Below are 93,119 nucleotides of genomic sequence, written 5' to 3' on the forward strand. Positions count from 1 at the left end.
GCGCGAGAGGGGCTTACCAGGTGATCTGGCGCGCGTGGGGCTAGGCGGTTCGGCGTTTTAGGGTGGCGGCGCCTAAGCCGAGGGCGGCGAGGATGAAGGCTAGGACTATGAGGGCGTCGCGGCCGGTGCCGGTGGTGAAGCCGTTGCCTTGGGCAACTCCTATGACCGCGTCGACGGCGTAGGAGAGCGGGAGTATGTCGCTGATGGCGTGCAGGACCGTGGGGAGTTGGTCGCGGGGGATGAGGAGGCCGCACAGCAGGATCTGCGGGATCATCACGGCGGGCATCATCTGGACGGCCTGGAACTCGGTGGCGGCGAACGCGCTGGCGAACAGGCCCAACGCCGTACCGAGAACTCCGTCCAGGACCGCGACGACGCCGAGCTGCCAGGCGGGGCCCTGGATGTCGAGATCCAAGGCGTACAAGGCGATCGACACGACCACGATGGCCTGAACGACGGCGATGAGGGCGAAGGCCAGCGCGTAGCCGAGGAGGAAATCGAGCTTCGCCATCGGCATCGTGAAAAGCCGCGACAGCGTGCCGCTCGAGCGTTCGCGCAGGGTCGCGACCGAGGTGACGACGAACATGATGATCGCCGGGAAGACGGCGAGCAGCGGCCCGCCGAAGCGGTCGAAGGCGTTGGGTGAGTCGGTGAACATCCACCACATCAGGCTGACCAGCAACGCCGGCAGGACGATGAGCATCGCCACCGTCCGGTGGTCGCGGCGCAACTGGGCCAGGACCCGAGCGGCGACGGCGAAGGTGACCCGGGGCGTCATCGCGCACCAGCCTTTCGGTCGATGAGGGTGAGGAACGCCTGCTCGATGTCGTCGGTACCGACCGAGTCGAGCAGGCCCCGCGGGGTGTCGTCGGCGAGCAGGTCGCCGTCGCGCATCAAGAGGAGGCGGTCGCAGCGCGAAGCCTCGTCCATCACGTGACTCGAGACGAGCAAGGTCGCACCGGCGTCCGCGAGTGAGTGGAAGAGGTTCCACAGGTCGCGCCTCAACACCGGATCGAGGCCGACGGTCGGTTCGTCGAGGACGAGAAGTTCCGGATTCCCGAGCAGGGCCGCGGCGAGCGAGGCCCGCGACTGCTGTCCACCCGACAGTCGATCCACCCGCTGGTTGGCGTGACTCCGCAGATCGACAGCGTCGATCACCCGGTCCACGTCGTCAGACGGAGCACCAAGCACGGCGGCGAAGAAGCGCAGGTTCTCCGTGACGGTCAGGTCGAAGTACACACTGGACTCCTGGGTGACGTACCCAATCCGGCCGCGCAGCTTGGGTGCTCCGGCGGGCGACCCGAGGACGGAGACGTCGCCAGTCACGCGAGCCTGCAGACCGACAATCGCCCGGATCAGCGTCGTCTTGCCACAGCCGGACGGCCCGAGCAGCCCGGTCACCGTCCCGGCCCGGAGATCGAACCCGACCCCGTGCAGGACCTCCCGGTCGCCGCGCACCACCACGACGTCCCGGCAACTCACCGCGTTTTTCACCATGTGATGAATTTAGCGCCGCAGGCACCCCTTGGCAAGACCGGGGAACTCAGATGACGGCTTGTCCGGTGATGTCGCTCAGCGACTCCAGGTCCGGCTCGCCGTACCGCCGCCGGAGTGCGTCGAACGCCACCACCTTGTCCGCGCCCCAGCGACCGACCCCTGCCGCGTACGAGTCGCCGGACACGAAGACCGGCGGTGTCCGCTTGCTGTGGAACTTGTCGGCGTACATGACGAGTTCCTCCTCGGGCGATCCGGGGATGTAGTCGTCGACCGGGATGGGCAGGGACTGCCGCAGTACGTCGTCACGCGTGATGCCGACGCCCGTGTGCCGGGAGGCGAAGCGGCAGATCTCCTCGGGGAAGCCGAGGTCCCGCAGGAGCTCGTGCCCGAGTACGCCGTGTCGAACGTAGTCAGTGGTGTCGAGCTCACCGGCCGAGTTGTAGAGGCGGTAGACGCCGACGTCGTGCAGGAGAGCGCCGGCGCGAACGAGATCGGTGTCCAGGTAGACGACGAGGCCGACAAAGAATTCTTCGGCGATCTGGCACACCAGATCGCAGTGGTAGTAGACCGCCTCGAAGGCTTCGCGGGTCGGGGCGTGATCGCGATGCAGCGTCTCGATCTCGCGGTCGGTCGGGATCTGCATCAGCCAGTCAGGTGAAGTTGGAGAACCGGGGCCAACCGGTCGATCAGGGTCTGTACGTCGGCGCCGGCTACCGGTTCGAGCTCGACGAGGTAGCGGGCCATCGCGAGTCCGATCAGCTGCGTCGCGACCAGGCTGACGCGGAGATGCGCGTCGGGTACGTCGATCGCCCGCGAAACCGGCTGGATGATCAACTGCGTGATGCCCTCGCGCATCACCCGGGCGACCTCGTCACTACTGACCACGCTCCGGAAGATCGCCTTCATCCGCTGCTGTCCGTCGGCCGACTCCCAGACCCCGAGGAACACGGTGGCGATCCGCCGGCCGAGCTCCTCGCGCGGTCCGTCGAGGATGTGGGCGGCGATCTGCCGCGGGTCGACCGGGATCGCCATCGCCTCGATGAACAGCTCATCCTTGCTGTCGAAGTAGTGGTGCACGAGGGCCGCGTCCACGCCGGCCTCGCGGGCGACCGCGCGGATCGAGGTGGCGGTGAAACCCTTGTCCGCAAAGGAATCCCGGGCCGCTCGGAGGATCTCACCGCGGGTGTCCGGTCCGCCGGGCCGTCGCCCGGGCCGACCGGCTCCCGCAGTACGCCGGCCGGTGGACCCCGTCGTACGGGGCGCGGTCGAGTCCGCCGTACGACGGGTCGTCACGGGGTGAGCTCCGAGATCTCACCTTCCGGAGTCACGGCGAACGACGTACGGCGGGACGAGCGGACGAAGTGTTTGCGGGTGAACTCGAGGGACTCGACCAGGTCGACCTCACGCTCGGACCGGCTGGTCGCGCGGCGGGTGTTGATCTCGATGATGATGTGACCGCGGAAGTCCTGGTTCGCCAGGCCGTTCAGCAGGTCCGCGGCGCGCTGCGTGCCGCGGCCGGGCACCAGGTGCTCGTCCTTCGCCGAGCCGGTGCCGTCGGTCAGGTGGATGTGCTTGAGGGTCCTGCCCATCGTCGCGGCCAGCTCGACGCAGTCCTGCTCGGCGGTCGACGAGTGCGACAGGTCGAGGGTGGTGTGCGCGTAGGTCTGCTCGGTCGGGTCCCAGCTCGGCGCGTACGCCTGCAGGCCCTTGCCGGGCGCGCGCCACGGGTACATGTTCTCGACCGCGAAGATCACCCCGGTCTCCGCCTCGAGCCGGGCGATCCCCTCGACGAAACCGCGCGCGTAGTCCCGCTGCCAGCGGAACGGCGGGTGTACGACGACCACGTCGGCGCCGAGATCCTTCGCTGCTTCGGCGCTGCGCTCGAGCTTGCCCCACGGATCGGTCCCCCAGACCCGCTGGGTGATCAGCAGGCAGGGCGCGTGGATCGCGAGCACCGGGAGGTGGTGGTAGTCGACCAGCCGCTGGATCGCGTCGATCTGGGTGCTCAGGGGGTCGATGCCGACCATCACCTCGACACCGTCGTACCCGAGGCGCGCGGCCAGCTCGAAACCGCTGGCGGTGGACTCGGGGTAGACGGAGGCGGTGGACAGGCCGATCCGCGCGGTCTTGCTGGTGTTCATCGAGAACCTATCGGGGTTGCAACTGGTCGAGCCGGGACAAGATGACACCTTCGCGCAGCGCCCACGGGCAGACCTCGAGCATGGGCAGGTCGAACAGGTCCATCACCGCGTCCGCGACCATCGCGCCGGCGAGCAGCTGCGACGACCGGCCGGCCGACACCCCGGGCAACTCGGCCCGCTCGGCGGCGGACATCTTGGTCAGCTTCGGCATCCACTCGGCCAGGTCGTTCCGGTTCAGTCCGCGGGGCACGTACGGTCCGTCGTCCGACGGTGCCGCGCCACAGATCCGGGCCAGCGAGCGGAACGTCTTGCTGGTGGCGACCGACCGTTGCGGCTTGCCTGCGCGCAGTACCCCACCGGCCACCGCGGCCATCTCCATCCGGATCCGCTTGCGCAGCGCCCGCACCTGATCCTTGTCCGGCGGGTCGGTGGTCAGGGCCTCGCGGGTCAAGCGGCCGGCGCCGAGCGGCGCTGAAACGGCGACCGTCGGCTCCTCGTCGGACCCGGCCGCGATCTCCAGCGAGCCGCCACCGATGTCGAAGACCGCCAGGCGACCCGAGGACCAGCCGAACCAGCGCCGTACCGCCAGGAAGGTCAGCCGCGCCTCGTCCTCACCGCTCAGCACCTGCAGGTCGATCTCGGTCTCGGCCCGGACCCGGTCGAGCACCTTCTCGCCGTTCGGTGCCTCCCGGAGCGCGGACGTGGCGAACGCGAGCACCGACTCGCAGCCCTTGTCCTCGGCCAGCTCGGACGCTTCCTTGACGAACGAGATCAGCCCGTCGGACCCGGACTGCGCGATCTTGCCGTCCTTGTCCAGGTGCTCGGCCAGCCGCAGTTCGGTCTTGTGCGAGTACGCCGGGTACGGTGCGGCACCGCGATGCGCGTCCACCACGAGCAGGTGGACGGTGTTGGATCCCACGTCGAGTACGCCGAGCCGCATACCCTCACGCTACTGGACTCCGCGAGCACAAGCGTGTTCCGGAGTCTTCGTTCACAGTTGTGGGACGGATGCGCGTACGCTTTCCAAGTGCCTGAGGTTTCTCTCGATTTTCCCCGCGCGTGGGTCGAGTTCACCGATCCCGACGACTCCGACCAGGTCTTCCGCTGCGACCTGACCTGGCTGACGTCCAACTGGACCTGCATCTTCGGCGGTGGTTGCCAGGGCATCTACAAGGGGCGGCCGAACGACGGCTGCTGCACCCTCGGCGCGCACTTCTCCGACTCCGACGACGAGAAACGGGTGAAGTCGTACGTCAAGGAGCTCACCAAGGACGACTGGGAGTTCCGCAAGGAGGGCCGTAAGAACGGCTGGGTCGAGACCGACGACGAGGGCGACCGCAAGACCCGGGTCTGGGACGGCGCCTGCATCTTCCTGAACCGCCCGGGCTTCCCCGGTGGCGCCGGCTGCGCGCTGCACGGGCTGGCGCTCAAGCGCGGCGTGCACTTCGTCGAGACCAAGCCGGACGTGTGCTGGCAGCTGCCGATCCGCCGTACGTTCCGCGAGGTCGAGCGCCCGGACGGTACGACGTACACCGAGGTCGGCATCGCTGAGTACGACCGGCGCGGCTGGGGTCCGGGCGGACACGACCTGGACTGGTACTGCACCGGCAACACCGAGGCGCACATCGGCGTCGAGGCCGTCTTCGAGTCCAGCAAGGTCGAGCTCCAGACCCTGATGGGCCTCAAGGCGTACGACGTACTCGCGGAGCTGTGCAAGCAGCACCTGGAGGCGGCGCGGCCGTTGCTACCGCACCCCGCCTCTAAGTAGTGATCTTCTCGTTGTCGACGAGCCAGCGGATGGCTTCGAGGGTGGTTTCGAGCGCGGAGTAGCGCGGCCGGAAGCCAAGGAGGCGGGCCGCCTTCTCCATCGAGCAGTTCGGGCTGTGCGCGATGTGGTCCTTCGTCGTCGCCGCGTCCCGATCGGAGACTGTCTTGGTCCACTCGTCCCACGACATGAACGTCAGCTTGGCTTCTTGACCGAACGAGCTCGCCACGCCTTCGGCGTACCCGCGCAGTGTCATCGCGCCGTCGGCGACCGCGTGGAAGCTCTCGCCCACCGCGGTCGAGTGGCTGGACAGCGCGGCCAGGAAGATGCCCGCGACGTCGGCCGCGTGGACGTGGTTGATGGTCTCCAGGCCGAAGTTCGGCAACGCCAACTCGTCGCCTCGGGCAAGCTTCTCGAAGACGCCGAGGTCGAGGTTGCCGGCCGGGTTGATCGGCGTCCAGCCGGGGCCGCTGATGTGCCCGGGGTGGATGATCGTGACCGGCAGCCCGTCGCGGCGGGCCTTGCCGAGCAGGTAGGACTCGATCGCGGCCTTCTGTACGCCGTAGTCGCCGAAGGGCCTGCGCGGCGCGTCCTCCCGGGTCGGGACGGTCACGCTCGGGCCGTGTACCCAGATCGTGCCGCAGTGCAGGAGGTGCTGGACCTTTCCTTCCACCGCCTCGACGAGTTGACGTGCGCTGTCCTCGGTGAAGCAGATCAGGTCGACGACCACATCGGGGTTCAGGTCGGCGACCCGCTGGCCGAAGGTTCCGGCGGCGTCCTCGGCTTCCCGGTCGACCTGGATCAGCTCGACCTGTTTCCACGCCGCGTCCGACTGGTACGGCGTACGTGCGCCGCGACTGAGCACCGTGACCTCATGCCCGAGGCGCACGAGCCCCGGAACGAGGTAAGTGCCGATATGACCTGTGCCTCCGATAACGACCGTACGCATGATGTGAACCCTAGCCCGACACACCCCTGCCGCCGCGACTGTCGGTGGGTGGGGCCAGAATGGCTGGCATGCGTCTGGATCATCTGTCGTACGCGTGCGGACCCGATGGGTGCCGTGCGACCGTCGAGCGGTTGTCCGCGCTACTCGGAGCGGAGTTCGTGGACGGCGGTGTGCACCCGCGCTTCGGCACGGTCAACCACATCCTGCCGCTGGAGAACGACCGCTACATCGAGGTGGTCGACGTACTCGACCACCCTGCCTCCGACAAGGCACCGTTCGGTCAGGCGGTCCGCGCTCGGAAGGAGCTCGGCGGCGGATGGCTGGGCTGGGTGGTGGCGGTCCGCGACATGGAGCGGATGGAGAAGCGCCTCGGCCGCCAAGCCGTGCCCGGTAACCGGCACCGGCCCGACGGGGTGAACCTGACGTGGCGGCAGATCGGCGTGAAGGGCCTGATCGCCGACCCGCAACTGCCGTTCTTCATCCACTGGGACGACCTCGCCGAACACCCGTCGGTCGGCGGCAAGGGCACCAAGCTGACCGCACTCGAGATCGCCGGCGACCCCGTCCGCGTCACCGACTGGATCGGCCACCCCGCCGACCACCTCCTCGACGACCTCGACGTCGCCTGGGTAGGCCCCAACGGCCAACCCGGCCTCGTAGCCGCCGTCTTCCAAACCCCCAACGGCCTAGTCCGCCTGTAGTTTTCGCCCCCGGCGTGCTGTGGGTTTTACCCCCGGCGTGCTACGCAGTCGCTCCTCCGTCGCGCGCTACGCGCGCCCCCACCCACCCGACGTTCCCTGCGGGCTGACGCCCGCGTTCCGTGGGCTTATCGCCCTTGTGCTGCCGGCTGAGCGCCGACGCTCGCGGGCTATCGCCCGTTATGCGGCTGACGCCGCGCGGTGCGGCTCAGCGCCCGCGGTCACGCGGCTCTCGCCGCGGTGCGGCTCGTCGCCGCGGATGTGCGGGCTGACGCCCGCTTGCCGCACTCCTGCGTCGCGCCGACCACATCTCGGCTGCTGCTGATCCGTGACAGCTCTCGGGATCCGTTGGAGATCCTTGACCTGTCCTTGCTGTGGGGCTAACGTACAACCAAATGGTTGTAGATGATGGTGTGGTCGACGAGCTGTTGCATGCGTTGGCTGATGGGACTCGGCGGGACATTGTGCGGCGGTGCCTGGTGGGTGCGGCGTCGGTGTCGCGGTTGGCCGAGGCTTATCCGATGAGCTTCGCGGCCGTGCAGAAGCATGTCGCCGTACTGGAACGGGCCGGGCTGGTGAGCAAGGAACGCAGTGGCCGGGAGCAGCTCGTGCGGACCGACGTCGACGCCGTACGGCGGGCTCGGGACGCACTCGACCAGCTCGAGGCGACCTGGCGCGGACGCGTGGACCGGATGTCGGCACTGCTGACCGAACCCGAAGAGCCGGCCGAGCCGCGGGACTGAGCGAGACCCACGGGCCGGGCTGCGGGACCAAGCGAGATCGAGGGGACTGAAACGATGAGTGTTACCAGCGTTGACAAGGACTTTGATGGGTTGACCTTGACCGTGATCGCGGACTTCGACGCGACGGCCGAGCGGGTGTGGGAGTTGTTCGCGGATCCGCGGAAGCTGGAGCGTTGGTGGGGACCGCCGACGCATCCGGCGACAGTGATCGAGCACGACCTGACACCCGGTGGCGAGGTCTTCTACTACATGACCAGCCCCGAGGGTGAGAAGTTCCACGGCCGGTGGAACGTGACCGCGGTCGACGCGCCGAGCTCGGTGGAGTTCGTGGACGTGTTCGCGGACTCCGAAGGCAAGCCCGTCCCCGACCTGCCGACGAACAGCATCCGGATCCAGCTCGGCGCGTACGACGGGGGCACGCGGATGGAACTGCGGTCGGTGTTCGACTCTCGGGAGCAGATGGATCAGCTGCTCGGCATGGGCATGGCCGAAGGACTCGCCCAGGGCGTCGCGCAGATGGACGCGCTCCTCGCCGAGGACTAATGGATGTTTTCGAGGTCCGCGAGTGAGGTCTCGAGGTGCGTGAGTAACCGCTGCAGGTGCGGCAGCGTACGGCGGCAGCCGGTCAGCCCGAAGTGCAGTTGATGGTCGTAGCTGGTGACGCTGATGTTGAGCGCCTGCCCGTTGAGCACGATGCTCGCCGGGTACATCCCGAGCAGCCGCGACCGATTCCAGTACAGCGGAGTCTCGGCCGGCCCGGGCACGTTCGAGATGACCAGGTTGTACGGCGGCGTCGTACGGCCGGCCACGCCCGGGAGGACCGCGGCGGGCCCGGCGACACTGAAGCCGAGGGCGCCGATCAGCAGTTGCTGCAACGGGCTGAGCTCGGACAGCACGCCTTTGGCGTAGGCGGTCGACGCCATGATCCGGCGGATCCGGCGCTCCGGGTCCGCCTCGTCGGTGGCGAGTTCGGCGATCAACGTGCTCAACGAGTTTCCGCCACCCGGAGCATCGGCCGCACTGCGCAACGACACCGGGACCATGGCCGTCAACGCCTTGTCCGGAAGGGCGTTCAGCTCAAGCAGATAGTTGCGCAAGGCACCTGAACACATCGCCAGCATGACGTCGTTCAGCGTCGCACCGGTGATCGCCCGGACCTTCTCCAGCCGCTCGATCGGCCAGGACTGCGCCGCGAACCGCCGCGAGCCGGTGATCGGCTGGTTGAGAATCGTCCGCGGCGCCTGGAACGCCGCCGCCGAGTGCTCGGCCGCCACGCTCCGGATCATGCTCTTCAGCCCGACCGGCGTGAGACCGGCCAGGTCGGCGAGGAATCGCACGGTGTGTGCAGGCAGGCGGCCGACCGTCGTCAGCAAGCCAGTAGACGGGGTCTCCGGCGCGGACGGGAGTGCATAGGTCGCGGGCATGTCGGTGCGCGCGGGGTCGGTGGTGAGGGTGTCGGCCAGCCGGCGCAGCGCCGAGACGCCGTCGATCATCGAGTGATGGATCTTGCTGTAGAGGGCGAAGCGGCGTCCCTCGACACCTTCGATCAGGTGCATCTCCCACAGCGGACGATGCCGGTCGAGAAGCGTCCCGTGCAGGCGACTGGTGAGCTCGAAGAGTTCCCGGTAGCGACCCGGGCGGGGCAGGGCCGACATCCGGACCTGATACTCGAGGTCGACCTCGTCGTCGCGGTCCCACGACCAGTAACCGAGGTCCCGGGCGCGGTGGCGAACCCGCCGGGCGAACAGCGGATTGACCGGCTGCGCCGCGACCATGTCGTGGTACAGCCGCGACACGTAGTCCCGGGATCCTTCGGGGAACACCTGGTCCCGTTCGGCGCCCTCCGGCAGCTCGAACAGCATCAGTCCGCCGACATGCATCGGCTGTTCGCGCGTCTCCCCCAGCAGGAACATCGCGTCCAGCGGCCCCACCGCTGTCATCAGTCCTCCCGACCTGGTCCCGGCATCCCATCGTCGCCGCCGTACCCCAGGCCGTCTACACCCGTCCGACACCCTTCACCCAGATTTAGTTACCGACTCAGCAACTATCGGACGGAGGGTGTTGGCGGGTGTCGCGGGGTCAGTCGAGCGGCCGGTAGTTGACGCCGATCGCCTCGATCCGCGACAGGTGCGGACGCAGGCGGCCGAGGAACTCGTCGTAGGACGTCTTGGGTGAACCCCACGCGCGTTCGGCGAAGGCGGACAGCCGCGGCAGCAGCATGTAGCCGACCTGCGCCTCGTCCGGCATGTACTCGGTCCAGATCTGGCACTGGGTGCCGATGATCAGCTCGGCTTCCTCCGAGGTGAGCGACGCCGGGATCACCTCGAAGTCGTAGACCTTCTCCAGCGGGATGAAGTTGCCGATCGCAAGCGGCTCGGTGGCCGGGTCGCCCTGGTAGTAGTCGAAGTACACCGACTCACACGGGGCCATCACGGTCTGGTGCCCGGCCTTCACTGCGACCTCGCCGCGCTGGGCACTCCGCCAGGCCATGATGACCGCGTCCTTCGGGCAGTCGGTCTCGACCATCTCGTCCCAGCCGACCAGCCGGCGCCCCTCCTCGGCCAGCACCGTCGCGACCTGCTCGGTGAACCAGCCCTGCAGCTGCCCCGGCTCGGTCAGCCCGAGGTCGGCCTGCCGCTTCTGCGCTACTTCGGAGTCCCGCCACTGCACCGACGGGCACTCGTCGCCGCCGAGGTGGATGTAGGGGCTGGGGAAGATCTCCAGCACCTCCCGAAGGACGGTCCGGACGAACTCGACGGTCTCGTCGTTCACGTTCAGCACGTCGTCGCTGATGCCCCAGTACTGCCGGACCTTCAGCTGCGTGTCCGGGTTGTTGCCGAGCTCCGGGTATGCCGTGATCGCGGCCTGCATGTGACCCGGCAGGTCGATCTCGGGAACCACGGTGATCCCGCGGTCGGCGGCGTACGCGACGATCTCGCGCAGGTCGTCCTTGGTGTAGAAGCCGCCGTGGCGCTTGCCGTCGTACTCGAACTCCGTCTGGCCGCGGGACATCTTGCCGACCATGGTCTCGTCGCGCCAGGCGCCGATCTCGGTGAGCTTCGGGTAGGCCTCGATCTCGACCCGCCAGCCCTGGTCGTCGGTGAGGTGGAAGTGCAGCACGTTCAGCCGGTGCAGGGCGAGCACGTCGATGACCTTGAGGACGAACTCCTTCGGCATGAAGTGCCGGGCGACGTCGAGCATCATCCCCCGCCAGCCGAACCGCGGCGCGTCCGCGATCCGCACTGCCGGCACCGCGACCTGGCCGTCCGCGGCCGGCTCGGCCGCGTCGATCAACTGCAGGTACGTCGTCTCGGCGTGCCGGAGCGCGTCCTCGGAGCCGGCCGACAGCCGGGCGCCGTCCGCGGTCACGTCGATCCGGTACTCGGTCTCGCCGAGGTTCTCGACCACGTCCCGGATCGCCTCGGCGACGGGATTGCCGGTGAACCACTGGCCTTCCTCGACGGTGAGTTCACGCGGGGCAGGGACGATCGCGATGTCAGGCATCCGGACTCCAAAGAGGATCTGAATTACGTCAGAACGATCCTATAAGTGCGGTACGCTGCTCGTCCACGTTCGGAAGTGCGTGCAACCCACATGCTGAGAACGCTGCTGAACACTCCGTAATCGAGTGCCTTCGGAGTCAGGTTGATGAGAAGGTGAGCCGGTGAGCGCTGACCCGAGACCCGCCGAGCTACAGCGAACGACCTTGCGGGTATTGGTGGCGAGCAACGTGCTCGGTGGGGTGGCCGTGGCGAGCGGGTTCGCTGTGGCGGGCCTGCTGGCGGAGAACATCTCCGGCTCGACCTCGCTGGCCGGCTTGGTCGCCACGTCGACCACGCTGGGTGCCGCGCTCCTCGCCGTACCGCTGGCTCGGGTAGCGCGTTCACGCGGGCGACGGGTGTCGTTGACGATCGGCTATCTGATCGCCACGGTTGGTGCACTGCTCAGCGTCGTCGCAGCGCAGGTGGACTCGCTCTTACTGCTCCTGTTTGCCGGATGCCTGTTCGGCAGCGGGTCTGCCTCCAACCTGCAGTCCAGGTACGCCGCAACCGACTCAGCCGATCCCGCCCACGTCGCCCGATCGCTGTCGCTGGTCGTCTGGGCCACCACGATCGGTGTGGTCGTCGGACCGAACCTGACCGGCGTCGGTGGCTCCGTGGGTACGTCGCTCGGAGTCATGGCGCTCGCTGGTCCGTACGTGTTCTCCGTGATCGCGTTCGGGCTCAGTCTGGCCACCGTGTGGTTCGGGTTGCGCCGACTACAGCAGGTCACGCCGCGAGCGAAGGTGGAGCGACAGCCGCTGGCACCAACCTTCCGGCGCGTGGTGTCGATCCCCAATGCCCGGCTCGGACTGTTCTCCATCGCTGTCGCACATGCGGTGATGGTCGGAGTCATGTCGATGACGTCGGTCCACCTGCGGCACCACGGTGCATCTCTGACGATCGTCGGCTTCGTCATCAGCGGTCATGTGGCGGGCATGTATGCCCTGTCCCCCGTCATGGGCTGGCTGGCAGACCGCCTCGGCCGCATCCCGACCATCGGCATCGGCCTGGCCATCCTCGCCATAGCCATGACTGTGGCCGCGCTCGCTCCGGATGACGCCCACGGCCTGACCGCCGCCGCCCTGGCGCTGCTGGGCCTCGGTTGGTCCGCCTGCCTGGTCGCCGGGTCCACTCTGTTGTCCCGCTCTGTCCCGGAAGACATCCGCACGTCCGCGCAGGGCCTGTCCGACCTCACCATGGGCGTCTTCGCCTCCATCGCCGGCATCGCCGCCGGCCCGGTCCTGGCGCACCTCGGTTTTCACTGGCTCGCCGTACTCTGCGGCATGCTCCTGATCCCTGTCGCTCTGCTGGCCGCCGCGACGAGCAGACCGCTGCCGGCGGCAACTAAGGTCTAACAACGTGAGCATTGCGGAGGGTGGGATTCCCAGTCCGAACATCTGGCATCACCCGAAGGTGTACGAGGTCGAGAACCGGGCGGTGGATCCGGACGGGGTGATCGAGCCGGCCCTGCGGGCGATCCGGGACTGGGCCGGGCTGACGGTGCTCGACATCGGATGCGGGACCGGATACCACCTGCCGATGTTCGCCGCGACCGCCGCGCGAGTGATCGGGGTGGAGCCGCATGGCACGCTGGCCGACGCGGCCCGTCGGCGAACGCGTGCCTTGGCCAACGTCGAGGTGCGGCAGGGTACGGCGCAGCAGTTGCCGGTGCCGGACTCCTCGGTCGACGTGATGCATGCGCGCTGGGCGTACTTCTTCGGGCCCGGCTGTGAGCCCGGACTGGCGGAGCTGGACCGGGTGATGCGGCGTGGTGGCACGGCGTTCGTGATCGACAACGACGCGAGCCGGTCGACGTTCGGCCGTTGGTTCGTCGCGGCGTACCCGACGATCAAGCCGGACGTCGTGGAGAAGTTCTTCACCGAACGCGGATGGACGCGAACACTCCTGGACATGGGTTGGCGGTTCGAGCGGCGTGCGGACTTCGAGGCCGTGGTCCGGATCGAGTTCAAGCCCGCCGACGCGGACCGGATCATCGCGTCGCACTCCGGTGTCGAGGTCGACTATGCGATCAATCTCTGGAGCAAGGACTTCTGAACGCCTTCTGAAAGTCTCTGAAGCGACACCCGGGACCGGCTGCGGACGGACCTCGATGACCCATAGGGTTGACGGACCACTCGACGGGTCTTCTGGGGAGGCGCCAGCCAGGGATGGACGGACTCCTGCTCGAACGCGTACCGGGGTTGCCGGACCGACTTCGGATCGATGTAGGTGAGCAGCGAGCCCTGGTGATGCCCTCTGCCGCCGCAGCCCGCCAGCTGGCCGACCTGGTCACCGGTGCGGAGGATCCACCGGACGGTGTGGTGGTGAAGGTCGGCGGACCGGTCCGACTGATCCCGGCCGAAGGCGGACTGCTGCCACACCTGACTGTTCTCGACAACGTGATCCACGGGCACCGAGTTGCGCATCCCGTGACCAAGCAGGCCGCGAAGGAACAGAGTCTGGTCAAGGCGGCCCGCTGCGGTCTCGAGGACGTGCTGGACCGCTATCCGCATGAGATCACGCCAGGCCGGCGCCGGCTGGCCGGTGTGGCCCGGGCACTCGGCGCGTACCCACGGGTGATCCTGCTGGAGGACGCGAACGGCCTGCCGACGTGGGGATCTCTGCTGCGGATCGAACACAACCCGGACCTCTCCTCGGCAGCTCTGCTGCTGATCACGACCAATGCGGCACGGACGACGGGCTTCCTCGATGCGGAGTAGTCGTCGGGCGTTCCTGGGCGCCGCCGGCGCGCTACTGGTCACGGGCTGTTCGAGTGACGTGCTCGGCCTGCGCCGCAGCGTGCGCATTGCGGTGAGCTGGAGCGGTCAGGAGCTACGCGCCTTCCATCAGGTACTCGACGGCCTCGGCAAGCTGGACTACCCCGTAGAGGTCGTGCCGCTCGGCGATGACATCTCCACCGCGTTCGGAGCTCGGTCCACGCGCCGTCCGGACATCGTGATGCTGCCGCAGCCCGGCCTGGTCCCTCGTCATCTCCAAGACCTCGAACCCATCCCGGCCGACCTCGCCGGACTCGGCCAGGCCCGGCTGTGGAAAGACCTTCTGGTGCACGACAAGACGACGTACGGCGTGCCCTTCAAGACGGCTCACAAGTCGGCGGTCTGGTATCGGCCCTCGGTTTTCCGGGAGGCCGGCGTACAACCTCCGCGGTTGTGGGCGGAGTGGTTGGAGCTCAACCAGACACTCACACAGGCGGGTATCACGCCGCTGTCCCTCGCCGCTGGTGACGGCTGGGTGCTGACGGACTTCCTGGAGAACGTGCTGCTGGGCATCGCGCCCGCTGTCTATGAGGGTCTTGCGACAGCGACTGATCCGCGTCCGTCACGGCAGCCACAGTTCGCCGCCGCACTGCGGTTGCTCGGGACGATGTGGTCGGCTCCGGATGCACTGGCCGGTGGTGTGAACCGCTCACTGGTACAGCAGTTCCCAGATGCCCTGGTGGAGGTGTTCGGCCACCGCAGAGCCGCGATGGTGCTGGCATCCGACTTCGCAGAACCAGTCGTACGGTCGTTTGCCGCGGACCCGGCCGACATCGGCGTTTTCACCTTCCCGCCGCTGACACCGGGTGGGGCAGCGCCTGTGGTGGTGGGTGGTGACGTGATGGTGTTGCCGAAGCCGACGACCGACGACGCGCTCGATCTCGTCCGTCGGCTGGCCGCACCGACCGCTGCGGACCCGTGGATCAAGGAAGGCGGGTTCCTGGTCGACGGACGGGTGTCGGGCTACTCCCCCGAGCTCACCAGGCTCGCGGAACAGCTGACCAGGCCCGGGGAGCTGTTGGAGTTCGACCTGTCCGACCGGCTCGGTCGCCTCGGTGACATCAACGGACTCTGGCGCGTGCTCACGGACTTCCTGATCCAGATCGGTGGCCGCGGGGCTTCCGTCGTACCCGAGGCTGTCGACGCGGCGATGACCGAGACACGGAAGGTGGAGGGCTGATGGGCCTGCAGACCAACGGCCTGTCGCTCGAGGTCGTCGGCCGGGAGGTGAGCGGCCGACCCGTACCGGGAAAACCGCGCCGGCCGGCCGGTCCGTACCTGCTGGGGTTGCCGGCGCTGCTGCTGAGCTGTCTGCTGCTGGTGCCGATCGGAGTGACCGTGGTCGCGGCGTTCCGGACCCCGGGCGGCTTCGGCTTCGGCAACTTCGCGGTGATGGGCGACCCCGGTGCATTGCGTGCCGTGGGCAACAGTCTGCTCTGGGTACTGGTCGCCTTCGGACTGGTGGTGGTCGGGTTCTTCCTCGCCCTGCTGAGTTATCGGCTCCCCGCGCTGACCTCGTTCCTGCAGCCCGCACTGGTGATCCCGTTCGCTGTGTCGATCCTGGTCTCCGGTGCGACGTTCCGGCTGATCTTCGACCCGACGCCGGAGCGCGGGACCGTGACGGCGGTCTGGAGCCGGCTGTTCGGGGCGAGCCCGGTCTGGCTCGGGCCAGGCTTGATCTGGCTCGTACTGGTGTCCGCCTTCGGCTGGACCTGGCTCGGGTACGTCGTGTCGCTGTTCCGCGCCGGACTGGACGCGATCCCCGACGACGTCACCCGGACTGTCGCCGCCGAAGGTGTGACCGGGTGGCGGCGATTGCGTGCGTTGGAGATCCCACTACTGCGGCCGATCACCGGTGTGGTCACGCTGACCCTGGTGATCGCGGCGGTCCGGGTCTTCGACCTGGTGCTGATCGTCGTACCGGGTTCGATGCAGCGGTCCGCGGATGTGCTCGGCCTCAACTGGTGGCGTGCGACCACGAGTGGCGACGACTCCGGACGGACGGCGGCACTCGGGGTGGTGCTGTTCGCGATCGTGGCCGCTGTCGGGGTGATCGGCGTTCGTGGACTGCGGCGGCGGCGCTGGGCGATGCCCGTGGCCGTCGTACCGCCTGATCCGTCGGTGGGTCGACCGAAGCCGAGCAAGCGGGTACGGCGGATCGGCTGGACGGTCGGCTTCGCTGTGAGTCTGGTGTGGATCTTCCCTGCCGTGGTGCTCGTCGCCACCGCCCTGCACTCACCACGCGAAGCCGGTCTGCGAGGCTGGTGGTCGCTTTCAGGACTTGGGTTCTCGTCGTTCGCGGCTGCCGCCAATGTCGGGCTCTTCCGGGCTTTGCTGTCCACAGTGCTCATTGCGGGCGCTGCCACGGCTGTCTTGCTGGTGATCGCCGTACCGACGGCCTATCTGGTTGCCTGGGGTGGTTTGCCGCAGTGGTTGGGCCGCGTGGTCACGTCTGCCTTTGTGGTGTTGGCGGTTACGCCTGTTCAGATGTACGCCGCTCCACTGCGGGATGCGATCGGTACTGCGGGGCTCGCGGGTTCCCGGGTTGCGTTGGCGCTCGTGCATGCGGCTGCCGGTCTGCCGTTCGCGGTGCTCTTGCTGCGGTCCGCCTTCGCATCTGCACCACCTGCGTTGGTGTCTGAGGCATTGCAGGGTCCTGCGCGGCAGAGCGCCGTACTGGCTACTGTGCAGCGGACCTATCGGCCCGCACTACTTGCAGTTGCGGTGCTGGAGTTCGCGTTGGTGTGGAACGACTTCATCGTCGGCTTCCTGATCAGCGGACCGGGTACGACGCCGTTGTCGCTGGTGCTGTGGGGTGAGGCGCGGCAGTTCTCGGCCTCGAGTGGGACTGCCGCTGCCGCTGCCGCGGTCGCGTCCGTCGTGCCCGTAGCACTGATGCTGACCTTCTGGCAGACCGTGGTCCGCGGACTGACCGCGGGGAGCAGGCCATGACCGCGGAAGAACCGAAACCAGACGAGAGGCCACGACCCAACCGGTCGCGCGGCTGGTTCTTCGGAATCAGCGCGCTGGCGTCCGGTCTGTTGTCCGGACTGGCGTCCGAGAGGTTGTCGCAGAGCCTCGACAGTGGCGGTTGGGTCCGCGTGGCCGGTCTGTCGCTGACCATTGTCTTCTTCCTGGTCTGGGCGGTCTACAACGCACCGACGCTGTTGCGGGCCTATCGGCGCTGGCGGCGCGGCGATGTCGTTCCGATGGCCGCACCGGAACTGCATGCGGCCGCGGAGGAGGCAGAGCAGTGGATGATCGCGCTCGGCTCCGACGCCGGCGGCATGGCCGCGGCCGAGTGGTACTCGGTGAACGAGCCCTGGCTGCGAGAGCTCCTGCTCACCGAGAAAGCGCGTGACGACACCGCCGACGACCTGGCCCGGATCTGCGACGCCCTGGAGGTTTGGTACGTACGTCGCTCTGAGCCGGGTGCACTGCTGGAGTTGAGTGAGTTCCTGAACGCGGTCGCGGACGGGTGTGGACGCCGGGACCTTGCGGAGCTGGCTGCTGTTCGCGCGGCAACGGCGTACCGGATGATGGGCGACTCGGAAGCGGCGAGCACGCGGCTGGGCATCTCGGACAACGTGGCGACCCACAGCCGTACGGCGGCCGCGTTGACGACTCGTCGGCAAGTGGAGCGGGCACTGTTGCACCTGGCTCGGGCCGAGCAGGCGCCGGCCGGGAACGACCGCGTCGAGGCGGTGCTGAACGCACGCGATCGGCTGGACGACGCACGACTGAGCCGGCCGGGTCCTGACCTCGCGGCCGAGGTGGCGATCTTCATCAACCTCGCGGTCGTGCATCTGTATCAGCAGGACGCCGAGGGTGCGCTGGACCAGCTTCGGCCGGCGGTTGCTCGCGCTACGGCCGCAGGCGATGTGAGTGGTCAGGCGCACGCACTGGAGCTGACTGGTGTGGCCGCGTGGATGCAGCGCAGTCCGCACGAAGCCAAGCGCTGGTGGGAGCACGCCGCCCACTTGTACGCCGAGATCGACGAACGCGAAGGCCGCGCCCGCTGCCTGCAACACCTGGGCTCCGCCGAGGTCGCCGCCGGCCATCTGCAACCCGCTGTCGAACTCCTCGAACAGAGCGCCCTCCTACGCACCTCGGAGAGCGAGCTCCTGACCAAGTACCTCGAAGCCGCCCGCGAAACCGCGCAGCTCCCGGTCGTCCCCGACGACACTCCCCGCCACCTGGCCGTCAACTGGCTCACCCGCAGCCTCAACCGCCTGCGCGGCCACCTCACCCTGGACCGCTGACCCACCGGGACTCGGGGTGGTTGTGGATGGGATGCCGGGAGTTGTCGGCGGGGTCGCCTAGGTTGTTGGGCATGGCGAAGGCGGCGGGGCAGACCAAGAGCAAGGCACCGGCGTATGCGTGCTCGGAGTGTGGGTGGACTACCGCGCGCTGGATCGGCCGCTGTGGTGAGTGCCAGCAGTGGGGCACGGTCGCCGAGGTCGGTGCGCCGAAGGCCGCCCGGATCACGGCCGGCCCGGTGTCGTCGCCCGCGATGCCGATCGCCAAGGTGTCCGCGATCGAGGCCGAGTCCCGCCCGACCGGTATCGCCGAGCTCGACCGGGTCCTCGGCGGTGGCGTCGTACCAGGAGCGGTGATCCTGCTCGCGGGTGAGCCGGGCGTCGGGAAGTCGACGCTGCTGCTCGAGGTCGCTGCTCAGTCGGCTCGGCGCGGTCAACGCACGCTCTACGTCTCCGGTGAAGAGTCGGCCGCACAGGTGCGATTGCGCGCCGGACGGACCGACGCACTGGTCGACGAGCTGTACCTCGCGGCCGAGACCGACCTCGGCGCCGTGGTCGGTCAGGTCGACGCGGTGGATCCGTCGTTCCTGGTGATCGACTCGGTGCAGACCATGGCGCACCCCGAGGTGGACGGCGCGCCCGGCGGCGTGACGCAGGTCCGCGAGGTCACCGGCGCGCTGGTGCGGCTGGCCAAGGAGCGGCACATCGCCGTCGTGCTGGTCGGCCACGTCACCAAGGACGGCGCGATCGCCGGCCCGCGGATGCTCGAGCATCTCGTCGATGTCGTGCTCGCGTTCGACGGCGACCGGCACTCCGGGTTCCGGATGGTGCGCGCGACGAAGAACCGGTTCGGGCCGTCGGACGAGGTCGGCTGCTTCGACATGGTCGACACCGGGATCGTCGAGGTGAGCGACCCGACCGGACTGTTCGTCTCCGAGCACGCCGAGCCGGTCGCCGGCACCTGCGTGACCGTCATGATGGAGGGCCGCAGACCGCTGCTCGCCGAGGTGCAGGCACTGGTCGGCCCGTCCGCCGCCCCACAGCCACGCCGGACCACGTCGGGTCTGGAGACGTCCCGGGTCGCGATGGTCCTCGCCGTCCTCGGCAATCGGGTCGGACTCAAGCTGACCGACCAAGAGGTGTACGTCGCCACCGTCGGCGGCGTGAAGATCACCGAGCCGGTCGCCGACCTGTCTGTCGCGATCGCGGTCGCGTCCTCGGTGATGGACCGGCCGATCCACCCCGGCCTGATCGCTATCGGAGAGGTCGGGCTGGCCGGCGAGGTCCGCCGGGTCGGCGGCCTGGAGAAGCGGCTCGCCGAAGCCGCCCGGCTCGGGTTCACCAAGGCGATCGTGCCCGCCGACGTCCCGAACCGCAGCAAGGACCTCAAGCCGATGGACATGCAGGCCAAGTACGGTCTCCGCGTCTTCGCGGCCCCTGACCTCCCCTCCGCCCTGCTGGCCGCCGGCCTCGCCTGAGGTGGTTGTGTTCCCGGCCACACCGCGCGGTCGGGGGTGAGACGGGGGATCTACAGCCTGCGGGTCAGGAACGTACGCTGGTGGCGCCCCCACCGGGTTCAGCGTCGAGCCTGGACACTGCCCGGCGTACCCCGGATGACTGCAGGAGCACCAGATGACCGGATCCAGAGTTGTCGCGCTCGGCCACTACCAGCCGGAGCGGGTGCTCACCAACGACGAGCTCGCCACGATGGTGGAGACCAACGACGAGTGGATCCAGAGCCGGGTCGGGATCCGGGAGCGCCGGATCGCGGCGCCCGACGAGCAGGTCGACGAGATGGCCTGGCGGGCCGCGGACAAGGCCGTCGCGAACGCCGGCCTGGACAAGGCCGAGATCGACTACATCGTGGTCGCGACCTGTACGGCGATCGACCGGTCACCGAACATCGCCGCTCGGGTCGCCGCCCGGATGGGCCTGGGCAATCCGGCCGCGATCGACCTGAACACGGCATGCTCCGGCTTCGCCTACGCGCTGGCGACCGCCGACCAGGCGATCCGGGCCGGCGCCGCGTCGAAGGCGCTGGTGATCGGCGTGGAGAAGCTGAGCGACTGGACGGACTGGACCGACCGCACCACCTGCGTGCTGATCGGCGACGGCGCCGGTGCGGCCGTGTTGGTGGCCAGCGACGAGCCCGAGATCGGCCCGGTCGTCTGGGGCTCGGTGCCGGAGATGTCGGACGCGGTCCGGATCGAGGGCCGCGAAGGCCCGTTCCAGCAGGAAGGGCTGAGCGTCTTCCGCTGGGCCACGACGCAGTTGCCGGAGATCGCGCAGCAGGTCTGTGAGAAGGCCGGCCTGAAACCCGAGGAGCTCGGCGGCGTGGTCCTGCACCAGGCCAACCTGCGTATCATCGAGCCGCTGGCGAAGCGGCTCGGCGCGGTCAACGCGGTGGTCGCGAAGGACGTGGTCGAGTCCGGCAACACATCGGCCGCGAGCATCCCGATCGCACTGTCGAAACTGGTCGAGAAGCGCGAGATCCCGTCCGGCGCGCCGGTGCTGTTGTTCGGATTCGGCGGCGGCCTGTCGTACGCCGGTCAGGTCATCCGCTGCCCCTGACGCGGCAGGCGTCGTACGGCGAACGGCTTGATTCACGCGGGAAACCTGAACTGCACGGTCCGGATGCACGGGCGCTTGCACGCGCACGTGCAAGCGCGACCCCGACCGCACCCCGCGACCGACGCCGAGCGGGGGACTTGCGCCCGCCCGTCTCCGCACGACCGCATAGACTCAGGTTCCGTGGCTCCGAATTCCGACAAGAACAGCACCGGCGCCCGGATGCGCGCGACCCTCGCGGCGGTGGCACCCGGGACCGAACTGCGCGAAGGCCTGGAACGGATCCTGCGCGGGCGCACCGGCGCCCTGCTGGTCCTGGGGCACGACAAGATCGTCGACTCGATCTCGACCGGCGGCTTCGAGATCGGCGTCGAGTTCACCGCGACCGGCCTGCGTGAGCTGAGCAAGATGGACGGCGCGATCGTCCTCGACCGCGACGCCACCCGGCTGATCCGGGCCGCCGTGCACCTGATGCCGGATCCGTCGATCGAGACCGACGAGACCGGCACCCGGCACCGCACCGCCGACCGGGTCGCCCGGCAGACCGGCTTCCCGGTGATCTCGGTGTCGCAGTCGATGCACATCATCGCGCTGTACGTCGACGACCAGCGGTACGTACTGGAGGACTCCGGCGCCATCCTGTCCCGCGCGAACCAGGCGCTCGCCACCCTCGAGCGCTACAAGCTGCGTCTCGACGAGGTGTCCGGCACGCTGTCCGCGCTGGAGATCGAGGATCTGGTCACGGTGCGCGATGTGGCCGCGGTCGCCCAGCGGCTGGAGATGGTCCGGCGGATCGCCACCGAGATCGACGGGTACGTCGTCGAGCTCGGCACCGACGGCCGGCTGCTCACCCTGCAGCTCAACGAGCTCGTCGCCGGGGTCGCCGGCGAGCGCGAGCTCGTGGTTCGCGACTACCTGCCGCCGTCCGCGGGACGCCGGCCCAAGACGGCCGACGACGTCCTGCTCGAGCTCGACGCGGTCAGCCCGACGGACCTGCTCGACATCGGCCAGGTCGCCCGCGCCTTGCAGCTCGGCGGCGCCGAGCAGCTCGACGCCGCGGTCACCCCGCGCGGCTACCGGCTGCTGGCCAAGGTGCCGCGGTTGCCGGGTGCCGTGATCGACCGGCTGATCGACCACTTCGGTCACCTGCAGAAGTTGCTCGCGGCAAGCATCGACGACCTGCAGACGGTCGAGGGGGTCGGCGAGAACCGGGCCCGCACCGTCCGTGAGGGCCTGTCCCGGCTGGCCGAGTCCAGCATCCTCGAACGCTACGTCTGACCTCTTCCGGCACTGCGTCACCAAGTGCCCCCGGCTCGTGTTCGAGCTCCGGGGGCACTTGCCTGTCGCGACCCCGGCGAGTAATACTCCACGTGGAACATTTCGCGTGGAACAATCCGGGTGGAGGATGATGGCCGAGCTCACGCCGTTGGCGATTTCGGTCCTGGCGCTGCTGCACGAGAACCCGATGCACGCCTACGAGATGTACCAACTGCTGATCAGCCGTCAGAACAACCGGATGGTGAAGGTCCGGCCGGGCTCGCTCTACCACACCGTCGAGCGGCTGGCCGGGCAGGAGTACGTCCGCGCGATCGGCACCGAGCGGGCCGGCAACCGCCCCGAACGCACGACGTACGAGATCACTCCGGCCGGCGCCGAAGCGCTGCGGCAGCGGGTGGAGAGCGGGATCGAGAAGTACGTCTACGAATATCCGCTGTTCCCGGTCGTCCTCAGCGAGGCGCACAACCTGACCGAGGAAGACGCGGTACTGCGGTTCCGCCGCCGGATCGCGGACCTGGACGACTGGCTGGCCGACCTGGACGAAGCCATCGGCGGTGCCCGCGAACGCGGCGTACACGAGCCGTACTGGATCGGCGGCGCCTTCATCCGCCATCAGATCGCCGCCGAGCGCGACTGGCTCGCCACCACCATCGAACGGATCGAGAGCAAGGACCTGCCATGGCAACCCCCCAAGAACAAGTGAGGCCTTCGGAGGTGCGGCCGTGGCCCGCGCTGTGGGCACTCGTCGTCGGCTTCTTCATGATCCTGGTCGACTCGACCATCGTGTCGGTCGCGACCCCCGCAATCCTGACCGACCTGAACACCGATGTCGGCAACGTCATCTGGGTGACCAGCGCCTACCTTCTCGCGTACGCCGTACCTCTCCTGGTGACCGGACGACTGGGTGACCGGATCGGCCCGAAGAAGGTCTATCTGACCGGGCTGGCGCTGTTCACTCTCGCCTCGGTCTGGTGCGGATTCACCACCTCGATCAGCATGCTGATCGTAGCCCGAGTCTTCCAGGGCTTCGGCGCGGCGATGATGACACCGCAGACGATGGCGGTGATCACCCGGATCTTCCCGCCGGACCAGCGCGGTAAGGCGATGAGTCTGTGGGGCGCGACCGCGGGCGTCGCGACGCTGGTCGGCCCGATCCTAGGCGGTGTGCTGGTCGACGGACTGGGCTGGCAGTGGATCTTCTTCATCAACGCACCGGTCGGCGTGATCGGCTTCGTGCTGGCGATGCGACTCGTGCCGGACCTGCCGACGCACCGGCACAAGTTCGACATCCCGGGTGTGGTGCTGAGCTCGATCGGCCTGTTCTGCCTGGTGTTCGGCATTCAGGAAGGACAGAAGTACGACTGGGGAACGATCAAGGGACCGATCTCGGTCTGGTCGCTGATCATCACCGGTCTGGTCGTGCTGGCGATCTTCGTCTTCTGGCAGTCCCGCAACCGCGGCGAACCGCTGTTGCCACTGGGCCTGTTCAAGGACCGCAACTTCTCGCTGGCCAACACCGCGATCACCACGGTCGGGTTCGCGATCACGGCGATGACGTTCCCGCTGATGCTGTACGCGCAGTCGGTGCGTGGCCTGTCTCCGACCAGGTCGGCGCTGCTGCTGGTCCCGATGGCCGTCATCACCGGTGCACTCTCACCGTGGGTCGGCAAGCTGACGGACCGGACACACCCGCGCTACCTGGCCGGCTTCGGCTTGGCGTGCTGCTCGATCGCGCTGTTCTGGCTGAGCCAGGTGATCGAGCCCGACGTACCGATCTGGGAACTGCTGCTCCCGATCGCCTTGCTGGGCGTGGCAAACGGCTTCATGTGGGCGCCGATCGGCAGTACGGCGACGCGCAACCTGCCACTGCACCAGGCCGGAGCCGGTGCGGGCGTCTACAACACGACCCGGCAGATCGGCGCTGTCCTCGGCAGCGCGGGCATCGCCGTACTGATGGAGTCCCGGCTGGCCCACAACCTGCCGGCCGCGCCGGGCGGCGCACCCGCGGGCGAGGCCAGCTTCGGCGGGAAGCTGCCGGAGGTGCTGCACCAGGGCTTCAGTGACTCGATGGCGCAGGCGTTGATCCTGCCGGCGGTGGTGCTGCTGATCGGTCTGGTCGCCGCGCTGCTGTTCACCAAGCCGACGTACCTGAAGGAGCGGCCCTCAGACGACCTGGAAAGCCTGCGCGGCTGACGCACGACCGTCGTAGACGGCCTTGACGACATAGGTTCCGGGCTTGGCAACCGGTTGACCCGGAAGACAGCCAGGCCCGGACCGATGTCCGTTCCACGCCACCGTGCTGGCGGCTTGCTTGCTCTTGGCAACTACGAGCGTGGCTCGCTGGATCGCCTGCCCACAGTGGGTTGTGGTCCAGATCAAGTCGTTGCCGGACATCACCGACACCGTGAGCTTGCTGGCGTCGACGGTCGCCTTGCATCCGTCCGAGACAGCGTCGAACTGGATCACGAAGTTCAGGACCGAGCCCGAGACGACCTTCCGGCTCGCCGGTAGTGCCTCGAGCTGTACGTCGGAACCCTCGCACGTCTTGTCGGCCGGAGGCGTGGTCTTGGTCGGCTTCTCGGTCTTCGTCCCGGTGACCGTGGGGGTGGGCGCCGGCGTCGTCGTCGGCGTGGCCGGCGGGGCGCCGCTCGGGTTCTGCTGCGGGTCCGTCGCGGCCGAATTCTTGGCGTCGTCACCGCCACCGCTGAAAAGCCGTGAGACGAGGATGAACAGCAGGACTACGGCCGCAAGCACCAGTCCCCGGCGGAACCAGTACACGCTGGCGGGCAGATGCCCGACCGGACGGAGCAGGCTGCTCATAATCGCACCCTAATATCGGGTCTGTGCTCCACAAGTCAGGCTCGCCGCTGTGCACATGGCCACGCCTCCGGCGCGGCGGGTCATGGGGCCTTGGCTCCCGGCCTTCCCTCGTCGCTCCAGTCGCTTCGCTCCCTGCGCTCCTCAGTCCAGGCCGGGAGGCCCCATGACCGCAGCCACTGCCCTCCATGAGCCGGTCCTGCGATGGTATGACGACAACGCGCGTGTGCTGCCCTGGCGGGAGCCGGATGCTGGCCCGTGGGCGGTGATGGTGAGTGAGTTCATGCTGCAGCAGACGCCGGTCACTAGAGTGCTCCCGGCGTACGCCGCGTGGCTCGAGAGGTGGCCTAAGCCGGTGGACCTGGCTGTAGAGCCGCCAGGTGAGGCTGTGCGGGCCTGGGACAGGCTCGGGTACCCCAGACGAGCGCTGCGGCTTCACGCGGCGGCTCAGGCGATTGTGGAGCGTCATGGTGGTGAGGTGCCGGACGACCACGCCGCGCTGCTCGCACTGCCCGGCGTCGGCACGTATACGGCCGCTGCCATCGCGTCCTTTGCATTCGGCCAGCGCCACGCGGTTGTGGACACCAATGTGCGCCGAGTCCTGGCCAGAGCCCTCACCGGCGTCGCCCAACCCACCATCTCCCCCACTGCAGCCGACCAGCAGCTTGCAGCGACCGCACTGCCTGCGGACGAAGCCACAGCAGCCCGGTGGGCGGTGGCGTCAATGGAACTGGGTGCACTGGTCTGCACCGCGCGTACGCCGCGGTGCGATGACTGCCCGATCCGTGACCGGTGTGCGTGGGTGCTCGCCGGCAGTCCGCCGTACGACGGTCCGCCGCGCAAGGGGCAGACCTATGAGGGCACCGACCGCCAGGTCCGTGGTCGGCTGCTGGCGGTGCTGCGCGCCGAGCCGGGCGCCGTACCCAAGAAGGCACTGGACGCCTGCTGGCCCGACCAGACCCAGCGCGAGCGCGCCCTGGACGGTCTGGTCGCCGATGGCTTGGTAGAGCCGCTTCCACGCGGCCGGTACCGGTTGCCCAACTGAAGGGCCGGCCCGAGGATCCGGGCCGGCTTCAGGTGTTTCAGTTCTTCTTGCTGCCGGTGGTGGCTTGTTCGTCGTCGTCGGTCAGCAGGTCGAGCGGCATCGCCGGGCTGCCGGACAGCGTCGCCAGCATCTGGCGGACGTTGGTCAGCTGCGCGTTGATGCTGTCGCGACGCTGCGTCGCGGCGGCGAGCTCACGCTCGGACTCGGCCCGGATCCGCTCCGCCTTGTCCTTGGCGGCGGCGACGATCTCCTGAGCCTGCCGGTTCGCGTCGGCCAGCTGCTGCTGGGCCAGGCGCTCGGCCTCGGAACGAGCCCGGTCGGCCTCGCGCTGCACCTGGGCTGCGCGGTCGGTGACGGCGGCCAGCTGCTGCTCGGCCAGTGCGGTCCGGGCGGCGAACTCCTGCTCGACCTTGCCCCGGCGCTCGGCCAGGGTGGTCTCGAAGGCGGCCGCGGCCTGGGCGGACTTGGCGCGCTCCTGCTCGTACAGCGCCTGGGCCTCGCTGCGCCGCGCGGTGGCGTCGCGCTCGGCCTCGTCACGCATGTCGTCGGCCTGGGTGCGGGCCTCCTCGAGGATGCGAGCCGCCTCCGCGTCGACCTCGCTCTTCCAGTCCAGGGAGTACTGCTCGGCCTCCTTGCGGACCTTCTTCGCGTGCGCCTCGGCGTCGGCGACGATCGCCTCGGCGTCGGTCCGGGCACGGGTCACCAGATCGCGGGCCTCGTCGTCGGCCAGCGACAGAATCTTCGCCACCCGCTCACCGAACTCGGTGAAGGTCGGGGTGCGGTCCTTGCTCTCCTCCTGGGCGGAGATGACGGCCGACTCCGCGGCGTCCGTGCGAGTCTGCAACTCCTGCACATGCCGCTGCAGCTGCTCGGACTGCTGCTGCAGCGCGGTCAGCGAGGTGGTCAGCTCACGGATGTGCTGGTCCACCTGGGCAGGCTCGTAGCCACGCAGAACGGTGCGGAACGGGGTTGGGCTTTCACTGCTCATGTCTTCTGATGCTCACTTCGGTGGGTGGGTGGATCACACATTGTCACTGACAAGGATCTGACTGTCACGTCCTCATCCTGATTCCCCCGTGGAACCCTCGCTGGAGGACATTCCACCACCTGAGCGGAAGCCGGGTACAGCGAGTGCCTCGATCACACCCGAAAGCTGGGTGAGCTCCTTGGTGATCTCATCACGGCGCTGGTTCAAAGCCGCGACCCTCGCCTCGGCGTCGGCGAGAAGTTTTCGGGCCTGGGCACGCAGGTCGTCGGCGTGCTCGCGGGCCTGCGCCTCGATCTGCTGAGCCTCGGCGCGGGATCTACGGATCAGTTCGTGCGACTGGCGTTGCGCGTCGGCGAGATCGTTGGCCGCGCGCTCGCGCAGGACCTGGGTGCTGGCCTCGGCCTCGGCTTCACGCCGGTTCGCCCGCTCGATGATCTCGGCCGCGTCCGACCCGGCGGACGCCTTCAGCCGATCCACCCGGGCGTGCGCCCTGGCGGTGATCTTCTCGGCTTCCTGCTGGGCCGCGGCCAGCGTCGACTCGGCCTGTTCGGTTGCCGACGACAACGTCGTCTCCGCGAGCGCGGTCAGCTCGGCGTTCTCCCTGGCGATCGCGTCCTGGGTCTGCTTGAGCCGGCTGGTCGAACGGCCGACCACGCGGCGCAGGTGCGCTCGCTTCTGCCGGAGGTACTCGGTCGCCTCGGCCGCGGCCTGGTCGCGGATCGACTGCGCCTCGGACTCGGCCGCGCCGATCAGCTCGTCGACCGTCCTCCTGCTCCACAGCGTCTGCTTCTCGGCCTCGGCCAGCGCCGCCTCGGCGGCCTTGTTCGCGTCCTCGATGATGCGCTGGGCCTCGGCGGACGCGATCCGGCGATCCGCTTCGATGCTGTCGACAACGAGTTTCGCCTGCGCTCGTGCGTCGGCCATCAGCCGCTCGTTGCCGGCCTCGGCCTCGGCCTTGCGCTCCGCGATCTCCGCGACCGCCTCGGCCCGGAGCCGGTCGACCTCGAGGGAGATCGAGGCCATCTTGGCCCGCTCGGTCTCCTCGAGCTCCGCCGTCCGGCGCTGCAGCTCGGCCCGGTTCTCGCCGCGCAGCTGCTCGATCTCGGCGTGCGCCTCGGCGATCTCGATCCGGGACTTCTCCCGCGCGACCTCGACCTGGCGCTCGACCGCCGCGCGCAGCTCGCTCGCCTCGGTCTCGGCCCGGGCGATCAGGTCGGCTTCGTTGCGTACCGCGGCCTGGGAGACCAGCGCGGCCTGCTCGCCGGCGTCGGCGACCAGCTGCTGCGCCTCGCGGCCGGCCCGATCGACCGACTGCTGCGCCGACTCGCGAGCCATCCGGGCCTCGTAGAGGAGCTCGTCGGCCTCTTCCTTCAACCGGCCCGCCTCGGCCTCGGCGGCGGCGATCCGGCGGTCCGCGGCGGCCTGCGACTCGGCCCGCAGCCGGTCGGCGGTCGCCTGGCTCTCGTTCCGCAGCTTCTCGACCGCGGCCTCGGTGTCGGCCCGGCGCTGGCCGACTTCCTCGGCGACCGCGACCCTGAGTTGCTCGGCCGCGGCCTCCGAGCCGGCCTTCAGCCGCTCCGCGATCGCGCTGGCCTCCGCCTGAACCCGCTGTGCCTCCGCGGACGACTCGGTCTGCAGCTTATGGGCCGCGTTGGCGGCATCACGCCGTACTCGCTCGGCTTCGGCGGTGGAATCGGCGCGGAGCCGTTCGGCGGTTTCGTGGGCTTCGGAGGTGACCCGCTCAGCCTCTGTCTCGGCCTCGGTCCGGAGCTGCTCGGCGGCCCGCTCCGCGTCGTTCAGCAGCCGCTGGGCGGCCGACATCGCGTCGGACCGCAACTTCTGCGCGGCCGCCTCGGCCTCGGCCTGGAGGCGCTCGCTCTCGGACCGGATCCGGTCGGCTTCGTCGCGAGCCAGATCGTTCTCGTGCTCCGCCTGCTCGCGCAGAGTGTCGGCGATCCGCTGCGCCCGCTCGAGCACGCCACCCGCTTGCCGCACGCCAAAGGAACCGGTGTCGGCGACCGGTTCCTGGGTCAAGGGCAGACGCGGAGCGTCCATGCGACGAGATGATTCCATCCCCGGCCCCCTTTCCGACAGTCCGGGTCCATCAGCGTGGTCACAGGGTTACAACGCGGTACTTGGGTGGGAAGTAACTTGCCTTTTCCTGCCGCGGCGAGATCCTCCCACCGAATCGAAGACTCTGGGGCCCGGCCCGGTATCGAAGAGATCACGCTCCGCAGGACGATACGACCAACCAGGTCGCACCGCGTAACTCACGCGTGTCTCCCTGTACGCACATCGCTGTCGCAGTACTCGCACAGCGGCCTGGACCGGTTTCTCCCCCAACTGCTTTCCCCCCACCGTCGCGAAGCCTACTTCCCCACTGCGCGCCGTGGGGAGTCGAGGCGCAAAAAACAGCAGGCCCCGCGCGCTGCGCGGGGCCTGCTGTGCGGTTGGTGCGGGTTACGTGTCCTGCAGACCCGAGCTTCCGCCGGCGGCGAGGTCGGTCAGCTCCAGGTCGGGAGCCGTCGACTTCGGGTTGCCGGTGAAGGTGAAGTACTCGGTGACGCCGTCCTCGTTGACCGTGCCCTCGGGGGCGACGTCGACCACGACGATCTGGCCGGGACGCAGTTCCCCGAACAGGATCTTCTCGGCCAGGATGTCCTCCACGTCGCGCTGCAGGGCGCGGCGCAGCGGGCGAGCACCCAGGACCGGGTCGAAGCCACGGTCGGCGACCAGTGCCTTCGCCGCCGGGGTGAGCTCGATGCCCATGTCCTTGTCCTTCAGCCGCTCCTCCACCTGCGCGACCATCAGGTCCACGATCTTCACGATCGCGTCCCGGTCGTGCTGGTGGAACACCACGATCTCGTCGACGCGGTTCAGGAACTCCGGGCGGAAGTGCTGCTTGAGCTCCTCCGTGACCTTCGCCTTCATCTTCTCGTACGAGCCACCGACGTCGCTGGCCTGGGAGAACCCGAGGCTGACCGCCTTGGCGATGTCCTTGGTGCCCAGGTTGGTGGTCATGATGATGACGGTGTTCTTGAAGTCGACCACGCGGCCCTGGGCGTCGGTCAGACGACCCTCGTCCAGGATCTGCAGCAGCGAGTTGAAGATGTCCGGGTGGGCCTTCTCGACCTCGTCGAACAGCACCACGGAGAACGGCTTGCGGCGGACCTTCTCGGTCAGCTGGCCACCCTCTTCGTAGCCGACGTACCCAGGCGGTGAACCGAACAGCCGGGACGCGGTGTGCTTCTCGGAGTACTCCGACATGTCGAGGCTGATCAGCGCGTTCTCGTCGCCGAACAGGAACTCGGTCAGCGCCTTGGACAGCTCGGTCTTACCGACACCGGACGGGCCGGCGAAGATGAACGAGCCGCTCGGGCGGCGCGGGTCCTTCAGGCCGGCGCGCGTACGCCGGATCGAGCGGGACAGCGCCTTGACCGCGTCCTCCTGGCCGATGTACCGCTTGGCCAGTTCCTTCTCCATGTCGAGCAGCCGGGAGGACTCCTCCTCGGTCAGCTTGAAGACGGGGATGCCGGTCGCGGTGCTCAGCACCTCGGCGATCAGCTCCTCGTCCACCTCGGCGACGACGTCCATGTCGCCGGCCTTCCACTGCTTCTCGCGCTCCGACTTGGCGTTGATCAGCTTCTTCTCGTCGTCGCGGAGACCGGCGGCGCGCTCGAAGTCCTGCGCGTCGATGGCCGACTCCTTCTCCCGGCGCACGGTCGCGATCTTCTCGTCGAACTCGCGCAGGTCCGGCGGAGCCGTCATCCGGCGGATCCGCAGCCGGGCCCCGGCCTCGTCGATCAGGTCGATCGCCTTGTCCGGCAGGAACCGGTCGGAGATGTACCGGTCGGCCATCTGCGCGGCGTTCACCAGCGCGGCGTCGGTGATGGTCACCCGGTGGTGCGCCTCGTAGCGGTCCCGCAGGCCCTTGAGGATCTCGATCGTGTGCGCGATCGAGGGCTCGGCCACCTGGATCGGCTGGAACCGGCGCTCCAGCGCGGCGTCCTTCTCGACGTACTTGCGGTACTCGTCGAGGGTGGTGGCGCCGATGGTCTGCAGCTCTCCGCGGGCCAGCATCGGCTTCAGGATGCTCGCCGCGTCGATCGCGCCCTCGGCCGCGCCGGCCCCGACGAGGGTGTGGATCTCGTCGATGAACAGCACGATGTCGCCGCGGGTACGGATCTCCTTGAGCACCTTCTTCAGGCGTTCCTCGAAGTCACCGCGGTAGCGCGAACCGGCCACCAGGGCGCCCAGGTCGAGGGAGTAGATCTGCTTGTCCTTGAGTGTCTCGGGGACGTCACCGCGGACGATCTGCTGGGCCAGACCCTCCACGATCGCGGTCTTGCCGACACCCGGCTCACCGATCAGGACAGGGTTGTTCTTGGTCCGCCGGGACAGCACCTGCATGACCCGCTCGATCTCGGTCTCGCGCCCGATCACCGGGTCGAGCTTCGCCTCACGAGCGGACTGGGTGTAGTTCCGGCCGAACTGGTCGAGCACCAGAGAGCTGCTGGGCGCACCCTCGGTGGGCGCACCGGCGCTCGACGGCTCCTTGCCCTGGTACCCGCTCAGCAGCTGGATGACCTGCTGCCGGACCTTGTTCAGGTCCGCGCCGAGCTTGACCAGGACCTGCGCGGCGACACCCTCACCCTCGCGGATGAGGCCGAGCAGGATGTGCTCGGTGCCGATGTAGTTGTGGCCCAGCTGCAGGGCCTCGCGCAGGGAGAGCTCCAGCACCTTCTTGGCGCGGGGGGTGAACGGGATGTGCCCGCTCGGTGCCTGCTGCCCCTGGCCGATGATCTCCTCGACCTGGGAGCGGACGGCCTCGAGCGAGATACCCAGGCTCTCGAGAGCCTTGGCGGCGACCCCTTCACCCTCGTGGATCAGGCCGAGCAGGATGTGCTCGGTCCCGATGTAGTTGTGGCTGAGCATCCTGGCCTCTTCCTGAGCCAGGACGACTACCCGACGGGCGCGGTCCGTAAATCGTTCAAACATCGCCAAAGCGCTCCTTGCCTCAGAGGAGTCGGACGTACCGTGTGGTCCGACCCCCGTACATGCATGCTAGTCCCCGGCGCCTACAAGCTCGCTCTGGGCGAACACCTGCTCACCGCATCAACGACCGGCCGGGCGGCATCACAAGGGAACAACCCCGCTGATCTCCAGGGTGTTCCCACCTGAGCACGATCCGACAGCGTGTTCGCCACCAGCGAATTCACCGGACTACTTGTCCGGTCAGCCATCCACCCCGGACCGATGTGTCCACAGTGTGAAACAACCGGAATGCGGACGGTCCCGGCACCCCACAGGGGCCGGGACCGGCAGTGCTGGGAATTACTTGGCTTCGTTGTACGCCGCGCGCACCTCGGCGGAGATCCGTCCCCGCTCGCTCACGTCGTAGCCGTTGTCCTTGGCCCAGGCCCGGATGTCGGCGGAGTCCGACGCCGACCGGCCACGGCCTCGCGACCGGCCCGCCGCACCGCGGCGACCGGACACCCGGCGCCCGGAGCCGACGTACCCGGCCAGGGCGTCACGCAGCTTGGCGGCATTCTTCTTCGACAGGTCGATCTCGTACGTCGTACCGTCCAGCCCGAAGGTCACGGTCTCGTCGGCCTTACCGCCGTCGAGATCGTCCTCGAGAACCACCTGCACCCTTTGTGCCATCGATGACAACCTTTCCGCGCCCGCCATCGGGCACAATCCCCCCTGCCGAATTGTTAGCACCTGATTTGTACCGCACAAACCGGCCTCGTGTCATTCACCATCGGGAATGTGCCGGAAAGATGTGACCAAATCCTCCGCATCAGGTGGTGGCGATCGACGCTGTGCATCCGAGGTCACCTTGAGTATTCATACCGTCCGGCCGGCGCGGAAACCGGCTGGACCAGAATGAAAAGGACCCCGGGAATTGCGGTGACCGTCCGTTGTGCTACGCAACGATCTCGGCAACGCCCGGGGCCCGGGTTTGGCCGGGGTTTGGGAATCACTCCGGCCGGAGCAACGGGAACAGAATCGTCTCCCGGATACCGGCGCCGGTGAACAGCATGATCAGCCGGTCCAGGCCCATCCCCATACCACCGGCCGGCGGCATCCCGAACTCCATCGCCCGCAGGAAGTCCTCGTCCAGCTCCATCGCCTCCGGATCACCGGCGGCGGCCAGCATCGACTGCGCTACCAGGCGTTCACGCTGGATCACCGGGTCGTTCAGCTCCGAGTAGGCGGTGCCGAGCTCGACCCCGTTGATGATGATGTCCCACGCCTCGACCAGGCCCGGAATTTCGCGGTGCGGCTTGGCCAGCGGCCGTACCGACTCCGGATAGTCGCGGACATAGGTGGGCTGGATCAGGGTGTGCTCGACCAGCTTCTCGTACAACTCCAGCGCGATCTCACCGGCATTCCAGCCCGGCTGCAGCTCGACGTCGTGCTGGTCGGCCAGCTTGGTCAGCGTGGCCGTGTCGGTGCTGAAGTCGACCGTCTCGCCGACCGCCTCGGAGACGAGTTCGAAAAGGGTCGCGTGCCGGAACGGCTGCTCCAGATCGATGGTCGAACCGTCGCGCGCGGTGATCACGGTACGGCCGATCGCCCGGCCGGCGTTGCGGATCAGGTCCTCGATGAGTTCGGCCATCGTGTCGTAATCGCCGTACGCCTGATAGGCCTCGATCATCGAGAATTCCGCGGCATGGGTGGAGTCCAGGCCCTCGTTGCGGAACGTGCGGCCGATCTCGTAGACCCGGTCGACGCCGCCGATCATGGCGCGCTTGAGATCGAGCTCGAGCGCGATCCGCAGCTTCATCTCCTGGTCGAACGCGTTCAGGTGGGTCGCGAACGGCCGGGCCGCCGCGCCACCGTTGGTGAGCTGCAGCACCGGCGTCTCGACCTCGATGAAGCCGTGCTCGTCATAGGTCGAGCGGAGCGACTTGAGCACGGCGGCCTTCGCCCGGACCATCTCACGGGCCTCCGGGCGGACGATCAGGTCGACGTACCGGAGCCGGACGCGGGCCTCCTCGTTCAGCGGCTTGTGCTCGTTCGGGAGCGGGCGCAGCGTCTTGGCGGCCATCTGCCAGCCGGTCGCCTGCACGGACAGCTCGCCGCGGCGACTCGTCACCACCTCGCCCTGGACGGACAGCAGGTCGCCGATGTCGACGAGCTGCTTGAACCGGGCCAGCCCTTCCGCACCGAGATCGGCCACCGACAGCATCACCTGCAGCTCGGTCCCGTCCCCTTCGCGGAGCCGGACGAAGCACAGCTTCCCGGTGTTGCGCAGGAAGATCACCCGGCCGGCCACCGAGACCTGCTCACCGGTCTTGGTGTCGGGCTCCAGGTCCTGGGCGTCGTACGTGGCTCGCAGGTCCTTCAGCAGGTGCGTCCGCGGCACCGAGATCGGATATGGCTGCACACCTTCCGCCAGCAGGCGGTCACGCTTCTCCAGGCGGACCCGCATCTGCTCGGGCAGGTCGTCCTGCCCGCTGTCGGGGTTCACCGGGTCCACGTGTGCGTCAGTCATGCCTAAAGGCTAGTGACTGACTGCCTTCACCAACGAATCCTTTCCTGCCCGCACCCCACTCACAGTGAGCAGTACGCCGGCCACCAGGGCGGTCAGCACACCCAGCACTCCGCCGCCGACGAAGGTGCCGCGGGGCCCGAGCACCGCGCCGACGATCCCGCCGAGCAGCAGCGCCAGGATGCTGAAGCAGCGGATCGTCCCGTTCATGGCGGCGTTCACCCGGCCGCGCAGGTGGTCGGCCGTCCTGGTCACCACCAGCGAGCTGACCGAAGCGTTCAGCATGCCGCTACCGACGCCGATGGTCAGAGCGCCGAGGCCTAGCGTCAGCACACCGCCGGCGAGGCCCATCAGCACGCTGGATGCGCCGATCGTGGCCATCCCGGCCAGCACGGCCCTGGACCGGATCCGGTCGTCCCGCAACCGGCCGCTGCTCCAAGCACCGACGATCGCACCCGCTCCGGTGAGAGCTCCGACCAGACCAAAGGCCGTCGGACCCAGTCCGATCTCGTCGGTGACCAGGAAGACCTCGACGACGTTGACGGCCTCGCCGACCACCACGAAGATCCAGAGCGCCGGCAGCAGCACCCGCAGCAGGTCGTCGCCGAAGATGCTCCGCAGTCCAGCCATCAGGCCACCGCTCTGCTTGACGCTCCCCGGTTCCGGCCGTCGGCGCGCCCGTACCAACTGCGCGACCACCGCGAGCCCGACGAAGGTCATGGCGTCGACCAGCAGCGCACCCCGGTCCCCGGACCACCCGACCAGTACGCCGCCCGCCGCCGAGCCGGCCAAGGTCGCCGCACCGATCAGCGCCTGGCTGGTGCCGGTGGTCCGCCCGACGAGGTCCTCCCCCACGATCTTGGGAATCAGCGCACCCCAGGCCGGACCGGCGACCGACTGCCCCAGCTGCAACACACAGACCAGAGCCACCGTCTCTACAAGCCCATGACTGAAGGCGATCCCGACACCTGCGACCGCCTGCAGCAGTGAGGCCCAGACGAGGACCGTGCGGGAGTCATAGCTGTCCACGATCCGGCCCGCGAACGGGATCATCACGACGATCGGTACGGCGAACGCCAGCAACAGGGCCGTGATCGCGGCCGGGCCACCACCGTGGTCGGAGACCCGCAGCATCAAGGCGATCAGGGCGATCGAGTCGCCGGCGTAGGAGAGCGCGCGAGCCGGCAGCACCAGACGGATGTCCCGGAACGACCAGATCGAAGTCTGAAGGGTTTGCTTCATAGTTATGAAGTTAATGCTTCACATTTACCGGCGTCAAGACCTTCGCTACGCTGACCTCGTGGCCGCGAAGAACCCCCGGAACAAGCGCGTCGTGATCAGCGACCCGCGGGCGATCCGCGCCCTGGCCCATCCGGCCCGGCAGCGGATCATCGACGAGCTCTACAGCGGCCGCGTGCTGACCGCGACCGAGTGCGCCGAGCTGGCCGGCCTGACTCCGTCCGCGACCAGCTACCACCTGCGTGCACTGGAGCGCTGGGGCATCGTCGAGCGCGCCGAGGCGTCTTCGGACGGCCGGGAGCGCCCCTGGCGGGCGCTCGGCACCGGGCTGCAGATCACGTCGCAGTCGGCCGAATCCGGCCGGGTGGCCACCCACGCGATGATGCGGACCAACGTCGACCGGGTGCTGGAGCAGTTCGAGGAGCTGTCGGCGGACGACCCGTGGGAGGACCTCAGCACGCTGGGCCGGAACCGGCTGTGGCTGACCCGCGAGGAGACCGAGCAGCTCGCGAAGGACCTGAACGACGTGATCGACGGGTTCCGCAAGGGACGGACGGCGACGTCCCACCCGGCCGGCACCCGGTCGATCAGCCTGCTGCTGGCCGTCGTACCGACCGGGAAGCCGCCGCACGATAGCTGAACCGTTAGCTACGGATCCGCGTATCCCGGAGTACCTTCGAAAGAGAGGTACTTTCCGCCGCTAGGTGGTCCGTTATGCAGTCCTGGGTTCTGTGGTTGATCATCGCCGGCATCCTCGGCACGGCCGAGTTGATGACCGCGACCTTCGATCTGCTCCTGCTCGCCGTCGCCGCGCTGGCCGCGGCCGGGATCGCCGGCCTGGGCCTGGGAATCGGGCTGCAGTTGCTCGCGTTCGCGGTCACCGCCGCCGCGATGATCACGCTGGTCCGCCCGGTTGCGCGCCGGCACCTGATGGGACACCCCCAGCTGCGCACCGGCGTGGCCGCGCTGATCGGGCGTGAGGCCGTCGTCCTGACCCCGTGCGGCCGCGAACCCGGCCGGGTCAAGATCGGCGGCGAGGAGTGGAGCGCTCGCTCGTACGACCCGGACCTGCTCATCCCCGCGGGCACCAGGGTCGACGTCTTCGCCATCGAGGGGGCTACCGCCCTCGTGCATCCTCAGGAGGATCCATGGCCGAACTGATCATCGGACTGATCGTCGCCCTGCTCGCCATCGTCCTGGTCATCCGGACGGTCCGGATCGTGCCGCAGGCGCGGGCCAGCAACGTCGAACGCCTGGGCCGGTACCTGCGCACCCTCGAACCCGGGCTGAACATCCTCATCCCGTTCGTCGACCGGCCCCGGCAACTGATCGACCTGCGCGAGCAGGTGATCTCGTTCGAGCCGCGCTCGGTGATCACCGAGGACAACCTGGTCGTCGACATCGACACGGTGCTCTATGTCCAGGTCACCGATCCCCGCGCGGCGGCGTACGAGATCGCCAACTTCGAGCAGGCGATCGAGCAGCTCACCGTCACCACACTGCGCAACGTGATCGGCAGCCTGGACCTGGAGAAGGTGCTGACGTCGCGCGAGCACATCAACTCCCAGCTCCGCGGCGTACTGGACGAAGCGTCGGGCAAGTGGGGCATCCGGGTGAACCGGGTCGAGCTGAAGGCGATCGACCCGCCGCCGTCGATCAAGGAGTCGATGGAGAAGCAGATGCGGGCGGACCGGGAGAAGCGGGCCGCGATCCTCACCGCCGAGGGTGTGCGGCAGTCCCGGATCCTGACGGCCGAGGGCGAGCGGCAGGCGGCGATCCTGCGGGCCGAGGGCCAGGCGAAGGCGATCGACACCGTCTTCGAGGCGATCCACCGCAACGATCCGGACCCGAAACTGCTCGCCTACCAGTACCTGCAGATGTTGCCCGAGCTCGCCAAGGGCCCGGGGAACACGTTCTGGGTGATTCCCTCCGAGGTCACCGCCGCGCTACAGAACGTTACGAAGGCGTTCAACGGAACCAGCCACAACCCTGAACTTCCCCCTGAATAGATGCCTGATCACGTAAACGGTTGACCCGCGATGTCACTATGGGTGCATGGGGGAACCGTGGCACGCGCTCGCGATCGTCATCCCGACCGGTGGGGTGGCGATCCTCGCGTATCTGGTGGTCGGACTCGTCATCGGTATCGAGAGCATGGGGGTGCCCTTACCGGGTGAGACCACGCTGATCGCGGCGGCGTTGCTCGCCTCGCAGGGACACCTGCACATCCAGTACGTGATCGCCGCGGCCGCGGTCGGGGCGATCGTCGGCGACTCGATCGGGTACTTCATCGGTCGCAAGGCCGGCCGCGGCCTGTTCGAACGCCTCGGCCGCCGGTTCCACCACTTCTCCGAGGATCGGATCGTCCGGGCCGAGAAGTACTTCCACAAGTACGGCGTCTGGACGGTGTTCTTCGGGCGCTTCGTGGCGCTGCTGCGGATCTTCGCCGGTCCGATGGCCGGCATGCTGCGGATGCACTACCCCCGGTTCCTGGCCGCGAACGCCGCCGGCGGTATCGCCTGGGCGACCACGATCGGCCTGGTGGCGTACAAGATCGGCGACAACGCGGACCAGATCTTCGGCCGGCTGTCGGTCTGGGCGCTGGTCGTCATCGCGGTGCTCGCGGTCGCGGCGTACGTCGTTCACAAGGTCCGGCGCCGCCGGCACACCGCCCCGGCAGCGCCGGAGCCCCCAGTCAGCGGACGTGTAGCGCCAGCGGCGGCGTGGTGGTCCCAGCCATCGGCCGGCCGAGCATCATCGCGTTGGGGATCACGAACCGGTAGACGAAGTCACCGGCCGGCCCGGCGATGAAGGCCAGTGAGGTCTGGCCCTTACGCATCGGCGTCGCCTTCTGGTTGACCCACTTGCGGGTGTGCCGGTTCCACGCCTGCAGCATCGCGGTCGTGTTCATCGCCGGCTGCACCGTCGCGAAGACGGTGACGCTCGAGCCCCGCTTCTTCGACGTCTCCCCGCCGATGAACCCGGCCGCCGCGACCCGGACCACCGTCTTGGTGTACGCCGGCTTGTCGGTCGAGGGACCCGTGATCACGCCGTCCTTGCTGTACGCCGGGACCGAGAGCATGTACGGACGACTCGCCCCGGTCGGTACGGCGATGTTGTAGTGGCCACCCGCGGTCGTCGTACCCCGGGCCGCCGGCGTCCAGCGGGCACCCGGAGTGATCTGGGTCAGCACCACCACCGGCACGCCGGCCGGGGTCGCCCGGTGCTGCACGCACGGCGTCTCCACCTCACAGGTGACCTGCTGCAGGACGACTCGCCCCCGGACCACGATCGGCACGCTGAACTGCGCCAGGGCGGGCACGGCCGAGTTGATCGAGCTGGTCACGCCGAACACCTCCCCGCCCATCCGGGTGCTCCACTCGTTCTGGGTCCGGAGCTGGAAGACGTACGGCGGCTTGATGCTCTTGATCACCTGCCGCGTCGACGTGGTCGCCGGGCCGATCACCCGCAACTGCTGCCCGGTCCGGCCGATCATCGGCACGTACCGCTGGGTGCGCGGGCCCTTCACGTCGAGCGGGTCGTTCGGGGTGAAGTCCTGCGGTGCGGCCGGCACCGCCCACTTGATCAGCACACCCCGGCGGCCCAGCGGGGACGCCGCGGCGGCGCTCGGCCGGACCGGGCCGTCGGTGTCGAACACGACGGAGCGGGCGAGCTTGCTGGTCACGCCACCCTGTGACGTACCGGCCGCGACCGCCACCTTGTAGTTCCCGTCCGGCGGGAAGACCGAGGTCGGGATCTCCCAGCTGTTCGGCTCGCCGGCCGGCAGGTACTTCACGTACGACGGACTCTCGCTGAGCACACCTTCGATGGTGATCCGGTTCGGGGCGTTCGAATCCTTCCAGGTGACCAGGACGGCGGCCCGGCCCTTGGGAGCCCAGGCAACCGTGACGTCGGTGGGCATCGGGTCCGACGCGCAAGCGGTCAGTGCGGTCGCCCCGACCAGCACCGCCAGCGCCACGGCGAACCAGCGCCGCACTCGGACCACCTCGTCTCAGCTGCCTCACAACCGACCGGGTGAACCATACCCAGTTCCAGGCGCCTCCCCTGAAGCCCCGTTGCCGAATCGGTACGGCGCTTCTACCGTGAAGGAGCCGCAAGGGCGTGTCTCCTGACTCCGCGCCGTCGCGAGCAGGTGCTCGGTGCGGTAGCTCGGCGCGCTGGAGCGAAGGTCTCGATGCGGAGCATCGTGGCCTTTGCGCCAGTGCGGCGAGGTGCCGTGCCGAGTGCCGCGCAGTAGGCGGGGAGTCAGGAGACACGCCCTAGGGGGAAACCAGGATGGCATTCATCGGCACACCGAAGGACCCGGAGTTCTTCGAGCAGAACCGGGCACCGGCGGGGCACGTGCCCAACTTCGTCACCACGTTCGCGGCGCGACCGGCCGTGTTCGACGCGTGGAAGCAGCTCAACGGCGCGATCAAGGAGTCCATGGACCTGCGCCGGTACGAACTGGCGACCCTGGCCGCCGCAACCGCGCTGAAATCGAGCTACTGCTCCCTCGCGCACGGCCAAGTGCTGGCGGACAAGTACTACACCGCCGAAGAGGTCGCCGCTCTGGTCACCGAGCCGCCCAACGACCCGGTCGACCGGGCGGTGATGGCCTTCGCCCGGAAGGTCGCGCTGTCGGCCGACGACATCACGCAGGCGGATGTGGACGCCCTGAAGGCGCTCGGCCTGTCCGACGCGGACGTCCTCGACGTCGTGCTGGCCGCGGCCGTGCGCTGCTTCTTCTCCAAGACACTCGAAGCGACCGGCACTCCACCCGACTCCGCCTTCGACAACCTGCCGGAAGGCCTCCGTACGGCGCTCACCGTCGGGCGCCCGATTCACTCGGGCTGATTGTCCGGGCCGCCGCCGAGGTGGAAGTTGGTGGTGACCCCGGTGTACATCAGGTGCGTGACCAAGCCCTGAGCCGCGTGCGGCAGGTTGTGGCAGTGATCCATCCAGATCCCTGGATTGTCCGCGACGAATGCGACCTCATAGGACTCGTCGTCCTCGACGTTGAGCGAATCGGTCCACCACGGACTGCCGGTCGCGGCCACGCCGTTGCGACTCAGGACGACGACATGGTGACCGTGCAGGTGCATCGGATGGACCTGACCGGACGTGTTCTTGATCGTCATCCGGACGATGTCTCCCTCGGTCACCACGAACATCGGCACGTCCGGGAACTGATGCCCGTTGATCGTCCACCACAGCCCAGGCTTCCCGTCGAAGAACCCGATCCGCCGGCCGATGTTGTACTGGAACGCACGCGTCGCCTTCGCCGGATCGAACGGAAGCGCCTTCGGTGAGCCATAGGTCAACAGGTCGACCTGATCCCGTGGCTGGGCACCAGCCGGCGCACCGCCGTCGCCGATCACCAGAGTGGTCGGCCCCCCACCCAGGCCGATCCGCACCGCCGAACCTGCCGGCATCGTCACCTCGAGGTCGATCCGGCCGCCCGCGGTGACGAGCACGCTCTTGTTGCTCACCTCAGGCGGAGCGTTCACGTCGGTCCCGTCCACCCCGACCACCTTGTACGGCGCTCCGTCGACCCAGGCCGCCATCGGTCCGTTGTCGGTGTTGATCAGCCGGACCCGGACCGTCGGACCAGGTGCGGCCACCCGGCGTTCGCCGTACCCGCCGTTGACGGTTCGCACCTTGTCGTAGGTGTGGACGGCGGCGATCACGTCGGTGGGCGTGGGTTTGACGATCAGTACGCCGTACAGACCGTTCTTCACCTGCTCGTGAGAGACCTGGTGGGAGTGGTACCAGTACGTGCCGGCGTCCTTCGCGACAAAGGTGTAGACGAACGACTTACCGACTCCGACCGCGTCCTGGGTGACTCCGGCGACGCCGTCTTCGGCCGCCGGTACGTCGACGCCGTGCCAGTGCAGCGTGATCCCGTCGGGCACGGACTCGTTGTGCAGGGTCACCTGGATCAGATCGCCTTGTTTCGCGACGATCTGAGGTCCGGGCGATGTGTGGTTCAGCGTGTAGCCATCCATCGACCCGCGGCCGGGGATGTCGAACTTCTCCTTACGGGCAACGAGATCCACAGACACGTCCGCGGGCCTGGCCGGACCTTTGAGCGTGCTGACGTCCACCCCATGATGCGCGTGCGCCGTCGCCGGCCCACCGCCGTAGTCGGCGTACCCCATCGCCATCGGCGACAGGTCGTTCGGCACCAGGCTGCGTTGCCAGAAGAAGGCGATCGGCGCCAGCACGACGATGGTCGCCAGGATCGCGATCAGCAGCCGGCGCTGCCCGGCCAGTTTGGTTGCCAGAGGCATCTAGACGGTGCTGGCGGTCTCAGTGGCCGCCACTGGTGCGGCTGAGGCTCGTCGCGCCGCCATGCTCGCGACGGCGATCAGCGCGAACGCGTTCAGCCCGTGCAGCAGCCCGACCACGGGCGCGCCGAACGACACGAACGCGAGCGCGATCTGCAGCGCGACCAGGCCGACCACGTACAGCGCCCACTTGATTCCGCCCGGCACCTTCGCGAAGAACGACACGACCAGCAGCAACAGCGCGAGCAGCGGGATGACCATCATCCCGAACTGGCCGTGCAGCATGTGTCCGGTGTTGCCGTCGTAGTTCTTGTCGACCACCAGGCCGTCGTCGATGTCCTTGATCGCCGTGAACCAGGCGAGCGCGATGAACATCGCCTGCAGAACAACGCCGATCGCAACAAGACCGGCCAGTACCCGATAAGTAGCTCTCATGGTCTCCCCCCACCGTAGCTGCCTTCATGGTGGTCCACGTCACCTCAAGGGCACAAGAGCATTTACCCGATCGGGCAGCTACTGGTGGTTACGGGCGAAGGCCTGCTGCAGACCGTGCAAAGTGAGCAACGGCTCGTGACGGATCGGTGCCGACAGTTCGCCGGCGAGCAACGGAGCCAGCGCTCCGGTGAGCACCACGGGCGTGTCAGGGCTCAGGGACTGCTCGGTCCGAATCCGCTCCACCAGCCCGTCGACGAGAGCGGCGAAGCCGTGGATCGCACCGGACTGCAGGGCTTCGACGGTGTTCTTGGCAACCACCGACCGCGGCCGGACCAGCTCGACCCGGCGCAGCTGGGCGGCCGCGTTGCCGAGCGCATCGGTCGCGGTTTCGATGCCGGGAGCAATCACTCCGCCGATGAAGGCGCCGGCCGGGTTCACCACGTCGATGGTGATCGCCGTACCGACGTCGACGACCAGGCACGGAGCGCCGTACCGGTGGACCGCCGCGAGCGCGTTGGCGATCCGGTCGGTGCCGACCTCGCGCGGGTTGTCCACGAGTACCGGCAGCCCGGTCTTCACCCCCGGCTCGACCACGACGCTCGGCACGTCCCGGTAGTACCGCGCGACCACGTCCCGTAGCTCGTGTAGCACATGCGGTACGGCGGAACACACGGCGATCCCATCCACCGGGGACTCGCCGGCCAGCAACCCGTGCAGTAGCACCGCCCACTCGTCCGCGGTCCGCCGAGGGTCCGTGCCGACCCACCAGTGCCGCTTGACCGTCCCCTCGAAGACCAGGCCGACGAGGGTCCGGGTGTTCTCGACGGCGACGGCGAGCAGCATCGGGCTCAGGCCTCCTGCAGGTCCAAGGCGATGTCGAGCACCGGCGCGGAGTGGGTGAGCGCCCCGACCGCGAAGTAGTCGACACCGGTCTCGGCGACCGCCCGGGCCTGGTCGAGCGTCAGGCCGCCGGAGGCCTCCAGGCGCGCCCGGCCGGCCACCTTCTCGACCGCCTCGCGCAGCGACGGGATGTCCATGTTGTCCAGCAGGATCAGGTCGGCACCGGCCTCCAGCGCGATCAGCGCGTCCTCGACCGTGTCCACCTCGACCTCGACCGCGATGTCCGGGTACGCCTTGCGGACCAGCCGGAACGCCTCGGCGACACCGCCGGCCGCGACCACGTGGTTGTCCTTGATCAGCGCCGCGTCGGACAGGCCCATCCGGTGGTTCTTCCCGCCACCGCACCGGACGGCGTACTTCTCCAGGGACCGGAGCAGCGGCATCGTCTTACGCGTGTCGCGAATGACCACGCCGGTGCCCTCGACCGCGTCCACCCACTTCCTGGTCAGCGTGGCGACGCCGGACAGGTGGCACAGCAGGTTGAGCGTCGTCCGCTCGGCGGTCAGCAGCTGGCGGGTCTTGCCGCGGATCGTCATCAGGACGTCGCCCTGGCGCACCGAGGCACCGTCGCGGACCGAGTACTCGAGCTCGACCTCCCCCGGGGCGGCGACCTGCCGGAGCACCAGCTCGGCGATCTCCAGGCCGGCCACGACGCCATCGGCCCGGGCGACCAGTTCGGCCACGGAGACCTGGTCCGGGTCGATCGTGGCGGTCGTGGTGACGTCGACGCCACCGGCCAGGTCCTCCTCGATCGTGGCCCGTACGAGGTCACCGACCCACTGCCGGTCGACAGTCTCATCCATGCTGGTGGTTCTCCTCGGATTCATGCGGGACGAACGTCGTCGTCGGTCTCGCCATGCCAGTGTCACGCTTGCCCTCGGACGGGAGGGTGAGGTCCAGATTGCCCGACCACTGCGCGTCATCGCGATCCGGGTAGTCCTCACGCCAGTGGGAGCCGCGGCTCTCCTCGCGCGCGGTCGCGGCGGCGATCAGCGCGGAGGCCACCGTGACCAGGTTGGTCGCCTCCCAGCCGGGCGTACCGGGCTCGCCGGCCGGCTGCTCGATCAGCTTGCCGAGTGTCGCACCGGCCTCCGACAGTCCGGTCGCACTCCGGATCACGCCGGCGCCGACCGTCATCACCCGCTGCAGCTCGGGTACGACGTCCGCGTCGACCAGACCGGGGACCCGGAGGTCGTCGGCCGGCTCGCGCTGCTCGGGCAGACCCTTCGCCAGGTGAGCGGCGATCCTGCGGGCGAAGACGAGCCCCTCGAGCAGGGAGTTCGAGGCGAGCCGGTTGGCGCCGTGCACGCCGGTGCAGGCGACCTCACCGCACGCGTACAGCCCGGGCACGGACGTCTGCCCGTGCAGGTCGGTCCACACCCCGCCGGAGGAGTAGTGGCAGGCCGGTGCGACCGGGATCAGTTCGCGGACCGGGTCGATACCGTGCGAACGGCAGGACGCCAGGATGGTCGGGAACCGCACCCGCCACTTCTCGTCGCCGAAGTGCCGCGCGTCTAGATAGACGTGATCCTTGCCGGTAGCAAGCATCTGCCGCATGATCGCCTTCGCCACGATGTCCCGCGGGGCGAGATCGGCCAGCTCGTGCTGGCCCAGCATGAACCGGTTGACCTCGTGGTCGACCAGGAACGCGCCCTCGCCCCGGACGGCCTCGGAGACCAACGGTTGCTGGCCTTTCGCGCTCTTGCCCAGCCACAGCACGGTCGGGTGGAACTGCACGAACTCCAGGTCCCGGACCTTCGCGCCGGCGCGCAACGCCAGCGCCATGCCGTCTCCGGTCGAGACGCTCGGGTTCGTGGTGGCGGCGTACAGCTGGCCGATGCCGCCCGACGCGAGGATGACGGCCCGGGCCCGGATCGCTCCGACGCCGTCCAACTGGCCTTCACCCATGACGTGCAGGGTGACGCCGGCGATCGCCCCGTCCTCGGCGGTCAGCAGGTCGAGGACGAGGGCGTGCTCGATCAGCCGGATGTCCTTGGCCCGTTTGACCGCGGCGACGAGTGCGCGCTCGATTTCGGCACCGGTAGCGTCACCGCCCGCGTGGGCGATCCGATTGCGGTGGTGCCCACCTTCACGTCCCAGCGAGATCTCGCCGTCGGCCAGGGTGTCGAAGCGGGCGCCCAGTTCGATCAGGTCGTGAACGGCTTCCGGTCCCTCAGTGACGAGGACGCGCACAGCCTCCGGATCACTGAGACCGGCGCCCGCGACGAGGGTGTCCTCCAGATGCTCTTCGGGTGAGTCCTCCGGATCGAGCGCCGCGGCGATCCCGCCCTGGGCCCACTGCGTCGAGCCGGAGGCGACGACATCCTTGGTCACCACCAGCACGGAGCCCAGCTCACGGGCCTTCAAGGCGGCGGTCAGCCCGGCGATGCCGGAACCGATCACCACGACGTCCACGGTGTCGGTCCAGCCGGCCTCGGGCGCGGAGAGCCGTTGCGGGACTGCGGGTGCACTCATCCCGCGACGGTATCAATCGATTTCATCGAAGGGTGATGGAAATGTTGTCAATGAGACGGGTCATCCCCACGCGGGCCGCGATCAGCATGCGGGCCTCCCCCGGACCGATCACCGGGCCCAGATCCGGTGCGCGCAGGGCGAGGTAGTCGATCTTCACCGTCGGGACCGCCTCCAGCTCGGCGTGCGCGGCGGCCATCACGGCGTCGGGGCCGTTCATCCCGGCCTTCGCTCCGGCGGTGAGCGCTCGGTAGAGCACCAGCGCCTCGTCACGCTCGGTCTCGTCCAGGTAGCGGTTGCGTGAGGACATCGCCAGTCCGTCGGGCTCGCGCACAGTGGGCACCGGGACGATGTCGACGTCCCAGTCGAGGTCGCACACCATCTCGCGGATCAGCGTGAGCTGCTGGTAGTCCTTCTCGCCGAACAACGCCAGGTCGGGCGCGGTCAGGTGCAGCATCTTCGCCACCACGGTCAGCACACCGGCGAAGTGACCCGGCCGGACCATGCCCTCGAGCTCGTCGGCCAGCGGGCCGGGATGCACGGTGATGGACGGCTCGTTCGGGTAGAGCTCGTCGCGGGACGGGTTGAAGACCAGGTCGACGCCCTCGTTCTTGGCGATCGCCAGGTCACTGGCCAGCGTGCGGGGATAGCGGTCGAAGTCCTCGGTCGGCCCGAATTGCAGCGGGTTCACGAAGATCGTCAGTACCACACTGCCGTCCGGCCCGACCCGCTCGCGAGCCTCGGCCAGCAGGGCCGCATGGCCCTCGTGCAGGGCGCCCATCGTCATCACGACCGCCCGCGGCCGGATCGCCGCCGCCGCTCGCAGCTCGGCCTTCGTCTGGGTGAGTCTCATCGCGGTGCCTCCCCTGTCCGATCCCGCTCGGTCGAGTGCCCGCTCAGCACCTCGCCGAAGCGGGCCGCTGTCTCCGGGTCCAGTCGTCCGTCCGCCGCCGCCAACTCCACCGTCGCCCGGGCCAGTTCGGCGTACGTACGCGCCGTCGAGTCCCGCAGTGCCGCCAGATGTGCTGCCACCGTGTCGATATCGCCCCGCGCGATCGGCCCGGTGAGCGCATGATGACCGGATCGCAGCGTGTTGTCGAGCGTTGCGGCCACGAGTGGCCGAAGCGTTGCCGCAGGATCGTCGACGCCTGCCTCCCGTAGTACGTCGATCGCCTGCGTAAGCAACGTTGTCAGGTGGTTCGCGCCGTGCACGAGGCCCGCGTGGTACCGCGCCCGCTGCTCGTCGTCGACCCACTGCAGCTGTGCCCCGAGCGACTTCACCAGCCGCTCCACCATCGCCTGTGCCTCGTCCGGCGCGGTGGCCGTGAACATGACACCGTCCAGCCGGACCGGGCCGCCAGGAAACGTCATCGACGGGTGCAGCGCCACCGGTGTCGCATCCAGCCCGGCCAGCGGTCCGAGCCCGTGTGCTCCGGACAGATGGACGACGTACTGCGCACAGGTCAACGGCAGCGCGTGGGCCACGTCATGGATCAGGTCATCCGGTACTGCGACCAGGACGACGTCGGCGCGGGAGGTGACCTCGTCGGCGGTCAGCACGGGTACGCGCGGAAGAAGCCGGGCGGCGCGTTCACGAGACGCGCTCGACCGTGCGGTGACGCCGACCAACCGATGCCCGGCTGCCGCCAAGGCTGCTCCCAGGGCGGTCCCGGCCCGGCCGGCTCCGATCAAGCCGATCCGTTCCATCACTCACTCTCTTCGTTCCAGTCCCACTCGGGGTACCAGACGATCTACTCGCCAGCCTAGGTGATGAGAGCATGCGGTGGTGAGCGATGCCTGGGCCACGCGCAGCGGATTGACCGCGATCCTGATCACAGTCCCCAACCTCACTGAGGTGGGGTTGTGGCGGGAGGGGCTGGATGACGGGGTGTGGCGGCAGTTCGGCGCGGTTTCGTTGGGCGCATGAGCACGTTTCGGGAGGCTTGGGACGCGGCTCTGTATGGGGCTGACGGCTTTTATCGGCGGGAGCGGCCGGGCGCGCACTTTCGGACGTCCGTGCATGCTTCGCCGCTGTTCGGGCAGGCCATCGGTCGGCTGGCTCGCGCGGTCGGGGCCGAGCAGGTCGTGGATATCGGCGCCGGGTCCGGTGAGTTGGGCAAGGTGTTGCGGGCCGAGGGCCTGGCTGTCGTGGAGATCGAGCTCGACGACCACCTTCCCGCCACGCTCACTGGTCTAGTCGTCGCCAACGAGTGGCTCGACAACGTCCCGTGCGAGCTCGTCGAGTGGGACGAGGAGGGCACACCCCGGTATCTGTCCGCCGACCTCACTCCGGCAGCTGTTGTCAGCGGCAACGACCTGGAGTGGCTGGAGAGGTGGTGGCCCGGCGAGCCCGGGGATCGGGCCGAGATCGGCCTGACCCGCGACGAGGCCTGGGCGTCTGTGATCAATCGCTTGGCCGACGGTGCGGTCGCAGTGGCGATCGACTACGGCCACGTACGCGCCGACCGCCCGCCGTACGGGACTCTCACCGGCTTCCGCGCCGGCCGGGAGTGTGAACCCGTCCTGGACGGCTCCTGCGACGTGACAGCCCACGTGGCACTGGACTCGCTGGGCGGGTCGATCGTGCGCCAGCGGGACGCCCTGCGTGCTCTGGGGGTCAGTGCGGCCCGTCCGAGCCTGGACCTGGCTCAGACGGAACCGCTGCGCTACCTGGCCGAGCTGTCGTCGGCCGGCGAGGCTGCTGAGCTACTGGAGCCGTCCGGGCTCGGAGGGTTCGGCTGGGTGTGGACAGCGGCCGGTGCGGACGCCGTACGGCGGGCTTCGCGGGCTCTGTCGGCCTGAGCCTGCACCAGCGCCGCTGCCTCGAACTGGTCGCGGTGGAGCGCGATGGCGTCGGTCGGGCCGAGCGGGGTGTCCACGTGGACGTTGGCCAGGCCCAGGCGACGTTGGAGGGGGCCTTGTTCGAGCCGCACCGACTGGGTCTTGTGGTTCAGGACGATCGAGGTACGGCGGCCCACCCAGCCGCGGACTGTGACGAATACCTGGTCGTCAGCGCCGTACGCGAGGTAGCGCCAGCCGACCGGGCGCAGCCATTTGGCGCGCTCCGGTGCGACATGCATCTGGATGCGCGCGAGGTCGAGCCCCGGCAGGATGCGGGCGAGCACGCCAGCCACCTCGCCACGGTCGCCGACCGGCAGGAGCTGAGCGCCTTCGCGCTCGTCGTCGCCGTCCTCCTTGTTGCCCGCCACACCGGCGATGTCCAGCTCGACCCGGGCCCAGCCCAGGAGCCGCCAGATCAGTGGCTCGGTGATCAGTAGACCCTGCACACGGCCCGGCGGAACGGTCTGGCGTTGCACATCGAGCAGACCGCGCTTGGTCCGTAGACCATGGTCGGTCTCCGACAAGGTGAAGCCGTGGTTGCCGACGACCTGCTTCCAGATCGGCTGCACCACACCGAACGCCAGCGGAAGAGCGGCGAACAGACCGATGTGGAAGTCCAGCACCATCGTGGCGACGATCAACCAGATCAGAGCGCCCGCACTACCGAGGACTGTGGACGACAGCAGGGTCGCACCGAGCAGGCGACTCGTCGGGACCACCAGGAGCGGCTCGGACTCGAACTGCTGTTCCTGTTGCTCCGCGACGCGCCCACCCTTGGCCCGGACGAGCAGAATCGTGCGGAGCTTGCCCGCCTCGTCGTACCGGAAGTAGCTCAGCTTGCCGTCGCTCTTGCCACCGCCGGCGACGTCCATCCGCAGCTCGGCCATGCCGAACAGACGAGCGACGATCGGCTGGGCCACGTCGATCGCCTGGATCCGGTCGAACCGGATGATCCGCGTCCGCCGGAACAGGAACCCGCTGTCCACCCGGATCGCGTCATCGGTCAGCTGCCACTTGGTGAACCACCACGACAGTGCGCCGAGCAGGATGCCACCGACGAGTACGACGGCCAGACCGATGCCGGCCAGCTCCAGATTGCTCCGCAGGCCCTCGTTGTTGACCAGTGCGAAGGCCGCGACGACGAAGTAGCCCCAGCCCTTCACAAACGGGGTGAGTGGGTGCAATCGCGCCCCGGTCTGCTCCACGACCGCGGTCTGCCCCGGCGCCGGCTCGGTCACAGGCCCCACGCCTGAGCCTGGCCGAGAGCGGAGAGGCGGTCGCGCAGCCGGCCGGCCTCGTCCGGGTGCAGGCCGGGGATCTTGGCGTCCGTCGCCGGCGTCGCCGTGTGCAGCTCCACGGTCGCGATCCCGTACGCGCGCTCCAGCGGCCCCGCGGTCACGTCGACGAACTGCATCCGCCCGTACGGCACTACCACGAGCTCGCGGAACATGATCCCGTGGCTGACCAGCAGTTCGTCGTCGCGTTCGGCGTACTTCCAGGACCGCTGGTTGCGGCCGATCAGCACCCACGACCAGACGAACCCGGCTCCGAGCACGACCAGCGCGAGTACGCCGTACGTCCAGCCCACGGTCAGCCCGAGTACGACCAGCGCGCCGATCCCGGCCACGCCGAACATGAGCGCCGCGTTCAGCCGCCGGACCGTGGCCAGCTTCGGCGAGACCGGCGTCCAGCTGACATCCGAGGGTGCGAAGAGGTCATCCACAACCCAAGCCTGTCACGATAGGGGTTATGAGTACCGAAAGAGTGGTCGGGATCGGCGCGGGAGCGGCTGGATTCGACCCCGCGTACGAGCGCGGCGGGACCGGGACCGGCTCCGAGCTGGCGACCACCGACATGGTGCTCAACATCGGCCCGCAGCACCCGGCCACGCACGGCGTCCTCCGGCTCCGGCTGACTCTGGACGGCGAGCGGATCGTCGGGTGCGAGCCGATCATCGGCTACATGCACCGCGGCGCGGAGAAGCTGTTCGAGGTCCGCGACTACCGGCAGATCATCGTGCTGGCGAACCGGCACGACTGGCTGTCCGCGTTCTCCAACGAGCTCGGCGTCGTCTTCGCGGTCGAGCGGATGATGGGCCTGGAGGTGCCGATCCGCGCGGTCTGGCTGCGCACGCTGCTGGCCGAGCTGAACCGGGTCCTGAACCACCTGATGTTCCTCGGCTCGTACCCGCTCGAGCTCGGCGCCATCACCCCGGTCTTCTACGCCTTCCGCGAGCGGGAGACGATCCAGGCGGTGATGGAGGAGCTCTCCGGCGGCCGGATGCACTACATGTTCAACCGGGTCGGCGGGCTCAAGGAGGACCTGCCGTACGGGTGGCTCGGCCGCGCGTCCGCCGCCTCGGCCGCGGTCCGCAAGCGGCTGCCCGACATCGAGGACCTCATCCTCGGCAACGAGATCTTCCGGGCCCGTACGGTCGGCGTCGGCAGACTCGCCCCCGAGCTCGTCACGCAGTACGGCGTCTCCGGCCCGATCGCCCGTGCCTCCGGCGTGGACGCGGACCTCCGCCGCGACGAGCCCTACCTCGGGTACGACGAGTTGCTGCGGGACGGCGTACTCCGGGTCGTCACCCGGACCGACGGCGACTGCTTCGCGCGGTTCGCCGTACTGCTGGAGCAGGTGAAGGTCTCGCTCGACCTGGTCGACGCGTGCCTGGACAAGCTGTCCGCGCTACCGGCCGGGCCGATCAACGTCCGGCTGCCGAAGATCCTCAAGGTCCCTGAGGGCCAGACCTACGCCTGGACCGAGGGCCCGCTCGGCATCAACGGCTACTACCTGGTCTCCCGCGGCGACAAGACGCCCTGGCGCCTCAAGCTCCGCTCAGCCAGCTTCAACAACATCTCCGCGCTGCCCGCCCTGCTCCCCGGCACCATGATCCCCGACATGATCGCCATCCTCGGCAGCATGTTCTTCGTCGTCGGAGACATCGACAAGTAGTCAGCCGATCAGCTCTAGCAGCGGCTCGCGGAGGGCGGACGAGACCGCGAAGGTGGCGCGGGACTCGGGGCTGTGCTCGGAGCCGTCGAGGTCCAGGACGGTGACCCCGGCCTCGCGGCAGATGGAGACGCCGGCCATGGTGTCCCAGGGTTTGTTGGAGAACATGATCATCGCGTCGAAGTAGCCGGCGGCGGTCCAGGTCAGGGCGGTGGCGGCGGTGCCGATCATCCGGAGGCGCTGGACGCGCGGGGTGAGGCGCTGGGTGAGCGCGAGGCGCTCGGCGTTGATCCGGTCCGCGTCCGGGCCGACCGCATAGTCGCCGACGGCAACCAGTGCGTCGTTCAGGTCGGTGCACTCGCTGCCCCGGATGGGCTTGCCGTCGCAGGTCGCGCCGAGTCCTTCGGCGGCGGCGTACCTGGTCCCGAGCGCGGGGTGGTCGATCACGCCGGCCACCGCGCGACCGTCGTGGATCAGGCCCAGCGAGATGCACCACAGCGGCACGCCGTGAACGAAGTTGACCGTCCCGTCGATCGGGTCCAGGACCCACCGCGTCCCGTCCGTCGCGCCGCCCTCCTCCTCGCCGAGGACGCCGATCTGCGGCGTCTCCCGCTCGAGGAAGGCCCGCACCTCCCGCTCGACCGCGAAGTCCACCTCGGACGCCATGTCGCGATCGCCCTTGAACGTCAGGGCACCCGGTCCCCGCGAGTCGGTGATCACCCGCCCGCGATCGACGGCGGCTTCGGCAACCTTCAGCAGCTTCGCGAGATCCACACCCCAGAACCTACGCGAACGGGCCTCAGGCCGTGCCCAGCGCCCTGCGCTTGCGGCGCCAGGCAGCCGCCGCGGCCAGCCCGCCGACCGCCAGTACGCCGGCTGCCGCCTGGCCGATCTTGATCGGGCACCCGCTGGCGCATTCCGGGATCGGGTACGGCTGACCGGGGTTCAGTTCATGCGTTTCATCGGCCGCCACGTAGGCCTCTTCGGCCGGGAACGGCCAGCCCTCGGCACTCAGCAGGCGGTACCAGTAGGCGTCGTCCCACGCCTTCCGCTTGCAGGTCACGTTCACCGACGGCGATTCGAACGGCGTCGGCCCGAGCTGCCCGATCGGCAGGTGATCCTCGTTGTAGACCGTGACGTGACCATTCGGGTCGTTCATCGTCACGGCCGGATAGTTCGCGTCCAGCCCCATGGTCAATCCCTCCCCACACCGCAGTATGGGGCCGGAGTCAGGAGGCGGCCAGACCTCGCAGCTTGAGGTCCACGACGGTGGGGGCGTCGGCCTGGGAGTGTTTGTCGCCGGCGGCAACCACCGTGGCGACCTCCTCGTCGATCTTGTCCAGGCGCCGGTCGATCTTGTCCAGCCGGCGCTGCATCAGGTCGACGAACTCCGCGTTCTCGACCACGCGGGCGCTGGTGATGCGCGAGTACTCCTGGGCGACCTGGGCGCGCTCGTCGGAATGGGCCAGCCGCTCGACCAGCAACTGGTGGCGGAACAGCACCGTGGCCGCGATCGCGACCAGTACGCCGGCCACCGCGGCGGCCCGCAGAATCCAGGCATTCTGAGTGAAGAGCGCGATACTCACGCCCAGGCAGACAACGATCAGCAGACCGTTGGCAACGGTGAGAACTGTGGTCCTGGTTCGACGGCGGCTACCCCTTGACCCCATGGACCGACATGTTAGGGGGTCTCGTCGGGGTCCTCGGGAACACGACACGCGCGTTCGAGCAACAATCCGGCCGTGACGACCAGCACGGAGACCACCGCCGCGGCACCGGCCATGATCACACGGTGACGAGGCGCCGAGGCGCCCATCGCCTGCAGGAAGGATAACGCGAACCCTGCGTAAACACCGGCGCACAACGCGCCGACGAACGCACTCGCCTTCCCGATCAGCAACAGGAACACCGCGCGGGACGGCTCCATTCGTTCCCGGCGGACCTGGATCCGCTGGTGGGTGTTGCGGGCCGCGGCGAACAGCAGCGCGGCCAGAAACGCCCAGGCGATCAGGGTCAGCCAGGACACCGTCGGCGCGACGCCGCCACCGGACTCGATCGCCTTGACCGCGGTCAGGCCGATCGCCGCCCCGAGGACGGCGATCGCGATCAGCAGCCGGCGCGAGGTCGGCCGGACCGAGCCCGGACGCGGCGGCTCCTTGCCGGGCTCGTCTTCCGGCGCCCGGCCTGGCTCGGAACCGCCGGACACCACTACTGCAGCTCGAGGTCGAGCTTGGTCACGCCTTCGGAACCGACCTTGGCGAGCAGCTCCGTGACCGGGCCGTGGCCCGGCAGCACCGCGTCCGGCTCGATGTCGAGCCAGGGCGCGAGGACGAACGCACGCTCGTGCGCCCGCGGGTGCGGAACGGTCAGCTCCTCGGACTCGATCGTCTTCTGGCCGTAGGTGATCAGATCGACGTCGAGGGTCCGCGGCGCGCCCGGCACGCTGCGCTCCCGGCCGAAGGCCTGCTCGATCGCGTGCGCGCGGTCCAGCAGCAGGTCGACCGCGAGCGTGGTGTCGGCGAGCAGCACGACGTTCAGGTACGGGCCGGACTCCTCGGGACCGCCGATCGGCTGGGTCTCGTACAGCGGCGAGACCTCGACCACCACGACGTCAGGGGTGTCCCGCAGTGCGTCGACCGCGCCCTGCAGGTTCGCCTCACGGTCGCCCAGGTTGCTGCCGAGCGACAAGATGACCTGGCGGATCGGCTTCAGGCCGCCGCTCAGGGTGTCCGCGTCGATGACGTGGGGACTAGGGGTCTCAGTCACGAGGATTCTCCGGCTCTGCGCTGCACGGTCAGGACAACGTCGTCGAACGGCACCGTGATCGGCGCCGAGGGTTTGTGGATGGTCACCGCGGTCGCTGTCACCCGCCGGTCGGCGAGGCACAGGTCGGCGATGCGCTGGGCGAGGGTCTCGATCAGGTCCACCGGGTCGTTCTCGATCGCGTGGTGCACCTGCTCGGCCACCACCCCGTAGTTCACGGTGTCGGCCAGGTCGTCGGAGGCCGCGGCGGGTCTGGTGTCCAGCTCCAGCCGGACATCCACGACGAACTCCTGCCCGTCGGCCCGCTCGTGCTCGAACACCCCGTGGCGTCCGAAACCGCGGATGCCCCGGATCTCGATCACATCAGGAGCTAGCACGGGACCGCTCATTCCGCCTCCTCCTGTCGGCCCCCAGACGACAGTACCGGGGAGGCATGGTGGATCCACAACCGCCAGCCGGTAGAAGTTCGACGGAAAACGTTCGTGGCCAGCGCCTTGCCCCCCGCGAAGCCCTCCTCCGGCGCACCCTCACCGGACGACAGGACATTCTCCGTACACGTGACGTAGGCCACGTCTTCATCTACGCGGACCTGCACATCGGTCAGAAAGAACTGGATGTACGGCGTGTTCGCGAAGATCATCGCCCAGGCCCGCATCATCTCGGCGTACCCGGAGATCGCCGCGTTGCCGGGATGGATGCAGACGGGGTCCGGGTCCGGCAGCCAGACCGCCGCCATCAGATCGAGGTCACCGGCCTCGAACGCGTTGTAGAACGCGGTGTTCGCGGTCAGCACGACGTCCTCCACCGTGGCGTTGTGACTCCTGGGCGCGCCCTCACCTGTCGCGCCCTGCCTCGGACCGTCCGTCATACCGTTCCCCATCTCTTCACCACCCGGACCGCGTCCGCGCTGGGTGCCACCGCGTGGGCCCGGACACACCAGGCTCCCGCGGCGGCGGCCAGGGCGGAGACAGCCGCGCTCGCATCATCTCGTCGTACGGCCGGTCTGGGTTCACCGGTCTGCTCGTCGGCGAGCAGCCTACCGAGGAACGCCTTCCGGGACGCACCGATCAGCAACGGCCGATCCAGTACGGCGAATTCCCGCAATCGTCGCAAGACCTCCCAGTTGTGGTCCGCGTTCTTCGCGAAACCGAGCCCGGGGTCGAGGGCTACCCGGTTCAGATCGACTCCGGCGTCGCGCATCGCGTCGATCCGCAGCGCCAGTTCGGCGATCACCTCGGCGACCACGTCGACGTACTCGGCCTTGTTCTGCATGTCGATCGAGTGTCCACGCCAGTGCATGCAGACATACGGCGTACGCCGCTCTGCCACCAGCGCGAGCATGTCCGGGTCGGCCTGGCCGCCGGACACGTCGTTGATCATCACCGCGCCGGCGTCCAGCGCGAGCTCGGCGACGCCGGCCCGCATGGTGTCGACCGAGATCAGGGCGCCCTCGGCGGCCAGGGTCTCGATCACCGGAAGCACCCGGCGGATCTCCTCCTCGGGGGCGGGCCGGTCGGCACCCGGCCGGGTCGACTCCCCGCCGACGTCCAGCAGGTCGGCACCCTCGGCGAGCAACTCCCGGCCGTGCTTGATCGCCGCGGCCGGCTCGAACCACTCACCACCGTCGGAGAACGAGTCCGGTGTCACGTTGACGACACCCATCACGAGACACCGATCCAGCACCGGCAGCCCGTCGACGCGACCCCACGACCCATCACTCACCCGACCACCGTAGTGGCCACCACCCCCAACCCGCTGGGTGGGATCAATTACTGAGGATCAAGCGTGACTTCGTCGCTTGGAGTGCCTCGGCGACGGGCTGGGCGTAGGACTCGTTGGTCTGGCCTACCTTCTCCAGACACTGGCCGTTGATGAGCGCGGCGCCACTGGTGATGCCTTGCGCGTAGTTGCCGGTCATGTTGGCGCCACCGGAGTCGCCGGCCTCCACGCACGCGGTGTGCTGGAAGAGCCCGCGGACCACCCTGTTGTTGCCGTAGTTGACGGTGACGTTCCGGGCGACGATCTTCCCGCAGGTCCAGCCGGTGCTCTTGCCCGACTTGCACAGCGTGGATCCGACGGTCGCGTTCGCGAGCCCGCGGACCGCGATGTTGCCGGCTCCCCAGCCCTCGACGTACCCCTGCTGCTCCCAGCCGTCGATCACGCCGACCGTGCCGAAGTCGTTGCCCGGGAAGCTCGAGGTCCGGGTGTTGCCGAGGATGTAGCCGTTGCGGGAGAACGACGGCTTGCCGGCCGTGCAGTGCCCGGCGGTGAGGAAGATCTTGGTGCCCTTGGTGGTCCGGGCGTTGAAGCCCAGCGAGCAGACGTACCCGGTGTTCTTGTCGACCTGGACCCCGCCGCGCAGGCTGAAGTCGTCGGCGGTCGTCGTCACCGTGCCGGAGACCCTGCGGACCGTCACGCGGTCGCCGTTCGCCTTGGCGCGGGACAGGAACCGCTCGGTGATCCGGTCACGCGCGCCCTTCGGCACCGTGACGACCACAGTGCCCGAGAGCGGATCGACATACCAGGACCGGACCTTGCCCGCGCTGGAGCCGGCGGCGAGCCGGTTCAGCTTGTCCTGGACGGCGTTGAGCTGGTCGGCAGTGAACTGGACCAGCCGCGGGATCGCGCCGACCTGGCGGACCAGCGCGGCGGTGGTCAGGTCGGACACCGCCACGACCAGCTCGCCGGCGTCGTCGTAGTAGCTGCCGACCACGCCCGAGTCGGACCCGAGCTGCGCCTCGACCGCCTCCGCGACCAGCGGCGACTTCTCGGGCACCTTCCCGGCCGGCTCCGACTTCTGCCCGGCCGGCTTGGTCCGCGTCTCGGCGGTGGCCCAGTTCGCCGCGACCAGCCCGGCGGCCGTCAGTACGACGACCCCGGCAAGTGCGGCGCTGACCCGGAAACGCCCCGACATCCTGTCCTCCTCACACCGGCACCTGATCCCCGTTGGCCAAGCACCACTACGGAAAGTAAACGCTCAGCGACAGAATGTCCACAGGTACCGGTTCTCAAACTCCAACGAGAGCAGGGTCGAGGAGGCTACGGTCAGCCGACGATCAGGCTCATGGCCTCGGCGCGGGTGACGGGGTTGCGGAGCTGGCCGCGGACGGCGGAGGTGATCGTCTTGGCGCCGGGTTTGCGGACGCCGCGCATGGTCATGCAGAGGTGTTCGCACTCGATCACGACGATCACGCCGCGCGGTTCGAGCAGTTCGACCAGGGACTCGGCGACCTGGGTGGTCAGCCGTTCCTGAACCTGCGGCCGTTTCGCGTACACGTCGACCAGCCGGGCCAGCTTCGACAACCCGGTGATCCGGCCCTCCCGGCTGGGGATGTAGCCGACGTGCGCGACCCCGGTGAACGGGACCAGGTGGTGCTCGCACAGGCTCCAGACCTCGATGTCCTTCACCAGGACCATCTCGTCATGGCCGATGTCGAACGTCGTCGTCAGCACGTCCTCGGCCCGCTGACCCAGTCCGGCGGTCATCTCGGCGTACGACCGTGCCACACGGGCCGGGGTGTCCTGCAAACCCTCGCGGTCCGGGTCCTCCCCGATCGCGATCAGCAATTCGCGGACAGCCCGCTCAGCCCGGGCATGGTCGAACTTCGGCGACGTCATCTGGTCACTCTAGGCGGGACCACAGACAGCAGCGCCGCCACCCGATCGGGTGGCGGCGCTGGTTTGTCAGCTGTCCTGCGGCGACGGCGGGGTCGGGCCGCTGCCGTAATTCGGCGGCCGCACGGCCTCGTCCGGGCCGACCACACCGCCCGGCAGGACATCGGAGAGCGATCCGTTCTGCTCGGCGCGGGTCGGCACCGGCATCACCGGCGGCTGGTCCGACGGCACCCGGGTGGACGAACCGGTCCAGGCCGGCCGCCGCTCCCGCTTGACCACCGGGACGAAGACCCGGGCGATCTCGTTCTTGTCCAGGGTCTCCTTCTCCAGCAGCTCCTCGACCAGGTGGTCCAGGACCGCGCGGTTCTCGACCAGGATGTCGAACGCCTCCTGGTGCGCGTTCAGGATCAGCTTGCCGACCTCCTCGTCGACCGCGGCCGCGATCTCCTCGGAGTAGTTCCGCTGGCTGCCGAAGTCGCGGCCCAGGAACGGCTCGCTGCCGTCCGAGCCGAACTTGATCGCGCCCAGCCGCTCGGTCATGCCGTACTGCGTGACCATCGCACGGGCGAGCGCGGTCGCCTTCTCGATGTCGTTGCTGGCGCCCGTGGTCGGGTCGTGGAAGACCATCTCCTCGGCCGCGCGGCCACCGAGCATGTAGGCCAGCTTGTCCAGCATCTCCGAACGGGTGGTCGAGTACTTGTCCTCGTCCGGCATCACCATCGTGTAGCCGAGCGCGCGGCCCCGCGGCAGGATCGTCACCTTCTGCACCGGGTCGGAGTGCGGCAGCGCGGCGGCGACCAGGGCGTGCCCGCCCTCGTGGTACGCCGTCAGCACCTTCTCCTTGTCCGACATCAGCCGGCTGCGGCGCTGCGGACCGGCGATGACCCGGTCGATCGCCTCGTCCAGCCCGCGGTTGTCGATCACCTGCTGGTTGTTCCGGGCGGTGAGCAGCGCGGCCTCGTTCAGCACGTTGGCCAGGTCGGCACCGGTGAAGCCCGGCGTACGGCGGGCGACGGCGGTCAGGTCCACGTCCGGAGCCATCGGCTTGCCGCGGGCGTGCACCTTCAGGATCTGGGCGCGACCGGGCAGGTCCGGCGCGTCGACGGCGATCTGCCGGTCGAACCGGCCGGGCCGCAGCAGCGCCGGGTCGAGCACGTCGGGCCGGTTGGTGGCCGCGATCAAGATCACACCGCCGCGGACGTCGAAGCCGTCCATCTCGACCAGCAACTGGTTCAGGGTCTGCTCGCGCTCGTCGTGACCACCGCCGAGGCCCGCACCACGGTGCCGGCCGACGGCGTCGATCTCGTCGATGAACACGATCGCCGGGGCGTTCGTCTTGGCCTGCTCGAACAGGTCGCGGACCCGGGAGGCACCGACACCGACGAACATCTCGACGAAGTCCGAACCGGAGATCGAGTAGAACGGCACGCCTGCCTCGCCGGCGACCGCGCGGGCCAGCAGCGTCTTACCGGTACCGGGCTGGCCGTAGAGCAGCACGCCCTTCGGGATCTTCGCCCCGACCGCCTGGAACTTGCCGGGTTCCTGGAGGAACTCCTTGATCTCGCCAAGCTCCTCGATCGCCTCGTCACAGCCGGCCACGTCGGCGAACGTGGTCTTCGGAGTGTCCTTGGTGATCAGCTTGGCCTTGGACTTGGCGAAGCTCATCACCCGCGATCCGCCGCCCTGCATGGAGTTCATCAAGAAGATGAAGACCACCGCGATCAGCAGGAACGGGATGAGTGTGGAGAACACCTGGCCGATGAAGCTGGGCTTGGGGTTCTCGACGTCGTACCGCTCGATCTTGCCGTCCTGGAACAGGGTCTGCAGGTCGGTGCCGAGGGTGTTGGCCTGGCCGTCGACCCAGTGCGCCCGCACCTTGGTCCCATCGGTCTTCTCGACCCGGATCTCCTGGTCGGGGTCGATCAGCGTCACCGACTTGATCGTCTTGTCGCTCGACGACTTGGCCTGCTGGATCAGTTGCACGACCTGGCCGGTGGGCTCGGTCTTGTAGCCGGTCGAGCCGGTCAGGAGCTGTCCGATCACCAGTACGCCGAGGAAGGCGACGACGATCCAGAACAGGGGTCCTCGGAAGATGCGCTTCACGTCCATGATCGAGGCCTACGCCCCGTCCCTCCTAGCTCGGCAGGCCCGGGAATGCGGGCTTGAGACGGTACAACCAGTCCAAGTGTCTCGTGTCGCACAAGACAACACACCACGAGGGTCACCAATAGACGGTACGACCTGTTGTACAGGCCGTCACCAAGTCTGCCCCGCGGGAGGGCTTAGGAGTAGACGTGCGGGGCCAGCGTCGCTACGCAGCGCAGGTTCCGGTACTTCTCCGCGTAGTCGAGACCATAACCGACCACGAACTCGTCCGGCAGGTCCAGTCCGACGTACTTCACCGGGACCCGCATCTTGGCCGCGTCCGGCTTCATGAACGCGGTGCAGAGCTCCAGCGAGGCGGGCTTGCGTGACTCCAGGTTGCTGACCAGCCAGCTCAGCGTCAGCCCGGTGTCGATGATGTCTTCGACGATCAGCACGTGCCGGTTGGTGATGTCGGTGTCCAGGTCCTTCTGGATCCGGACCACACCGGACGACTTGGTCCCCGAGCCGTACGACGAGATGGCCATCCAGTCCATCTCCACGTGCCGGCTGAACGACCGGGCCAGGTCGGCCATCACCATCACCGCACCACGCAGGACGCCGACCATCAGCAGGTCCTTGCCCTCGTAGTCCTGCTCGATCCGCCCCGCCAGCTCCCGCAGCTTCGCCAGGATCTGGTCCTCGGTGTAATGGATCTTGGTCAGGTCCTTCTCGATGTCCGCCGCATCCACGTGGCTCAGCCTGTCACATCCGGACCCAACACGATGAATCCGGTCCGCCGGACCGCTCGAACTCCCTGTGGCAGGTCGATCCAGCGTTGTCCACGCCAGTCTGTGATCAGCGCGTCGACTGCCGCCACATGCCCCGCGGTGAGGTCCGTGGCCCGGCAACCGGCTTCCAGCGCCGCCTGACGCAGCACCCTGGTCCGCAGTGCGGCCGGCTCGCCCTCCAGCATCCCGATGTCACAGTGCACTTCATCGTCAGTACGGCGGAGTGCCGTCTCCGCGAGGTCCGCGGCGAGCACGTCGAGCGCGTCCGCGTCCGCCCGGAGGAGTCCCGCCGTACGGGCCAATGCCTCGATCACTCCGGGTCCTAGCGCCTCCTCCAGCACCGGAAGCACCTCATGGCGGACTCTGACCCGGGTGTACAGCGGATCGTCGTTGTGTGGGTCGTGCCACGGGCGCAGCCCCGATGCGATGCAAGCAGCGGCTGTCGTCGCACGGGGAAGGTCGAGCAACGGTCGCCGGAGCAGTCCGGCAACCGGAGCCATGCCGGCCAGTGAGCGAGCACCGGACCCCCTGGCCAACCCCAGCAATACAGTCTCGGCCTGGTCGTCGCGCGTATGAGCCAGCAGTACGACGTCCGCCCCGAGCTCATCCGCTGCGTCGCGGAGAGCGTCGTACCGGGCTGACCGGGCAGCCGCCTCCGGGCCACCCTCGGAGCCCACCTCGACGGCCCGCACCTGGACTGGGTCGAGTCCGAGCGACCGGCACTGCGCGGCAGCGGTCTCCGCGACGTGGGCGGAGTCCGCTTGGAGACCGTGGTCGACGACGACGGCACCGGCGTACAGGTTCAGCTTGGGCGCCTCGAAGGCAGTCGCCGCAGCCAGCGCGAGTGAATCCGTGCCACCGGAGCAGGCCACCAGGACGGTCGTACCGTGCGGCAACTCGGCCAGCATGGCGCGGACCGCCTCCCGCGTGCGCGCCACCGCCGGGTGCAACTTGCCCCTCCGGCCCTGGACGAGCTCCTCGGCAGCCGCCTTGCCCGACGGATCAGCCGTGGAGTCGGGCGACCCAGGCATCGGGGTTCGCGATCTCGTTCTTGGTCGGCAGCGTGTTGGGACCGGTCCAGACCCGGTTGAACTCGTCCATGCCGACCCGATCGACGACTCGGCGGACGAACGCGGCACCGTCCTTGTACTGCCGCAGCTTGGCGTCCAGCCCGAGCAACCGCTTGAGCAGCTGATCCACCGGATTGCCACTCTGGCGGCGCGACGTGAACTTGGACCGGATGTTGTCCACCGTCGGGATCACGGATGGCCCGACCCCGTCCATCACGAAGTCCGCATGGCCTTCCAGCAGCGACATCACCGCGGTCAGTCGGTCCAGCACCGCACGCTGCTCCGGGGACTGCATCAGATCCACCAGACTCAGCTCGGCCTCCCCGCGCACCGACCGGCCCAGCCGCTGCACTGCCTCACGGAACATCGCCGCGTACGCCGATGCGTCCAGCTCGGCCTGGTCCAGGAACAGCGCGATCTCCGACCGCAGGTGGTCCCGCAGCCAGGGCACGGCGGTGAACTGCACCCGGTGCGTCTCCTCGTGCAGGCACACCCACAGCCTGAAGTCCCGCGGTACGACGCCCAGCTCGGACTCCACGTGCATCACATTGGGCGCCACCAGCAGGAGGCGACCAGTCAGATCGGGCCGATCCGGATCCGGCTCAGCTGGGTAGAACGGGTCGAACTGACCAAGCACCCGGGAGGAGAGGAAAGCGAGCAGCGCACCGGCCTCGATGGCCGTCACCCGCGAGCCGACCGCCGACGACAGTCCGCCGGTCCGCTCCGCCTTCTCCCGCAGCTTGTCCGCCAGCGGTTGCAGCACGGTCCGGAACCCGTCCGCGTTCGCCTGCACCCAGCCGGGCCGGTCCACGATGACCACGGGCGCGGTCGCCGAGGTGGCCTGTAGTCCGGTGAACTCCCGCACGTGATGTTCGGAGTCGGCCGCGAACTGACGCAGCTCGGCCACTACCTGGTCCGCCTCCGCGCGGCTGACCGCCGGCCCGGGGCGCAGCAGCTTGCGCGCCACTCCGGTCGCCAGCTGCCAGTCGACCATGTCGGCCGTGGTCCCGCCTTCCGCCGTACTCATATTCAGACCCTAGTCGTATGTCCCAACATGCGCCCGCACTCAGACCGCGTCAGACAGCCCTCAGACCGGCCTCAGACGGTCCTTAGACGGCCCTCAGACGGCACAGCCGCAGTTGGCCAGCGCGGCCGCGGCCCGGTCGAGAGCAGCCCGGGCATCGAGGGTCTTGGGTACCGGCACACTGTCGCTGGCGATCGCGAACACCAGCAGCGTGCCGGTGCGATCACGGGCCAGTCCGGCCAAGCTGTGCACCCCAGTCAGCGTGCCGGTCTTCGCCCGGACCAGTCCGGTGCCAGTGCTGGTCCCGGGAGCGGCGAAGCGGTCCTCGAGGCTGCCACTGAAGCCCGCGACGGGCAGACCGGTCAGCAGGTGCCGCAGCTCCGGGTGGTCCTCCGAGGCCGCCACCCGGACCGCACCGGCCAGCAGCTCGAGCGGCACCTTGTTGGCTCGCGTCAGCCCACTGCCGTCGTAGATCGTCGCCTTGCTGACGTCCAGGCCGAGCTTGGTGAGCGTCGCGCGCAGTCCCTTGACCCCACCGACGTACGAACCGCCGTTGTTGGTCGCCAGACCGACGTGCCGCAACAGCACCTCCGCGCCGTCGTTGTCGCTGTGCAGGTTCACGTACTCGACGATCTGCCCCAGCGTCGGCGACGCCACCTGGGCGATCGGCTTGGCCGCGGCCGGAGCGGTCGCCGCCCGAACCGTCGCCGCCACCTTGATCCCATAACCCGCCAGCAGCTTGGCGAACGCGGTCGCCGCAGCCTGCGCCGGAGAGTCCGCGCGCTTGGCCATCCCCGGCGAGAGCCGCCCCTCGTTCACCCAAAGCGCCGACGTGCGAGCCGCGATCCCTTCGGGCAGGTAGTTGGCCTCCCAGTTCGCGTTGGCAGCCGGACCGGTGAACAGCGAGGCGTCGTAGCCCAGGCTGACGCCGGCGACACCCTGCGCCTTCAGTGCCTTCGCCGTACTCGCGGCCAGGCTCTGGAGCGTGGCCCGTGTCGGGAACTCCGCGTTCGCTGCGGGCTTGGTGGCGAGCAAAGGATCGCCACCACCGACCAGGACGATCGAACCACTGCCCGCACTCACCACCTTCGTGGTGAACGTGTGGTCGGCACCGAGGGTCTCCAACGCCGACACCGTGGTCAGCAGCTTCAACGTGGACGCCGGGGTGAACGGGACCGCCGTACCGGCCGAGAACACCGTCTTGCCGCGGGAGGCGTCGTATACATAGATGCCACGGTGCTTGCCCAGTGACGGATCCGCGAGGATCGCGGCGAGCGCCTTCTGTACGCCGGCCGCCGTCGGTGCGACCCCCTCGGCCTTCGCGGGCGCCAGGACGGCGGGCGCCTGCTGAGCTGCCTGCACTGATCCGGGTACGGCGAGTGCACCGCTCACCAGCCCCACACAGAGGGACCCGCTCATGAGCATGGCGAGCAGCGTGACGAACACCGCACGGGGAGGACGGGCCACCAGGCTGCTCCTGTCAATCGGTCGGTCGGAACCGTGACAGTATCTGCCGTATGGAGTTCGACGTCTTCATCGAGATCCCCAAGGGCACCCGCAACAAGTACGAGCTGGACCACAAGACGGGCCGGCTGCGGCTGGACCGAACCCTCTTCACGGCCACTCAGTACCCGTCCGACTACGGATTCATCGAGGACACCCTGGGCCAGGACGGCGACCCGCTGGACGCGCTGGTGCTGCTCCCCGAGCCGACCTTCCCGGGCTGCCTGATCCGGGCCCGCGCGATCGGCATGTTCCGGATGACCGACGAGAAGGGCCCGGACGACAAGGTCCTCTGCGTCCCGGCCGGCGACCCGCGCCAGGAGCACCTGCGCGACATCCACCACGTGCCGGAGTTCGACCGGCTCGAGATCCAGCACTTCTTCGAGGTCTACAAGGACCTCGAGCCCGGCAAGTCCGTCGAAGGCGCCACCTGGGTCGGCCGGACCGACGCCGAGACCGAGATCACCGCTTCCTTCGAACGCCTGAAGACCGAAGGTCACTGACCCTCCGCCGCCCCTCGAGGCGGCGGACCTCAGTCGCCTGACAGCCGATGGACCTCAGTCGCCTGACAGGCGGTGCAGGAGGCCGAGCAGGGTCTTGCGCTCGCTTGCGCTCAGCGGCTCCAGCAACTCCGTCTCCGCCGCGACGATCAGCTGATCCATCGCGATCAGCTGCTTCTCACCGGCCGGCGTGATCGCGACGATCTTGCGGCGGCGGTCCGCCGGGTCCACCCGGCGTTCGACGTACTTCAGGTCCTCCAGCTCGTCCAGCAGGGTGACCAAATCGCTGCGGTCCAAGCCGATCCGGTCGGCCAGCGTCGCCTGGGCGCCCTCGCCGTCGTCGGCCAGGCTCGCCAGTACGTGGTAGTGCTGCGTCCGGACGCCGGCCTCGGTCATGTGCTGCCGGACCAGGCGCTGCGCCTGCTGACTCGACCGCCCCAGCGCCCACAGCACCCGGTCGGCCAGACGATGCGTCGGCGCCTTCTTCACCTGCCCACTCTATTGGCAGAGCACTCGTACGGCGTTATCGTGGGAGTCTCCCATTATTTATAACTCCCACGATTTGGAGCAGCTCATGCGCTCAGTGCGCTTCCACCGGCACGGCGGTCCCGACGTCCTGCAGCTCGACGAGGTCGCCGTACCGGAGCCCGGCACCGGCCAGGTGCTGATCGAGGTCGAGGCGATCGGCGCCAACGCCATCGACACCGTTCTCCGCCGCGGCGGCACGCCCTGGGACCGGCCGTTGCCGGGCACGCTCACCGGCGATGTGGTCGGCCGGATCAGCAAGCTCGGCCCGGACACTCCACCCGGCACCGCGGTCGGCCAACGCGTCGCCGCCCTGACCGAGGACGCCTTCGCGGACTTCGCCGTCGCCGACGCCGCGTTCCTCGCCCCGATCCCGGACCACGCCGACGCGGGCGAGGCGACGATGATGTCGATGACCGCGCCGCTCGCCCTCCGCCTTCTCGAAGCAGGCCGGATCCCCGCCGGCGGCACCGTCCTGATCCAGTCCGCGGCCGGCACCGTCGGCCACCTCGCCGTCCAGCTGGCCCGGTTCTTCGACCCGAAGACGATCATCGGTACGGCGTCCTCGGCCGAGCGGCTCGACTTCATCCGGGAGCTCGGCGCCGAAGCCGTCGACCTGACCGACCCGGAGTGGCCGGCCAAGGTCCGCGAACTCGCCCCCGACGGCGTGAACACGGTCCTCGACGCGGTCGGCGGCACCGTGTTCGACCAAGGCCTCGACCTCGTCGCACCGCTCGGCACGATGGTTACGTACGGCGCGATCACCACCGAGCTCCCGACAGTCCCGGCCAGCGGCCTGTTCGGTCTGCGGTCCGTCACCGGTGTCTCGATGATGGGCTGGCGCCAAGCCCGGCCGGACGAGGCCCGCGCCGACGTCGCCGAAGTCACCCGCCGCTGGCAGAACGGTGACCTGCACCCGATCGTCCACGCCACCCACCCATTGACCGACGTGACCCGAATCCACGAAACCCTCGACGCCCGCAAGAACCTCGGCCGCCTCATCGCCAGGCCGTAGCGGCGCCTACCAACCGATCAGCGAGTACGGCGCGGCGTTGCTCGAACCGGATGGCTCGATCGGGCTCACCTCGGGCATCGCGACGTACCGGCCGGGGCTGCGAGCATCGTTGCTAGCGGCATCCAACGGTGCACTCGCATCCCTCGCCCGTCTCCCGGCCGGCCGGACCCAGGACATCGCGGACGCGATCTTTGCCCTGCTACGCAAGCGTTTCATCACGGGCGGCCGAAGAAGTCCGGCGGCTCCCAGTAGTAGACGCTGTCGATCTGCACCGGCTTGCCGGTCCGGGGCGCGTGGATCATCCGCCCGTTGCCGAGGTACATCGCGACGTGGTGGATGGTCCCCGGGTCGTCCGGGTTGAGCGCCCAGAAGATCAGGTCACCCGGCCGCAGCTCGTCCTCGTCGATGTGCCGGACCTGCTCGTACTGCGCGACGCTGTAGTGCGGCAGCTGGACGCCGGCCCGATCCCACGCGCCCATCATCAGTCCGGAGCAGTCCCAGCGGGACGGGCCGGTGCCACCCCACAGGTACATGTCGCCGAGCTGGGACAGCGCGAAGTCGATCGCCGCCTGCGCACCCCGGCGCGTGCCGTGACTGTTGCCGTTGTCGTTGCTGGGCCGGTCCGGCTTGTGCTGCTTCGGTGGCTTCTTGCCAGGGTTCTGCTTCGCCTGCTCGCGGGCTTCCCTCTCCTCGCGCGCCTGCTCGGCCTTCTCCCGGGCCTCCTCGGCCTTCTCCCGGGCCCGCTCGGCGGCCTCCCGGGCGGCGATCCGCCGCTTCAGTTCGGCGGCCTTCTTCGCGGCGAGCGCGGCGGCTCGTTGTCGCGCAAGCTCCTCGAGCCCTCGCTGCCGCTGGGCGGCCACCCGGACCGACGTGTTCTGCAGTACGGCGAGCTGTGCGATCGACTGCGTCCGCTGCACACCCATCGCGGTCACCGCCGCTGCCTGCGCGGCCTCCGCGTCCTCGGCGGCCTTCTTCGCCTTGGCGGCCTCGTCGGTCGCCTGCTTCACCTTCACCACGGCCTGGTCGGCCTGGACCTTGAACAGGTTGGTGACCACCTGGGTCGCCGTGAATCGCAGGTACGCCCCCTGCATCGCGGTCGACACCGAGCGGGCGGCCCCGGCCGAGTCCAGCAACTGCTGCGGTCCTTCGGCGGTGAACAGCGGCGCGATCTTCGCCACATCGCCACCACCCTGGTATGACGCTGCCGCGAACCGGCCGATCTGCTGCCGCTGAGTGACGAGGGTCTGCTGCGCCTTCGCCGCCCGCGCCGCCGCGGCGGCCGCTTCGGCCTTGGCCTGCTGCAGCTTGTAGACGGCGCCGTTGTACGCCTCGTCCGCGATCCCGGACTGGACGCCGAGCTGCTCGAGCCGCGCGTTCGCGGCGGCCAACTGCTGCTCGATCGCGGCGACCCGGGCAGCCTTCGAGGCGGCGGCCTGCTTGGCCCGCTCTACCGCGGCCTTGGAGGGGATCACTGGCGGCTTCGGCTTGGCGGCGTCGGCCTGGACAGGATGCACGGCCATCGAGCCGGCCAAGCAGATCGCGAGCACCCCGGAGAGCAACGCCCTGCCGGTCTTCCCAGTGCTCCCGACCCGCCCGCCGGACCTGGCCCTCGAGGGGGTCCGCATCGGGATCGTTCCTTCCGCCGGTCACGAACCCCTTCCCCAGGGTTCGTGAACTTGTGGTCCTCGTGGACCACACACGTGACACTAGTTGCCTGTAGCCCCATTGGGAACACCTTTCACACAAGTAACTTTGTTGCACCCGTGTGTCGACTTGACAAACTACAAGCTTGTAATTCTCGCGGCATGCAAACGGCGCCCGTCCGGAGACCGGACGAGCGCCGTGTGACGAGCTGTCAGCGCAGGGTGAAACTACTAGCGCAGAGTGAACGCCGCCACTACTGGGAGATGATCGGACGCCGGCGTGACCGGGACCGTGGCCGACGTCGGCCGCAGGCCCGGGCTGTGCAGCTGGAAGTCGATCCGCTTGGTCGGATTGCCCGCCTCGATGGTGTTGCCCGGACCGGCACCGACCTCGGTCCACGTGTCGTTCAGGACCGCGGTCAGGGTCTTGATCTCCGGAGCGGTCGCTTCCGCGTTCAGGTCGCCGACGAGCAGCGTCGACACCTTCGACGTACCCAGGAGTTCGACCACCTTCTGCGCCTGCTCGAGCCGCTCGGCGTTGTTGTTGCTGGTCAGGTGCGTGTTCGCGAACCGCAGATCGGCGCCGCGGACCTTGATCGACGCGACCGCGAGTCCACGCTGCTCACCGGTCGGGTACTTCGGCAGCAGGGTGTTGGCGAAGTCCTTGATCGGGTACTTCGACAGGATCGCCGTACCGTACTGGCGGCGCGGCTCCCCCGGGTTCACCGGCGGGAGGTCGAGGTTGGCGGCGTACGCGTAGTGCATCTTGAGGCGCTGGGCGAACCAGGCCGGCTGGTCGATCCAGTTGCTCCGCACGTGCCAGTGCCGGTCGACCTCCTGCAGCCCGATCACGTCCGCACCGGACGTCTCGATCAGTACGGCGATCCGCTCGAGGTCGAGCGCCCCGTCGATCCCGGCGCCGTGGTGGATGTTGTAGGTCATCACGGTCAGCGGCCGGGCCGGACGCCCGCCCTCGGGCTGAGCCGCGGCAACGTTCGGCACCACCATCAGCAACCCCACGAGAACGGTTAGCAATTTACGCATGCACCCATCTTTCCGGAAAACCGGCGACACCCGCACAACGAGCGAGTGTCGCCGGTCTGAAGATCAGTGCACGAGCCGAGCGACCGCGCCCTTCGCACCCGAGGCCCAGCAGCCCGCCTGGACACCGTGACCGGCGCATTCGACGCTGTCGAAACTACCGTCGTAGAACTGCTTCCAGCTCCGCCCGCCGTCGAAGCTCACGTCACTGCCTGACGGACCGACCGCGACCACGGTCGACGGCGACCACGGCACGAAGTGTGAACCACTGCGGTACCCCTTTGGCGCCTTGTCGGCCGGGACCAGCTTCCACGTCCGGCCGCCGTCGTACGTCACCGACGCGGCCTTCACGGCCTCGGTCGGCTTGAGGAAGTCGCCGCCGACGGCGACCCCGAACCGCGAACCGCGGAACGCGAGGCTGAAGATGCCGGCCGCCTCACCGCTGGCCATCGGCGAGTCCGCCACGGTCCAGTGCTTGCCACCGTCAACGGTCCGGAACACCCGCGGCCGATCGGCACCGCCCGACGCGAACCACGCGGTCCGGCCCGGTCCCGCGACCAGGCAGGTCCCGCTCGCCGCGAACGCGAACTCACCCGTCAGCGCGGCCGGCATCCCGGCGTTCGACTGCACCTTCCACGACTTACCACCGTCCGATGTCGCCGCGATCCGGAACTTGCCATCGACAGGGTCGCTCAAGGCCAGCCCATGCTTGTTGTCATTGAAGGCGAAGCAGTCGTAGAACGCGTTCGCGTCGGTGTTCCGGAACGTCTCGGTCCATGATTTGCCACCGTCCACGGTCCGGTAGATCCGCGAATCCTCGCCGTTGCCGATCGACAGCACCAATGCCCGCTTCGCGTCGAACGCCTCGACGTCGCGGAACTGCAGCGCGCCGGCACCGGGCGGGCTGACGTTCTGCCAGTGCTTCCCGCCGTCGACGGTCCGCAGCACAATCCCTTCGGTGCCACCCACCCAGGCGACGTCCTTGCTGACCGCCGCCAGCCCGCGGAACTGCGCCGTACTCCCGGTCGGCGTCACGTTCCACTGGTACGACGGCCTGCCGCTCGCCTGGGCGGGGACGAGCTGAGACATCAACAGCAAACCTCCTGCCGCCATCGCGGCCACACGCAGGATTCTCATGCGCGTGAACCTAGTCGATGGTCAGGCAATCGTCAGCTTGAAAGACTGCGCCGTGCCTCCGTTGCAGGTGAGTTGGACGAGTTGGGTGCTATCGGCGGTGGAGCCACCGGGGACGGTCAGGCATTTGGTACTGAGGCGGCTGACCAGGTGGAAGTAGCCGCTGCCTTCGGAGACCGCCTGCCATTGCTGGTTGTTGCCGTTGCTGTAGGTCCACAGTTGGAGGCCGGCGTCGTCGGCGGCCGACACCCCGGTCACGTCGATGACCTTGCTCGCGTCGTTGCGGTTGTTCACCCGGGTGAAACCGCCGGACGTCGACTGGAACTGGTACTGCTGTGCCTGCGTGGAGTTGCAGCTGTACTGCTGGATCACGGTGCCGTTGGCGGTCGCGGCGGCGCGCGCGTCGACGCACTTGCCGTTGCCCTTGTTCGCGAGGGTGTACCAGGCGCTCGGCGACGGCTGGTCCACCGGCGGCGTCGTACCGGCGCCACCCAGCCACTTGAGCGCGTCCATCATGAACTGGTTCTGCGCCGGGCTATCGAAGGTGGACGATAGCCGGGTGTTGGTCTCGTAGTTCATCGCGTTGTGGCCGAAGTTCGCGTAGATCATCTTGTAGTTCTTGTTGGTCCAGATGATCGGGTAGTAGCCGCTGTACCAGGTCTGGGCCGGGTCGGTGCCGACCGGGAAGCTGGACGGGTCGATCGAGGCCAGGATCTGGATGTCGGGGTTGGTCCGCAGGTCGTTCTGCCAGCTGTACCACTCGCTCACCGACGACCGGAACGTCGCCGGTGTGTTCACCAGCGCCGGGTGCGAACGGTTCTCCGCCTTCAGCGTGACCGCGGTCGGTCCCCACGTGTTCGACTGGAACCGGCCGGTCCCGAGCAGCGTGTTGTTGAACCACGGCCAGCCGCCACTCGCGTCGTTGTACGCCGCGACGTGGAAGCCGAAGAACGCGCCACCGTTGTTCATGTACCGCTGGAACCCGGTGCGCTGCGCGTCGGTGTGCGGCGAGTCGTCGAGGAACATCACCACCTGGTACTGCGACGCCGTCAGGTTGTTGAGCTGGTCCCAGTTGCTCGTCGCCGTGTAGGTGAAGCCGTTCTGGGCTCCGAACTGCGGGAACCGCTGATTGGCTTCCTTCTCGAAGTCGATGTGCGCGGCGTCCCAGGTACCGCTGTAGAACGCGAGCACGTTGAAGTTCGCTTGAGCTCGAGCGGGTTGGGCATACGCCGTACTGCCGGAGACCAGGCAGAGCAGCAACGCGAACAGGACAGGCAACACCTTCCGAGCGGGCATGGGCGGATCCCCTCAGTCACGGAGCAGTTACGCAATGAGATTTCAGAACTTAAATTAACTCATGGCGTAAGTGGGGTAAAGGCTTCGGCGGTCCCGGAACCTGCCGGGACTTCGCGAGACCTTGCCGACGCCACGCGCCGCTGTCACCCTGAGCCACCGACCTTCGAAGGAGCCGCCGGTGAACGACTCCGTGCTCACCTCGGTACTGCTGCCGATCGCCCTCGCGACCATCATGCTCGGCCTCGGCCTGACCCTGACCCTCGCTCGCCCGACGGCTCAGAGGGCGGGATCGAGCGCCTGACTTCCGAGCACCGTCAGCAACCGCAGTTTGTCCGCGCTTTCACTGCCCGGCTCTGCGGTGAAGACCACCAAGGTCTGCTGCTGGTCCCGGTTGTCGATCACCTCGCAGTACAGCTCGAGCTCGCCGACCACGGGATGGTTGAACCGCTTGGTCCGGCTGTGCACGACGCCGACCACGTGCACGTCCCAGAGTTCGGCGAACTCCGGGCTGAGCTTCTGCACTGCGTGGACCAGCGAGGCGGCGTACGACTTCGGCCCGTCGGCCGTGAAGACCGTCCGCAGCATCGAGACCAGCATCCGGCTGTGGGTGGACAGCTCGGGCTCGCGGTAGAGAGACCGTGACTCGGGATGCACGAACCAGCGGTAGACCTCGCTGCGCTCCATACCCTCGAAGTTCGTCAGCTCCCCCGCGAACGCGACGTGCGCCGGCGTCTGCGCGAGCGTCTCACCGCACCGGTTGAGCAGCAGCGCGGGCGTGTCCTGCAGCCGGTCGAGGATCCGCAGCATCCCCGGGTCGACGTGACACGCCCGGGTCGTGCGCGGCGGCGTACCGTGCCCGGCGACCACGAACAGGTGGTCGCGCTCCTCCATCGTCAGCCGCAGCGCGCGGGCGATCGCTCCCAGCATCTCGACCGACGGCTGCGGGCCTCGGCCGCCTTCGAGCCGGCTGTAGTAGTCGGCCGACATCGACGCCAGCGCGGCGACCTCCTCGCGCCGGAGTCCCGGGGTACGGCGGCGCCGGCCGCGGGGCATCCCGACGTCCTCGGGTTGCAGGGCCTCGCGGCGTTTGCGGAGGAAATCGGACAGGTCGGCGTACTCCATGTCTCCAGTGTCGCCAACCGGCGCTAGTTATCCACTGCTTGCCGAGCAGAGGCTGAGCCGGGCCTGGTTGCCATCGGCATCCGATCACAGTCTGGAGGCATGAAACCGACTGGCAACACGATCTTCCTGACCGGCGGTACGTCGGGTATCGGCCTCGGCCTGGCCCGCAAGTTCCGCGACCTCGGCAACACCGTGATCATCAGCGGCCGCCGCAAGGACCTGCTCGACCGGATCGCCGCGGAGGACGGCATCGAGGGCATCACGCTCGACGTCGCCGACCCGGCCTCGATCGCGGCCGCCTTCGAGCGGGTGACCAGCACCCATGAGGTCAACGTGCTGATCACGATGGCCGGCATCATGCAGATCGAGGACCTGCGCGATCCCGGTCACCTCGCGACCGCCGAGCAGACGATCGACATCAACCTGCTCGGCACGATCCGCACGATCACCGCGTTCACGCCGTACCTGCTGAAGCAGCGCGATCCGGCGATCCTGACCGTCTCGTCCGGTCTCGCCTCCGTGCCACTGTCGATCACACCGACCTACAGTGCCACCAAGGCCGCGATCCACAGCTACACCCAGAGCCTGCGGATCCAGCTCGCGGACAGCGGGGTCCAGGTGATCGAGGTGGTCCCGCCGGCCGTCCGGACCGCGCTGCTGGGCCAGGAGGACGACGAGCGGGCAATGCCCCTGGACGAGTACCTGTCCGAGACGATGGAACTGCTGCAGAAGCAGCCCGAGGCCGACGAGATCCTCGTCGACCGCGTCCGCTTCCTCCGCGACGCCGAACGCGAGAACCGGTACGACGCTGTGGTCGCAGCCCTCAACTCAGTCGGCTAGCGCCTGCTCGATCCGCTCCACCTTCGCGGTGAGCTGGCCGGTGTAGCCGGGGCGGATGTCCGCCTTGAGGACCAGGCTGACGCGAGGCGAGACGGCGGCGACCGCGTCGACGGCCTGCTTGACCACGGCCATCACCTCGTCCCACTCGCCCTCGAGGTTGGTGAACATCGCGTTGGTCTCGTTCGGTAGACCGGAGGCGCGGACCACGCGGATGGCTTCGGCCACCGCCTGGCTCACGCCTCCGGTCTCGTCACCCCCGGAGGGGCTGATGCTGAATGCAACGATCATGCGTCCAGGATGTCAGGCTCCTCCTGGGCTCGGCGCTCGGCGCCCGAGGTGGTGAGGAGGGGCTTCTCCTTGATGAAGAGGACCGCGACGAGGGCGAGCACCGCGAACGGCACCGACATCATGAACAGGTCCGCGGTCGCCGCGCCGTACGCGTTCTCGACGACGGCTCGGGCCTGCTCCGGTAGTTCGGCGATGTTCGGCACCGCGCCGCTGCCGCCGGACGAGGCACCGCCCGGGTTCAGCGTCTCGGTGACCTTGTTCGCCAGGATCGCACCGAGCACACTCACGCCGATGGTGCCGCCCATGCTGCGGAAGAAGCTCACCGCCGAGGTCGCCGCACCCAGCTCGCGCGCCGGTACGTCGTTCTGCGCGGCGAGCACCAGGTTCTGCATCACCAGGCCGATGCCGACCCCGAGGACGATCATGAAGGCCCACAGCAGGTACTTCGAGGTGTGCGCGTCGATCGTGCCGAACAACGCCAGCCCGATCGGCAGCAGCACGCTGCCGACGACCAGGTAGACCTTCCACTTGCCGTACTTCGTGATCAGCCCACCGGCGATCGTGGACGCGACCATCATGGCCAGGATCATCGGCAGGCTCATCAGCCCGGCCTTGGTCGGGGTGTAGCCCTGCGCGATCTGGAAGTACTGCGCGAGGAACACCGAGCCACCGAACATCGCCACGCCGACCAGCGCGCTGGCGACGATGGCCAGCGTCACCGTCCGGTTGCGGAACAGGTCCATCGGGATGATCGGCTCGGGATGCCCGCGCTCGACCAGCACCGCGGCCACCAGCGCCACGAGCGCCACCGCGACCAGCAGGAAGCTCCAGCCGGACACCCACTCGAACTTGTTCCCGGCGAACGACGACCAGACCAGCAGCGTGCTCACCCCGGCAGTGATCAGGAACGCGCCCCACCAGTCGATTTTCACCTCCCGGCGAACGGTCGGCAGCTTCAGCGTGCGCTGCAGCAGCACGATCGCCGCGAGTACGAACGGCACGCCGACCAGGAAGCAGGCCCGCCAGCCGAGCGGCGAGTCGACCAGGAAACCGCCGAGCAACGGTCCGCCGACGGTCGCCGAGGCGAAGATCGCGCCGAAGATCCCGGAGTACCGGCCGAGCTCGCGCGGCGGGATGATCGCCGCCATCACGATCTGCACCAGTGCGGTCAGACCGCCGGCGCCGAGGCCCTGCAGGACCCGGCTGCCCAGCAGTACCTCGATGTTCGGAGCGAATCCGGCGACGAGCGAGCCGATCACGAAGAAACCCAGCGACAGCTGGACCAGCAGCTTGTTGTTGTAGAGGTCGGCGAGCTTGCCCCACAACGGCACCGTGGCCGTCATCGTGAGCAACTCGAGGGTGACGACCCAGGTGTAGGAGGACTGGCTCGCCCCCAGGTCGTGAATGATCCGCGGCAACGCGGTCGACACCACGGTGCCGGCCAGGATCGCCACGAACATCCCCATCATCAGGCCGGAGATGGCCTGGATGGTCTGGCGTGGTGTCAAGGCGACCGCGGGACCGGCCCCCTCGGCCGTACTGTCCGGTGACGAGGTCGTCGTCATGAATGACCTTTCTGGTTGCTCTGGTTCGGCCCGAAGGCGGGATCGATGCCTTGGGCAAGTAGTTGGAAGCCTTCGTCGACCAGCTCGCGGACCGGCCGGCCGGGGGCGTTCTTGTGCAGTTCCATCGCCACCCGGCAGGCGGCGCCGGCGGTGCTGACGATCAGCGCCGGCCGAACGGCGGACTCCGGCTCGCCCATCCGGGCGGCGAGGGCGGCGGTGAGCTGCCGTTCGTCGTCGAAGCTCGCCATCATCAGCTGGTACAGCAGGTTCGGGGACCCCATGATCAGCTCACCGCGTCGTGACAACTCGCCCTCGTTCTCGAGGTCGCGCAGTACGTCGTGCACGATGAACCACATCGTGGTCAGCGGCGACTCCTCGGGCGGGGCCGTCCGCATCCGCTCCAGGGCACGCTCGAGGTGCTCGGGGTTGCGCCCGAGGATCGCGTGCTCCTTGTGCGGGAAGTAGTTGAAGAAGGTCCGCACCGAGACGTCCGCCGCCTCGGCGATCTCCTCGACCGTGACGTGGTCCGGCCCCTTCTCCAGCGCCAGCCGCAACGCGGCCTCGGCCAGCGCCGCCCGCGTCTCCCGCTTCTTCCGCTCCCGCAACCCACCCTCTGCCTGCATCACCCACCCAGGCTAAGAACAAACTTGCACTCACTGCAAACTATTAACCCTGAAATTTTGCACAACTGCACGTTCGGGCATCGTCAGCTCGGGCGGCGGACGAACTGGGGGAGGCGGAGGATGTTGTGGGGGTAGGGCAGGGGGCCGTCGCCCGCCTCGGTCAGGCGGTGCATCTGGTCGTCGGTGAGGGACCAGCCGGTTGCGCCCAGGTTGTCGGTCAGGTGGTCCGGGGTTCGGGCGCCGATGATGGGGGCGGTCAGGCCTGGGCGCTGCATCACCCAGCGGAGGGCGACCTGGGCGGGGGTTCGGTCGACCTCGGTCGCGACCGCGCGGAGGGCATCGAGTACGCGCCAGGTGCGGTCGGTGTTGTGAGCGTCCCAGTCCGCCTGGTTGGAGCGGGAGCCGGGCGGCGGACCGCCCGCGTCCTTGGTGTACTTGCCGGACAGCCAGCCGCCGGCCAGTGGGCTCCAGGCGATCACGCCGGCACCCTCGTTCTCGCAGACCGGAATCAGGTCGAGCTCGGCGTCGCGGTCGAGCAGGTTGTAGAGCGGCTGCAGGCAGACGTACGGCTCCAGGTTGTGATGGCGGGACAGGTCGATCGCCTTCTGCAGCTGCCAGCCGGTCAGGTTGCTGGCGCCGATGAACCGGACCTTCCCGCTGGTCACCAGGTTGTCGAGCGTGGTCAGCGTCTCTTCCAGCGGAGTCGCGTCGTCGAAGACGTGGATCTGGTACAGGTCGATGAAGTCGGTCTGCAGCCGGCGCAGGCTCGCCTCCACCCCCGCCATGATGTGCTTACGTCCGGCCCCACGGACCGGCAGTCCCGGCCCGGCCTCGCCGTACACCTTGGTCGCGATCACCAGGTCGTCACGGTTCCTGGTCTTCAGCCAGCTGCCGATGATCGCCTCCGAACGACCAGCGGCGTACGTATCCGCGGTGTCGATCATCGTGCCGCCGGCGGCGACGAACTCGTCCAGGATCCGGTGGCCGGTCGACTGGTCGGTCTCAGTGCCGAACGTCATCGTGCCAAGACACAATTCACTGACTTCCAGCCCGGTCCGACCGAGAAAGCGCTTGTCCATCCCGTCAACGTACCCGCGCCAACAGGACCCCGTCCTCCGATAAACGAGGCGTGCAGGCCCGCTAGGCTCTTCGGATCCTCGGGATCCACGCGGGCACGGTTCGGCGGTACTCCTCGTACTGCCGGCCGTACCGCTCCAGCAACACCGGCTCCTCATACCAACGCACGAACGACGCCATGACGGCCCACGCGAGTACGCCGTACGCGAGCACCCACGGGTCGAGAAAGACCAGCGCCTGCCCGAAGATCGCGGTCACCACCCCCACATACATGGGGTTGCGGACGAAGCGATAGTCACCACCGACCACCAACTCCTCCGTCGGCGCCACCGGCGCCGGCGTCCCCCGCCCTTCCCGAACGAATCGCACAAAAGCCCGCAGCACCACGAACGCACCGGCCGCGACCACCACGAACCCCGGCCAGAACCGCGGCGCCGCCCATCCACTCACCCACCACGGCACCACACCACCGACCATGCACGGTGCGGCGAAGAAGAACACCGTACTGCCCAGCACTGCCTTAAGCACGGTCGATTCTCACGATCACACGCTCGGACAGTTCGCAGAAGGTCTGGAGCTCGTCCGGACTCAGGTCGGCGAACCAGTCGGCCACCGCGGCGATGTCCCCGGCGTCACGCTCTCGCCAATAGGCCGCACTGTGGTTCGTTGCTGAGAGCAACTTGCGTCGGCCGTCCGCCGGATCGGGCTCGACCTGCAGCAACTCCTTGCGCTGCAAGGCCGCGACGATCTGCGCGACGTTCTGATGCGTGCTTCCCAGCGCGGCGGCCGCCTCGGCCAGCGACGGCTTCCCCATCGCCTTGACGACGGTGATCAAGGCGGCCTGCTGGGTGGTCAGCCCGTCCGCCCGCAGCCGCTCGTCCATCTCGTTGCGTAGCTTCTGGGCAAGCATCAGCGCCGTCCGGAAGGCCCGGACCGGCGGCGCCAACTCCGAATCCGCTCCGAGCCCGAACAGCTTCTCGCTCTTGTTCCACGACGACATAGGCAATATATTACCTATCATCGCCGAAGGGGGCAATCGTGATCTGTCTGCTGCCACACTGCGCCTACCTGTCCGAGACGTCCCGGATGCTCGAGCTCCACCGCGCCCTCACCGAGCTCGGCGTCGCAGTGCGCGTCGCCACTCACGGCGGTCCCCACGAACGCTTACTCGCCGAGGCTGGCGTCGAGTACGACGTACTCGGTCCCGGACTGTCCCCCACTCGCGCTGCCGCCTTCGTCGGTTCGGCCGTCGGCCTCGGCGATCCCCGGCAGAGCATGTACGACGACGCCGAGATCCGGACGTACGTCGCGGCCGAGGCGGAGTACTTCCGCACCCACAAGATCACGGTCGCGGTCACCGGATTCACGCTGACCACGTTGCTGTCGTCGCGACTGACCGGCGTACGCGTGATCACCGAACATGCCGGGAGCTTCGTGCCGCCGGTCTTCGAGCGTCGACTCCTTCCGGCGCCGACCCGGCCGGTGGATCCGCGTTTGAAGCACGCGCCGGCCTGGCTGGCCCGGTTCCTCGTCAACCGGTCCCCCAACCGCATCACGGCGTACTGCGGTGGCTTCAACCGGGTGGCCGCCGAGCTCGGCGTGGAAGGGATCCCGAGCCTGGCCTCTCTCCTACTCGGCGACCTCTCGCTGGTCCCGGAGGTTCCGGAGGTGCTCGGGATCTCCGCCGCCGAGCTGGCCGCCTGGACCCCGGGCAAGGGGTATCGAGCAGGTGCGCAGCTCAGGGCGGTCGGGCCGCTGTTCGCGCAACTGGATCTCCCGATGCCGGCCGACGTACAGAAGTTCCTCGACCGGCCCGGTCCGACGATCTACCTCGCCATGACGTCGACCCCAGCCGCCCAGGTCCGTACGGCGATCGCCGAGCTGAGCCGTCTCGACGTACGGATCCTGGTCGCCGGCACCATCCACGACCTCGGCGACCTGGCCACGGACCAGGTCCTGATCAAGGGCGTGCTGCCGAGCCACCTCGTCATGCCGCAGGTCGAGCTCGCCGTCACCACCGGCGGCCAGGGCAGCGTCCAAACCGCGATGGCCAGCGGTACGCCGCTCCTCGGCATCCCCCTGCACATCGAACAAGACCTCAACGTCGCCCTCGTCGAACGCCTCAACGCCGCCCGCCGAGCCCGCCCCACCACCCTGGCCGCCCAAGCCGCCCGAATGCTCGACGACCAATCCCACCGCGAGGCCGCCGAGCGGATCCAGAAGCTTTACGCCACCGCCGACGGACCGGCCGAAGCCGCTGCGGTCATCGCCCACCCAGCTCTGAGTGACCTGGTTCACCGTTCAACCGGTGGAGATACATAGGTTTCCTATGTATATTCGTGGGTGTGATTGCTACGGAGCTGACTCGGCTCGGCGAGGATGTCGTGGTCGCGTCGTCGCGGTTGACGCGGATGGCGACCAGGGATGTGAACACGCTGCCGCACGCCGCGATGCGGGTGCTCGGGCGGCTGGATGAGCTGGGTCAGGCCAGGATCAGTGAGCTGGCCAAGGCCGACCGGTGTTCCCAGCCGACCATGTCCACCCTGGTGCAACGCCTGGAAGAGCAGGGCTGGGTGCACCGTGCGGCCGACCCGGCCGACTCCCGCGCCAGCCTGATCAGCCTCACGCACGCCGGCTTGGCCGAGCTGCGGAGCGCCCGGCAGCAGGCCGGCGTCGCCCTGGCAGCCCGCCTGAGCCAGCTCCCCGCGACGGACCTCACCACGCTCGAGGCCGCGGTCGCCGTCATCCACAAACTCCTCACCCTCGAACCGTTGGAGGACACGCCCCGGTGAGCAACTCGTCGTTTCTGAAGCAGCCCAAGTCCGTCTGGGCGGTCGCGTTCGCCTGCGTGATCGCATTCATGGGCATCGGCCTGGTGGACCCGATCCTCAAGCCGATCGCCGAGCAGTTGCACGCGAGCCCGTCCCAGGTCTCGCTGCTGTTCACCAGCTACATGGCAGTCATCGGTGTGGCGATGCTGATCACCGGCGCGGTCTCCAGCCGGATCGGCGCGAAGCGCACCCTGCTCATCGGCCTGGCCATCATCGTCGTGTTCAGCGCATTGGCCGGCCTGTCCAACTCGATCGGCATGATCGTCGCCTTCCGGGCCGGCTGGGGTCTCGGCAACGCGCTCTTCATCGCCACCGCCCTGGCCACCATCGTCAACTCCGCCAGCGGCTCGGTCGCCCAGGCGATCATCCTGTACGAGGCCGCCCTCGGTGTCGGCATCGCGGCCGGCCCGCTGGTCGGCGGTGAGCTCGGCACGATCTCGTGGCGCGGTCCGTTCTTCGGCGTCGCCGTACTGATGACGATCGCGCTGGCCGCGACGGCATTTCTGCTCCCCGCATCGCCGGTGGAAGGACGTCGTACGTCGATCATCGAGCCACTGAAGGCGTTGCGGCACCGGTCCTTGGCGACCGTCGCGGTCACCGCGCTGCTGTACAACTTCGGCTTCTTCACGCTGCTCGCCTTCACGCCGTTCCCGCTGGCGATGTCGGCGCGCCAGATCGGCCTGATCTTCTTCGGCTGGGGCATCGGACTGGCGGTCACCTCGGTATTCGTCGCGCCGCGGCTGCAGCGCCTGTTCGGCACGCTGCCGGTGGTCATGACGTCGCTGCTGCTGTTCGGTGCTGACCTCGCGGTGATGGGGATCTACGCACACCACAAGGGAGTGCTCGCGGTCGGCGTGATCGTGGCCGGCCTCTTCCTCGGCATCAACAACACGCTGATCACCGAGGCCGTCATGGGCGCCGCCCCGGTCGAGCGCGGTACGGCGTCGGCGGCGTACTCCTTCGTCCGGTTCTCCGGCGGAGCGGTCGCGCCGTGGCTGGCCGGCAAGCTCGGCGAAGAGGTCAACATCCAGCTCCCGTTCTACGTCGGCGCCTTCGCGGTGCTCCTCGCGGTAGGCGTCCTGGCCACCGGCTGGAAGCCCCTCGCCCACCTCCGCATCCCCGCCAACCACTCCAACGTCGAAGCCGAAGCCCTCACCGCCGCCGACGCCTAGCCCCCTTTGGGCACCCACCAACCACCGTCGGCGGGGCGAAATGGTTGGTGGGTGCACAAAGAGGCGACAGTGGGTCACATGACGACTTGGCCCATTCTGCGTACGTACACCGACCGTCAGCTCCGCCGGATCGCGCTGCCGCTCGGCGGTATCGGGACCGGAACGGTCAGCCTCGGCGGCCGCGGCAACCTCCGCGACTGGGAGATCGTGAACCGTCCGGCCAAGGGCTTCCAGCCCGGTACGGCGTTCTTCGCGATCCGCGCCGAGTCCCCTGACGGCACCGTGACCACTCGTGCCGTCGAGGGCCCACTGGACCTCAGTGAGTACGAAGGCGCCCACGGCAGCCGCGCCCAGAACCACGGCCTCCCGCGTTTCCGCGAGGCCACCTTCGGTACGGCGTACCCGTTCGGGCGGCTCGAGCTCCGCGATGACGACGTACCGGTCGACGTCGATCTGGAAGCGTTCAACCCGCTCGTCCCGGCCGACGTCGGGGCCAGCTCGTGGCCGGTCGCGGTACTGCGCTTGGTGGTGACGAACCGGGGCACCGAGCCGTTGACCGTGGCGCTGGCCGGATCGCTGGAGAACTTCATCGGCCGGGACGGCACCACGGATGTTGCTGCAGGCAACTACAACACCACGGCCACCGGCGAGGCGGGGCGGCTGGATGGCTCGGACGTCCGCGCGGATGGTGTGCTGCTGCGCAGTCGCGGCGTCGATCCCAGCGCCGAGCAGTTCGGCTCGATGGCGCTGGCGGTGCTGGACGGGCAAGACGTGAGTCGTCGGACCGGCTGGGCGGACCGGACCTGGGGTGACAGCCTGCTCGACTTCTGGGACGACTTCAGCGCCGACGGCCGGCTCGATGAACGCACCAGCGAATCCGCGACCCCGATCGCCTCGGTCGCCGACCGCCGTACGATCGCCGCCGGCGCGACGGAACGCTTCACATTCCTGCTCGCGTGGCATTTCCCGAATCGGCGCGCCTGGGAGAAATCCGACATCGTCGGCAATTACTACACAACGTTGGTGGACGATGCCTGGACTTCGTTGTGCCGCTTCGCGCAACAACTCGACGATTTGGAACGGCGTACCGTCGCATTCGTCACGGATTTCCTCGGCAGCGATCTCCCTTCGCAGGTGAAACAAGCCGCGCTGTTCAATCTCAGCACGCTGCGGACGCAGACCGTTTTCCGTACGCCGGACGGCCGATTCTTCGGCTGGGAAGGATGTTCCGATCATGAAGGCAGTTGCTTCGGCAACTGCACCCACGTGTGGAACTACGAGCAGGCGACGCCGTTCCTGTTCGGCCAGATCGCTCGTTCACTGCGCGAAGTCGAGTTCGGCCACGCGACGGACGAGCAGGGCCTGATGAGCTTCCGGGTCGGACTGCCCTTGAAGACGAGCGCACGGGACTGGCGGGTCGCCGCGGCCGACGGCCAACTCGGGAGCTTGGTCAAGCTCTATCGTGACTGGCGACTCAGCGGTGACGACGACCTGCTGCGTTCGCTGTGGCCCGCGGCCCGGCGGGCGCTCGAGTTCTGCTGGATCCCCGGCGGGTGGGACGCCGACCGCGACGGCGTGATGGAGGGCTGCCAGCACAACACGATGGACGTCGAGTACTACGGCCCCAACGCGCAGATGCAGTCCTGGTACCTGGCCGCTCTCCGCGCATCCGAGGAGATGGCCAAGCACCTCGGCGTCGACGACCTCGCCGCGGAATGCCGGAAGCTCTTCGACAACGGGCGAGCGTGGATGGATGAGCATCTGTTCAACGGCGAGTACTACCGGCACGAGATTCGTCCGCCGGCGTCCGCCGACGACGTCGCGCCGGGCCTGCGCGAAACGATGGGCGCGGCCGATCCGACCAACCCCGTGCTGCAACTGGGCGACGGTTGTCTCGTCGATCAGCTCGTGGGGCAACACCTCGCCCGCCTGACGCAGCTCGGCACACTGCACAATCCGGACCACGTTGTGACGACGTTGCGCAGCATCCTCAAGCACAACGGGCTTTCCGGGTTCGACGGGCATTTCAACCACATGCGGAGTTACGTGCTGGGCGACGAGTCCGCCGTACTGATGTGCAGCTACCCGCGCGGCAATCGGCCCGAGCGGCCGTTCCCGTACTTCACCGAGGTGATGACCGGATTCGAGCACATCCTCGCGGTCGGCCTGATCTCGGAAGGGCTGGTCGACGAGGGGCTGAAGGTGATCGCCGACATCCGGGCGCGGTACGACGGCGAGCGGCGGAACCCGTTCGACGAGGCGGAGTGCGGTCACCACTACGCGCGGGCGATGGCGAGCTGGGGTGCGGTCGTCGCGCTGACCGGCTTCGACTACGACGGCCGGTCCGGAGTGATGCGCTTCGCACCGCGGATCGCCGGCGTACGGCACGTCTTCTGGTCGACCGGCAACGCCTTCGGCACCTTCGACACCGTCGAGCGAACCCTCCAGGTCACCGAAGGCGACGTGTTCCTCACGGCGGTCGAGCTCTTCGGCGAGAAGATCTGACCATACCAAACGGTATGGTATGGTCCTGCATATGGTGACGCGGACCGAATGGCTGGACGCAGGTCTCGAGCTGCTGGCGGACGAAGGTGCGCCGGCGGTGACGATCGAGCGACTGACCGGGAAGCTCGGCGTCACCAAAGGCTCGTACTACCACCACTTCAAGGGCGCCGCCGGCTTCCGGACCGCACTCCTGGAGTACTTCGAAGCGCAGTTCACCACGCGGCTCATCGACATCGTCGAGCGCGATGCCGAGCCCTCGGCGAAGTTGCGGCACCTGCTGCGACTCGTGCTGTCCGACCCCGACAGCGCCAGGCTGGAGATCGCCGTACGGGCGTGGGCCCTGCAGGATCCCGAAGTACGAGCTGCGCAAGAGCGGGTGGACCGCGCGCGAACGGCGTACCTGACGGAGCTGTGTCGCGGGCTGAAGGCGGACGTAGATCCGGACCGGTTCGCGCAACTGCTGTACCTGATCCTGATCGGCGCCGAGCAGGTGCTGCCGCCCGTCACCAAGACCGACCTGCGCGACATCTACGCGATGACCCTGCGTCTCGCGTCCATCGACTAGAGGAGTCGCCATGCCGACCCGCACCGACCTGCCTGAGCTCGACGACCTGCTGCCCACCGTCGACGTGGTCGACGTGAAGACCGCTCGCGGTCCGGTGTCCTTGCGCGAGTTCACCGCCGGCGCTCTCGGTCATGCACCGCTGTGGGTGAAGGCGCTGTTCGGGGTTCGGATGGTGGTGGCCCTGGTGCTCCGGCTGGAGACCACTGGGGTCCCCGACTCGTTTCGACTGCGGCCGGAGACGGTGAGTTTCACGCCAGGCGATCGCGCGTCGTTCTTCACCGTCGTACGCGGAGAGGAGGATCACTACTTGTTGCTGAAGATCTCGGACAACCACCTGATCGGCTGGCTGGCGATCATCACCGACAACGAACAGCCGGCCTCGTTCAAGGTTGTGACGTTGGTGAAGTATCTGCGACCGGCCGGACGCGTCTACTACAACCTGATCCGGCCGTTCCACCACCTGGTGCTGCGCAGCATGTGCCGGGCCGGCGAAAAGTCAGTCGCGGGCCGCTGACAACGGGTGCGGCCGCGTTGCCTGATGAGCGGTCAAGGCCGCGGCCGCACCGACCACCGCCAGCGCCGTGCCGAAGATCAGGCCGAGCAACCGCCACGGAATCGCCAACGCCGCCAGGCCGTACGGACCGGCCGCGATGCCGGCCAACGCCGCGCCCGCAACGACCGATCCGAGCAGTACGCCGACAACGACGACGGTGGCGGACTCGACAAGCGCAACCGCGACGACCTGCCCGCGAGTCAGCCCGGCCATCCGGGCCAGCGCGAACTCCCGACGCCGGTCGGCCGTGGACATCACCACCGCGTTGACCACGGCAACGGCCGCGAAGATCCCGGCCAGCCCCATCAACGCGGCGAACAACCCCGCGTTGCTCCGCTGCTGAGCCGCACCACGGCCTTCCGCCCACTCCCCGACCGTCTGCACCCTTCCACCCACCTCAGCCGCGACCTGGCCCGACGCACTGCCCGACGCAACCTTCACCAGCGTCTCCGTCCGGCCCCCCGCGGGCAACAGGCCTCTGGGAATGAAGAAGTTCTCGCTGACATCCAGCGTCTCCGGCATGATCGCCACGACCTTGACCGGCATCGTTCTGTTGCCAAGGGCAATCTTTAGGGTCGACCCGAGCTTGTAGCCCTCCGCAGCCATGCCTGGACCGATGACGATCGCTCGGCCGGTCAGCCGATCCAGCGATCCCTTCCGCGGCCGCAGCTTGTGCGTCTGCTGGTACGCCTGGGGATCGATCCCGATCGCCTCCGAGTACACCGTGTTCTTGCCGCGCCGGATGGTGATGGGTACAGCGGTCTGCACCGACGCGATCGCGACTCCCGATCGCTTGGCTACCGCGTGGTCGACGACGAGATCGGCGGTGATCAACCGCTCCTGCTCCACTCCGACCGCCTTCGCGAGCGACCCGAACGTCCCCCATAACCCGACCACGAGTCCCACCAGCACGATCAAGGGCGCCGCCGTTGCCGCACTTCGCCGTACGGCGTGCAGGACGCCGGCCCGCGCGAGATCGGCGATCAGGTTGCCACGAAGGGCGGCCGCGGGCAGCCGACCGGCCAGCGGTACGACGATCGGGCTGAGCTGACTGAGCGCGACCGAGCCACTGATCATCACGACGAGTCCGATCATCAACCCGGCGACCAGATCACGCGCGGCCTGCGCGGCGATCACCAGCACCACCGTGCAGAACGCGGCCGACAGTCCCCAGAACCATCGCCAGCCAGTCATCACTTTGTGCGCGGCGCGGCTGTCGACGAGGGCTTCGAGCGCACGGATCCGCGACGCTCGCCAGGCCGCCGCGAGTACGCCGGCCAACGCCGTACTCACGCCGATGATCATCGCTGCCCACAGAGCGCCCTGATCCCACGGCGCGTCGAACCATGACGGCAGCATCCCGAGCTTGGTGAGCAGCCAGGACTGCGCCCAGGTCCCGAGCAGTCCGAGCGGCACACCGACCGCACTCCCGATCAGACCGAGCAGTCCGGCCTCGGTGAGCAGCATCAGGCAGAGGTATCCGCGCTGTGCCCCGACCAGCCGCAGCAGTCCGAGCTCCCGGCGCCGCTGCGCCACCGTGAAGCCGAACGTCGTACTCACGATGAACACGGTGAGGAACACCGCGAGCATCACCGACATCCCGAGCAGTGTGGCGACCCCGACGTACCCTTCACGCACTCTGGCCCGGTCGTACGCCGACAGTCCGGCCGGCAGCACTGGTCGATCGGTGGCGGCTCGCATCTGCAGGCCCGACTGCACCAGGCCCACGCCCAGCGCGACAGCGACCACTGCGCCGGCGAACAACTGCCACCTCGTACGCACGGCACCCACAGACAACCTCAGCATCCTCCTACCCAACAGGCGGGACGATGCGGTCGCCCTGGCTCACGGACCCCAGCGTGGGTAGCTTCCGCGCTACCTCATGCGCGGGCCGACAGCAGCAGGTTGATGGTGCTGTGGTTGGCGAGACCACCCAGCGCGCCGAGAGCGCGGAAGGTCAGGGTCACGTCCACATCGGTGGGCGCCTCGAGCCGGACCCGGAAGGCCGCTTCCTGGCGATGCTCACCGGTCAGTTCGTGCGCCGGCAGGTCGAGCTGGAGCCCGCTGACCGGTTCGGCGTCGATCGCCAACGGCCCGGTGACGAAGCCGTCGTTGACGACCGTCACGGCGAGCGTGTGCCACTCACCCGGCTTCAGGGTGCCGATCGGCGCGCCGCTGCGGGCGACGTTCACCCGCGCCTCCGGGTTGATGGTCACCGCGAGCGGCGCGTCGGTCTCGACCGGCCCGCAACAGCCGATCGCGGGTGCTTGGTGAGTCATCAGTCGGCCTCGCATTCGTCTCGCCTTGCCAAGTAGCCGGCCTGCGCCTCGTCGTACGCCTGCCGGGCGGCGTCCCGCTCGGTCTCCCGGATGAACCCCGACTTCACCTTCCACAGTTGGTCGACGGAGTCGTGTAGCCACTGAGCGCTGCGCCGGGATGCCCGGATCGGCCGGCCGTCGATCTCGAGGAAGATCGGCTGGGTGTGCACGCTGCGCAGGATCCGCAGCGCGAGCCAGGACGAGCGCTCGACCGTCACGTCGAAGGCGACCTCCTGCTCGGTGCCATCGGCAACCACCTCCTGCGACGCCACCACGACACCGTTCAGCACGACCTCGACCACCACAGCACGGGACGTGCCGATCCGGGACCGCTCGAGATGCCAGCCCATCGGAGCGCTGTAGACGGGACGGCCCGCCGGCGGTGCAGGCGGCTCCTCGGGCAGCCACGCGGCGACGGTCGCGCTGACCCGCACCGCCCCAGGCGTATCCAGCGGGTGCTCACGGCTGACGTCGCCATCGACGGCCAGGTCGAACACATGACTGCGGCCGTCACCGAAGTACGACGCGCTCCCCCGCAGCCCGGTGATCCACGCCTCGATCGCCTGCGGACCCGCGGGCGGCTCGGCCAGTCGGACGTACGTACGCCCGACTCCCGGGCCCTCGTCGTACATGCACGGATAGTCGGTCTCACCGAGCATGAGGGTGCGGTAGCCGACGCTGAGCAGGTGGTACCAGATGTTCAGCTCGGCCGCGGGCGCGAGCTGGCCGCCGCACTGGAAGTCGGCGGCCCCGAGCGGTACGTCGACGATGATCTCGTTGGAGCCGATGCCCTGGAACGACGGCACGATGTAGTTGGGCAGTTCCTCGGTGCCGACGCCGAGACCGACTCCACAGTGCGCGTACCCGACCAGTGCGTTCTGCTCCTTGGCCCAGCGCAGGACCGGCAGGTTCCACGACGGCCAGTCCTCGATCAAGCTGGTTCCCGGGTAGTCCTGGTCGGTCAGCCCGAGCAGGATCAAGTGACCGGAATGGCTGGACGGGAACCCGGACACCTCGACGTCGTACCGCAACGCACTCTCGGCATCGCGGTCCGTCGGCTGCGGGCTCCAGGTCATGCCCTGTGCGGCTTGCATCGCCGGATATTCCAGGTCGGCCGACGGACTGATCGACTCACCGGTGAAGAACTGTTTCTGGTGGTAGTAGCACGGCGCCCAGGTGAGCACACTGCCGAGCCACAGGCCTTCCCCGCGGACGTGCCGGATCATCGTTTCCGGCGTGACGCCTTCGCTCGGGACGTTGTAGTGCGAGCAGCCGCCGGCGTGGATGTGCGGGTCGCCCGAGTAGTAGCCGTGACTCGCCGGATCGACCCAGCGGTCCAGGGTGATCGGAACCGTCTCGGTGCCCGCGTCGATGTCGGCCGTCTGTACTACCTGCCGATACTCGGGTCCGCGGATCGCCGAGACCTCATATCGCCCTTCGGGCAGCCGGATCACTTCGCCGGTCGCACGGTAGACGTGCTCATGGAAGAACATGTCCGGCGCCAGCCGCATCGCCTTGGACGGGTACGAACGTCCTTGCGCGTCCCGGACCGTGATCGCGGCCATGCAGCTGCGGCCGTCGGGTTCACGAATGTCCAGCTGGATCTCGCGCGCCGGTGCACAGTCGAAGTCGAACGACGCGGCGTACTCGCGCAACTCGAAGTTCGTCCGGAAGCCGGCGAACCCCAGCGGCGACCGGCTCAGGCTGTGGTGGTTGTGCTCGTCCGCGGCGAAGAGCGACAACCCGCCCGAGCGGACGCCGCCGTCACGGGCGTACAGGCTGATGACCTTGTATTCGACCTCGAGGCCGGAAAGGTCACCGGGTGCGGCGATCTTCGCGTCCAGCCACGCGTCCTTGATCCGCGGAACGACCGTCAACGTGTCGTGCAACGCGATGCGGGCGGAGTGGCTCTGGTAGTCGATCAAGCCGTACACGCCGCCGTTCCACGTGACCAGGTTGGCCTCGATCCGGTGCGGGTTGGCGACTCGCACGAGGAAGCTGCGCCAGCCGTGCTGAACCAGTCTCGGCGGCGCGGCTCCCGGTGCGGACACAGCGATTCCCTGCTCGTCGATCGACACGTCGACCAGCACGAACGGCCGCAACAGGGTCTCGAGCTGGCTGCGCTTGTCCGCCTCGCTCATCGAACTGCTTTCCAGCTTGGGCAGTTGAGTAACCACGTCGTCGGGCAATGGATCGCCCAGATCGTGGAGTTTTCGTACGGCGCGGACGGCGGACGCGAACAGTGGCTGAACTGCGGGGTCAGACACTCGGACCTCCCGATGGCGAGTCCTTCGCGACCCTACCCGGCGCCGCCTACCTCAGCACCTCTAATAAGGCGGCGAGGTCTGCACGGTCCACCTGCCGGCTACCGATCAGTGCCTGCATCAGCAGCCCGTCCAGCGCCGCAACCAGGAGCCTTGCTTTCTGCGGATCCGCGGTGAACGCTCGGGCGATGTCCGTCAACGGCTCCAGCCACGCCGCTGCGGCGGGCCTGAGCTCCGGACGGCGAGCGGCGTACAGATAGAGCTCGTAGAGCGCCAGGGTCCGTCCCCTCCTGCGCACCACGCTGTGCTCGATCAGGCGCACGAGTTCGTCCGCCGGACGCGCGCCCGACTCACTCCCCCGCGCGTGCAGTTCGGCCGCGAGATCCTCCGCCGCCCAGCCCAGTGCCGCGACGAGCAGCTCGTCCAGCGTTGCGAAGTGGTAGGTGATCGACGCGACCGACACATCCGCCACCGCGGCCACAGCGCGATGGCTCACACCTGCGACTCCGTCGCGCTCGATCACGGTCAGAGTGGCCCGCAGCAACTCGCTCCGCCGCTGCTCACCGCGCATCCGGCGACCGTCGACACCCTTACTGACCTGCACGAACGGCAAACTATCAGGACGTCTGTACGGATTGTTTTTGGTCCCCGGAATCGCGGGAACGACCGCCGTCCGGCACCTAGGCTCGGATGACGTGACAACCAACGACATCAGTACGGCGATGCGCCGCGCCCTGAAGCGCGCGGACGACGGCAAGACCCTCGACCCGGCGGAGGTGGAGGTCCTGCTCGGCGCGAGCGGCGACGCCCTGACCGCCCTGATGGGGACCGCGGCCCGGGTCCGCGACCAGGGTCTGGCGGACGCCGGCCGGCCGGGCATCGTCACGTACTCGAAGAAGGTCTTCATCCCGCTGACCCGGTTGTGCCGGGATCGGTGTCACTACTGCACGTTCGCGACCACGCCGGGGCGGGTGCACTCGCCGTACCTGTCTCCGGACGAGGTGCTGGAGATCGCGCGGCAGGGTGCGGCCCTCGGCTGCAAGGAGGCGCTCTTCACCCTCGGCGACGCGCCCGAGGACCGCTGGGAGGCGGCTCGGCAGTGGCTGGAGGAGGCCGGGTACGACAGCACGCTCGACTATGTACGGGCGATGTCGATCCGCGTCCTGGAGGAGACCGGGCTGCTGCCGCACCTCAACCCCGGGGTGATGTCGTGGCAGGACCTGCAGCGGTTGAAGCCGGTCGCGCCGAGTATGGGGATGATGCTGGAGACCACGTCCCGGCGGCTGTTCGAGGAGAAGGGCCAGCCGCATTTCGGTTCGCCCGACAAGGACCCGGCGATCCGGCTGCGGGTGCTCGAGGATGCCGGGCGGTCGAACGTGCCGTTCACCACCGGGCTGCTGATCGGGATCGGCGAGACTCTCGTGGAGCGGGCGGACTCGATCTTCGCGCTGCGGAAGGTGGCGCGGCAATACAACGGCATCCAGGAAGTCATCATCCAGGGGTTCCGGGTGAAGCCGGACACCGCGATGCGCAACGACGCCGACGTACCGCTGGGCGAGTGGCTGGCCGCGATCGCGGTCACCCGGGTCGTGCTCGGGCCGCGGGTCCGCGTACAGGCGCCGCCGAACCTGGTCGACCTGGCCGAGTGCCGGGCGCTGCTCGATGCGGGCGTCGACGACTTCGGCGGGGTGTCGCCGCTGACGCCGGACCATGTGAACCCGGAGCGCCCTTGGCCGCAGATCGATGATCTGGCCAAGGTGACGGCGGATGCCGGTTTTGTCTTGCGGGAAAGGCTGACCGCGCACCCGGAGTACCTGCGTGAGCCGTGGCTCGACCCACGGCTGATCTCGCATGTCGAGGCACTGGTCGATCCGGCAACTGGTCTCGCGAACGAGTCCGCTCTGCCGGTGGGCCTGCCGTGGCAGGAGCCGGATGGCGGGTGGGACAGCGTCGGCCGGACCGATCTGCACACCGCGATCGACACCGAGGGCCGTCGTACCGAGACTCGCTCGGACTTCGACGCCGCGTACGGCGACTGGGACGTCCTCCGCGAGGATGTCGCGGGTCGGTCAGCACCAGAACGCATCGAAGGCGACATCAAGGCAGCACTGTCTGCGGCTGAACGTGATCCGGCTGGACTCTCCGACGCTCAAGCATTGACCTTGATGACAGCAACCGGTCCCGCGCTGGACGCCTTGGCAGGACTCGCCGATGAGTTGCGCAAGGCAACGGTCGGCGACGACGTCACCTACGTGGTGAACCGGAACATCAACTTCACCAACGTCTGCTACACCGGCTGCCGGTTCTGCGCGTTCGCCCAGCGTCGGTCCGACGCCGACGCCTACTCGCTGTCGATGGACGAGGTCGGCCAGCGCGCCGAGGAAGCCTGGGTGATCGGCGCGACCGAGGTCTGCATGCAGGGCGGTATCCACCCCGACCTGCCGGGTACGGCGTACGCCGACCTGGTCCGTGCGGTCAAGGACCGGGTGCCGGACATGCACGTCCACGCGTACTCGCCGATGGAGATCGTCAACGGATCCGTGCGTACCGGGCTGTCGATCGAGGACTTCCTGATCTCGGTCAAGGAGGCCGGACTGGACAGCATCCCCGGCACCGCGGCGGAGATCCTCGACGACGACGTGCGCTGGATCCTGACCAAGGGAAAGTTGCCGACCGCCTCGTGGATCGAGGTGATCAGCACGGCGCACAAGGTCGGCCTGCCGTCCAGCTCGACGATGATGTACGGGCACGTCGACGCGCCACACCACTGGGTCCAGCACCTGCGGACGATCGCCGCGGTCCAGGATCAGACCGGCGGGTTCACCGAGTTCGTGCTGCTGCCGTTCATCCACCAGAACTCGCCGATCTACCTGGCCGGCGTGGCCCGCCCCGGACCGACGTACGACGAGAACCGCGCGGTGCACGCGATGGCGCGGATCATGCTGCACGGCCGGATCGACAACATCCAGTGCTCGTGGGTCAAACTCGGCGTCGACGGCTGCGTCGCGGTCCTGAACGGCGGCGTCAACGACATCGGCGGCACCTTGATGGAAGAGACCATCAGCCGGATGGCCGGCTCCAAGCACGGCAGCCGCAAGTCCATCGCCGAACTCACCGCGATGGCCACGGCCGCAGGCCGGCCGGCCCGCCAGCGCAGCACGACGTACGGCGAGATCCCGCATCGCTCGGCCACCGAGCTCGAGCTGGCCTGAGACAGAGCGGCTCCCCGATGTACCGGTCCCCAGCAGCACCAGTACATCGGGGAGCTCGCCGCAAAAGAAACGCCGGCCATGCCGGGCGTCGGTCGCCACCTCACTGGCGACCGGCGGGCCCACGCGGCACGACCGGCGTCCTGCTGTTTGCCCCGAGAGGGCAGTCGGCCCGAAGGAGGGCGGGCCCGATGCCTCATTCCGAGACCGGCAGGGGAGGTACAGTCCGGTCGCGGACGGGAGTACATCGGGAACCACCTGGAGCCTGTGTCGGCGACCCGTCCGCCGCCGACAAGAGAACGCTGTCATGGGCCGCGATCCCCGGGAATCCCCCCGATCAAACATTTGCATTGCCTTCAAACAAGACAACTCTCTGTATAAGAATCTTCACTTTCCGTACAGACGTTGCCTTCTGCAACAACAAAGCAGCCGCGGCCGGGGCGCCCCCTGGGATGGGGGGGCCGGCCGCGGGCGAAGGTGTGGAGAAG

90 protein-coding genes and 1 pseudogene are annotated in these 93,119 nt (G+C 68.5%); 34 read left to right on the plus strand and 57 right to left on the minus strand.

Going from position 1 to position 93,119, the window contains the following annotated elements; translation table 11 throughout:
- Positions 1 to 40 precede the first annotated feature (40 nt).
- The 6 genes from AB0E63_RS02365 to AB0E63_RS02390 are packed head-to-tail and all read right to left on the minus strand — an operon-like array spanning position 41 to position 4,578.
- The gene (locus AB0E63_RS02365) at positions 41 to 778 is read right to left on the minus strand and encodes an ABC transporter permease (RefSeq protein WP_360360061.1); all 738 of its coding nucleotides are present in this window, start codon (positions 776 to 778) and stop codon (positions 41 to 43) included.
- Positions 775 to 1,497 carry an ABC transporter ATP-binding protein gene (locus tag AB0E63_RS02370; protein WP_360360064.1) on the minus strand — a complete coding sequence of 241 codons (723 nt, stop codon included), beginning with the start codon at positions 1,495 to 1,497 and terminating at the stop codon, positions 775 to 777. The genes AB0E63_RS02365 and AB0E63_RS02370 overlap by 4 nt, the downstream gene beginning before the upstream one ends.
- 46 nt (positions 1,498 to 1,543) lie before the next feature.
- Entirely contained in the window at positions 1,544 to 2,140 is a 597-nt protein-coding gene (locus AB0E63_RS02375; protein ID WP_360360067.1) for an HDIG domain-containing metalloprotein, read from the minus strand.
- Positions 2,140 to 2,790: a TetR family transcriptional regulator gene (locus AB0E63_RS02380; protein WP_360360070.1), complete on the minus strand. Its 651-nt coding sequence runs from the start codon at positions 2,788 to 2,790 to the stop codon at positions 2,140 to 2,142. Before AB0E63_RS02380 ends, AB0E63_RS02375 begins: the two co-directional genes overlap by 1 nt.
- Entirely contained in the window at positions 2,787 to 3,638 is an 852-nt protein-coding gene (locus tag AB0E63_RS02385) for a sugar phosphate isomerase/epimerase family protein (RefSeq protein ID WP_360360073.1), read from the minus strand. The genes AB0E63_RS02380 and AB0E63_RS02385 overlap by 4 nt, the downstream gene beginning before the upstream one ends.
- 7 nt (positions 3,639 to 3,645) lie before the next feature.
- On the minus strand, positions 3,646 to 4,578 hold the full coding sequence (locus AB0E63_RS02390) for a Ppx/GppA phosphatase family protein (RefSeq protein ID WP_360360075.1): 933 nt from the start codon (positions 4,576 to 4,578) through the stop codon (positions 3,646 to 3,648).
- A gap of 87 nt (positions 4,579 to 4,665) precedes the next feature.
- Between AB0E63_RS02390 and AB0E63_RS02395 the strand changes: the two genes are divergently transcribed.
- Positions 4,666 to 5,406 (plus strand): hypothetical protein, encoded by a 741-nt coding sequence (locus AB0E63_RS02395; protein WP_360360078.1) that lies wholly within the window; start codon positions 4,666 to 4,668, stop codon positions 5,404 to 5,406.
- Here AB0E63_RS02395 and AB0E63_RS02400 read toward each other — a convergent pair.
- A complete protein-coding gene (locus AB0E63_RS02400; protein WP_360360081.1) occupies positions 5,399 to 6,352 on the minus strand; it encodes an NAD-dependent epimerase/dehydratase family protein in 954 nt (317 codons plus the stop codon). The genes AB0E63_RS02395 and AB0E63_RS02400 overlap by 8 nt on opposite strands.
- A 68-nt stretch (positions 6,353 to 6,420) precedes the next feature.
- Between AB0E63_RS02400 and AB0E63_RS02405 the strand changes: the two genes are divergently transcribed.
- The 3 genes from AB0E63_RS02405 (at position 6,421) to AB0E63_RS02415 (ending at position 8,336) form a co-directional block, all read left to right on the plus strand.
- Positions 6,421 to 7,053 (plus strand): VOC family protein, encoded by a 633-nt coding sequence (locus AB0E63_RS02405; RefSeq protein ID WP_360360084.1) that lies wholly within the window; start codon positions 6,421 to 6,423, stop codon positions 7,051 to 7,053.
- Positions 7,054 to 7,445: 392 nt separating this feature from the next.
- Positions 7,446 to 7,793: a metalloregulator ArsR/SmtB family transcription factor gene (locus AB0E63_RS02410; RefSeq protein ID WP_360360087.1), complete on the plus strand. Its 348-nt coding sequence runs from the start codon at positions 7,446 to 7,448 to the stop codon at positions 7,791 to 7,793.
- Positions 7,794 to 7,847: 54 nt separating this feature from the next.
- On the plus strand, positions 7,848 to 8,336 hold the full coding sequence (locus AB0E63_RS02415; RefSeq protein ID WP_360360089.1) for an SRPBCC domain-containing protein: 489 nt from the start codon (positions 7,848 to 7,850) through the stop codon (positions 8,334 to 8,336).
- Here AB0E63_RS02415 and AB0E63_RS02420 read toward each other — a convergent pair.
- Both AB0E63_RS02420 and AB0E63_RS02425 read right to left on the minus strand, forming a co-directional pair.
- Entirely contained in the window at positions 8,333 to 9,733 is a 1,401-nt protein-coding gene (locus AB0E63_RS02420) for a wax ester/triacylglycerol synthase family O-acyltransferase (protein WP_360360091.1), read from the minus strand. The two genes, AB0E63_RS02415 and AB0E63_RS02420, sit on opposite strands and share 4 nt — an antisense overlap.
- Positions 9,734 to 9,872: 139 nt before the next feature.
- Positions 9,873 to 11,297: a beta-N-acetylhexosaminidase gene (locus tag AB0E63_RS02425; RefSeq protein ID WP_360360094.1), complete on the minus strand. Its 1,425-nt coding sequence runs from the start codon at positions 11,295 to 11,297 to the stop codon at positions 9,873 to 9,875.
- 160 nt (positions 11,298 to 11,457) lie between these two features.
- Between AB0E63_RS02425 and AB0E63_RS02430 the strand changes: the two genes are divergently transcribed.
- The 11 genes from AB0E63_RS02430 to AB0E63_RS02480 all read left to right on the plus strand — a co-directional run bounded on the left by AB0E63_RS02430 (position 11,458) and on the right by AB0E63_RS02480 (position 24,410).
- A complete protein-coding gene (locus tag AB0E63_RS02430) occupies positions 11,458 to 12,690 on the plus strand; it encodes an MFS transporter (protein ID WP_360360097.1) in 1,233 nt (410 codons plus the stop codon).
- 4 nt (positions 12,691 to 12,694) lie between these two features.
- Positions 12,695 to 13,390: a class I SAM-dependent methyltransferase gene (locus AB0E63_RS02435; protein WP_360360099.1), complete on the plus strand. Its 696-nt coding sequence runs from the start codon at positions 12,695 to 12,697 to the stop codon at positions 13,388 to 13,390.
- 113 nt (positions 13,391 to 13,503) lie between these two features.
- Entirely contained in the window at positions 13,504 to 14,055 is a 552-nt protein-coding gene (locus AB0E63_RS02440; RefSeq protein ID WP_360360102.1) for a hypothetical protein, read from the plus strand.
- Positions 14,045 to 15,292 (plus strand): ABC transporter substrate-binding protein, encoded by a 1,248-nt coding sequence (locus tag AB0E63_RS02445; RefSeq protein WP_360360104.1) that lies wholly within the window; start codon positions 14,045 to 14,047, stop codon positions 15,290 to 15,292. Before AB0E63_RS02440 ends, AB0E63_RS02445 begins: the two co-directional genes overlap by 11 nt.
- Positions 15,292 to 17,064, plus strand: a complete 1,773-nt coding sequence (locus AB0E63_RS02450; protein ID WP_360360107.1) for an ABC transporter permease subunit — start codon at positions 15,292 to 15,294, stop codon at positions 17,062 to 17,064. Before AB0E63_RS02445 ends, AB0E63_RS02450 begins: the two co-directional genes overlap by 1 nt.
- Positions 17,061 to 18,374, plus strand: a complete 1,314-nt coding sequence (locus AB0E63_RS02455) for a hypothetical protein (RefSeq protein ID WP_360360110.1) — start codon at positions 17,061 to 17,063, stop codon at positions 18,372 to 18,374. The genes AB0E63_RS02450 and AB0E63_RS02455 overlap by 4 nt, the downstream gene beginning before the upstream one ends.
- 71 nt (positions 18,375 to 18,445) lie before the next feature.
- The gene (gene radA / locus AB0E63_RS02460) at positions 18,446 to 19,849 is read left to right on the plus strand and encodes a DNA repair protein RadA (RefSeq protein WP_360360113.1); all 1,404 of its coding nucleotides are present in this window, start codon (positions 18,446 to 18,448) and stop codon (positions 19,847 to 19,849) included.
- A 154-nt stretch (positions 19,850 to 20,003) separates the two neighbouring features.
- Positions 20,004 to 20,942 carry a beta-ketoacyl-ACP synthase III gene (locus tag AB0E63_RS02465; RefSeq protein ID WP_360360114.1) on the plus strand — a complete coding sequence of 313 codons (939 nt, stop codon included), beginning with the start codon at positions 20,004 to 20,006 and terminating at the stop codon, positions 20,940 to 20,942.
- Between the two features lie 180 nt (positions 20,943 to 21,122).
- Positions 21,123 to 22,217 (plus strand): DNA integrity scanning diadenylate cyclase DisA, encoded by a 1,095-nt coding sequence (disA, locus tag AB0E63_RS02470; RefSeq protein WP_360360116.1) that lies wholly within the window; start codon positions 21,123 to 21,125, stop codon positions 22,215 to 22,217.
- 130 nt (positions 22,218 to 22,347) lie between these two features.
- Positions 22,348 to 22,920, plus strand: coding sequence for a PadR family transcriptional regulator (locus AB0E63_RS02475; protein WP_360360118.1), 573 nt, complete (start codon positions 22,348 to 22,350; stop codon positions 22,918 to 22,920).
- The gene (locus AB0E63_RS02480) at positions 22,896 to 24,410 is read left to right on the plus strand and encodes a DHA2 family efflux MFS transporter permease subunit (protein ID WP_360360121.1); all 1,515 of its coding nucleotides are present in this window, start codon (positions 22,896 to 22,898) and stop codon (positions 24,408 to 24,410) included. The genes AB0E63_RS02475 and AB0E63_RS02480 overlap by 25 nt, the downstream gene beginning before the upstream one ends.
- Here AB0E63_RS02480 and AB0E63_RS02485 read toward each other — a convergent pair.
- Positions 24,381 to 25,037, minus strand: coding sequence for a hypothetical protein (locus tag AB0E63_RS02485; protein WP_360360124.1), 657 nt, complete (start codon positions 25,035 to 25,037; stop codon positions 24,381 to 24,383). The genes AB0E63_RS02480 and AB0E63_RS02485 overlap by 30 nt on opposite strands.
- Before the next feature lie 163 nt (positions 25,038 to 25,200).
- Here AB0E63_RS02485 and AB0E63_RS02490 point away from each other — a divergent pair, with 163 nt between their 5' ends.
- On the plus strand, positions 25,201 to 26,079 hold the full coding sequence (locus tag AB0E63_RS02490; protein ID WP_360360127.1) for an A/G-specific adenine glycosylase: 879 nt from the start codon (positions 25,201 to 25,203) through the stop codon (positions 26,077 to 26,079).
- Between the two features lie 37 nt (positions 26,080 to 26,116).
- Here the strand turns inward: AB0E63_RS02490 and AB0E63_RS02495 are convergent, their stop codons facing one another.
- The 6 genes from AB0E63_RS02495 to AB0E63_RS02520 form a co-directional block, all read right to left on the minus strand.
- Positions 26,117 to 27,067, minus strand: a complete 951-nt coding sequence (locus tag AB0E63_RS02495; protein WP_360360129.1) for a hypothetical protein — start codon at positions 27,065 to 27,067, stop codon at positions 26,117 to 26,119.
- A gap of 72 nt (positions 27,068 to 27,139) precedes the next feature.
- Positions 27,140 to 29,122 carry a kinetoplast-associated-like protein gene (locus AB0E63_RS02500; protein ID WP_360360132.1) on the minus strand — a complete coding sequence of 661 codons (1,983 nt, stop codon included), beginning with the start codon at positions 29,120 to 29,122 and terminating at the stop codon, positions 27,140 to 27,142.
- Positions 29,123 to 29,527: 405 nt separating this feature from the next.
- On the minus strand, positions 29,528 to 32,065 hold the full coding sequence (locus tag AB0E63_RS02505) for an ATP-dependent Clp protease ATP-binding subunit (protein WP_360360135.1): 2,538 nt from the start codon (positions 32,063 to 32,065) through the stop codon (positions 29,528 to 29,530).
- Between the two features lie 336 nt (positions 32,066 to 32,401).
- Entirely contained in the window at positions 32,402 to 32,731 is a 330-nt protein-coding gene (locus AB0E63_RS02510; protein WP_360360137.1) for an Lsr2 family protein, read from the minus strand.
- Positions 32,732 to 33,050: 319 nt separating this feature from the next.
- Positions 33,051 to 34,571, minus strand: coding sequence for a lysine--tRNA ligase (gene lysS / locus AB0E63_RS02515; RefSeq protein ID WP_360360140.1), 1,521 nt, complete (start codon positions 34,569 to 34,571; stop codon positions 33,051 to 33,053).
- A 9-nt stretch (positions 34,572 to 34,580) separates the two neighbouring features.
- Positions 34,581 to 35,810: an MFS transporter gene (locus AB0E63_RS02520; protein WP_360360143.1), complete on the minus strand. Its 1,230-nt coding sequence runs from the start codon at positions 35,808 to 35,810 to the stop codon at positions 34,581 to 34,583.
- 58 nt (positions 35,811 to 35,868) lie between these two features.
- On the opposite strand from AB0E63_RS02520, the gene AB0E63_RS02525 reads away from it, so the two are divergent.
- The 4 genes from AB0E63_RS02525 to AB0E63_RS02540 all read left to right on the plus strand — a co-directional run bounded on the left by AB0E63_RS02525 (position 35,869) and on the right by AB0E63_RS02540 (position 38,618).
- Complete coding sequence (locus AB0E63_RS02525) at positions 35,869 to 36,447, plus strand: winged helix-turn-helix domain-containing protein (protein ID WP_360360145.1); 579 nt, start codon at positions 35,869 to 35,871, stop codon at positions 36,445 to 36,447.
- A gap of 74 nt (positions 36,448 to 36,521) precedes the next feature.
- Positions 36,522 to 36,968: an NfeD family protein gene (locus AB0E63_RS02530; RefSeq protein ID WP_360360148.1), complete on the plus strand. Its 447-nt coding sequence runs from the start codon at positions 36,522 to 36,524 to the stop codon at positions 36,966 to 36,968.
- Positions 36,956 to 37,816, plus strand: coding sequence for an SPFH domain-containing protein (locus tag AB0E63_RS02535; protein ID WP_360360151.1), 861 nt, complete (start codon positions 36,956 to 36,958; stop codon positions 37,814 to 37,816). The genes AB0E63_RS02530 and AB0E63_RS02535 overlap by 13 nt, the downstream gene beginning before the upstream one ends.
- Positions 37,817 to 37,862: 46 nt before the next feature.
- Positions 37,863 to 38,618: a DedA family protein gene (locus AB0E63_RS02540; protein ID WP_360360154.1), complete on the plus strand. Its 756-nt coding sequence runs from the start codon at positions 37,863 to 37,865 to the stop codon at positions 38,616 to 38,618.
- Here the strand turns inward: AB0E63_RS02540 and AB0E63_RS02545 are convergent.
- Complete coding sequence (locus AB0E63_RS02545) at positions 38,503 to 39,804, minus strand: hypothetical protein (protein WP_360360157.1); 1,302 nt, start codon at positions 39,802 to 39,804, stop codon at positions 38,503 to 38,505. The two genes, AB0E63_RS02540 and AB0E63_RS02545, sit on opposite strands and share 116 nt — an antisense overlap.
- A 299-nt stretch (positions 39,805 to 40,103) precedes the next feature.
- Between AB0E63_RS02545 and AB0E63_RS02550 the strand changes: the two genes are divergently transcribed.
- Positions 40,104 to 40,664, plus strand: coding sequence for a carboxymuconolactone decarboxylase family protein (locus tag AB0E63_RS02550; protein WP_360360160.1), 561 nt, complete (start codon positions 40,104 to 40,106; stop codon positions 40,662 to 40,664).
- On the opposite strand, the gene AB0E63_RS02555 is transcribed toward AB0E63_RS02550, so the two are convergent.
- From AB0E63_RS02555 to AB0E63_RS02585, 7 genes are all read right to left on the minus strand, one after another.
- A complete protein-coding gene (locus AB0E63_RS02555; RefSeq protein ID WP_360360163.1) occupies positions 40,652 to 42,100 on the minus strand; it encodes a multicopper oxidase family protein in 1,449 nt (482 codons plus the stop codon). The genes AB0E63_RS02550 and AB0E63_RS02555 overlap by 13 nt on opposite strands.
- The gene (locus AB0E63_RS02560; protein ID WP_360360166.1) at positions 42,101 to 42,532 is read right to left on the minus strand and encodes a hypothetical protein; all 432 of its coding nucleotides are present in this window, start codon (positions 42,530 to 42,532) and stop codon (positions 42,101 to 42,103) included. It lies immediately after the preceding gene.
- Between the two features lie 78 nt (positions 42,533 to 42,610).
- A complete protein-coding gene (locus tag AB0E63_RS02565; RefSeq protein WP_360360169.1) occupies positions 42,611 to 43,375 on the minus strand; it encodes a type III pantothenate kinase in 765 nt (254 codons plus the stop codon).
- A gap of 5 nt (positions 43,376 to 43,380) precedes the next feature.
- On the minus strand, positions 43,381 to 44,235 hold the full coding sequence (gene nadC, locus AB0E63_RS02570) for a carboxylating nicotinate-nucleotide diphosphorylase (RefSeq protein WP_360360172.1): 855 nt from the start codon (positions 44,233 to 44,235) through the stop codon (positions 43,381 to 43,383).
- Positions 44,228 to 45,907: an L-aspartate oxidase gene (locus AB0E63_RS02575; RefSeq protein ID WP_360360175.1), complete on the minus strand. Its 1,680-nt coding sequence runs from the start codon at positions 45,905 to 45,907 to the stop codon at positions 44,228 to 44,230. The genes nadC and AB0E63_RS02575 overlap by 8 nt, the downstream gene beginning before the upstream one ends.
- A 22-nt stretch (positions 45,908 to 45,929) precedes the next feature.
- Positions 45,930 to 46,757 carry a pantoate--beta-alanine ligase gene (gene panC / locus AB0E63_RS02580; RefSeq protein WP_360360178.1) on the minus strand — a complete coding sequence of 276 codons (828 nt, stop codon included), beginning with the start codon at positions 46,755 to 46,757 and terminating at the stop codon, positions 45,930 to 45,932.
- Positions 46,754 to 47,611: a Rossmann-like and DUF2520 domain-containing protein gene (locus tag AB0E63_RS02585; RefSeq protein WP_360360180.1), complete on the minus strand. Its 858-nt coding sequence runs from the start codon at positions 47,609 to 47,611 to the stop codon at positions 46,754 to 46,756. The genes panC and AB0E63_RS02585 overlap by 4 nt, the downstream gene beginning before the upstream one ends.
- 216 nt (positions 47,612 to 47,827) lie before the next feature.
- On the opposite strand from AB0E63_RS02585, the pseudogene AB0E63_RS02590 reads away from it, so the two are divergent.
- Positions 47,828 to 48,463 (plus strand): annotated as a pseudogene (locus AB0E63_RS02590) (SAM-dependent methyltransferase); the annotation flags it as partial.
- 107 nt (positions 48,464 to 48,570) lie between these two features.
- On the opposite strand, the gene AB0E63_RS02595 reads toward AB0E63_RS02590, so the two are convergent.
- Positions 48,571 to 49,983 carry a PH domain-containing protein gene (locus tag AB0E63_RS02595; protein WP_360360183.1) on the minus strand — a complete coding sequence of 471 codons (1,413 nt, stop codon included), beginning with the start codon at positions 49,981 to 49,983 and terminating at the stop codon, positions 48,571 to 48,573.
- Positions 49,980 to 50,468, minus strand: a complete 489-nt coding sequence (locus tag AB0E63_RS02600; RefSeq protein ID WP_360360186.1) for a PH domain-containing protein — start codon at positions 50,466 to 50,468, stop codon at positions 49,980 to 49,982. Before AB0E63_RS02600 ends, AB0E63_RS02595 begins: the two co-directional genes overlap by 4 nt.
- 26 nt (positions 50,469 to 50,494) lie before the next feature.
- Here AB0E63_RS02600 and AB0E63_RS02605 point away from each other — a divergent pair, with 26 nt between their 5' ends.
- A complete protein-coding gene (locus AB0E63_RS02605; protein ID WP_360360189.1) occupies positions 50,495 to 51,700 on the plus strand; it encodes an NADH-quinone oxidoreductase subunit D in 1,206 nt (401 codons plus the stop codon).
- On the opposite strand, the gene AB0E63_RS02610 is transcribed toward AB0E63_RS02605, so the two are convergent.
- The 15 genes from AB0E63_RS02610 to dacB form a co-directional block, all read right to left on the minus strand.
- Positions 51,701 to 52,471: an inositol monophosphatase family protein gene (locus tag AB0E63_RS02610; RefSeq protein ID WP_360360192.1), complete on the minus strand. Its 771-nt coding sequence runs from the start codon at positions 52,469 to 52,471 to the stop codon at positions 51,701 to 51,703.
- Positions 52,472 to 52,496: 25 nt separating this feature from the next.
- A complete protein-coding gene (locus tag AB0E63_RS02615; RefSeq protein WP_360360195.1) occupies positions 52,497 to 52,889 on the minus strand; it encodes a hypothetical protein in 393 nt (130 codons plus the stop codon).
- 37 nt (positions 52,890 to 52,926) lie between these two features.
- Positions 52,927 to 53,283, minus strand: coding sequence for a hypothetical protein (locus tag AB0E63_RS02620; RefSeq protein WP_360360198.1), 357 nt, complete (start codon positions 53,281 to 53,283; stop codon positions 52,927 to 52,929).
- 95 nt (positions 53,284 to 53,378) lie between these two features.
- Positions 53,379 to 53,903 (minus strand): DUF3180 domain-containing protein, encoded by a 525-nt coding sequence (locus tag AB0E63_RS02625; protein ID WP_360360200.1) that lies wholly within the window; start codon positions 53,901 to 53,903, stop codon positions 53,379 to 53,381.
- Positions 53,904 to 53,905: 2 nt separating this feature from the next.
- Positions 53,906 to 54,463, minus strand: coding sequence for a 2-amino-4-hydroxy-6-hydroxymethyldihydropteridine diphosphokinase (gene folK, locus AB0E63_RS02630; RefSeq protein WP_360360203.1), 558 nt, complete (start codon positions 54,461 to 54,463; stop codon positions 53,906 to 53,908).
- Positions 54,460 to 54,849, minus strand: coding sequence for a dihydroneopterin aldolase (gene folB, locus AB0E63_RS02635; protein WP_360360205.1), 390 nt, complete (start codon positions 54,847 to 54,849; stop codon positions 54,460 to 54,462). Before folB ends, folK begins: the two co-directional genes overlap by 4 nt.
- Positions 54,846 to 55,328, minus strand: coding sequence for a nuclear transport factor 2 family protein (locus AB0E63_RS02640; protein ID WP_360360208.1), 483 nt, complete (start codon positions 55,326 to 55,328; stop codon positions 54,846 to 54,848). The genes folB and AB0E63_RS02640 overlap by 4 nt, the downstream gene beginning before the upstream one ends.
- Positions 55,325 to 56,122: a dihydropteroate synthase gene (folP, locus tag AB0E63_RS02645; protein WP_360360315.1), complete on the minus strand. Its 798-nt coding sequence runs from the start codon at positions 56,120 to 56,122 to the stop codon at positions 55,325 to 55,327. Before folP ends, AB0E63_RS02640 begins: the two co-directional genes overlap by 4 nt.
- A 103-nt stretch (positions 56,123 to 56,225) precedes the next feature.
- Complete coding sequence (locus AB0E63_RS02650) at positions 56,226 to 57,374, minus strand: S1 family peptidase (RefSeq protein ID WP_360360211.1); 1,149 nt, start codon at positions 57,372 to 57,374, stop codon at positions 56,226 to 56,228.
- Between the two features lie 131 nt (positions 57,375 to 57,505).
- The gene (gene folE, locus AB0E63_RS02655; RefSeq protein ID WP_360360214.1) at positions 57,506 to 58,078 is read right to left on the minus strand and encodes a GTP cyclohydrolase I FolE; all 573 of its coding nucleotides are present in this window, start codon (positions 58,076 to 58,078) and stop codon (positions 57,506 to 57,508) included.
- 66 nt (positions 58,079 to 58,144) lie between these two features.
- Positions 58,145 to 60,184, minus strand: a complete 2,040-nt coding sequence (gene ftsH, locus AB0E63_RS02660; protein ID WP_360360217.1) for an ATP-dependent zinc metalloprotease FtsH — start codon at positions 60,182 to 60,184, stop codon at positions 58,145 to 58,147.
- A gap of 173 nt (positions 60,185 to 60,357) precedes the next feature.
- Entirely contained in the window at positions 60,358 to 60,909 is a 552-nt protein-coding gene (gene hpt, locus AB0E63_RS02665; RefSeq protein WP_360360220.1) for a hypoxanthine phosphoribosyltransferase, read from the minus strand.
- A gap of 5 nt (positions 60,910 to 60,914) precedes the next feature.
- Positions 60,915 to 61,979 carry a tRNA lysidine(34) synthetase TilS gene (tilS, locus tag AB0E63_RS02670; protein WP_360360223.1) on the minus strand — a complete coding sequence of 355 codons (1,065 nt, stop codon included), beginning with the start codon at positions 61,977 to 61,979 and terminating at the stop codon, positions 60,915 to 60,917.
- Positions 61,951 to 63,045 (minus strand): zinc-dependent metalloprotease, encoded by a 1,095-nt coding sequence (locus AB0E63_RS02675; protein ID WP_360360226.1) that lies wholly within the window; start codon positions 63,043 to 63,045, stop codon positions 61,951 to 61,953. Before AB0E63_RS02675 ends, tilS begins: the two co-directional genes overlap by 29 nt.
- 93 nt (positions 63,046 to 63,138) lie before the next feature.
- The gene (dacB, locus tag AB0E63_RS02680; RefSeq protein WP_360360228.1) at positions 63,139 to 64,509 is read right to left on the minus strand and encodes a D-alanyl-D-alanine carboxypeptidase/D-alanyl-D-alanine-endopeptidase; all 1,371 of its coding nucleotides are present in this window, start codon (positions 64,507 to 64,509) and stop codon (positions 63,139 to 63,141) included.
- 50 nt (positions 64,510 to 64,559) lie between these two features.
- On the opposite strand from dacB, the gene AB0E63_RS02685 reads away from it, so the two are divergent.
- A complete protein-coding gene (locus AB0E63_RS02685; RefSeq protein ID WP_360360231.1) occupies positions 64,560 to 65,048 on the plus strand; it encodes an inorganic diphosphatase in 489 nt (162 codons plus the stop codon).
- A 54-nt stretch (positions 65,049 to 65,102) separates the two neighbouring features.
- On the opposite strand, the gene AB0E63_RS02690 is transcribed toward AB0E63_RS02685, so the two are convergent.
- On the minus strand, positions 65,103 to 65,534 hold the full coding sequence (locus AB0E63_RS02690) for a MarR family transcriptional regulator (RefSeq protein WP_360360234.1): 432 nt from the start codon (positions 65,532 to 65,534) through the stop codon (positions 65,103 to 65,105).
- Between the two features lie 85 nt (positions 65,535 to 65,619).
- Here AB0E63_RS02690 and AB0E63_RS02695 point away from each other — a divergent pair, with 85 nt between their 5' ends.
- Positions 65,620 to 66,585, plus strand: coding sequence for a zinc-binding dehydrogenase (locus AB0E63_RS02695; protein WP_360360237.1), 966 nt, complete (start codon positions 65,620 to 65,622; stop codon positions 66,583 to 66,585).
- Between the two features lie 215 nt (positions 66,586 to 66,800).
- Here AB0E63_RS02695 and AB0E63_RS02700 read toward each other — a convergent pair whose 3' ends face one another.
- The 4 genes from AB0E63_RS02700 to AB0E63_RS02715 form a co-directional block, all read right to left on the minus strand.
- A complete protein-coding gene (locus AB0E63_RS02700; protein ID WP_360360240.1) occupies positions 66,801 to 68,210 on the minus strand; it encodes a C40 family peptidase in 1,410 nt (469 codons plus the stop codon).
- Between the two features lie 249 nt (positions 68,211 to 68,459).
- The gene (locus AB0E63_RS02705; RefSeq protein ID WP_360360242.1) at positions 68,460 to 69,272 is read right to left on the minus strand and encodes an endonuclease/exonuclease/phosphatase family protein; all 813 of its coding nucleotides are present in this window, start codon (positions 69,270 to 69,272) and stop codon (positions 68,460 to 68,462) included.
- A 63-nt stretch (positions 69,273 to 69,335) separates the two neighbouring features.
- Positions 69,336 to 70,406 carry an oxidoreductase gene (locus tag AB0E63_RS02710; RefSeq protein ID WP_360360245.1) on the minus strand — a complete coding sequence of 357 codons (1,071 nt, stop codon included), beginning with the start codon at positions 70,404 to 70,406 and terminating at the stop codon, positions 69,336 to 69,338.
- A 21-nt stretch (positions 70,407 to 70,427) separates the two neighbouring features.
- Complete coding sequence (locus tag AB0E63_RS02715) at positions 70,428 to 71,699, minus strand: ThuA domain-containing protein (protein WP_360360248.1); 1,272 nt, start codon at positions 71,697 to 71,699, stop codon at positions 70,428 to 70,430.
- Between the two features lie 178 nt (positions 71,700 to 71,877).
- On the opposite strand from AB0E63_RS02715, the gene AB0E63_RS02720 reads away from it, so the two are divergent.
- Positions 71,878 to 72,000 (plus strand): hypothetical protein, encoded by a 123-nt coding sequence (locus AB0E63_RS02720; protein ID WP_360360250.1) that lies wholly within the window; start codon positions 71,878 to 71,880, stop codon positions 71,998 to 72,000.
- On the opposite strand, the gene AB0E63_RS02725 is transcribed toward AB0E63_RS02720, so the two are convergent.
- Positions 71,976 to 72,821 (minus strand): helix-turn-helix transcriptional regulator, encoded by an 846-nt coding sequence (locus AB0E63_RS02725; RefSeq protein WP_360360253.1) that lies wholly within the window; start codon positions 72,819 to 72,821, stop codon positions 71,976 to 71,978. The genes AB0E63_RS02720 and AB0E63_RS02725 overlap by 25 nt on opposite strands.
- Before the next feature lie 99 nt (positions 72,822 to 72,920).
- Here AB0E63_RS02725 and AB0E63_RS02730 point away from each other — a divergent pair, with 99 nt between their 5' ends.
- Positions 72,921 to 73,661 carry an SDR family NAD(P)-dependent oxidoreductase gene (locus AB0E63_RS02730; RefSeq protein ID WP_360360255.1) on the plus strand — a complete coding sequence of 247 codons (741 nt, stop codon included), beginning with the start codon at positions 72,921 to 72,923 and terminating at the stop codon, positions 73,659 to 73,661.
- On the opposite strand, the gene AB0E63_RS02735 is transcribed toward AB0E63_RS02730, so the two are convergent.
- The 6 genes from AB0E63_RS02735 to AB0E63_RS02760 form a co-directional block, all read right to left on the minus strand.
- A complete protein-coding gene (locus AB0E63_RS02735) occupies positions 73,650 to 73,949 on the minus strand; it encodes a thiamine-binding protein (RefSeq protein WP_360360258.1) in 300 nt (99 codons plus the stop codon). The genes AB0E63_RS02730 and AB0E63_RS02735 overlap by 12 nt on opposite strands.
- Entirely contained in the window at positions 73,946 to 75,514 is a 1,569-nt protein-coding gene (locus AB0E63_RS02740) for an MDR family MFS transporter (RefSeq protein WP_360360261.1), read from the minus strand. Before AB0E63_RS02740 ends, AB0E63_RS02735 begins: the two co-directional genes overlap by 4 nt.
- On the minus strand, positions 75,511 to 76,137 hold the full coding sequence (locus tag AB0E63_RS02745) for a TetR family transcriptional regulator (protein ID WP_360360318.1): 627 nt from the start codon (positions 76,135 to 76,137) through the stop codon (positions 75,511 to 75,513). The genes AB0E63_RS02740 and AB0E63_RS02745 overlap by 4 nt, the downstream gene beginning before the upstream one ends.
- Positions 76,138 to 76,220: 83 nt before the next feature.
- Complete coding sequence (locus tag AB0E63_RS02750) at positions 76,221 to 77,216, minus strand: aldo/keto reductase (RefSeq protein WP_360360264.1); 996 nt, start codon at positions 77,214 to 77,216, stop codon at positions 76,221 to 76,223.
- Between the two features lie 61 nt (positions 77,217 to 77,277).
- Complete coding sequence (locus AB0E63_RS02755; RefSeq protein WP_360360266.1) at positions 77,278 to 77,742, minus strand: isoprenylcysteine carboxylmethyltransferase family protein; 465 nt, start codon at positions 77,740 to 77,742, stop codon at positions 77,278 to 77,280.
- A complete protein-coding gene (locus AB0E63_RS02760) occupies positions 77,735 to 78,214 on the minus strand; it encodes a MarR family transcriptional regulator (protein WP_360360268.1) in 480 nt (159 codons plus the stop codon). The genes AB0E63_RS02755 and AB0E63_RS02760 overlap by 8 nt, the downstream gene beginning before the upstream one ends.
- 38 nt (positions 78,215 to 78,252) lie before the next feature.
- Between AB0E63_RS02760 and AB0E63_RS02765 the strand changes: the two genes are divergently transcribed.
- From AB0E63_RS02765 to AB0E63_RS02790, 6 genes are all read left to right on the plus strand, one after another.
- Positions 78,253 to 79,536 carry a nucleotide disphospho-sugar-binding domain-containing protein gene (locus AB0E63_RS02765; RefSeq protein ID WP_360360270.1) on the plus strand — a complete coding sequence of 428 codons (1,284 nt, stop codon included), beginning with the start codon at positions 78,253 to 78,255 and terminating at the stop codon, positions 79,534 to 79,536.
- A 23-nt stretch (positions 79,537 to 79,559) separates the two neighbouring features.
- A complete protein-coding gene (locus tag AB0E63_RS02770; RefSeq protein WP_360360272.1) occupies positions 79,560 to 80,006 on the plus strand; it encodes a MarR family transcriptional regulator in 447 nt (148 codons plus the stop codon).
- On the plus strand, positions 80,003 to 81,217 hold the full coding sequence (locus AB0E63_RS02775) for an MFS transporter (protein ID WP_360360274.1): 1,215 nt from the start codon (positions 80,003 to 80,005) through the stop codon (positions 81,215 to 81,217). The genes AB0E63_RS02770 and AB0E63_RS02775 overlap by 4 nt, the downstream gene beginning before the upstream one ends.
- A 78-nt stretch (positions 81,218 to 81,295) precedes the next feature.
- Positions 81,296 to 83,722, plus strand: coding sequence for a GH116 family glycosyl-hydrolase (locus AB0E63_RS02780; RefSeq protein ID WP_360360276.1), 2,427 nt, complete (start codon positions 81,296 to 81,298; stop codon positions 83,720 to 83,722).
- Between the two features lie 31 nt (positions 83,723 to 83,753).
- Complete coding sequence (locus tag AB0E63_RS02785; protein WP_360360279.1) at positions 83,754 to 84,287, plus strand: TetR/AcrR family transcriptional regulator; 534 nt, start codon at positions 83,754 to 83,756, stop codon at positions 84,285 to 84,287.
- Between the two features lie 10 nt (positions 84,288 to 84,297).
- A complete protein-coding gene (locus AB0E63_RS02790; protein ID WP_360360282.1) occupies positions 84,298 to 84,801 on the plus strand; it encodes a DUF2867 domain-containing protein in 504 nt (167 codons plus the stop codon).
- Here the strand turns inward: AB0E63_RS02790 and AB0E63_RS02795 are convergent.
- The 4 genes from AB0E63_RS02795 to AB0E63_RS02810 form a co-directional block, all read right to left on the minus strand.
- Entirely contained in the window at positions 84,784 to 86,622 is a 1,839-nt protein-coding gene (locus AB0E63_RS02795) for an FtsX-like permease family protein (protein ID WP_360360285.1), read from the minus strand. The two genes, AB0E63_RS02790 and AB0E63_RS02795, sit on opposite strands and share 18 nt — an antisense overlap.
- A 98-nt stretch (positions 86,623 to 86,720) precedes the next feature.
- Positions 86,721 to 87,119: a hypothetical protein gene (locus tag AB0E63_RS02800; protein WP_360360288.1), complete on the minus strand. Its 399-nt coding sequence runs from the start codon at positions 87,117 to 87,119 to the stop codon at positions 86,721 to 86,723.
- Entirely contained in the window at positions 87,119 to 89,425 is a 2,307-nt protein-coding gene (locus AB0E63_RS02805; protein WP_360360291.1) for a CehA/McbA family metallohydrolase, read from the minus strand. The genes AB0E63_RS02800 and AB0E63_RS02805 overlap by 1 nt, the downstream gene beginning before the upstream one ends.
- Before the next feature lie 46 nt (positions 89,426 to 89,471).
- Positions 89,472 to 90,026 carry a TetR family transcriptional regulator gene (locus tag AB0E63_RS02810; RefSeq protein WP_360360294.1) on the minus strand — a complete coding sequence of 185 codons (555 nt, stop codon included), beginning with the start codon at positions 90,024 to 90,026 and terminating at the stop codon, positions 89,472 to 89,474.
- 91 nt (positions 90,027 to 90,117) lie between these two features.
- Here AB0E63_RS02810 and AB0E63_RS02815 point away from each other — a divergent pair, with 91 nt between their 5' ends.
- The gene (locus AB0E63_RS02815) at positions 90,118 to 92,634 is read left to right on the plus strand and encodes a bifunctional FO biosynthesis protein CofGH (protein ID WP_360360297.1); all 2,517 of its coding nucleotides are present in this window, start codon (positions 90,118 to 90,120) and stop codon (positions 92,632 to 92,634) included.
- The last annotated feature ends 485 nt before the right edge of the window (positions 92,635 to 93,119 follow it).

The sequence above is a fragment of the Kribbella sp. NPDC026596 genome, from assembly GCF_040638415.1.
Taxonomy (GTDB): Bacteria; Actinomycetota; Actinomycetes; order Propionibacteriales; family Kribbellaceae; genus Kribbella.

Coding starts and splice junctions, on each gene's coding strand:
- tilS (WP_360360223.1), bottom strand. CDS start 61,979: ATGCCTGGGTCGCCCGACTCCACGGCTGATCCGTCGGGCAAGGCGGCT.
- panC (WP_360360178.1), bottom strand. CDS start 46,757: ATGAGACTCACCCAGACGAAGGCCGAGCTGCGAGCGGCGGCGGCGATC.
- AB0E63_RS02785 (WP_360360279.1), top strand. CDS start 83,754: ATGGTGACGCGGACCGAATGGCTGGACGCAGGTCTCGAGCTGCTGGCG.
- folP (WP_360360315.1), bottom strand. CDS start 56,122: ATGGGTGTCGTCAACGTGACACCGGACTCGTTCTCCGACGGTGGTGAG.
- AB0E63_RS02565 (WP_360360169.1), bottom strand. CDS start 43,375: ATGCTGCTCGCCGTCGCCGTCGAGAACACCCGGACCCTCGTCGGCCTG.
- AB0E63_RS02385 (WP_360360073.1), bottom strand. CDS start 3,638: ATGAACACCAGCAAGACCGCGCGGATCGGCCTGTCCACCGCCTCCGTC.
- AB0E63_RS02450 (WP_360360107.1), top strand. CDS start 15,292: ATGGGCCTGCAGACCAACGGCCTGTCGCTCGAGGTCGTCGGCCGGGAG.
- AB0E63_RS02375 (WP_360360067.1), bottom strand. CDS start 2,140: ATGCAGATCCCGACCGACCGCGAGATCGAGACGCTGCATCGCGATCAC.
- AB0E63_RS02455 (WP_360360110.1), top strand. CDS start 17,061: ATGACCGCGGAAGAACCGAAACCAGACGAGAGGCCACGACCCAACCGG.
- AB0E63_RS02790 (WP_360360282.1), top strand. CDS start 84,298: ATGCCGACCCGCACCGACCTGCCTGAGCTCGACGACCTGCTGCCCACC.
- AB0E63_RS02780 (WP_360360276.1), top strand. CDS start 81,296: ATGACGACTTGGCCCATTCTGCGTACGTACACCGACCGTCAGCTCCGC.
- AB0E63_RS02650 (WP_360360211.1), bottom strand. CDS start 57,374: ATGTCGGGGCGTTTCCGGGTCAGCGCCGCACTTGCCGGGGTCGTCGTA.
- lysS (WP_360360140.1), bottom strand. CDS start 34,571: ATGACTGACGCACACGTGGACCCGGTGAACCCCGACAGCGGGCAGGAC.
- AB0E63_RS02705 (WP_360360242.1), bottom strand. CDS start 69,272: ATGCGTAAATTGCTAACCGTTCTCGTGGGGTTGCTGATGGTGGTGCCG.
- AB0E63_RS02640 (WP_360360208.1), bottom strand. CDS start 55,328: ATGACGGACGGTCCGAGGCAGGGCGCGACAGGTGAGGGCGCGCCCAGG.
- AB0E63_RS02550 (WP_360360160.1), top strand. CDS start 40,104: ATGGCATTCATCGGCACACCGAAGGACCCGGAGTTCTTCGAGCAGAAC.
- AB0E63_RS02740 (WP_360360261.1), bottom strand. CDS start 75,514: ATGACGACGACCTCGTCACCGGACAGTACGGCCGAGGGGGCCGGTCCC.
- AB0E63_RS02425 (WP_360360094.1), bottom strand. CDS start 11,297: ATGCCTGACATCGCGATCGTCCCTGCCCCGCGTGAACTCACCGTCGAG.
- AB0E63_RS02415 (WP_360360089.1), top strand. CDS start 7,848: ATGAGTGTTACCAGCGTTGACAAGGACTTTGATGGGTTGACCTTGACC.
- AB0E63_RS02410 (WP_360360087.1), top strand. CDS start 7,446: ATGGTTGTAGATGATGGTGTGGTCGACGAGCTGTTGCATGCGTTGGCT.
- nadC (WP_360360172.1), bottom strand. CDS start 44,235: ATGGATGAGACTGTCGACCGGCAGTGGGTCGGTGACCTCGTACGGGCC.
- folB (WP_360360205.1), bottom strand. CDS start 54,849: ATGAGCGGTCCCGTGCTAGCTCCTGATGTGATCGAGATCCGGGGCATC.
- AB0E63_RS02745 (WP_360360318.1), bottom strand. CDS start 76,137: ATGCAGGCAGAGGGTGGGTTGCGGGAGCGGAAGAAGCGGGAGACGCGG.
- AB0E63_RS02365 (WP_360360061.1), bottom strand. CDS start 778: ATGACGCCCCGGGTCACCTTCGCCGTCGCCGCTCGGGTCCTGGCCCAG.
- AB0E63_RS02585 (WP_360360180.1), bottom strand. CDS start 47,611: ATGGAACGGATCGGCTTGATCGGAGCCGGCCGGGCCGGGACCGCCCTG.
- AB0E63_RS02480 (WP_360360121.1), top strand. CDS start 22,896: ATGGCAACCCCCCAAGAACAAGTGAGGCCTTCGGAGGTGCGGCCGTGG.
- AB0E63_RS02400 (WP_360360081.1), bottom strand. CDS start 6,352: ATGCGTACGGTCGTTATCGGAGGCACAGGTCATATCGGCACTTACCTC.
- ftsH (WP_360360217.1), bottom strand. CDS start 60,184: ATGGACGTGAAGCGCATCTTCCGAGGACCCCTGTTCTGGATCGTCGTC.
- AB0E63_RS02725 (WP_360360253.1), bottom strand. CDS start 72,821: ATGGAGTACGCCGACCTGTCCGATTTCCTCCGCAAACGCCGCGAGGCC.
- AB0E63_RS02505 (WP_360360135.1), bottom strand. CDS start 32,065: ATGTTTGAACGATTTACGGACCGCGCCCGTCGGGTAGTCGTCCTGGCT.
- AB0E63_RS02800 (WP_360360288.1), bottom strand. CDS start 87,119: ATGACTCACCAAGCACCCGCGATCGGCTGTTGCGGGCCGGTCGAGACC.
- AB0E63_RS02735 (WP_360360258.1), bottom strand. CDS start 73,949: ATGATCGTTGCATTCAGCATCAGCCCCTCCGGGGGTGACGAGACCGGA.
- AB0E63_RS02685 (WP_360360231.1), top strand. CDS start 64,560: ATGGAGTTCGACGTCTTCATCGAGATCCCCAAGGGCACCCGCAACAAG.
- radA (WP_360360113.1), top strand. CDS start 18,446: ATGGCGAAGGCGGCGGGGCAGACCAAGAGCAAGGCACCGGCGTATGCG.
- AB0E63_RS02715 (WP_360360248.1), bottom strand. CDS start 71,699: ATGCCCGCTCGGAAGGTGTTGCCTGTCCTGTTCGCGTTGCTGCTCTGC.
- AB0E63_RS02700 (WP_360360240.1), bottom strand. CDS start 68,210: ATGCGGACCCCCTCGAGGGCCAGGTCCGGCGGGCGGGTCGGGAGCACT.
- AB0E63_RS02420 (WP_360360091.1), bottom strand. CDS start 9,733: ATGACAGCGGTGGGGCCGCTGGACGCGATGTTCCTGCTGGGGGAGACG.
- AB0E63_RS02485 (WP_360360124.1), bottom strand. CDS start 25,037: ATGAGCAGCCTGCTCCGTCCGGTCGGGCATCTGCCCGCCAGCGTGTAC.
- AB0E63_RS02730 (WP_360360255.1), top strand. CDS start 72,921: ATGAAACCGACTGGCAACACGATCTTCCTGACCGGCGGTACGTCGGGT.
- AB0E63_RS02605 (WP_360360189.1), top strand. CDS start 50,495: ATGAGTACCGAAAGAGTGGTCGGGATCGGCGCGGGAGCGGCTGGATTC.
- AB0E63_RS02465 (WP_360360114.1), top strand. CDS start 20,004: ATGACCGGATCCAGAGTTGTCGCGCTCGGCCACTACCAGCCGGAGCGG.
- AB0E63_RS02500 (WP_360360132.1), bottom strand. CDS start 29,122: ATGGACGCTCCGCGTCTGCCCTTGACCCAGGAACCGGTCGCCGACACC.
- AB0E63_RS02675 (WP_360360226.1), bottom strand. CDS start 63,045: ATGAGTACGGCGGAAGGCGGGACCACGGCCGACATGGTCGACTGGCAG.
- AB0E63_RS02750 (WP_360360264.1), bottom strand. CDS start 77,216: ATGGACAAGCGCTTTCTCGGTCGGACCGGGCTGGAAGTCAGTGAATTG.
- AB0E63_RS02370 (WP_360360064.1), bottom strand. CDS start 1,497: ATGGTGAAAAACGCGGTGAGTTGCCGGGACGTCGTGGTGGTGCGCGGC.
- AB0E63_RS02695 (WP_360360237.1), top strand. CDS start 65,620: ATGCGCTCAGTGCGCTTCCACCGGCACGGCGGTCCCGACGTCCTGCAG.
- AB0E63_RS02440 (WP_360360102.1), top strand. CDS start 13,504: ATGGACGGACTCCTGCTCGAACGCGTACCGGGGTTGCCGGACCGACTT.
- AB0E63_RS02520 (WP_360360143.1), bottom strand. CDS start 35,810: ATGAAGCAAACCCTTCAGACTTCGATCTGGTCGTTCCGGGACATCCGT.
- AB0E63_RS02495 (WP_360360129.1), bottom strand. CDS start 27,067: ATGAGCAGTGAAAGCCCAACCCCGTTCCGCACCGTTCTGCGTGGCTAC.
- folE (WP_360360214.1), bottom strand. CDS start 58,078: ATGACGTCGCCGAAGTTCGACCATGCCCGGGCTGAGCGGGCTGTCCGC.
- AB0E63_RS02560 (WP_360360166.1), bottom strand. CDS start 42,532: ATGAGAGCTACTTATCGGGTACTGGCCGGTCTTGTTGCGATCGGCGTT.
- AB0E63_RS02510 (WP_360360137.1), bottom strand. CDS start 32,731: ATGGCACAAAGGGTGCAGGTGGTTCTCGAGGACGATCTCGACGGCGGT.
- AB0E63_RS02535 (WP_360360151.1), top strand. CDS start 36,956: ATGGCCGAACTGATCATCGGACTGATCGTCGCCCTGCTCGCCATCGTC.
- AB0E63_RS02710 (WP_360360245.1), bottom strand. CDS start 70,406: ATGAGAATCCTGCGTGTGGCCGCGATGGCGGCAGGAGGTTTGCTGTTG.
- AB0E63_RS02530 (WP_360360148.1), top strand. CDS start 36,522: ATGCAGTCCTGGGTTCTGTGGTTGATCATCGCCGGCATCCTCGGCACG.
- AB0E63_RS02615 (WP_360360195.1), bottom strand. CDS start 52,889: ATGGGGCTGGACGCGAACTATCCGGCCGTGACGATGAACGACCCGAAT.
- AB0E63_RS02390 (WP_360360075.1), bottom strand. CDS start 4,578: ATGCGGCTCGGCGTACTCGACGTGGGATCCAACACCGTCCACCTGCTC.
- AB0E63_RS02475 (WP_360360118.1), top strand. CDS start 22,348: ATGGCCGAGCTCACGCCGTTGGCGATTTCGGTCCTGGCGCTGCTGCAC.
- AB0E63_RS02760 (WP_360360268.1), bottom strand. CDS start 78,214: ATGTCGTCGTGGAACAAGAGCGAGAAGCTGTTCGGGCTCGGAGCGGAT.
- AB0E63_RS02445 (WP_360360104.1), top strand. CDS start 14,045: ATGCGGAGTAGTCGTCGGGCGTTCCTGGGCGCCGCCGGCGCGCTACTG.
- AB0E63_RS02540 (WP_360360154.1), top strand. CDS start 37,863: ATGGGGGAACCGTGGCACGCGCTCGCGATCGTCATCCCGACCGGTGGG.
- AB0E63_RS02405 (WP_360360084.1), top strand. CDS start 6,421: ATGCGTCTGGATCATCTGTCGTACGCGTGCGGACCCGATGGGTGCCGT.
- AB0E63_RS02575 (WP_360360175.1), bottom strand. CDS start 45,907: ATGAGTGCACCCGCAGTCCCGCAACGGCTCTCCGCGCCCGAGGCCGGC.
- AB0E63_RS02490 (WP_360360127.1), top strand. CDS start 25,201: ATGACCGCAGCCACTGCCCTCCATGAGCCGGTCCTGCGATGGTATGAC.
- AB0E63_RS02555 (WP_360360163.1), bottom strand. CDS start 42,100: ATGCCTCTGGCAACCAAACTGGCCGGGCAGCGCCGGCTGCTGATCGCG.